At 53.6% G+C, this 115,343-nt stretch carries 96 protein-coding genes, 4 tRNA genes and 1 pseudogene (1 of these 101 running past the window's edge); 55 read left to right on the plus strand and 46 right to left on the minus strand.

Annotation, left to right across the window (positions count from 1 at the left end):
• Positions 1–146: 146 nt before the first annotated feature.
• The 15 genes from JMJ04_RS12730 to JMJ04_RS12800 all read left to right on the plus strand — a co-directional run bounded on the left by JMJ04_RS12730 (position 147) and on the right by JMJ04_RS12800 (position 15,821).
• Positions 147–218 (plus strand) — tRNA-Gly (locus JMJ04_RS12730).
• Between the two features lie 39 nt (positions 219–257).
• Positions 258–331 (plus strand) — tRNA-Cys (locus JMJ04_RS12735).
• Positions 332–383: 52 nt separating this feature from the next.
• A complete protein-coding gene (gene recO / locus JMJ04_RS12740; protein ID WP_201370852.1) occupies positions 384–1,208 on the plus strand; it encodes a DNA repair protein RecO in 825 nt (274 codons plus the stop codon).
• A gap of 161 nt (positions 1,209–1,369) precedes the next feature.
• The gene (locus JMJ04_RS12745; protein WP_236038003.1) at positions 1,370–2,614 is read left to right on the plus strand and encodes an AAA family ATPase; all 1,245 of its coding nucleotides are present in this window, start codon (positions 1,370–1,372) and stop codon (positions 2,612–2,614) included.
• Positions 2,615–2,950: 336 nt separating this feature from the next.
• Entirely contained in the window at positions 2,951–3,961 is a 1,011-nt protein-coding gene (locus JMJ04_RS12750; protein ID WP_201370853.1) for an MFS transporter, read from the plus strand.
• Positions 3,955–4,461: an MFS transporter gene (locus JMJ04_RS12755; protein WP_201370854.1), complete on the plus strand. Its 507-nt coding sequence runs from the start codon at positions 3,955–3,957 to the stop codon at positions 4,459–4,461. The genes JMJ04_RS12750 and JMJ04_RS12755 overlap by 7 nt, the downstream gene beginning before the upstream one ends.
• A 559-nt stretch (positions 4,462–5,020) precedes the next feature.
• On the plus strand, positions 5,021–6,340 hold the full coding sequence (hisD, locus tag JMJ04_RS12760; protein ID WP_201370855.1) for a histidinol dehydrogenase: 1,320 nt from the start codon (positions 5,021–5,023) through the stop codon (positions 6,338–6,340).
• A gap of 347 nt (positions 6,341–6,687) precedes the next feature.
• Positions 6,688–8,514: a protein kinase domain-containing protein gene (locus tag JMJ04_RS12765; protein WP_201370856.1), complete on the plus strand. Its 1,827-nt coding sequence runs from the start codon at positions 6,688–6,690 to the stop codon at positions 8,512–8,514.
• A 50-nt stretch (positions 8,515–8,564) separates the two neighbouring features.
• Positions 8,565–10,601: a zinc ribbon domain-containing protein gene (locus JMJ04_RS12770; protein WP_201370857.1), complete on the plus strand. Its 2,037-nt coding sequence runs from the start codon at positions 8,565–8,567 to the stop codon at positions 10,599–10,601.
• Entirely contained in the window at positions 10,595–11,251 is a 657-nt protein-coding gene (locus JMJ04_RS12775) for a PP2C family protein-serine/threonine phosphatase (protein ID WP_236038154.1), read from the plus strand. Before JMJ04_RS12770 ends, JMJ04_RS12775 begins: the two co-directional genes overlap by 7 nt.
• Positions 11,252–11,344: 93 nt before the next feature.
• The gene (locus JMJ04_RS12780) at positions 11,345–11,701 is read left to right on the plus strand and encodes an NADH-quinone oxidoreductase subunit A (protein WP_201370859.1); all 357 of its coding nucleotides are present in this window, start codon (positions 11,345–11,347) and stop codon (positions 11,699–11,701) included.
• The gene (locus JMJ04_RS12785) at positions 11,692–12,396 is read left to right on the plus strand and encodes an NADH-quinone oxidoreductase subunit C (protein WP_201370860.1); all 705 of its coding nucleotides are present in this window, start codon (positions 11,692–11,694) and stop codon (positions 12,394–12,396) included. The genes JMJ04_RS12780 and JMJ04_RS12785 overlap by 10 nt, the downstream gene beginning before the upstream one ends.
• Positions 12,397–12,596: 200 nt before the next feature.
• Positions 12,597–12,998, plus strand: a complete 402-nt coding sequence (locus tag JMJ04_RS12790; RefSeq protein ID WP_201370861.1) for a hypothetical protein — start codon at positions 12,597–12,599, stop codon at positions 12,996–12,998.
• A gap of 42 nt (positions 12,999–13,040) precedes the next feature.
• Positions 13,041–14,192: an NADH-quinone oxidoreductase subunit D gene (locus tag JMJ04_RS12795; RefSeq protein ID WP_201370862.1), complete on the plus strand. Its 1,152-nt coding sequence runs from the start codon at positions 13,041–13,043 to the stop codon at positions 14,190–14,192.
• A gap of 234 nt (positions 14,193–14,426) precedes the next feature.
• The gene (locus tag JMJ04_RS12800) at positions 14,427–15,821 is read left to right on the plus strand and encodes a complex I subunit 1/NuoH family protein (RefSeq protein ID WP_201370863.1); all 1,395 of its coding nucleotides are present in this window, start codon (positions 14,427–14,429) and stop codon (positions 15,819–15,821) included.
• A gap of 66 nt (positions 15,822–15,887) precedes the next feature.
• Here JMJ04_RS12800 and JMJ04_RS12805 read toward each other — a convergent pair whose 3' ends face one another.
• From JMJ04_RS12805 to JMJ04_RS12815, 3 genes are read right to left on the minus strand one after another with little or no spacing between them, the layout of a single operon-like run.
• Entirely contained in the window at positions 15,888–16,529 is a 642-nt protein-coding gene (locus JMJ04_RS12805; RefSeq protein ID WP_201370864.1) for a phosphatase PAP2 family protein, read from the minus strand.
• 11 nt (positions 16,530–16,540) lie between these two features.
• Positions 16,541–17,467, minus strand: coding sequence for a glutamate racemase (gene murI, locus JMJ04_RS12810; protein WP_201370865.1), 927 nt, complete (start codon positions 17,465–17,467; stop codon positions 16,541–16,543).
• A gap of 24 nt (positions 17,468–17,491) precedes the next feature.
• Positions 17,492–19,162: an acyl-CoA mutase large subunit family protein gene (locus tag JMJ04_RS12815; RefSeq protein ID WP_201370866.1), complete on the minus strand. Its 1,671-nt coding sequence runs from the start codon at positions 19,160–19,162 to the stop codon at positions 17,492–17,494.
• 257 nt (positions 19,163–19,419) lie between these two features.
• On the opposite strand from JMJ04_RS12815, the gene JMJ04_RS12820 reads away from it, so the two are divergent.
• Positions 19,420–19,683 (plus strand): hypothetical protein, encoded by a 264-nt coding sequence (locus JMJ04_RS12820; RefSeq protein WP_201370867.1) that lies wholly within the window; start codon positions 19,420–19,422, stop codon positions 19,681–19,683.
• Between the two features lie 79 nt (positions 19,684–19,762).
• On the opposite strand, the gene JMJ04_RS12825 is transcribed toward JMJ04_RS12820, so the two are convergent.
• Both JMJ04_RS12825 and JMJ04_RS12830 read right to left on the minus strand, forming a co-directional pair.
• A complete protein-coding gene (locus JMJ04_RS12825; RefSeq protein WP_201370868.1) occupies positions 19,763–20,341 on the minus strand; it encodes a biotin/lipoyl-containing protein in 579 nt (192 codons plus the stop codon).
• Positions 20,342–20,596: 255 nt separating this feature from the next.
• Entirely contained in the window at positions 20,597–21,319 is a 723-nt protein-coding gene (locus JMJ04_RS12830; RefSeq protein ID WP_201370869.1) for a hypothetical protein, read from the minus strand.
• Positions 21,320–21,629: 310 nt separating this feature from the next.
• On the opposite strand from JMJ04_RS12830, the gene JMJ04_RS12835 reads away from it, so the two are divergent.
• The 3 genes from JMJ04_RS12835 to groL all read left to right on the plus strand — a co-directional run bounded on the left by JMJ04_RS12835 (position 21,630) and on the right by groL (position 23,934).
• Entirely contained in the window at positions 21,630–21,899 is a 270-nt protein-coding gene (locus JMJ04_RS12835; protein WP_201370870.1) for a hypothetical protein, read from the plus strand.
• A gap of 29 nt (positions 21,900–21,928) precedes the next feature.
• Positions 21,929–22,219: a co-chaperone GroES gene (gene groES / locus JMJ04_RS12840; RefSeq protein ID WP_201370871.1), complete on the plus strand. Its 291-nt coding sequence runs from the start codon at positions 21,929–21,931 to the stop codon at positions 22,217–22,219.
• Between the two features lie 89 nt (positions 22,220–22,308).
• Entirely contained in the window at positions 22,309–23,934 is a 1,626-nt protein-coding gene (gene groL, locus JMJ04_RS12845; RefSeq protein WP_201370872.1) for a chaperonin GroEL, read from the plus strand.
• Between the two features lie 72 nt (positions 23,935–24,006).
• Here groL and JMJ04_RS12850 read toward each other — a convergent pair whose 3' ends face one another.
• From JMJ04_RS12850 to JMJ04_RS12870, 5 genes are all read right to left on the minus strand, one after another.
• Positions 24,007–24,948: a hypothetical protein gene (locus JMJ04_RS12850; protein ID WP_201370873.1), complete on the minus strand. Its 942-nt coding sequence runs from the start codon at positions 24,946–24,948 to the stop codon at positions 24,007–24,009.
• 17 nt (positions 24,949–24,965) lie between these two features.
• The gene (locus JMJ04_RS12855) at positions 24,966–25,223 is read right to left on the minus strand and encodes a hypothetical protein (RefSeq protein ID WP_201370874.1); all 258 of its coding nucleotides are present in this window, start codon (positions 25,221–25,223) and stop codon (positions 24,966–24,968) included.
• A 189-nt stretch (positions 25,224–25,412) separates the two neighbouring features.
• Positions 25,413–26,153: a glycosyltransferase family 2 protein gene (locus tag JMJ04_RS12860; protein ID WP_201370875.1), complete on the minus strand. Its 741-nt coding sequence runs from the start codon at positions 26,151–26,153 to the stop codon at positions 25,413–25,415.
• Positions 26,154–26,258: 105 nt separating this feature from the next.
• Positions 26,259–27,641, minus strand: a complete 1,383-nt coding sequence (locus tag JMJ04_RS48405) for a DnaJ domain-containing protein (RefSeq protein WP_201370876.1) — start codon at positions 27,639–27,641, stop codon at positions 26,259–26,261.
• Between the two features lie 29 nt (positions 27,642–27,670).
• Positions 27,671–28,336, minus strand: coding sequence for a DNA-3-methyladenine glycosylase family protein (locus JMJ04_RS12870; protein WP_201370877.1), 666 nt, complete (start codon positions 28,334–28,336; stop codon positions 27,671–27,673).
• Positions 28,337–28,618: 282 nt separating this feature from the next.
• On the opposite strand from JMJ04_RS12870, the gene JMJ04_RS12875 reads away from it, so the two are divergent.
• The gene (locus tag JMJ04_RS12875) at positions 28,619–30,778 is read left to right on the plus strand and encodes a thioredoxin domain-containing protein (protein ID WP_201370878.1); all 2,160 of its coding nucleotides are present in this window, start codon (positions 28,619–28,621) and stop codon (positions 30,776–30,778) included.
• On the opposite strand, the gene JMJ04_RS12880 is transcribed toward JMJ04_RS12875, so the two are convergent.
• The gene (locus tag JMJ04_RS12880) at positions 30,775–31,497 is read right to left on the minus strand and encodes a universal stress protein (RefSeq protein ID WP_201370879.1); all 723 of its coding nucleotides are present in this window, start codon (positions 31,495–31,497) and stop codon (positions 30,775–30,777) included. The genes JMJ04_RS12875 and JMJ04_RS12880 overlap by 4 nt on opposite strands.
• Before the next feature lie 525 nt (positions 31,498–32,022).
• Here JMJ04_RS12880 and JMJ04_RS12885 point away from each other — a divergent pair.
• The 4 genes from JMJ04_RS12885 (at position 32,023) to JMJ04_RS12900 (ending at position 38,962) form a co-directional block, all read left to right on the plus strand.
• Positions 32,023–32,712, plus strand: coding sequence for a hypothetical protein (locus tag JMJ04_RS12885; RefSeq protein WP_201370880.1), 690 nt, complete (start codon positions 32,023–32,025; stop codon positions 32,710–32,712).
• A gap of 372 nt (positions 32,713–33,084) precedes the next feature.
• Entirely contained in the window at positions 33,085–33,900 is an 816-nt protein-coding gene (locus JMJ04_RS12890) for a cupin domain-containing protein (RefSeq protein WP_201370881.1), read from the plus strand.
• 11 nt (positions 33,901–33,911) lie between these two features.
• Positions 33,912–36,959 (plus strand): CHAT domain-containing protein, encoded by a 3,048-nt coding sequence (locus JMJ04_RS12895; protein WP_201370882.1) that lies wholly within the window; start codon positions 33,912–33,914, stop codon positions 36,957–36,959.
• Between the two features lie 101 nt (positions 36,960–37,060).
• Complete coding sequence (locus tag JMJ04_RS12900) at positions 37,061–38,962, plus strand: S8 family peptidase (protein WP_201370883.1); 1,902 nt, start codon at positions 37,061–37,063, stop codon at positions 38,960–38,962.
• A gap of 88 nt (positions 38,963–39,050) precedes the next feature.
• Here the strand turns inward: JMJ04_RS12900 and JMJ04_RS12905 are convergent, their stop codons facing one another.
• Both JMJ04_RS12905 and JMJ04_RS12910 read right to left on the minus strand, forming a co-directional pair.
• The gene (locus JMJ04_RS12905; protein WP_201370884.1) at positions 39,051–39,344 is read right to left on the minus strand and encodes a GlsB/YeaQ/YmgE family stress response membrane protein; all 294 of its coding nucleotides are present in this window, start codon (positions 39,342–39,344) and stop codon (positions 39,051–39,053) included.
• A 241-nt stretch (positions 39,345–39,585) separates the two neighbouring features.
• Positions 39,586–39,894, minus strand: a complete 309-nt coding sequence (locus JMJ04_RS12910) for a GlsB/YeaQ/YmgE family stress response membrane protein (protein ID WP_201370885.1) — start codon at positions 39,892–39,894, stop codon at positions 39,586–39,588.
• Positions 39,895–40,138: 244 nt separating this feature from the next.
• Between JMJ04_RS12910 and JMJ04_RS12915 the strand changes: the two genes are divergently transcribed.
• From JMJ04_RS12915 to JMJ04_RS12930, 4 genes are all read left to right on the plus strand, one after another.
• Positions 40,139–41,545: an MFS transporter gene (locus JMJ04_RS12915; RefSeq protein ID WP_338001065.1), complete on the plus strand. Its 1,407-nt coding sequence runs from the start codon at positions 40,139–40,141 to the stop codon at positions 41,543–41,545.
• 283 nt (positions 41,546–41,828) lie between these two features.
• On the plus strand, positions 41,829–44,228 hold the full coding sequence (locus JMJ04_RS12920; protein WP_201370887.1) for a transglutaminase TgpA family protein: 2,400 nt from the start codon (positions 41,829–41,831) through the stop codon (positions 44,226–44,228).
• Positions 44,229–44,383: 155 nt separating this feature from the next.
• Positions 44,384–45,496 (plus strand): hypothetical protein, encoded by a 1,113-nt coding sequence (locus JMJ04_RS12925; RefSeq protein ID WP_201370888.1) that lies wholly within the window; start codon positions 44,384–44,386, stop codon positions 45,494–45,496.
• A 112-nt stretch (positions 45,497–45,608) separates the two neighbouring features.
• Entirely contained in the window at positions 45,609–46,712 is a 1,104-nt protein-coding gene (locus JMJ04_RS12930) for a hypothetical protein (protein ID WP_201370889.1), read from the plus strand.
• A gap of 75 nt (positions 46,713–46,787) precedes the next feature.
• Here the strand turns inward: JMJ04_RS12930 and JMJ04_RS12935 are convergent, their stop codons facing one another.
• Positions 46,788–47,087, minus strand: coding sequence for a hypothetical protein (locus JMJ04_RS12935; RefSeq protein ID WP_201370890.1), 300 nt, complete (start codon positions 47,085–47,087; stop codon positions 46,788–46,790).
• Positions 47,088–47,501: 414 nt separating this feature from the next.
• Between JMJ04_RS12935 and secA the strand changes: the two genes are divergently transcribed.
• The 6 genes from secA to JMJ04_RS12965 all read left to right on the plus strand — a co-directional run bounded on the left by secA (position 47,502) and on the right by JMJ04_RS12965 (position 59,909).
• The gene (secA, locus tag JMJ04_RS12940; protein ID WP_201370891.1) at positions 47,502–50,978 is read left to right on the plus strand and encodes a preprotein translocase subunit SecA; all 3,477 of its coding nucleotides are present in this window, start codon (positions 47,502–47,504) and stop codon (positions 50,976–50,978) included.
• 433 nt (positions 50,979–51,411) lie between these two features.
• Complete coding sequence (gene aceA, locus JMJ04_RS12945; RefSeq protein WP_201370892.1) at positions 51,412–52,704, plus strand: isocitrate lyase; 1,293 nt, start codon at positions 51,412–51,414, stop codon at positions 52,702–52,704.
• Positions 52,705–52,899: 195 nt separating this feature from the next.
• Positions 52,900–54,507, plus strand: coding sequence for a malate synthase A (aceB, locus tag JMJ04_RS12950; RefSeq protein ID WP_201370893.1), 1,608 nt, complete (start codon positions 52,900–52,902; stop codon positions 54,505–54,507).
• Positions 54,508–54,789: 282 nt separating this feature from the next.
• Positions 54,790–56,724 carry a nitrilase-related carbon-nitrogen hydrolase gene (locus JMJ04_RS12955; protein ID WP_201370894.1) on the plus strand — a complete coding sequence of 645 codons (1,935 nt, stop codon included), beginning with the start codon at positions 54,790–54,792 and terminating at the stop codon, positions 56,722–56,724.
• Positions 56,725–56,907: 183 nt separating this feature from the next.
• On the plus strand, positions 56,908–57,669 hold the full coding sequence (locus tag JMJ04_RS12960; RefSeq protein WP_201370895.1) for an SDR family NAD(P)-dependent oxidoreductase: 762 nt from the start codon (positions 56,908–56,910) through the stop codon (positions 57,667–57,669).
• A 122-nt stretch (positions 57,670–57,791) separates the two neighbouring features.
• Positions 57,792–59,909 carry a GAF domain-containing sensor histidine kinase gene (locus tag JMJ04_RS12965; protein ID WP_201370896.1) on the plus strand — a complete coding sequence of 706 codons (2,118 nt, stop codon included), beginning with the start codon at positions 57,792–57,794 and terminating at the stop codon, positions 59,907–59,909.
• A 46-nt stretch (positions 59,910–59,955) separates the two neighbouring features.
• Here JMJ04_RS12965 and JMJ04_RS12970 read toward each other — a convergent pair whose 3' ends face one another.
• The 5 genes from JMJ04_RS12970 to JMJ04_RS12990 form a co-directional block, all read right to left on the minus strand.
• A complete protein-coding gene (locus tag JMJ04_RS12970) occupies positions 59,956–60,126 on the minus strand; it encodes a hypothetical protein (RefSeq protein WP_201370897.1) in 171 nt (56 codons plus the stop codon).
• Between the two features lie 373 nt (positions 60,127–60,499).
• Positions 60,500–60,736: a hypothetical protein gene (locus JMJ04_RS12975; protein ID WP_236038004.1), complete on the minus strand. Its 237-nt coding sequence runs from the start codon at positions 60,734–60,736 to the stop codon at positions 60,500–60,502.
• A gap of 151 nt (positions 60,737–60,887) precedes the next feature.
• Positions 60,888–64,514: an AAA family ATPase gene (locus tag JMJ04_RS12980; RefSeq protein ID WP_201370899.1), complete on the minus strand. Its 3,627-nt coding sequence runs from the start codon at positions 64,512–64,514 to the stop codon at positions 60,888–60,890.
• A 232-nt stretch (positions 64,515–64,746) separates the two neighbouring features.
• Positions 64,747–67,437, minus strand: a complete 2,691-nt coding sequence (locus tag JMJ04_RS12985; protein ID WP_201370900.1) for a DUF4012 domain-containing protein — start codon at positions 67,435–67,437, stop codon at positions 64,747–64,749.
• 215 nt (positions 67,438–67,652) lie between these two features.
• Positions 67,653–69,089, minus strand: coding sequence for a DNA polymerase Y family protein (locus JMJ04_RS12990; protein ID WP_201370901.1), 1,437 nt, complete (start codon positions 69,087–69,089; stop codon positions 67,653–67,655).
• Between the two features lie 425 nt (positions 69,090–69,514).
• Between JMJ04_RS12990 and JMJ04_RS12995 the strand changes: the two genes are divergently transcribed.
• The 4 genes from JMJ04_RS12995 to JMJ04_RS13010 all read left to right on the plus strand — a co-directional run bounded on the left by JMJ04_RS12995 (position 69,515) and on the right by JMJ04_RS13010 (position 73,804).
• Positions 69,515–70,330, plus strand: coding sequence for a hypothetical protein (locus tag JMJ04_RS12995; protein WP_201370902.1), 816 nt, complete (start codon positions 69,515–69,517; stop codon positions 70,328–70,330).
• Between the two features lie 135 nt (positions 70,331–70,465).
• On the plus strand, positions 70,466–71,275 hold the full coding sequence (locus JMJ04_RS13000) for a GspE/PulE/PilB domain-containing protein (protein ID WP_201370903.1): 810 nt from the start codon (positions 70,466–70,468) through the stop codon (positions 71,273–71,275).
• A 145-nt stretch (positions 71,276–71,420) separates the two neighbouring features.
• Entirely contained in the window at positions 71,421–72,344 is a 924-nt protein-coding gene (locus JMJ04_RS13005) for a GDP-mannose 4,6-dehydratase (RefSeq protein ID WP_201370904.1), read from the plus strand.
• A gap of 311 nt (positions 72,345–72,655) precedes the next feature.
• The gene (locus JMJ04_RS13010) at positions 72,656–73,804 is read left to right on the plus strand and encodes an inositol-3-phosphate synthase (RefSeq protein ID WP_201370905.1); all 1,149 of its coding nucleotides are present in this window, start codon (positions 72,656–72,658) and stop codon (positions 73,802–73,804) included.
• Positions 73,805–74,023: 219 nt separating this feature from the next.
• Here JMJ04_RS13010 and JMJ04_RS13015 read toward each other — a convergent pair whose 3' ends face one another.
• On the minus strand, positions 74,024–74,221 hold the full coding sequence (locus tag JMJ04_RS13015) for a carbon storage regulator (RefSeq protein WP_007907581.1): 198 nt from the start codon (positions 74,219–74,221) through the stop codon (positions 74,024–74,026).
• A 670-nt stretch (positions 74,222–74,891) separates the two neighbouring features.
• Positions 74,892–75,776 (minus strand): sigma-70 family RNA polymerase sigma factor, encoded by an 885-nt coding sequence (locus JMJ04_RS13020; RefSeq protein ID WP_201370906.1) that lies wholly within the window; start codon positions 75,774–75,776, stop codon positions 74,892–74,894.
• Positions 75,777–76,131: 355 nt separating this feature from the next.
• On the opposite strand from JMJ04_RS13020, the gene JMJ04_RS13025 reads away from it, so the two are divergent.
• From JMJ04_RS13025 to JMJ04_RS13035, 3 genes are all read left to right on the plus strand, one after another.
• Positions 76,132–76,425: a hypothetical protein gene (locus JMJ04_RS13025; RefSeq protein ID WP_201370907.1), complete on the plus strand. Its 294-nt coding sequence runs from the start codon at positions 76,132–76,134 to the stop codon at positions 76,423–76,425.
• A gap of 53 nt (positions 76,426–76,478) precedes the next feature.
• Positions 76,479–76,564: transfer RNA gene (locus JMJ04_RS13030), tRNA-Ser, on the plus strand.
• An 8-nt stretch (positions 76,565–76,572) separates the two neighbouring features.
• Positions 76,573–76,661 (plus strand) — tRNA-Ser (locus JMJ04_RS13035).
• A gap of 130 nt (positions 76,662–76,791) precedes the next feature.
• Here the strand turns inward: JMJ04_RS13035 and JMJ04_RS13040 are convergent.
• A complete protein-coding gene (locus tag JMJ04_RS13040; protein ID WP_201370908.1) occupies positions 76,792–78,315 on the minus strand; it encodes a cation diffusion facilitator family transporter in 1,524 nt (507 codons plus the stop codon).
• Between the two features lie 267 nt (positions 78,316–78,582).
• The gene (locus JMJ04_RS48670) at positions 78,583–78,912 is read right to left on the minus strand and encodes a DNA glycosylase AlkZ-like family protein (RefSeq protein WP_201370909.1); all 330 of its coding nucleotides are present in this window, start codon (positions 78,910–78,912) and stop codon (positions 78,583–78,585) included.
• A 140-nt stretch (positions 78,913–79,052) separates the two neighbouring features.
• On the opposite strand from JMJ04_RS48670, the gene JMJ04_RS48675 reads away from it, so the two are divergent.
• Positions 79,053–79,217, plus strand: coding sequence for a hypothetical protein (locus tag JMJ04_RS48675; RefSeq protein ID WP_420799463.1), 165 nt, complete (start codon positions 79,053–79,055; stop codon positions 79,215–79,217).
• 562 nt (positions 79,218–79,779) lie between these two features.
• The gene (locus tag JMJ04_RS13055) at positions 79,780–80,964 is read left to right on the plus strand and encodes a DNA glycosylase AlkZ-like family protein (protein ID WP_201370910.1); all 1,185 of its coding nucleotides are present in this window, start codon (positions 79,780–79,782) and stop codon (positions 80,962–80,964) included.
• A gap of 152 nt (positions 80,965–81,116) precedes the next feature.
• Here the strand turns inward: JMJ04_RS13055 and JMJ04_RS13060 are convergent, their stop codons facing one another.
• The 3 genes from JMJ04_RS13060 to JMJ04_RS13075 all read right to left on the minus strand — a co-directional run bounded on the left by JMJ04_RS13060 (position 81,117) and on the right by JMJ04_RS13075 (position 83,225).
• Positions 81,117–81,362 carry a hypothetical protein gene (locus tag JMJ04_RS13060; RefSeq protein WP_201370911.1) on the minus strand — a complete coding sequence of 82 codons (246 nt, stop codon included), beginning with the start codon at positions 81,360–81,362 and terminating at the stop codon, positions 81,117–81,119.
• Between the two features lie 8 nt (positions 81,363–81,370).
• On the minus strand, positions 81,371–81,625 hold the full coding sequence (locus tag JMJ04_RS13065) for a hypothetical protein (protein WP_201370912.1): 255 nt from the start codon (positions 81,623–81,625) through the stop codon (positions 81,371–81,373).
• A 1,315-nt stretch (positions 81,626–82,940) separates the two neighbouring features.
• Positions 82,941–83,225 carry a hypothetical protein gene (locus JMJ04_RS13075; RefSeq protein ID WP_201370914.1) on the minus strand — a complete coding sequence of 95 codons (285 nt, stop codon included), beginning with the start codon at positions 83,223–83,225 and terminating at the stop codon, positions 82,941–82,943.
• Positions 83,226–83,410: 185 nt separating this feature from the next.
• Between JMJ04_RS13075 and JMJ04_RS13080 the strand changes: the two genes are divergently transcribed.
• Complete coding sequence (locus JMJ04_RS13080; protein WP_201370915.1) at positions 83,411–84,271, plus strand: hypothetical protein; 861 nt, start codon at positions 83,411–83,413, stop codon at positions 84,269–84,271.
• A 123-nt stretch (positions 84,272–84,394) separates the two neighbouring features.
• Here JMJ04_RS13080 and JMJ04_RS13085 read toward each other — a convergent pair.
• The 5 genes and pseudogenes from JMJ04_RS13085 to JMJ04_RS13105 all read right to left on the minus strand — a co-directional run bounded on the left by JMJ04_RS13085 (position 84,395) and on the right by JMJ04_RS13105 (position 89,452).
• Positions 84,395–85,607 (minus strand): annotated as a pseudogene (locus JMJ04_RS13085) (IS256 family transposase).
• 92 nt (positions 85,608–85,699) lie between these two features.
• Positions 85,700–86,278: a YdcF family protein gene (locus JMJ04_RS13090; RefSeq protein ID WP_201370916.1), complete on the minus strand. Its 579-nt coding sequence runs from the start codon at positions 86,276–86,278 to the stop codon at positions 85,700–85,702.
• Between the two features lie 109 nt (positions 86,279–86,387).
• On the minus strand, positions 86,388–87,227 hold the full coding sequence (locus JMJ04_RS13095) for an IS3 family transposase (RefSeq protein ID WP_236038009.1): 840 nt from the start codon (positions 87,225–87,227) through the stop codon (positions 86,388–86,390).
• Positions 87,228–87,241: 14 nt separating this feature from the next.
• Positions 87,242–87,547 (minus strand): transposase, encoded by a 306-nt coding sequence (locus JMJ04_RS13100; RefSeq protein ID WP_201370917.1) that lies wholly within the window; start codon positions 87,545–87,547, stop codon positions 87,242–87,244.
• 327 nt (positions 87,548–87,874) lie between these two features.
• Complete coding sequence (locus tag JMJ04_RS13105) at positions 87,875–89,452, minus strand: phospholipase D-like domain-containing protein (protein ID WP_201370918.1); 1,578 nt, start codon at positions 89,450–89,452, stop codon at positions 87,875–87,877.
• Positions 89,453–89,755: 303 nt separating this feature from the next.
• Here JMJ04_RS13105 and JMJ04_RS13110 point away from each other — a divergent pair, with 303 nt between their 5' ends.
• Positions 89,756–90,139 (plus strand): hypothetical protein, encoded by a 384-nt coding sequence (locus JMJ04_RS13110; protein ID WP_201370919.1) that lies wholly within the window; start codon positions 89,756–89,758, stop codon positions 90,137–90,139.
• 1,350 nt (positions 90,140–91,489) lie between these two features.
• On the opposite strand, the gene JMJ04_RS13115 is transcribed toward JMJ04_RS13110, so the two are convergent.
• From JMJ04_RS13115 to JMJ04_RS13140, 6 genes are all read right to left on the minus strand, one after another.
• On the minus strand, positions 91,490–92,857 hold the full coding sequence (locus JMJ04_RS13115; protein ID WP_201370920.1) for a baseplate J/gp47 family protein: 1,368 nt from the start codon (positions 92,855–92,857) through the stop codon (positions 91,490–91,492).
• Positions 92,858–92,916: 59 nt separating this feature from the next.
• A complete protein-coding gene (locus JMJ04_RS13120; RefSeq protein WP_201370921.1) occupies positions 92,917–93,345 on the minus strand; it encodes a hypothetical protein in 429 nt (142 codons plus the stop codon).
• Entirely contained in the window at positions 93,342–94,085 is a 744-nt protein-coding gene (locus JMJ04_RS13125) for a hypothetical protein (protein ID WP_201370922.1), read from the minus strand. The genes JMJ04_RS13120 and JMJ04_RS13125 overlap by 4 nt, the downstream gene beginning before the upstream one ends.
• Positions 94,085–94,507 (minus strand): hypothetical protein, encoded by a 423-nt coding sequence (locus tag JMJ04_RS13130; protein ID WP_201370923.1) that lies wholly within the window; start codon positions 94,505–94,507, stop codon positions 94,085–94,087. Before JMJ04_RS13130 ends, JMJ04_RS13125 begins: the two co-directional genes overlap by 1 nt.
• A 62-nt stretch (positions 94,508–94,569) precedes the next feature.
• Entirely contained in the window at positions 94,570–94,779 is a 210-nt protein-coding gene (locus JMJ04_RS13135; RefSeq protein WP_201370924.1) for a hypothetical protein, read from the minus strand.
• 251 nt (positions 94,780–95,030) lie between these two features.
• On the minus strand, positions 95,031–95,240 hold the full coding sequence (locus JMJ04_RS13140) for a helix-turn-helix domain-containing protein (protein WP_201370925.1): 210 nt from the start codon (positions 95,238–95,240) through the stop codon (positions 95,031–95,033).
• A 181-nt stretch (positions 95,241–95,421) separates the two neighbouring features.
• Between JMJ04_RS13140 and JMJ04_RS49455 the strand changes: the two genes are divergently transcribed.
• Positions 95,422–97,572: a recombinase family protein gene (locus JMJ04_RS49455; RefSeq protein ID WP_236038011.1), complete on the plus strand. Its 2,151-nt coding sequence runs from the start codon at positions 95,422–95,424 to the stop codon at positions 97,570–97,572.
• On the opposite strand, the gene JMJ04_RS13150 is transcribed toward JMJ04_RS49455, so the two are convergent.
• A complete protein-coding gene (locus JMJ04_RS13150; protein ID WP_201370926.1) occupies positions 97,527–97,790 on the minus strand; it encodes a hypothetical protein in 264 nt (87 codons plus the stop codon). The genes JMJ04_RS49455 and JMJ04_RS13150 overlap by 46 nt on opposite strands.
• A 143-nt stretch (positions 97,791–97,933) precedes the next feature.
• On the opposite strand from JMJ04_RS13150, the gene JMJ04_RS13155 reads away from it, so the two are divergent.
• Positions 97,934–98,914 carry a helix-turn-helix transcriptional regulator gene (locus JMJ04_RS13155; protein ID WP_201370927.1) on the plus strand — a complete coding sequence of 327 codons (981 nt, stop codon included), beginning with the start codon at positions 97,934–97,936 and terminating at the stop codon, positions 98,912–98,914.
• Between the two features lie 55 nt (positions 98,915–98,969).
• On the opposite strand, the gene JMJ04_RS13160 is transcribed toward JMJ04_RS13155, so the two are convergent.
• The 4 genes from JMJ04_RS13160 to JMJ04_RS13175 form a co-directional block, all read right to left on the minus strand.
• Positions 98,970–100,208 (minus strand): ornithine cyclodeaminase, nickel-pincer nucleotide-dependent, encoded by a 1,239-nt coding sequence (locus JMJ04_RS13160; RefSeq protein WP_201370928.1) that lies wholly within the window; start codon positions 100,206–100,208, stop codon positions 98,970–98,972.
• A gap of 141 nt (positions 100,209–100,349) precedes the next feature.
• Positions 100,350–100,907, minus strand: coding sequence for a CRISPR-associated protein Cas4 (gene cas4, locus JMJ04_RS13165; protein ID WP_201370929.1), 558 nt, complete (start codon positions 100,905–100,907; stop codon positions 100,350–100,352).
• A 34-nt stretch (positions 100,908–100,941) separates the two neighbouring features.
• On the minus strand, positions 100,942–101,352 hold the full coding sequence (locus tag JMJ04_RS13170; RefSeq protein ID WP_201370930.1) for a hypothetical protein: 411 nt from the start codon (positions 101,350–101,352) through the stop codon (positions 100,942–100,944).
• A gap of 48 nt (positions 101,353–101,400) precedes the next feature.
• Complete coding sequence (locus JMJ04_RS13175; RefSeq protein ID WP_201370931.1) at positions 101,401–101,976, minus strand: HDIG domain-containing metalloprotein; 576 nt, start codon at positions 101,974–101,976, stop codon at positions 101,401–101,403.
• A gap of 282 nt (positions 101,977–102,258) precedes the next feature.
• Between JMJ04_RS13175 and JMJ04_RS13180 the strand changes: the two genes are divergently transcribed.
• From JMJ04_RS13180 to JMJ04_RS13190, 3 genes are all read left to right on the plus strand, one after another.
• Positions 102,259–103,272 carry a dipeptide epimerase gene (locus tag JMJ04_RS13180; protein WP_201370932.1) on the plus strand — a complete coding sequence of 338 codons (1,014 nt, stop codon included), beginning with the start codon at positions 102,259–102,261 and terminating at the stop codon, positions 103,270–103,272.
• 202 nt (positions 103,273–103,474) lie between these two features.
• Positions 103,475–104,143, plus strand: coding sequence for an ATP-dependent Clp protease proteolytic subunit (locus tag JMJ04_RS13185; RefSeq protein WP_201370933.1), 669 nt, complete (start codon positions 103,475–103,477; stop codon positions 104,141–104,143).
• Between the two features lie 29 nt (positions 104,144–104,172).
• Complete coding sequence (locus tag JMJ04_RS13190; RefSeq protein ID WP_236038013.1) at positions 104,173–104,820, plus strand: ATP-dependent Clp protease proteolytic subunit; 648 nt, start codon at positions 104,173–104,175, stop codon at positions 104,818–104,820.
• 75 nt (positions 104,821–104,895) lie between these two features.
• Here the strand turns inward: JMJ04_RS13190 and JMJ04_RS13195 are convergent, their stop codons facing one another.
• The gene (locus tag JMJ04_RS13195) at positions 104,896–105,951 is read right to left on the minus strand and encodes an N-acetyltransferase DgcN family protein (RefSeq protein WP_201370935.1); all 1,056 of its coding nucleotides are present in this window, start codon (positions 105,949–105,951) and stop codon (positions 104,896–104,898) included.
• Positions 105,952–106,176: 225 nt separating this feature from the next.
• On the opposite strand from JMJ04_RS13195, the gene JMJ04_RS13200 reads away from it, so the two are divergent.
• From JMJ04_RS13200 to JMJ04_RS13210, 3 genes are all read left to right on the plus strand, one after another.
• Entirely contained in the window at positions 106,177–107,466 is a 1,290-nt protein-coding gene (locus JMJ04_RS13200) for a carbohydrate kinase family protein (protein ID WP_201370936.1), read from the plus strand.
• Between the two features lie 239 nt (positions 107,467–107,705).
• Entirely contained in the window at positions 107,706–108,164 is a 459-nt protein-coding gene (locus tag JMJ04_RS13205) for a hypothetical protein (protein ID WP_201370937.1), read from the plus strand.
• A gap of 27 nt (positions 108,165–108,191) precedes the next feature.
• On the plus strand, positions 108,192–108,818 hold the full coding sequence (locus tag JMJ04_RS13210) for a molybdenum cofactor guanylyltransferase (RefSeq protein ID WP_201370938.1): 627 nt from the start codon (positions 108,192–108,194) through the stop codon (positions 108,816–108,818).
• 74 nt (positions 108,819–108,892) lie between these two features.
• On the opposite strand, the gene fni is transcribed toward JMJ04_RS13210, so the two are convergent.
• The 3 genes from fni to purB all read right to left on the minus strand — a co-directional run bounded on the left by fni (position 108,893) and on the right by purB (position 113,275).
• Entirely contained in the window at positions 108,893–110,029 is a 1,137-nt protein-coding gene (fni, locus tag JMJ04_RS13215) for a type 2 isopentenyl-diphosphate Delta-isomerase (protein WP_201370939.1), read from the minus strand.
• A gap of 225 nt (positions 110,030–110,254) precedes the next feature.
• Entirely contained in the window at positions 110,255–111,754 is a 1,500-nt protein-coding gene (locus JMJ04_RS13220; RefSeq protein ID WP_201370940.1) for an MptA/MptB family glycosyltransferase, read from the minus strand.
• A gap of 207 nt (positions 111,755–111,961) precedes the next feature.
• Positions 111,962–113,275 (minus strand): adenylosuccinate lyase, encoded by a 1,314-nt coding sequence (gene purB / locus JMJ04_RS13225; RefSeq protein WP_201370941.1) that lies wholly within the window; start codon positions 113,273–113,275, stop codon positions 111,962–111,964.
• A gap of 558 nt (positions 113,276–113,833) precedes the next feature.
• Between purB and rpmE the strand changes: the two genes are divergently transcribed.
• Positions 113,834–114,043 carry a 50S ribosomal protein L31 gene (rpmE, locus tag JMJ04_RS13230; protein WP_201370942.1) on the plus strand — a complete coding sequence of 70 codons (210 nt, stop codon included), beginning with the start codon at positions 113,834–113,836 and terminating at the stop codon, positions 114,041–114,043.
• Between the two features lie 199 nt (positions 114,044–114,242).
• On the plus strand, positions 114,243–115,343 hold the 5' portion of the coding sequence (locus tag JMJ04_RS13235; RefSeq protein ID WP_201370943.1) for an MGDG synthase family glycosyltransferase. Its footprint extends 387 nt past the window's final position; 1,101 of the gene's 1,488 nt are visible here — the first part of the coding sequence; it begins with the start codon at positions 114,243–114,245; its stop codon lies off the right edge, out of view.

Below are 115,343 nucleotides of genomic sequence, written 5' to 3' on the forward strand. Positions count from 1 at the left end.
CATTGGAATATACCGATCTACTTGATGAGGCAAAAAAAGAGCCCCCAACCTGTTGACAAAGACGTGGGGGTATGATATCTTATAAGCGCAGTCGGGGGTGACCGAAAAGTTACAAAAGTAACCAGCGAAGTGATCTCCAAAGACATGCGGGAGTGGCTCAGTGGTAGAGCGTCACCTTGCCAAGGTGAATGTCGCGGGTTCGAATCCCGTCTCCCGCTCTCTCTTTTTATAAGGGTTTTGGTTATATTACTAATCCGGGCGACGTCGCCAAGTGGTAAGGCAAGGCTCTGCAAAAGCTTCACCAGCGGTTCGAATCCGCTCGTCGCCTCCAAAAGACGTGAATTTGTAATCACGTCTTTTTTTTATCCCCAGGATTCCACAGTATGCGAGAACAACGCACCTACTCCACCGATGCCATCATCTTAAAACATTCTGATCTGGGTGAGGCCGACCGCGTCCTGACCCTGTTCACTCCCTACAAGGGCAAGATTCATGCCGTTGCAAAGGGGGTGCGTCGCCCCGTGAGCCGTAAATCGGGACATTTAGAGCTTCTCTGCCAGAGCCGGCTCTATATCGCTCATGGACGCAACCTGGATATTATCACCCAGGCCCAGACCAGCGACGCCTTTCTCGCCCTGCGCCAGGGCGATGACATCTGGTATCGCACCTGCGCCATCTACCTCGCCGAACTGGTAGATCGCTTTGTCGAGGATGATACTCAGCACGAGGATGTCTACAACCTACTCCTCCTGGCCCTCAAAACCCTCGATGAGGATGCGCGCCAGGTCCAGCAACAACGGCAGGCTGGTACAAGCGACCCCGCGCACGAGCGAGATCGCAGCCTCCTTCTCTTACGCTACTTCGAGATCTATCTCCTCTCCTGCATCGGCTATGAGCCCTTGTTGCGTACCTGCGCGCACTGCGATTCCGAGCTAGAGCCGGTCGTCAACGGCTTCACCCCGTCTCTGGGTGGCGCCCTCTGCCCCAATTGCTCCCATCTATGGGCGCAGAAGATCTCTCCCAACGCCCTCAAAGTCTTACGCCTCTTGCAGCGTACAGAGTGGACACAGGTGCCCCGTCTGCGTCTCGATCCCCGCCTCCACGCCGAAGTCGCCACAGCCATGCATGGACTCTTGCGCTATCACCTCGAGCGCGAACTCAAATCCTGGAGCTTCCTTGAGATGCTCACCTCGCCCCCCAACCCCTAAATCCCCACTCACTCAATTTCTTCAATATTTCCTCTTTTACTTGACAAAACCGCTGTCTACCGTACATACTATAAATGTATATCACATAATATATCGTATCGTGCACCTTCCATATGTATACCTCTCGAAAACGTCCCTCTACTTTTCCTATGGAGGCTTACATGACGAAATTCGATTACCAGGCTTACGCCAACCTCTTCGTCCGCCCCTTTATGCCCTTCACCGGCCTCAATGACCTCACCCAACCCTCACCTATCACCAGCACCTGGCCCATCCACAACCTCCTTCCCGCTGGCCTGACCCTCCTCAGCGGTGACCCTCGCTCCGGCAAGACCTCTCTCGCCCTTCAGCTCATGCTCAATGTCACACAGGGCCAGTCATGCTTCGCTGGCGAGGATCGTGCCGACTCCCAATCCTTCACCTCCACGCGCGGCCGCGCCTTCTACCTGGGCCTCGATCACTCACTGCTCCGCCTGCACGAACTCCGCGCCCGCCTACTCGCCGCCCAGCCCGGCACTCTCGCACCCAACAATCTCTTCTTCTCCAACACCTGGACCCCGCTCACGCCCACCGAGGGCCTGCACGAGCTTCAAAGCTGGCTCACTAACTCTCCCGATACACGCCTGCTTGTCATCGATAACCTGGCCTCTCTGCGTCCCCTCTTCACGGGCAATGACCGCGAACTGCTCGCCCTCCTGCGCCGCCTCGCCGAAAAATATGATATCTGCATTCTCGTGCTCCACACCTGCAAGCGCTCCTCACCGCTGACCGCCTCGGTCGATCATCACCTCCATCTCAAACGCCTCCCCGTCTCCAACTTCTACCATCTCGATGTTCTCGGCTCTTCGCTTGCTCCCTTCTCCCTCACACTCCATTCTCCGACCTCTCACATTAAGTTCCGCCACGCTTCCTTACAAGAAAGCCTGGCCCTCACCACTCTCAGTGCCCATAAAACCCTTACCCCTGAGCGCCTCGCCATTCTCCACCTGGTCCATACCTGCGACCAACCCCTCTCACCCGCCCAAATCACTGCCGTCCTTGACCTCGACTACACCTGCGTGCGCCAGCTCCTCAGCAAAATGGTTAAGGCCAACCTCCTCACCACCGTCTCTCACGGCCACTACACCCTCCACCCCTTCATCAAACCTCTCGTCCCCGAACTCCTCGCCCAGCATCCCTGCCAGTTCAAATTCGAGATCGCTCACATCCTCCTCACCTCCGACTCCGACGATACCCCAACCCCTGAATCCTCTCCCAACGACCCTTCCAACACCGCCCAAACTCCCGACACCCCAGCCACCCTCGCATCCCAAACCCGGATTGCTCACAATCTCACCCCTCACTCCCATTCTCTCCTGGCTCCCCAAACTAAAAATACCCATCCCAACCAACCTGGTACGATCTAACATATGCGCGTCATCTTTTTTGCTCAATGTATCCCATAGGTGCCCGATTTATCGCGCACAAGGCGATTTATCGTAGTAATGACGTACAAAGAGCATTGTTCCAGAATCCTCTAACGCCCTCAGGAAAGCGGCGCCACACCATCTCATCGGTCACGACTCTGTACTCGTGCAATAAATCGCCTTGCCCGCCATAAATGCGGCCTATGTGAGGTTGACGCACACCTTATTCTGACAATACTCTAGGCAACGTATCCATTCTATGATATGGTAGTGTACAAGTTATCTCGCGTGGCTCCCCAGACATTGTGTCTCTCCATCTACTCTAAGGAGGTGCCCATGAGCGATGTTGCTCAGCCAACTAACTCGGCTCATCAAGCTTCTCACTCTAATCTCTCAACTCGTGCCCGCTCTGTCTTCTGGGTTATGTTTAGCATCAGCTTATTGAATTATCTGGATCGCTATGTCTTTAACGGCTCAGTCAACGTGATCGCCAAAGAGCTGCATTTTGATCTGAGCCAGACCGGATTACTGTCCTCGGCCTTTCTCGTCATTTACACCATCTTTGCGCTGCCCGTGGGCTACTGGGCCGACAAGGTCAAACGCAAAAATGTGGTTGCCTGGTGTGTCGCGCTCTGGAGCGTGGCGACCGCGCTGACCGCTTTCGCGACCAATTTTACTACCCTCTTTCTTGCACGTATGCTGCTTGGAATTGGTGAAGCCGGCTATTTTCCTGCCGGAACCGCCCTCTTAAGCGATTATTATAGTCGTAGCAAGCGTTCACGGGTGATGAGTACCTGGGGAACGGCCCAGCTCTTCGGTATTCTGATTGGTATGGGGGCTGGAGGAGCCGTGGCGGGCCTGTATATTGGGAGCTGGCGCCTGGCTTTCATCTTTACGGGTATACCGGGGTTAATCCTGGCATATCTGGCCTGGCGTATGCATGAGCCACGGCGCAACCAGGCCGATGAGGAAGAGCTGGCTTTGGAGGCACAGCATGTCGAGGTGCTGTCTGAGATCCAGCAGACATCACAGAGTGTCGTGTCTGCTGAAGTTGGGAGCACGCAAGAGGGCCAGACTGGCTGGACGCGTATATTACGGCTAGCCATGAAGGAGGTGCTTGTGTGCAGCCGGACGCTGTTGCGGATCAAGACCCTGTGCGTGTTGATCGCTATGCAGATCTTTGCCTTCTTTGTCCTGGGTGTCAATACCACTTTTCTCTCCATCTATTTACAACAGAAAGACACCTTTGGCTTCACATCTGGCCTGGCGGGCATCTACTCCGGGGAATTATCGTCCTGGCGGGTATTGTGGGCACCCTGGTGGGAGGATATGCTTCGGATATGCTGAATCGCAGGCATGCAGGTGCCAGAGTTCTGGTCTGTGGCATCGGTTTTCTCCTGGCGGTACCCGCGTATGCCGTCGCTCTTCTGGCAAATAATCTCGTGCTCTTTACCATTTTCTTTATTCTCACCGCGTTCCTGCTCACGATTTATACCGGGCCAAGCACGGCGGCGACCCAGGATGTTGTCCCCTCTCGCCTGCGCTCTTCGGCTATAGCGCTCTCGCTCTTGATCGCGCATATGCTGGGGGACGCCTTTGCTCCGACCCTGGTAGGTGTTATGGCGACTTCCTTTGATCCGACCGGAGGAGAGCATTTTCGTCTCGGTATGGCGGGCCATGACCTGGCGACAGCCCTGCTCTATACCTGTCTACCAGCCCTGTTTATCGCCGGCTTGATAGGAGTATCGGGTGCCAGGTGGATGGCGGAAGACATTCATGAGGCCCAGCGTGTAGATGTCCAGGAGCTGACAGAACAGGCGAATGGTGTAGTAGGGATGACACAATAGGGTCATCAACATGCACATAGACGTAGACAAGTGAGTCTCTTTCTTTGTATCATAAAGGGGGGCGGCGGTGGTGGGGGCGCTTCAAATTTTTGCAGTCCCATAGGCCCCCCATTTATGACTCTGCTGGGAAATTTTGCCCAGACCAGTTGCCGAATTCGGTAGGGACCAGCCTGTCCCCAAATGGGGGCTTTAGCGCGTCCGAAGGCGATTTATCGCAGTGCGGCGCTAGCCCAAAAAGTCCCGCAAAAGCATGCCACATGGTCTATTGCTTGTTCAATGAATAAAAAGCGGCTTGCGCCGACAGGCCATACATGGCGTTCGGACGCGTTAGCCTCCCGATTTATCGTGGAGGCCCCTACCGAGGGGGTAACGCCTTTCTCGGAGGCTTGTTTGAACAATCTGATAAAATTTCCCAGCAGAGTCATTTATGGCGGGCAGATTCATCATCCTGAGGCGATGAGGTTGCCTATGGAGTCTCTCTGCCGGGGCGTGGGACTTCCTTGATATGTAGACGCGTGCTTTAGCAGCGTCGGCCACTGGAAAAGGAAATCGTAACTTTATGATCCACTTCTATGAACTGGCACAGCTCGATGCTTCGCAGCGCGCGCGCCTCTTGCGGCGCTCGGAGGTGAAGATTGATGAGCTTATCGAGTATGTGCGACCAATTGTCAACGCGGTACGGGATCGGGGAGATGAGGCCCTGGTCGAGTTCATGGCTCGTTTCGATCATGTGCAGCTGTCACCTGAGCATTTGCGTGTGAGCCGCGAGGAGATCGAGCGCGCGCATACCTTGCTTGATAAAGATGTCTATGCTGCGATTGAACACGCGATTCATAATGTACGGACCTTTCACCAGCATCAAATGCCGCATGAGCAGTGGTTTACGCAGGTTGCGCCAGGTGTAATGGCAGGCGAGAAGATCACGCCGATCAGTAGCGTAGGTCTCTATGTGCCACGTGGGAAAGGTTCCTTCCCTTCTGTGCTCTATATGCTGGCGACGCCCGCCAGTATTGCTGGCGTGCCACGCATCGTCGTGTGTACCCCGCCTGGACCCGATGGCCAGGTTGACCCGGCCTCGCTCGTGGCGGCGGACCTGTGTGGTGTGCATGAGATCTATCGTGTAGGTGGGGCCCAGGCCATCGCGGCCCTGGCCTATGGTACAGAGCATATCGCACGTGTGCATAAGATTACAGGACCGGGTAACCCCTATGTCTCGGCCGCCAAACGCCTGCTGTTTGGCACGGTCGATGTGGGCTTGCCCGCTGGACCAAGCGAGGCCATTCTGCTGGCGGATGCAAGCGCCGACTCTGAACTGGTGGCGCGTGACCTCCTCATCGAGGCAGAGCATGGTCCTGATTCTTCGAGCCTGCTGGTAACGGATAGTCGGGAGCTGGCACTGGCTGTGCGTGAACTCTTGCCAGGCAAGATAGCTGCTTTGCCGGAGCCGCGTCGCACCTTCTGCCAGACCGGGCTGGAGAGCGAGAACGGGACGGGCGGGATTGTCCTGGCAGCGGATCAGCAAGAGGCCATTGCCTTTGTCAATGAGTATGCGCCTGAACATATGGAGGTGCATGTCCGTGAGCCATTCGCCGTCCTGCCCATGCTCCACAACGCGGGCGAAATTTTGCTGGGAGCCTATACACCAATCAGCCTGGGGAACTATAGCCTGGGGACAAATGCCATTCTACCCACGGGTGGCTTTGCACATACCTTTTCTTGTACCTCGGTCTTTGACTTCCTGAAGCGTACCGGACTGGCGTATGCCACCCGGGAGGGGTATGCCTCGCTGAGCGAGACCACCCGCCGCCTGGCCGAATTTGAGGGCTTCCCCTCACACGCCAACGCGGTCACAGATCGTCCCAATCCCAAGCTCTTTTGAAAAAGGGAAAAAGTGGGGAGTGCAGAGGGGCGTCAGCCCCTCTGCGTTTCTTCCCCTCCCGCCGCAGGCGGGATACATCCCTTTCAGACGAAATTGAACAGAGCACTATGTAGGGAACAAGCGGCAGGTTGGGAAGGTGGACCATATGAGAGGTGAGCATTGCTCAAATATGAGCAATTCCGCTTTCTAAATATGAAGTCCGCTACTGCTCACCAATGCGAAGATATGTTATAATGCCCCCTATAATCAGGATGTAAGAAAAACGGAGTTTGGCAAAGCCTTTTGCCAATTGGGTGGAAGCAACGAAGTTCGGCCGTGAAGTGAAAGATATGATAGAGCGGTAATATATGGATAATAGTTACTCAGCAGATCAGAATCGCCTATCGCCTGGCAGTAATGCTCAAGCTAACGCTCAAGCGTCCGCGCCTGAGTCTGCTAATCAGCCTGTGCAGCCATCGACTGATGGGGAAGTGATAGGATCGCGCCGTCGTTTAGCACCGGGAACCGAGCTATCAGATCATCGTTATCGCATTGAGCGCCTGGTGGCATCGGGAGGCATGGGCGCGGTGTATCGCGCGATAGATACCCGTTTCAATCGCCCCTGCGCCGTCAAAGAGATGCTTGATGAGTTTAGCGATGAGAAGGACCGCGCGCAAGCGGTTGAATGGTTCTCGCGTGAAGCGACACTTCTACTTGACCTTAACCATCCCTGTATTCCACGTGTGCGCGACTTCTTTATTGAGCGTGGTCGCCACTACCTGGTGATGGATTTTATCGAAGGCTCTACCCTGGCGGAGGTCCTGGAGAAAGAGGGGAATGTGCTGGGGATACAGGGGGTGCGTGGCGTGACCGAGGTTCGTGCACGGACCTGGGCCAGGCAACTGTGTGATGTGCTCAACTACCTGCACCGGCAGACTCCCCCTATCATTTTCCGTGATCTTAAACCCTCAAATATTATGGTCACCGGGCGCGATGAAATTAGATTGATCGATTTCGGTATTGCGCGTAGCTTCCAGTCTCAAGGGAAGGCGACCATCATTATGACCCTGGGTTACGCTCCTCCAGAGCAACTGCATGGTCAGCCAGAGCCCCGAAGTGACATTTACTCTCTGGGCGCGACTCTGTACCGCCTGTTGACCGCGCATGACGCCGCCAATAACAAACCCTCAATCTTCGCCTTCCCCCCGCTGCGTTCGTTGCGTCCAGATATCAGTCCCGGGTTTGAGCAAGTGATTATGAAGGCCCTGGCCTATGCGCCAGATCAGCGCTGGCAGAGTGGCATGGAGATGGGCAACGCTACTGCGGTCCTTCCTCCCGTAACAGGTGTTCCTCCTATGCGCTCCGAACCTGTCTCTGGCGGACCCTTAACAGGCGGAAACAGATCGTCAGGCCCACAGGGGAATAGCCTGCCTGGGCAGGTGGCTGGATCGAGCGTTCTTCCTCCTCAGCAATCCACGCCTAATGCCGGCATGACAGGCCCCGCCGGAACGTACATCGCGGATGCGCTCCGCCACCTGGCTGCTGGGCGCACTGAAGATGCCTATGGGGCCGTACAGTTTGCCTATGGCAGAGAGCCAAACAATGCCCTGGTACATAAACTCTTCGGGCAGGTGTTCGCGCGTCGGCGTCCAGCACAGATTGATCAGGCGATTCAGGCCTACAGGCGCTCGCTTGAGTTAAACCCTGCTGATACCGAGACCCATAAACTGCTGGGTGACGTCTGGCTCTATCTGCGCCCCATACCTATGCAAGCCATTCCCGAGTATGTGGAATCGCTCAAGCTAAACGCCCAGGACCCTGAAACTCATTTTCGTCTTGGACAGTGCTACGAGAAGACACGCCAACTTGACCGAGCTGAGTTTGAGTACCATGAAGCGTTTAAACTGGCTAAAAGCCTTCCCAACCAGTCACAAATGTTGGTAGTCTTTGCGCAAACGCTGGGAAACCTGGCCTTTTACTTAAGGCACTACAACCTGGCTGAAGAGGCCTATGTGCAGATGCTCTTTCTGAATCCCAGCGATCATGCGACGCGCTTCCAGTTGAGCCAGGTATACGAGAATGAGAACCGCCTGGACGATGCCTTGCGTGAATGCGAACATGTCTTGCGTTCCCCAGGTGTCACTCCAGCCGTCCAGCAAATGCGCCAGCGTTTACACATGCGCATGGGTAGGTAAATGTGGATCCGCGTTCGCTCTGCATATTCGGCGTGAAGAGGTAATGTCAAATGCGTAGGCAAGGTGAACCCTCACGGGGACAAGGATGTTGGTGGCAGGCAGCCATATATGGCTTGCTTGCCCTTGTGTTGGCATTGCAGTGGTTGCTGGTCTCTACAACAGGAGCATTTGCTATGTCGAGGGCGGGGCGTGCGAACGATCCTAGCCAGGAGGTTGCACGTGCCGGAACAGCGGTTGTGCGCTTGCTTGCTACGTATGAGATCGCATCGGAGACGAGCGCGCAACCTGGGCACTCGGCATCATCTCTGCTCCTGGGATCGCTGGGCGTGCGCAATCAGCTCTTTTATACCTGTACTGGCCTGGGCACGATTATTGCAAGCTGGTCGGCTGCCGAGTTGAGCCAGCGCTTTCCAGATGCTAGTTTCGCGAATCAGAATACCTGGGTGCTGACGGATAGCAGCGTCGTAAGCAAAAGTGGCTCAGGTTGTCAGGCAGCAGGCGGCGGACGCCTCGTCACGCTAAAAGTTTATTTTAGTAATCTCTATAACAGTGAGGCACAACCAGTTGTCGTGTACGAGTCCGATGCTCAGAGTAGTGTGGCCCTCAATACCTTTTGCCTGGATGAGAGCGAAAGCTGTGCACAGGATAGCCCGGTCGTATTTTCCTTTAATTCCAATAAACTATATCCATATGTAGATATAGCACAAGCAAATGCTACCCAACCAGCTTCGCTTGGCCTGACTACGAGCAGTCCGACCAGCCAGGCTCTACCGCCAGCGAATGTGAACGAGTCGCAAGCTGCGCAATATCTCTCACCTGCGCTTCTGCCAGCGAATGCGGCGCTCGAACCAGGAACGCCCCTCCTGGATAAAAGCGGGGCCTTAGTACAACTGCGTCTCAAGAGCCAGGCGATAGAGAGAACCGAGTTAGTGGCTGCCTTGCAGAAGGTGCCACCTACAGGAACGACGCATGTGTTGGATATAAATAGAAGTCTTGAGAATAATGTACATATGAATTGGGTGCAAGGAATCGCAAATTATTATCGGCAGCCTCCCGACTATAGACGGGCCGAGGATTTCTTTCATAAGGCATTGCTCGCCAACACGGATTTCGCAGGCGCGCATCTATTTGAGCAGAAGGCAAGCGAGGCATTGAATGTGAATAAACAATCTACTAGTAGTACCCAGGCAACCGGCACGAGTATCACCATTGCGGGTATCCCGGTCCCGATTTTGCCACTTGTGATTGCTGTCCTGGCTGTGCTCATTATTCTGCTTATTCTGACCAGCGTCTCCTTTGGTCGTAAGCGTGTGCAGCGTAAGCGACAACGCAGACTACTGGAAGAGGCTGAGCGTAACGCTTCAGTTGAGGCCTCGCGTATTTCGGAGGAGGAGGCGAAGCTGCGCCAGAAGCTCCCCGCCTGGGAGCATAAGACCATGCCTATCGCCAGAGATGACGATGCGGGAGCCACGTACTCTCCCGTACCTGTCACAGCGGAAGCCCCACCAGCAGCGGCGGGCAATATCGCGACGCCAACCGATCAGCCGACCTTGGTGAATAATACCGCTCCCTCGATGCAGGCCGTGCAACTGGTCTGTCCCAATTGTAAATCCCCAGTGTCAAAGGGCGATAATTTCTGCCATCATTGCCGTTGCCCTCTCTCGCCTTCGGCCTCTGGTCTGAATTTGCGTATACCATCACAGTATTTGCGCGACCAGCAAAAAGACGCGGCCCCGGTTGCGGGAGCCGTTCCCTTCTCCTCTCTCGCCGATCTGCCAACTGTTGAGTTTACGCCTGAATCTGAGGAGGTGAAGGCTCCAGTATCTGAGGTTTCCACTGCCAGTGATTCTGAGAGGACGGAACCCGGGCATAAACCCAGCAAACCTATTCACTACCTTGTTGGGACGCATACTGATCCTGGTATTAAGCGGAAGCACAAGCCAAACGAGGATAGCTTCTTTGCGGCCAGAGGGGTATGTCGTGTCTATGGTGAGGTTCTGCCATTTGGCCTCTTTGTGGTGGCTGATGGCATGGGGGGCATGCCGCGGGACGCGATGCCAGCCGCCTGGCTATCCAGACCATCGTAAACTTTATGGTTCCCAATCTACGGGCGGAGAACGATCTGCCACGCGAGGGCCTGGTGCGCCTCCTGGTGGATGGCGTGCAGCAGGCCAACCAGGCGGTACACCAGCACAATATGGAGCTACATGCCGACATGGGAACCACGATGACTGCGGCCTTCATCGTGGCTGACACCGCCTATGTGACCAATGTCGGTGATAGTCGCACCTATCTCTACCGCCAGGGTGAGCAGCTACGCAAAGTGACCAATGATCACTCGGTCGTGGCAAGCCTAGTCGAGGCTGGTATTATCCAGCCAGATGATATCTATACTCATCCTAAACGCAATCAGATTTATCGTAGCCTTGGCGAGAAGACCGCCATTGAGATTGATGCCTTTGAAGAGCAGGTATACGATGGTGACCTGTTGCTGCTCTGCTCCGATGGACTCTGGGATATGGTCCGTGATCCACAAATCGAGCATATGATCAAACAGCCACAGAAGGATGTGCAGGGCATCGCAGATGCCCTGGTTCAGGCCGCCTTGCGTGAGGGCGGCGATGACAATGTGAGCGTGATTGTGGTGGGGATACGGGAGGCGCAAGGGGAATCCCGGGGACGTGGTTTCCAGGTGCTTGCCAAGCCTGACACGGTTCAGTTACCCCAACTCACGTGAAATTGTCGCCTCTTACTCACTGTGCTATAATCATTGCAGCATCTTCTTGCCTCTGTCGATATTCGGCAGAGGCTTGTATTGGGAGGAACGCTTGTGTCTCTTGGGTACTTATACGCGGGTATTCTGTTAGTAGCCGGTTTTGTTTTTGTTATTCTTGCAACTACGGTCTCTAACATACTCTCACCCCATAAAAAAACAAAAGAAAAAGCCCAGACCTATGAGTCTGGTGAAAAGCCAATTGGCTCGGCCTGGGTACAATATCCACTTGGTTTCTACATCTTTGCCCTACTCTTTGTGGCCTTTGATGTGGATATTGTGTTTATCATTTCCTGGGCAGTCATCTTCAAGCAATTAAGTGTTTTTGGTTTTGTCGAGATGCTCTTCTTTATCTTAATACTCGCGCTTGGCCTGGTGTATGCCTGGCGTAAGGGAGTGACACGATGGATCTAGTACCACGTTCTACAAATATGCCTAGTGCGACAACGGGCTATCGTGACCAGAACGCTGCTCTGGCTCGCGACCTGGCTCCGCTCTCGCAGATCACAGGCAAGCCTGTCAATGCTACCACGCTCAAAGGGGATTTCCTGGGCCTGGTCGTTGATAAAGAGAACCTGGTGGCCGTCTGTCGCTTTGTGCGCGACCAGCTAGGATTTGATTTATTGGTGTGCGTCTCGGGTGCCGATATGCTTGATCACCTGGAGTCGGTCTATCACCTGCGCTCAACCACGCGCGCGCAGTTGCTACAGATCAAGGTACGTATCGAGCGCGAGAAGCCAGAAGTTGATAGCGTGGTCTCGGTCTATCCAACTGCTAACTGGTTGGAGCGCGAGACCTACGACATGTATGGCATTCGCTTCGCGGGCCATCCTGATCTCCGCCGTATGTTGCTGGATGATGACTTCGAAGGCTATCCCTTGCTGAAGGACTTCAAACAGGTGCCAATGACCGCAAAGCCTCGGGCGACCACGCAGATCGATCCAAATATGGCGGTCTCGGGCAAATTCCAGCAGCAGCACCTGGAGCGTGTGGTGCAGAAGAAACTGGGTCAGGGCCTGGAGGAGCGCCTCCATCCTGGCACTCCAACCTTCGGCCATGCTTTCCAGGATTATCAAGAGGCGGGCGAACAGCAGGCAGATACGGAATAAGTGCCTTATCGGAAACCTGAGCGCTTGTCCCCAAAATGGGGGCGGCGCGCTAGCCACGAGAGTGGCGCCGCACCCCCGAATGGGGTTGCATTCCGCATTAAAAGGCCACTTGGGAAGTTGAAAGCACGTCTGATAGAGAGCGTTTAACAGACACTTGTGGATCGCTTTCTTTCTATTGCAGAAGAACGTGAGTGTGGGCTATGCCAAAGGCCAGGACGCATCGTAGAGGCGCGGGACGCAGTCGTACTGAGAGCCAGAAACAGGGTCGTGAAACACAGGGCGTCGGCAAGGTCGCACCAGGCCAGGACAGGGAAGGGCGCGCGAACGGAAAGAGTCGCGCAGGGGAGGCAGGACAGACGTTGGGGCGTGCCGCACGCTCGGGGTCTTTGGCACGTTCTAAGGGAGTGTCCCAGGCAAGAAATGGTACACAGGGAGTGATGATGCCCATCCTCGTCGCTTGTGTTTGTTTTGGGACGGCGGTAGCACTAGCATTTTTCTCGGCGGACCCTAATCGCTACCTGTTTAGTGCTCTGGCGACACTCATGGGATGTATGTGGTCCTATATGTTCTGGGTCCGCCTGCGACGCCTGCAACGCAGATAAAACTATTGGCAGGCACTGAAACATACTAAACGAGGAAACCTCATGGCTACAAACCAAGAGATAAATATTCCGGTCGGCATCGTGAGCGAGGGTGGCGAACTAAAGTCTCAGGAGATGTTACTCAACCTGGGCCCTCAGCATCCAAGTACACACGGCGTCTTGCGTCTGTTGCTCACGCTTGAGGGCGAGACGGTCGTCGATTGCACGCCGGTTATTGGTTATCTGCATCGCGGCATCGAAAAGATTCTGGAGAATCGCCCTATTATGGGCGGCATCCGTTATATGGACAACGCGGATTACCTCTCGCCTATGCTCAATGAGACCGCCTATGCCGGCGCTGTCGAGCAGTTGATGGGAATTGAGTTGCCACGCCGCGCGCAGTATATCCGCCTGATTACTAATGAGTTACAGCGTATCGCCAGCCACCTCGTGGCCGTGGGTACCTATCTGCTCGACCTGGGTGCGACCACTCCTGTCATCTGGGCCTTCCGTGATCGCGAAAGCATCCTCTCGCTCTTTGAGGCACTGGGTGGTAGCCGCTTTAACGTGAACTATATGCGCGTGGGTGGTGTCCTGCACGATCTGCCCAAGGGCTGGCTCAAAGAGTGCGAGGAATTCCTCGACCAGTTTGAGAAGAGCCATGCGGAACTGACGGCCTTGATTACTGGCAATGAAATCTTTGAGGCTCGTACCCAGGGCGTCGGCTATATTGATCCACAGCAGGCCCTGGCCTATGGCCTGACTGGCCCGATGCTGCGCGCCAGTGGTATCAATTGGGATCTGCGCGTGAACCGCCCTTACATGGCGTATCGCGAGATTGCAGTGAACCCCCAGGTGCGCCAGGAAGGTGACTGCTACGCCCGTTACTGCGTGCGTATGGCTGAAATGCTTGAGAGCGTGCGCCTCTGCCGCGAAGCGATTGATAAGCTTCCGGGTGGCCCTATCAGCACACGCACACCGATCGCGCTGCGTCCTCCACGCGGTGAGACCTACTTCGCGGTCGAGAGCAGCAAGGGTGAACTGGGCGTCTACTTCATCAGCGATGGTAGCGAGTATCCCTGGCGCGCGAAGCTACGTGGCCCTTCCTTTGTCAATCTGCAAATCGTGCCTGAGCTACTGCGTGGTCATAAAATGAGTGATACCATCGCGATCATGGGTAGCACCGATATTGTGCTGGGTGAGGTTGACCGCTAATGCCTCCTGGCATTCAGGTGGAATGGGCGCTTCAGGCGCCGTTCCTCGCTGAATGCTCCGGCTACCTACCTTCAATGGTTACTACCGATTCGGAAACCTGAGCGCGGAGCGCTAGTCACGAAAGTGACGTTGGTTTCCGCATAAGATCTTAGTAAACAAGGCGAAATGGCTGCTTCTGCGCCCGGTATCCCCCGGTAAGCAGAAGCGTGTTCGTTCGCGCTGGAGTCATCTACGATGTTTACAGTTCTTGCTGATGATGGATTGTGGACACAACTGGTCAATGGCATTCTCTCATGGGATACCTTGCAGTTTGTGGTCGCCTTCCTCTCAATATTTGGTTTCGTGCTTACGAGCGCGACCATCCTGGTTCTGCTAGAGCGCAAGGTTATTGCCTGGGTGCAGGACCGTCTTGGCCCCTATCATACCGGTCCCTGGGGCCTTCTGCAGAGTGTCGCTGACGTGCTCAAGCTCCTGCTGAAAGAGGATGTCCATACCGCTGATAGCGACCTGTTGCTCTTCTGGCTGGCACCCGCCGTCTTCCTGGCACCGGCCATCGCGACCTTCGCTGTGTTGCCCTTCTCGCCCTATATCGGGGTTCCGGGGACAGCCCTGGCGACTGGTGTCGTCTACTATGTCGCCATCAGTTCGATCGACGTCGTGGGCGTGGTCATGGCTGGCTGGAGCTCGAATAACAAGTATGCCTTGATCGGTGGCCTGCGTGCCGCCGCCCAGATGATCTCGTATGAGCTACCCCTGTTTCTCTCGCTCGTGGGCGTGATCATGCTGACCAGCGTGCTGGCGGGTCATCCTGGCTATCCCGGCGTGTCGGGCATTGGTACCGTCTCCCTGCGTGAAATTCAGAACTTCCAGAACATCTGGAGTAAGAGCGGCAATCCAGTGCTAGACTTCCTCTTCGAAGGCTTCACGCCCTGGGCCTGGTTTATCCTGGTACAGCCTCTGATGATCGTCATCTACTACACCTGTGGCCTGGCCGAGACCAACCGCGCGCCCTTCGACCTGCCTGAGGCCGAGTCCGAGCTGGTTGCTGGCCATATGACAGAGTACAGCGGTATGCGCTGGGCGATGTTCTTCCTGGGTGAGTATGGCAATATGACCGTGGTATCAGCAATAACGGCCTATATGTTCCTGGGTGGCTTTGCCGGCCCTGGTGTCTCCTACCTGGTTGGCTTAAACAACATCTGGTGGGGCCTGGTTGGTAACCTGCTGGGCCTGGTCTATCTGGTTCTCAAGGTCTACCTGCTCTGCTTCGTCTTCATCTGGATTCGCGCCACGTTGCCACGTCTGCGCGCCGACCAGTTGATGCAATTTAGCTGGCTGATCTTGATGCCGGTTACTCTGGCCAATATCATCGTCACTGGCGGTGTCTACCTGATCTTCGACGCGTTTCACCTCCCCATCGTGGCCTTCCTGGTGACGCTGGGTGTGATTAACTGGATATCGGTTTATGGCTTTATCCAGCTGGTACGCCGCGCGACAGTGGCCTCGACCCGCCGCGCCCAGGCCCCCGCGATCCGTGCGCAGCGTCGTGCGGCTGCCGTGGCTGGCTTGCAGTTGCGCGATGGCGTCCCCGCCCGTGCTCAGCTGACCGCTGGTGGTTCCGAGAAATAAATAGCAAGCACAAAAAATACCTGCTGGGAATGCTCCCAGCAGGTATTTTTTGTGCTTTTGACGACGCTAGATACCATAGAGTGCCAGGGTGAGGGCGGCAATCCCGATAGTGACGAGCGAGCCCGCGATGACCTGTCCCGTCGTGTGGCGATGCAGGACCACGCGCGACCAACAGACCAGTGCCACCAGGGCATAGGCTGGCAGGACGACCTGGCCATAGAGGGCGGTCAGCAGGGTCACTGCCCCCGCCAGTGAGGAGGCGTGAATACTGATCTTCCAGCGGCCCCAGAGCGTGACCATCATCATGATGCAGCCAATAAAGAGCGTCATGAGAAGGGCGGTTTGCAGCGTATGAGGTCCGTGAATAAGTCCTAAGAGGGAGAAGACCGCGAGAACAGAGAGCAGACAGATGATAAAGGGACCGACACGCTGTGAACGTTTGCTTACATCCATATCCGTAAATTTACCGAGCTTGACGCCAATCAGAATGTACAGCATAGGACCCACGCTCACGAAGAAGAGCGTGAGCAGGGTATAGCCGATGGCCTGTAGCTGGTTACTGGTGCGGTAGAGCGCTACCAGGAGGATCGTTGGGATGGATACGACTGGTGGTGAGAGAATGGCTGAAATAGAATGTGCAATCCGCAGACGCAAGGTCCGCGGTGGCAGCCCAGCGGGGGAAACGCCGGTACTGAGAGTATTTGACATGCTCCTGCCTTTCAAAATGAGGTCATTGAGGATTCCGTGCTAACGGGATACCCGAGTACCTGGCTGGCAGTTGTCGTAAAGGTGTGTGCGTCTCCGCTACACCAGACTTGGAGCGATCCCTGCTCAGGTGAGGCCTGATCAATGGGATGTGCGATGCCAGCCTGCTCAAGAAGAAAACGAGTGCGACGAGCGATAGCAGCACCGCTATCGATAACCTGGACGTCCGGGCCTATGACTTGCCGAATAGCTTCACGCAGGGCGGGAAAATGGGTGCAGCCCAACACCAGGACATCAATGTCGTGCTGGAGCAGGGGATGCAGAGACTGGCGTAAGACCGCCTCAACCTCTGGTCCCTGTAGCTGTCCCTTTTCAACGAGTGTAACCAGTTCGGAGCAGCCCTGAGCATAGACTTCGACGCCAGTGGCGAAATCCTCGATGAGCTGTTGCAGGTATGCGGATTTGGCTGCTTGATTGGTTGCGGCCACGCCAATACGCCCCTTCTGGGTCAGGCTGGCTGCGGGCTTGACTGCGGGCACCACGCCAACAAAGGGCACATCAGGGAACGAGAGACGGAGCGCTTCAAGAGCGGCCTGTGAGGCCGTATTACAGGCGACAACGATGAGTTTGACACCTCGCTCCAGCAAAAAACGACTGGCCTGCTTTGCCAGTTCGATAATCTCTGCTTCGCTCCGTACGCCATAGGGACAGTGTTTGGTGTCCCCATAGTAGAGAAAGTCCTCGTGCGGGAGAACCTTTCTCAGCTCAGTAAGAATGGTTAAGCCCCCAGCGCCCGAGTCATAGACGCCAATGGGAGCGTAGGGACGATGTGTATCATCGCCCCTGCTCTCATGCCTGGCCAGGGGAGAGAGCGACTCGACTCCCTCTCCCAACATCGTATGCACTTGTCCCTCATCAAAATTCGTGTTACGAATGTTCATGCTTTCCCTTGAAAAACCTCTTGTCTAAGCGTCAAAACTGCGAAATTCGTGCTGCTCACCAAAGATGTGGCGTAGCGTATCGCTGATCTCGCCCAGCGTCGCATAGGCCTCCACCGCCTCGATGATCAGCGGCATCAAGTTCTCGCTATCACGCGCCGCCGCTTCCAGCGCTTGCAGGCGCTGTTGAACTTGCTCGTTATCCCGGCGCAGGCGCAGGGCTGCGAGTTTGGCTGCCTGCCCACGCCCGATGGCCGGATCAACGCGTAGTAGTTCAGCTGGTGGCTCGTGCTGCTGGGTGAAGCGATTGACACCAACCACAATCGCCTCCTCTTGCTCAAGTGCGAGCTGATAGGTATACGCGGCCTGCTCGATCTCGGACTGCATATAGCCCAGCTCAATCGCGCGTACGCTTCCACCCAACTCGTCAATTTTCTGGATGTAGGCCCAGGCCTGCTCTTCGAGTTGGGCCGTCAGGGACTCGACAAAGTAGGAGCCTGCCAGTGGGTCCACGACATCGGCGACCCCGGTCTCATAGCCCAGGATCTGTTGTGTGCGCAGGGCCAGACGCGCCGAGTCCTCAGTGGGCAGCGAGAGGGCCTCGTCCTTGGAATTGGTATGTAGGGACTGGGTGCCTCCCAGCACGGCCGCCATGGCCTGGTATGCCGTGCGCACCACGTTATTATCAGGCTGCTGAGCCGTGAGCGTCGAGCCAGCCGTCTGCGTATGGAAGCGAAGCATAAGTGAGCGTGGGTCCTGGGCATGGAAGCGCTCACGCATAATATGCGCCCACATCTGACGTGCCGCGCGAAACTTGGCTATCTCCTCAAAGAAATTGTTATGGCAGTTAAAGAAGAATGAGAGCTGTCCCGCGAACTTATCGACGTTGAGGCCGGCATCGAGAGCGGCCTGTACATAGCTAATGGCATTAGAGAGCGTAAAGGCGATCTCCTGTGCCGCCGTCGAGCCAGCCTCACGAATATGGTAGCCACTAATACTAATCGTATTCCAGCGCGGAATATTCTCGGCACAGTATTGGAAGATATCCGTAATGATCCGCATCGAGTGCTGGGGCGGATAAATATAGGTGCCGCGCGCGATATACTCTTTGAGCACATCGTTCTGGATGGTACCCGAGATTTTGCGCAGATCGGCTCCCTGCTTCTTCGCCACTGCGATATAGAGCGCGAGCAGGATGCTAGCCGTAGCGTTAATCGTCATGGAGGTGCTGATGCGTTCCAGGGGCAGACCAGCGAGCAGGATCTCCATATCTTCCAGGCTGGAGATCGAGACACCTACCTTGCCAACCTCGCCCTCAGAGAGCGCGTGATCCGCGTCATAGCCAATCTGGGTGGGGAGATCAAAGGCCACCGAGAGGCCAGTTGTACCCTGTGAGAGTAGGTAGTGATAGCGTTTATTTGACTCCTCGGCGGTGCCAAAGCCCGCGTACTGGCGCATGGTCCAGAGGCGTGAGCGGTACATGGTGGGCTGGACGCCGCGTGTATAGGGGAACTCTCCGGGGAAACCTATCCGTTCGTGTAAGTCAAACGCTTGTACATCTTCTGCGGTATAGAGGGGTTGTACTGGTATGTGTGAACTGGTCTCAAAGCGGTCTTTGCGTTCCGCCGCTTTCTCCTGTGCTTTGCGCAGAGTGGTAGCGCGCCACTCCTCTGCACTCCGACTAACATGCTGCTGCATAGCAGTCCTCCTTATTGCATACCAATGGCATTATACCATATTGCCGAGCAGATGCCTCTGACGACAAAGGATGAGTCAGGGGATAATGGTGATGTCGAGATGCGCGGACGGATACCCGCGCACCTCGACATCACCATCTTTGGTAGTTATTTGATAGCTATTTGATAGCTATTTGAAAGTCTTTAGTCTTCGCATTTCGCCAATAGCTGGGTATACTAGTTTAGGATGTTCAGTCAGAAACGTTAGGGGCAAAGCAGATGGGTAGCGAGATAGCTCTCTTGAAAGAGCAGATCGAGCAAGAGTATGATGCGGTACATAGTGGTTTGCATGGCCTGGCAGGTGGAACCGCACGACATGTCTTTATTCATACGCGTATGCAAAACATTGAGCGCTATCATCGGCGCCTGCGTGCTCTTGTGGGGGAGAATGCCGCGGATGATGTGCTCTGTTGTGCCCATGATACAAGCCGTCTGCGCTGGGTGAGAAAATATCTACTCAATCACCCTAACCCACCACTTTGACCACCATCAGTATTGATTAGCAGCGGGCCTCTCACAGGAGAGGTCCTGCTGGTCAATACCTTTTATACGTGCTAGCTCGCTAGCTCTCCTGCTCCCCAGCGATAATGATCAGCACTTCACCCTGATCCACAGCCTGGCCCTTCTTGACACGCACCTCTTGAATGGTGCCGCTGATGGGGGCATTCAGGTCATTCTCCATTTTCATGGCTTCGAGAATCACCACCGTTTCACCCTCTTGAACCGTTGCGCCAGGCTCAATCGGGACCCCAACCACCAGACCCGGCATAGGAGCCGCAACCGAGGCCATTCCGCTGACCGCGCTGCCCTTGACCAGACTTGAGAGCAGGCGCGTACGTTCATCTTCAACCTTGATCTCAAAGCGCTGGCCTGCGATATGAATTTCGTAGGTCTCACTATCTCTCTGATCGGCCCTGGTAATGCGGCGGGCGAATATATCATAGGAGCGACCGGCGAGGATCAGGCTAAAATGACCGCCAGATCCGCCTGAGGACTGGCTCTCGTTGGCCAGTGTTGCGACCTGGCGCCAGTCGATGGGGAAGGTCGCCTCTTCCAGTTGAATACTCTGGCTGGCTCCATTGTCGCCAGTTGTGACCCGGTAGGTCTCTTTGCTTGCTTGACTAGTAGCGATATACGTCATTGTACGTTTCTACCCCTGGCTTATATAGCAAATAGCACGAGCGTAACCAAGGACCTCTTCACAAGTGAGTTGGCACGCCCATAGACGGCTTCTGGTATTCGCGTGTGGTGTGTAAGCATCCTCACGTCCTGTTATTGTACCATATTCTGTTTCCAGGCTTCCCCTGGCTAAGAAGCGGATAGATGCTATAGGAGCCTTCAAGGGGTCTGATGGTGCCGGTATCGAAGGAAGATACGCACGGGAGAGACGCACAGGCTATCTTTTTTTCGTGTGCGTGGTTAGTTCTAGTAAGGGAATGCCAGGCGCTAATGAGTAGGTATTATGGTTGGTCTGGTCACCAACGCTATTGCGCTGATTGTTACCCTTGTTGTTGAGCAGGTCGGGTAGCAAGGAATACGAGTTGTTATTGACCTGATAACCAATGGTGTTCCCCTGATTGTTGACCTGACTACCAGGAGCGTTGAGTTGCTTTCCAATAAAATTGCCTTGATTGTTGACCTGGTTCCCGCTATTGGAAGAATTGTCCTGGTTGTTGCCCAGGTTATAGCCCCCATTGCCATCATTTCCCTGGTCGTAGCCATAATAGTATGCGTTATTACTATCAAAACCATTATCATTGTTGCTGCTGTATTGATTATTCTTCTGCGTATTGACCTGGTTCTCAATAAAGCTATCTTGATTGATCACCTGGTTTCCACTGTTGCTGCTATTATCCATGTTGTTGCCCGAGTTGTAGCCCTGGTTGCCATCATTTCCCAGGTTACTGCCCCAATAATACTTGTTGTTACTATTAATACCACCATCATTTCCACTGCTGTATTGATTATTCACCTGGTAACTTTTGGAGTGTGGAAATCTGGCAGGTGTGTACCTCGAAGAGGCGAACGCGGTTGCAGGCAGACCTGCTAGAAGCAGGAGTGAAAGAATCTGGCCTATAACAATAAGGCACAAGTTCTTTTTGAGGAACGAGCGTAGCATTGCGCTCTCCTTTCTAAGGCTGTTGTTAAAAAACTCTGATAGAAGGGCTTTTGCTCCTCCGTCAAAATCCCTGCTTCCATCATTGTAGCGCTTGCCAGAACTGGCTTATTTGTATGTGCTAGTACGAAGAGTTAAGGGAGTAGTGGTGGAAATAGAACGTGTTTACCTGATTATGATCAGGTAGAAGTGGTTGAGCGCGAAAAATTTCTAACATTCCTCTAATATTTCTCCTATGCGCTTCTAACAGTTTGTATGGCATACTCGCTTGCAGAGAATTAGTAAAGAGTAGTTATGCTGAAAGAAGAGGATCATGTCAGCAGCGCGCGAAGAGCCACAGGGAGAGATGAGCAGAAGAACGCCTCATAACCGAGTGGTAAGACGTTGTGCCAATTGTGAGATTGAGATCCTCTGGTCCCCAGTCATCATGCACGGCGTGACATATTGTTGTCCCGGGTGTGCGGCGGGCGGGCCATGTAGCTGCGACTACTCACAGTATCCTTCGGTGAACATTGCCGGTGTCATCCATTATCAGAACGAGGGTGATGTTTCTGATGAGGATGGACCCGTGCAAGAGGCATAAACGTTCTGTTTGTTATAAGGAGTTGTAAAGTGGCTAAGATTCGACCTGTTGGTGATCGCGTGGTTGTAAAGCCAGCGGCAAAAGAGGAAGTAACCAGAAGCGGCATCGTTATTCCTGACACTGCCAAAGAGAAGCCCCAGGAAGGGACTGTCATCGCCGTCGGTAGCGGTCGCTTGCTTGATAATGGTGAGCGCGCGACCATCGATATCAAAGAGGGTGATCGCGTCCTGTTCGCCAAATATGGCGGCACCGAGTTCAAGCTGGAAGGTGAAGAGTACCTCGTTCTTAAAGAGAGCGACATTCTCGCCATCGTTGGTTAACGACAAGCCCCCGATTGGGAGAAATGTTGGTGCTTCAGGCACCCGATCTTACCCAGTTGCGAGATAGAAAAGGATATAGGATTAGACATATGGCAAAACAGGTAGTATTTAATGATGAGGCGCGTCGTGCCTTGAAGCGCGGTATTGATACCCTGGCCAGCGCTGTTAAGACGACCCTTGGTCCTAAGGGCCGTAACGTTGCCCTGGACAAGAAATTTGGTGCTCCTTCCGTCACGCATGATGGCGTGACCGTTGCTAAGGAGATCGAGTTGGAAGATCCCTGGGAGAATATGGGCGCGCAACTGCTCAAAGAGGCCGCGACCAGGACCAATGATATCGCGGGTGATGGCACCACCACCGCCACCGTTCTGGCTCAGGCTATCGTGACTGAGGGCCTGAAGAACCTGGCTGCGGGTGCCAATCCTATGCAGCTCAAATACGGTATCGATAAGGGGACCGAGGCCATTGTCGCCTACCTGCGTCAGCTGGCGATTCCCGTTGAGGGCAAGAAGGAGATCGCTCAGATCGCTTCGATCTCGGCCGCCGATGAGCAGATTGGTGAGCTGATCGCCGACGTGATGGACAAGGTCGGTAAAGACGGCGTTATCACGGTCGAGGAGTCTCGCGGTATCAACTTCGAGACCGAGTATGTCGAAGGTATGCAGTTCGACAAAGGCTACATCTCTCCCTACTTTGTGACCAACACCGAGAAGATGGAGACCTCCCTTGAGAACCCCTATATCCTGATTACCGACAAGAAGATCAGCGCGGTCCAGGATATTCTCCCCGTGATCGAGAAGATTGTCCAGCAGGGCCGCCGCGAGATCGTCATTATCGCGGAAGATGTTGATGGTGAGGCTCTGCCTACCCTGGTCGTCAATAAATTGCGTGGTATCCTCAATATTCTAGCTGTCAAAGCTCCTGGCTTTGGTGATCGCCGTAAAGAGATGCTCCGTGATATCGCCACCCTGACCGGTGGACAGGTGATCAGCGAGGAGATGGGTCGTCGCCTGGATAGCGCAGATCTCTCTGACCTGGGTACAGCCCGCCTGGTGACCTCCAGTAAGGATGCCACCACTATCATTGAAGGCCATGGTGATGTCTCCGAGATTCAGGGCCGCATCCAACAGATCAAGGCCCAGATTGCAGAGACCACCAGCGACTATGACCGCGAGAAGCTTCAGGAGCGCCTTGCCAAGCTCTCTGGTGGCGTTGCAGTCATTAAGGTCGGTGCTGGCACAGAGGTCGAGTTGAAGTATCGCCAGACCCGCGTGGAGGACGCGCTCTCCGCGACCCGCGCCGGTGTGGAAGAGGGTATCGTCCCTGGCGGTGGTGTGGCCCTGGTGAACGCTGTCGAGGCTCTGAACAATCTCAACCTTGAGGGCGATGCTGCGACCGGTGCTGCCATCCTGCGCCGTGCGCTCGAAGAGCCCCTGCGTCAGCTGGCTGTCAACGGCGGTAAAGATGGCTCCGTCGTGGTCGAGGGTGTGCGCCGTGCTCAAAAGGAGCAGAACAGCAACCATATCGGCTACAACGTTCTGAGCGATACCTATGTCGATATGGTCGAGGCCGGTATCATCGATCCTGCTAAGGTGACGCGCTCTGCCCTACAGAACGCGACCAGCATCGCGGCGATGATCCTGACCACTGAGGCCCTGGTTACCGATATTCCTGAGAAGGAAAAAGCGGCCGCTCCCGCTATGCCCGAGTACTAGTCGTTCAGGTAGCGACAGACAGAAGCGCGGTAGTTCAGTACTGGACTGCCGCGCTTTGCTTTGTGCTGTGTCTCATGAGAGGAAATGCATTGAGTCGAGCATGTGCTGAAGATATTTCGTCAATGCTTCTTGATAGATATCCTGGGGCGTGTACATCTGAATATTGTAGTAGGTCTGCTTATAGCGCACGGTAAGTGAGTTCACATGGACAACGTTGCCGCTGGTAAGTGTGACCAGTCCTTCTTTCTGCTGCCAGACCTGATTGGCGATCTGCGGTTGAGCCGTGAGCGTCTGGGTAGGTTGGACCTGAGCCACGCTCTGGTTGCTGCTCAGAGCGCTCAGGACCTCTTGATTTAAGTCATCGGGGCCGCGAAGCGTTCTGGTGGTTTTCTCACTGTAGTGCACGACGGCAAACTGAACGCCCTGATCTTGTGACGAGAGCGTGACCGTGGTTCGGACATCGCTTTTATCGGGCGCGTTGAGCGTCCAGCCCGTGGGATATTGAAAGGAGAGGTTGAGGTCTGGATCACTCTCTAGCATATAGGCTGTTGCGGTAGGGTGCGGGGTGCGCTGGTCGGTTGTTAGCTGAGGAGCTGGCGTGGTCGTATGGGTATCTGAGGCGACTATGTCGAGCGCACGTGTCGTGTGAAGTGGCATGGGTCGAGCATGCTCTCCTCCCAGGCGTAGAAGGCCATAGGTGATGCCCGCTCCCACAAGTGGTGGGAGCAGTAGCAGCAGTCCCAGGAGGAGAACGCTGGGCAGCGCTCTCTCTGCACGGACATGCCTTTTTCTGCCTGGTGTGAGTGGTACCACGCGTGTCGCGGGTGCATTCACTAGTGTCAAGCTGGCGGGAATGGTTGTAGGCCACGCGGGGGTGCCCATGGGGAGATAGGAATAGGTCTGTGTGGATCGAGGGGAAGTGGATATGACTTCGGCATTCGCGCCGCAGACGCTACACTTCCCATTTCCACCCCTCGCCTCCGCCTGATCGGCTGCGCAATGCGTACATTTCATAGAGTTTTTCCCTTGGTTTATTCGCCTGTCGGAAGAAGCGTGCAATCGAAGCGTACGACGCCACTTCGCCTGTCGGTAACAACTTTTTGGACCTGGAGCTGAATTGGCTCACCTATATTGACGTCCACATCATCGACATCGAGCACGCGGCATTCAAAGCGGCGCTCTGGATTGGTCTCATCTGCCAGTACACAGCGTACGTAACGATGCTCTTCACCCTGGATGGTGGTTTTTTGTCCTGTTTCTTTGACCACTAAGATGCCTGCACGAATCATAGTGTCTGCTCCTTTGGGCAGTTTTTGCCCCGAAAATAGTGTCTGTGTTGGATTATTGGCCGAGAGCGCCGCGTTTGTCAACCTTTTGTGAGGACATCGGAGAAACTATATATGTGAGTTTGCTGCCTGGATAAGAGCGAAGAGGCCTGTGGACATGCGCCACAGGCCTCTTCTTTTTAGTCTTCATTTTTATTTTGCGGCTACTGTCTCTTCACGCGCAGCCACAACGGGAACCTGGAAGGGCTTGCCGAAGCGGCGGCGCAGCAGCATGGCCAGAGCTGGCCAACCATCTTTCCAGGGGGCAAGTTTTTTGTCCTGGCGCGGGTAGTAACTGATCGGTACCTCAAGGATGGTGTAGCCAGCCTGGAGGAGGCAGGAGGTAATTTCGGGCTCGATTTCGAAGCGGCGACCTTCCATCGGCAGTGCTTTGGCAACCTCGCATGGAAGCATTTTGTAGCAGGTCTCCATATCGTGAATGCGACTGCCAAAAAGGATGTTGGTCATTGTGGTCAGGAAGCGATTTCCCCAGCGCGTGGTAAACTTCTGTTCCGCGAGGTTGCGATAACCGTAGACCGCGATGTGGTTTAAGCCCTGGGCCTTTCCCTCTTCCCATTTACGGACGAGTGCTGGCAGATCCTGAGGATCATATTCCATGTCTGCGTCCTGGATGGTGATCATATCACCAGTAACCAGGGCAAAGCCCGTGCGTAGACCGACGCCTTTCCCTTGATTATGCTCATGGCGCACATAACGGTAGGCATTGAATGGGGCTTGTTGGCGCATTTCTTGAAGAATCTCCCAGGTGCGGTCGGTTGATGCGTCGTCTACCACCACAACCTCCATGTCGAGATCTACTTCAGACAGTTTGGTGAGCATGGTCAATACAGTTTTCTCTTCGTTATAAACTGGTACAATCACCGAAAGACGCATAAGATAATGCCTCGCTTCTCCTCTTAATGACGGGTAAATATATTTAGAATGACCTTCTTATAAAGACGGATGACTCAAAGGATAGCAACGCTATAGATAAAAAGGCTATAGATTCCATACATGAAGAGTACCATCAGTTAATGCCACCAGCAAGTAGCGTTCAGTATAGTCGAGGGCGCTGATTTGCCAGGGATGATACAACTTTTGTATGAGTTGTCCTGTCGCGATGGACCAGATATCAACGACACCCTCATTGATCTCGCTGTCCTCGCGCGCGACGGCGACAAACTGGCAATCGGGAGAGAAGGCCACGCGGGCGCTACTGCCCATGGCCCCTGTCCCTAGCTCGCTATAGGTCCCACTCACAGTGTCACAGATTCGTAATTGCTTTCCTTGATAGGTAAAGGCAACGAGACGAGCATCCAGACTGGCGGCATAGGGCGGTGTGCATTCTTCGCACTGCCCAAGTTCCAACGAGTTGAGAATCTGGGGCCGCATACCCTTGAAGCGTGTCTGTGTAGTAAGGTCCCAGCGGCGTGCTATTACAACTTGCTGGGGATTGCCTGTGACCTGGGCGCAGGAGAGAGTGAGCAGGTGGCGTGCATCATAGGAGAGAGCACGCAGGCGGATGGCCCAGAAACTGCGATGCTCGATGTTCTCCTCCAGGCAGACCACTGGCGGACGCGGGGTCTCATCGCCCATAAGATGGCTCTCGATGTCGCTACCACGAACGCCCCAGGAGCGGGGGGCCTTGATATCACTGGGAAGTAGGGGAAGGGCTGTATGCACCAGGCGTTTTCCATCCGGTTCGACCCGCAGGGTTGTGTCTACAGAGTAGGGCGCTGAGACGGCGCGCTGTTGCAAGGAAGAACTCCAGATGCGTTGTCCACTTAAGGTATCCCAAACATGGAGGGAGAGGCGTCCCCACCCTGCTAACAGTGATCCGGCCTCCGAAAACCTGAGTTCGCGCAGCGACTCGATTGTCAATGCTGGATCAGCCTCAAACTGGATAATCTGTGGCTGAAGCGCCTGCTGCACGACCTGCCAGATACTTCCTTTGCCATCGAAGGAGCCACCCGCGATGAGTAAGCCGTGCGTGGTTTGTCTCCCCTTTACAGCTGAGACCACACCCATAGAGCTACGAATCGAGAGTTCAGCATGAAAAGGTCCCCTGGTGCTAAAGATATTGAGTCCATCAAACTCTGGTTCGATAGGGTGTTCAAAGCGTCGGGGGCGCGAGCGTGGATGTGTCGCGCCATTACGCAAATCAATGACGCCCCCAATGACGATATCATAGCTGTGACGTTGCTCCTCATCACTCAGGACGGCATAGGCGCGGTTAATGCGCTTCATCTGAAGCGCCGCCTCTGGCCCGGCCAGGTCGGGATGATAGCGGCGAGCAAGCTGACGGTATGCACGTTTGATGGTCTCATTGTCGGCGTTGAGTGGTACGCCGAGCGTGGCGTAATAGTTCTCAGGTGTATCCATGCGCTATCTCTATACTATCTACCAATCTATCAAATCGAAACGATACGGGTGCGCGGTCGATATTTGCCGTTCTGGCGCTCTTTCCAGGCCCAGAGATACCAGGTCGCGAAGGTCCGGTAGGGACGCCAGAGTTCACCGCGCGCGCTCATATCACGTGGTTTTGGGCGTTCAGGTAACGCGTAGACGCGGCGTACCGCCTCGAAAAAGCCCAGGTCGTCAGTCGGCAGTACGTCAGGCCTTCCTAGGGTGAAAATAAGTACCATTTCGGCTGTCCACCTGCCAATCCCTTTGACCGCGCACAACTGGCGGATAATCTCTTCATCGTCCAGTGTCACCAGGGGGTCGAGGTCAAGGCTCCCATTGGTGATATGCTCAAGCAAGTTGTGGATGTAGCGTATCTTGATATGCGAGAGTCCCACGTGGCGCAGATCCTCATAGGTGAGGGTGATCAAGGTTTCGCGTTCGATACGTCCGCCAGGTACCAGCGCACGCAGGCGCGCCATGAAGGTATTGGCGGCTGCAACGGAGATCTGCTGGGAGATAATCGCATCGATCAGGGCTTCAAAAACGTTGGGATCAGGCTGGAGCGTGCAGGGGCCAACCCATTGAATAGTTTGAGCCAGGACAGGATCGACGCGGGTAAGATATGCTGTTGCCTCAAGAACGAGATCGCTAAATGGTTTTTGTGTGATCATAGCAGCCTGTTACATCTCATGAACCTCGATATTTCTACTTGTTCATTGTACGACAGAAAATCAGTTCTGACCACATCACATCCCCCCTCTTCGCGCCTGTGGCGCTCAGGGGTAATGGGTGTCTGACAGCGGGCTGTCAGACACCCATTACCCGAAGGCGAGCTCGCGAGCTGAGATAAGGACGAATGTCGTACAATGAACGGGATGAGGAGAGGCACAAAGAGAGCACAGCCGTAAAAAGTAGGATGAACATCGTTTAGCAGCAGAAGAGAGGTAGCGCAGATGAGCGAAACACCGCGTTCGCCGCAGGGCGAGCAGCAACATAGAGAGCCACAGCATACGAATCGCCTGGCCCATGAGACCAGTCCGTATCTCTTGCAGCACGCGCACAATCCTGTGGATTGGTATCCCTGGGGGGAAGAGGCCTTGCAGAAGGCGCGCCAGGAGGACAGGCCAATTCTCTTAAGTGTGGGGTATTCAGCCTGCCACTGGTGCCACGTCATGGAGCGCGAGTCCTTTGAGAATCCCGCGATTGCGGCGCTGATGAACCAGCATTTTGTCTCAATCAAGGTCGACCGAGAAGAGCGTCCAGATATCGATAACATCTATATGCAGGCGGTCCAGGCTATGACACAGCAGGGCGGCTGGCCGATGACCGTCTTCCTGACTCCCGATGGGCGTCCATTCTATGGCGGCACCTACTTCCCGCCAGATGACCGCCATTATGGGCAGCATGTGATGCCTGGCTTTCGGCGGGTTCTGCTTAGCCTGGCACAGCTCTATGCCCAGGAGCGCGAGAAGATTGAGGAGCAGGCCGATGAACTGGCGCAATTCTTACGCCAGCGTGAGGGCATGCCCCTACGCCGCCGGGAGAATGCCACGCAGGGCTTACCTCAGCTCGACCTGCTAGCGGTGGCCAGCCAGGCCCTGGCCAATGATTTTGATGCCCAGCATGGTGGCTTTGGTGGCGCCCCCAAGTTCCCCCATTCGATGGCCTTGGAGTTTCTCTTGCGTGTGTACCTGCATCGCAGCAAGCAGGTACTGAGCCCAGGTCAGCTGTCTGGAAATCTGACTGAATTGGGAATGGTCGAGAGCTCGCTGGAGCACATGGCAAAGGGCGGTATGTACGATCAACTGGGGGGTGGTTTCCATCGCTACTCGGTCGACGCGGAGTGGCTGGTACCTCATTTTGAGAAGATGCTCTATGATAATGCCCTCCTGAGCCGCGCCTACCTGGCGGCCTACCTGGTCACGGGCAAGCCCTTCTATCGCCGTATTGTTGAAGAGACGTTGGACTATGTCGCGCGCGAGATGGTCTCGCCAGAAGGCGGCTTCTATTCCACTCAGGACGCCGACAGCGAAGGCGTGGAAGGGAAGTTCTTTCTCTGGCAGCCCGCTGAAGTCGAGGCGCTATTGAACGCCCCAGATGCCGCGATCTTCATGCGCTACTACGACATCAGCGCCCGTGGTAATTTTGAGGGCAAAAATATTCTCCATATCAACGTCGAGGTGGAGCAATTAGCCAAAGAGCTGACACTGAGCGTGGCCGAGGTGGAGCAGATCGTGAAATCTGGGCGTGAGCAGCTCTTCAAGGCACGTGAGCTACGGGTGAAACCTGGTCGCGATGAGAAGATTCTGACCTCGTGGAACGGGTTGATGCTGCGTAGCTTTGCTGAGGCGGCACGCCACCTGGGACGCGGTGACTACTTGCAGATTGCGATCAATAATGCCAATTTTCTGCTGCGCTCGCTACGCCAGGATGGGCGCTTGCTACGCACCTATAAAGATGGGCGTGCGCGCTTGAAAGGCTATCTCGAAGACTACGCCTTCCTGGCTGATGGCCTGCTCGCGCTCTACCAGGCCAGCTTTGATCCGCGCTGGTTTGTCGAGGCGCGGACGTTGATGGACCAGGCGCTTGCGCTCTTTGCCGATGAGCAGAATGGAGGCTTCTTTGACACGGGGAGCGATCACGAAGAGCTGGTGACGCGCCCCAAGGACATTATGGATAATGCCACGCCCTCCGGGAATAGTGTCGCCGCCGATGTCCTCCTGTGCCTGGCGGCGCTCAGTGGCGAAGATGCCTATCGTGAGCGCGCTGAAGCCTATCTCCAGTCGCTTGCGGACGTCATGGTACAACACCCGCAGTTCTTTGGCCAGGCCCTGGGGGCGCTCGATTTCTCGCTCACTAGGGCCCGCGAAATCGCCCTATTGGGGAGTCCTGAGGCGGCGGATACGCAGGCGCTACTGAACGTAGTGAACACGCGCTACCTGCCTAATAGCGTTCTGGCCTGTGCACGCCCCGATGACGAGGAGGCCATACGCGCCGTTCCATTATTAGCCGAACGCACGATGCAAGAGGGGAAGGCCACGGCCTATGTCTGCCAGAATTTCGCCTGCCAGGCACCCGTCACCACGCCTGAGGCTCTCGAACAACTTCTCTAATCATTCACATAGCGTAGCTCGCCTTTGATCTCATGGCGACAAAGAAGCCCACCGGTGGCGAGATCTTCCAGGGCGCGGGAGGCCGCTTTGACCTCCTGGCGCCCGATTTTACTTTTTCCTGGGGGCGCAAAGCGCCGGGCGGCCTGCTCGGGGGTGAAGACGCTCAGAGAAGAGGGATGTTCGTCCAGGTAGCCTTTGATGGCCTCCATATACCAGGAGGATAGGTCGCTGGCTTTGGCAGGTGGAGGCAGAACCGCGATATACACGGGACAGGAGGCCAGTTGTAAGATGCGCTGTGAAGTGCTCCCTAGCAGGAAGCGGCGGATTTTATGCTTGAGCGCATCTTCATGGCGCCCAACGACGATAAAACTGGCGCGTAGCTCGCGGGCCGCTCGCGTAATTTCATCAGCCGGCAGTCCTTCACGGACCACTCCCTCCGTACGTTCCATGCTGATGCCCTGTTGGGCCAGTAAGAGACGTGCTTTATAGAGGACGGCCTGGGCATGTTCGCGTTGAGCAGTAGTCGCTGTCCCTGGAAAGACCTGCCCCACATACATACCCGGTTGTGCTGGAACGACCTGGGTAAGCGGGATCACGTGGAGAAGGAGAAGGCGGACAGTAGGAGCCGACTGCTCTAAGAACGCACTGATCGAAGTGAGCGCGTGCAGAGTTGTAGGAGAGAGATCAGTATCAATGGCAAGTACAATACATGAATTCATTTTGTTTCGCACAAGCCTCCACTAAAGGATGTGAAGTATCTGACTCTCTTTTGGTTAGCTAAACCATTGTAAGAAGCACGCTTTATGAGTACTCTTATAAGTACAGTATACCTGTTTTCCAGTGTTGTGACAAGAAAAATAAAGAAAGAGATTAGATGCTCTTACCAGGACGCCAACGTAATCGAGGATGGGAGACAAGTCGAAGCTTCTTGACTTTTGCATAGTAATTCTCTAATCTAAGGATATTCTTTTTGTAACTGTCCCGCCGTAAAAATGGTTATAATAAAAGGTAATCCTTTTGGTTTATAAAAAAATTATGACTTTAATATTGAGATAAAAGCAGGTTAAATATTTAATGGTAGTTTTGCCATAGAGGCAGGAAGTCGCAGTGTGGGAGATGCGTCAGGTTCGTGTGACAATCGAAGCGCATAAAGCAGAGGTATAAGACGAAAACGGTGATATGCAGGTTACAGTAACTTCAGCCCACGCTGAAGAGGAAGTTAGGAAAGCGTGATGGGGATTAAGATGGAGAAACCACCTGTAGAAATGACCCTGGCGGAGCTTGTAACATGTTGTAACCAGGAGATGGCCCGCTATCGGCGTAAGGAGCCAAGCAACGACCAGTACAGCTTAGAAATTCTGCGGCGGGCCGTGGTAAACCAGGATGAGCAGGCCTGGCTGGTCTTGCAGCGCCTGTTTAGCGATAATATTCGCCTCTGGATGGGACGGCATCCCAATCGTGAAGCCGCGCTGCGGCACGAAAGCGAGCAGAGTTATATTGATGATACCTTTCGGCGTTTCTGGCAGGCGGTCAGCGATCAGAAGCTGCGCTTTTCGACCCTGGGTGGTGCGTTAAGCTATTTGCACCTGTGCCTCAACTGTGCCATTATGGATACGCTGCGGGCCTTTTCGCGCTCTCATATCGAGCCTCTACCAGATTATGGCCAGGGAGGGCATGAGGAGCCATTTGTAGAAGATCGTTATCACGAAAATGAGCTCTGGGAGATTATCAAAACCATCCTGCCCGGCGAAAAAGAGCAGCGTGTCGCCTATCTACACTTTCATTGTAACTTAAAGCCGCGTGAGATCATCCATTATTGTCCTGGTGAGTTCAGCGGTGAAGACGAAATTTATCGCCTGAAGCGCAATATCATGGAGCGTATTCTGCGCAACTCAGACAAAATTCGCTGGCGCATGAGCTACAACGAGCGCTAGCAGGTGTGGCGTGCCAGTCGCCCGCTACTGGCGTACGCGGCTACTGCTGGTACACCCCAAAACTTCCCCTTTGCTTGGTGAACTAAGGCGTACGCGACTAGGGGAGGTGCAGGAGGGTCTCCCTCCTGCAGGGGTGTGGGGTTTCCCCACAAAAATTTCCCCTTTTTATCCCCAGGGGAAGGAGATAGAAAAAGGAGGCGCTAAAAATGGCATATGGAACGTTTACAAAGCGATAACAGTTTGAGAAGGCAAGCAGAAAATAAAATAGATGTGGGTTTTTGCCATTCCCACATGTATGTGTCACCATACATAGCAAGAAAGGAGACGTGCTTGCTTCTATGTCAGGGATGATAAGGAGGAAGTACGATCTTAATGATGAAAAATTGTTCGCATATTATGGCTCCAGAAGATGATGCATTGCTTAGCCTGGCGTTAGATGATGTCCCTCTCTCGACAGAGGCGGCATGTCATCTCGCCGGATGCGTGCAGTGTCGAGAGCGGTTGGAGCGTTATAGACAGACAAACAATTTTCTTCTTAATTCTCTGTACCGTAGTCAGTGTCCCGATGCTACAACCTTAAATCTCTTTTGTGCTCATTATCTCTCCCCTGACGAAGTCATGACCATAAGTGAGCATCTAGCGTTCTGCCCTTTGTGTGCACAAGACGTACGCGAGATTCGCCGGGTGTTGCAGTCCTTCGAAGCCTTTCCCAATGAGAGTAGTCAGCCTCTTAGCGTATTGCGCCGGGCGGCGGAGCGCATAGTCGCCACGCTTGTGCCCTGGCAGCCCCAACTGGTGACGCGTGGAGAGGTTGCTGAGACGCCCTGGCCACGCCAGTATCGTGCAGGCACACTCAATATCTCGCTTCACCTCTCACGCGCCAGCAATGGCGATCTAATGATGCTCGGGCTTTTCTCCTGCGCCGATCCCGATGAGAGCATAGAAGCATTCGAAGGAGTCGATGCACACCTCTATCCTATCCTCAATCACTTGCAAGAGCCTGGCGACGTACAACCGGAAATTATGCTTAGCACTAGCTGGGAAAAAGAGCCTCCGCTTATATCCACAAAAATCGATGATCTGGGCAATATTGTCTTTAAACCTGTTCCGGTGGGAAACTATACACTGGTCGTGCAGTTACCGGAGAATGAAGTCGTCATCGAGGGATTGAAGATCGAACGCAGCTAATGGGGTCGCACATGGTACAAGGATCCATGGACCTGGAGCCATTCCTACAGCGCTTGCAAGCATTGGATCTCGACGCAGGGAAGCGTTTTCTCCAGGAACACAGCGCTGAACTGGGAGAGCCTGCTATCTTTGGATCTCGCCTGCGCGAAGCATCGCTCAAGCTTCTGCATGCCCAGCCCGCGCTTGCTCTCAAACTCGCCGATCTCTTGATATTTTATGGTCAGCATACAGGCCATACCGCCTCATATGCCATGGGAATGACCGCCCGTGGTGGCGTACTGGCTAATCAAGGATATAACCAAGCCGCGCTGAAATGCCTGGATGAGGGGGGAGACGTATTTCAAACGCTGGATGATGAATTGAACTGGGCTAGGAGCCGCATTGTCTGGATTGTCTCTTGTGCCTGGTTAGGGGATATTGAGCAGGCTTTGCAAGTTGCTACGCGCGCACGTGAGACTTTTATGAGCGTGGATGAATATTATTGGGCTTGCGCCATTGATATTAATACGGCCATTATTTGTAAGTATGCTGGGCGGTACCAGCAGGCCCTGGACCTCTATGATCGTGTGTTATCCACATATCCGCTCTTGAAGGAATTTGATGAAAGCTATCTCCAGCGTTCGATCGCGATTGCGGAACACAACAAAGCCACAAATCTCGCCTTGATCGGTGCCTTTGAGGAGTCATCAAGCTTGCTGAGAAGGTCCCAGCAAAGCTTTCAGGATCTCGGAGATATTATTTCAGTTGTTTCAAGCGAAATGAATATCGCCAAAAATGCCTTTGTACAAGGGTACTATGGTTCAGCATTGAGGCATTATTATGATGCCCGTAATATCTACATACAGCACGAAATTGATAACCCCCAGATTCTGGCGCGTATGCTGCTGCAAATGGCGATGTGCTTTTTGCAGTTGAATCGCGTGAGCGATGCCTGTCAGATAGGGGCGCAAGCGATCGAGGTAACGGAAAAGTTAGAGAGCCTGGCCGATCGGATCGAGAGTTTACATGACTATGCCAAGACTCTTATCGCCTCAGGTAACTTACAGGAGGCTCTAGAGCCTCTCGGAGAAGCCGAAACCATTTCGCAAGGCTATGATTATCTGACTGTTATGACACAATTGCGCCGCGCGGAAATCTATAATAGGCAACAAGTCTATGGCAAGGCGTATGAACTGGCCGCCCACGTTAGCACATACTATAATGCTCAAGGCTTACTTGCACTGCTGATGCAGGCGCAGCTCGTCATGGTTGAGGCTGCAATTGGCCTGATTCAGACAGTCCAGGAAGAGACCTATCAGGTTAATCTGACACAGACGCAGGGTCTATGCCGACAACTGGTCAAAAATGCTACGTGTGCCAACCTACAGGATAGTGTGTATCGAGGCCAACATCTCCTTGGGCGTATGGCTATGCTACAAGGGGATACGCAGCACGCCAACAGGTTCTTCCTGTGTGCTATTGGACGAATTGAGCATCTCTTGAGCGACCTGGTGTATGATCTTTCGCCCACCTTTCTGCGAACGGCCTGGGATGTATATGAGGATATGATTGCCCTGCAACTTCAGAACGACCATGCTGAACTGGCTTTGCATTACCTGGAACGTGCGCGCTCAATTGCCTTGCGCCAGTATTTACGAGCCGCGCAGGGAAAGCCAATGCTTGCGGCGCCAGGTGCTTGTGAGGAAGATGATGTCAGGGAGCTTGATGATGTGAGGCGAGCGAAAGGTGCTTCGCTCTTACAATGCGAGTATGAGCTCTCGCTCTGGCAGAAAAAGTATCACGAGTATAGTGCCTTGCTGGCGACGCGAGACGAAGACCTGGTGGTCGCGATCAATCGCGAGGAGGTCGAAGCCACTATAAAGCAGTGCGAAGTAAAGATCGCCGAGCTCTTCGAATGGCTACATTTGTTGCGTACCGATGGCGCTCTGGCTCCGTCTGTCACGGGGTATCGCAAGCGTGTGCGTACGCCCTCAGGTCTGAATGTGCAGCAGTTGCAACAGGCATTACAGCCAGGTCAGACGCTGCTGACGTATTATATTTTTCAAGACATGCTGGTTATTTTTGTCATTAGCGCGCAGGGCTATTTTGTTTGCAAGCAGCCGGGTATAATCCCGCAACTGGAACAGTATTTATTGCTTCTACATGCTCATTTGCAGCCAGGTGGCTGGCCAGATGCCCTGCATCCTCCACAGCAGATCATTCGCGGTTTGCTGAAGAAATTGCACCGCCTGCTCATTGCTCCCGTGGCGGAGTACCTCGCTGACATAAACAAACTGTTAACAATTGTACCTTATGGCGTTCTGCATCAACTCCCCTTCCATGCTCTCTATGATGGTTCGCGTTTTTTAATCGAGGATTTCCAAGTCAATTATTTGCCCGCGAGCAACTTGTTGTTAGACTTCCAGAATGTGCGGCAATTGAACGCGCATGACATCTCTACAGCCCTGGTAATGGGATGTTCTGGTCATAGCAATCTCCCTTCGGCTCTGGAGGAGGCCAGGTCGATTGCTGAACTGCTCCATGGAACATGCCAGCTTGAAGAAGAGGCTACCATTGAACACCTGCAAACCGGGACACGGGGCTGCCCCCTTATTCACCTGGCGACGCATGGTCATAGTCGCCTGGATGCTCCAAACTTCTCTTCCATTGTATTGGCGGATGGCTATCTCAATGCCATTGATGCCTTCTCGCTGAACCTGCAAGGCTGTGAACTGGTGACCCTGAGTGGGTGCGAGACCGGTCTGGCGCTGAGTGGTGGTGGGGATGAGCAACTGGGATTAGGCCGAGCCTTTTTAGCCGCGGGAGCACGTTCGCTGGTGATGAGTATCTGGCCGGTTGAAGACGCCTCGACCAGCTTCTTAATGCAGGCGTTCTATCAACATTTACTTCGGGGAGAGAGCAAGGTGGAGGCGCTACGCCTCGCGCAACAAGCTATGCTCAAACATGCAGACGCGCGCTATAACCATCCTTACTTTTGGGCCGCCTTTCGCCTGGTTGGAGATGTACAGCCTTTCAGCCAGCAGGTAATCAAGAAGTTGCGCGGAGAAATAAATACTTGAGCCTAAAAAGAGGTAGTTGTGGCGTTTAGCTAATAGATAGAAACATATATGATGTGGTATTTGTAGACCACCTTGTAGACCATCATCCCAGGAGGTAGTCTGTGTCAACATCATCGATGAATATGCGCGAGCCCTGGTGGAGCGCCGCCAAAATGCTTTGGGTAGAGAAGCATGTGACCCTGACCTTTCACATTGAGGATGGGCGGCAGCTAGACGATAAGAGCGCATCCGGCTCTCTTGGTATCGAGGACCTCAACCTGTTTCTCCAGAGGCGTGGTTTCCAACTCTCTCCTTATCTCTCAGATGTGGCGCCAGACAATGGGCAGGAGGCGTCCGAGGCTCAGCAAAATCAGGCCACGACGATTGCTTTAAATGAGTGGTTGTCCCATTCTAGCTGTCACTGTCGCTTCAAAACACCCGATGGAAGTGGTATAACCGTTGTCGGCTTTTTTACGGTGGATGACATCAAGGCAGAGTATCCAATGCAGGATATGCTGGCCGCTGGGTATGATCAATCGTACGCTCGCCAGGTTGTCAACCTTATTAACCATAACTTGGAGGAACTACGCCAGAATCTTGGCCTGCCCCTGGTGGCAGCGGCGCCAAACTGGGTAGGTGGCGCCGCACCAGTAGACTGCATTATTCATGGCGGACCAGCCTTGCCTCCCTTGCCGCTTCCGGCAAGCGATAGCGATGGACAGCATACTGGTGCCTGGGACACTACTCTGCCAGACCTAAAAGACTCACCTATTGCTACGAAGAATGGGAAAGGAGTGACGGTCTTTGTCCTGGATACGATGCCTGAACTGCCCAATGATGCCGATGCGACAACGAATGTCATCATTGAGGCGGCTCAGCGTGCCGGTGGAAATAACAAACTTTTACAGACGGTGGCTGAGCAGATGAACCGCGAGCAGTCTCCCTTCATTAAGTTCTCCTATCAGCCGCTTTGCTTCCTTCTACAAGAGAATGCCGAGAACCAGATGGTGGTGGGCCGGGACCTCAATGGGAAGCAGTATGCCTTTGGCATGCCTGATCATGGACTCTTTGTGACCGGGATTGTGCGTGAGCTTGCGCCCGAGGCTGATATCGAGTATATACGTGTGCTGAATGACTTTGGCGCGGGTGATTGCTATACCCTGATTAACACGCTGGAGTGGATTCATGGACGCATATCGCGTATTGATCCACGGACGGGTCAGCAGGGAGACCTCTTTAATAAGCCTGTAGTGATCAATCTGAGCCTGGTCATGACGCCCTCGGATGAGAACCTCTTTACCTACTGGCATGCCTCCTCCGGCAATGCATATGGTCAGAATACCCTGAGTATGGCCTATGACCTGGCGACCCTGCGCGCTCCATTGCAACGGGCTATTCAGCGTCTGAGCGAGTGTGGCGCTGTGATCGTGGCTGCGGCTGGCAATGATTCAAACACGCCAGAACTGGCGGGACGTATTGGTCCACGTTACCCGGCGGCCTTCCCCGAGGTTCTTGCCGTCGGGGCGGTAGATCGTGATGGCGAGGCGGCGCGCTATAGCAACTACCCCAAGCTGCCAGCACAGCGCAACGGTATCACGACCTACGGCGGCGGTATTCCCACACAAAGAGATATAAAGCGTGATGAAGTGGACGCATTGATTGGTCTCTATAGCTCACAGAGCTATCCCGCCTTCGAGGGTAAGAATCCACCCACGCCAGAGTATCCTGCTCCCAATACCAATGGCTGGGCCTACTGGTCTGGTACCTCCTTTGCTACGCCGATTGTGAGCGCGGTCGCGGCCCGTGTGCTTGAGCACATCCAGCCCATGAACCTGCCGGCACGCCATGTCGCCGCCGAAGTCATGTGGGCGCTGACGACTCCCGAGGGGCAGCAGGAGACGCTGGGAAGCTCGCTCAGTGTGCAGCCTGAGCTGGGAGTAAGCCTCTTACGCGCGGAGCAGGTCCATCCTGGTCAAGTATCTCCCTCAGAACCCATTCCTGTCGGGGCTGTGACGCATAATTAAACGTGTTCTTGATGTCTGCATGCAAAAGAAGGAGCCAGGTAAAAACCTGGCTCCTTCTTTTGCATGCAGACATCAAGATGCTCCCTGGTCAACGGTCGCCAAAGAGAAGTTTGATAATGGTAAGGAGAATGACGGCTCCAATGACCGAGATCACAATGGTGCCGCAGAAGTGGAAGTTGCCGCTGATGTTTAGGTAGTTAGCGATCATTCCTCCGATAAACGAACCAATGAGTCCAATCACTATATCTCCAAGGCAGCCAAAGCCGCGTCCGCGTACCAGGATGCTGGCGATGTAGCCCGAGATGAGACCAACGAGAAGCCAGGCAATAATATCACCGGGCTGGAGAATGGCATAGACATTGCCGGGATGAATCGTAATCATAAAAGATGAACGCTCCTCTCAGCGTGGAACAGTCAGGTTGCTATTGATAATACTCTGCCATGATATACGTTGCTGAGAGTATGAAAGTTATATGCTGGTGTGAGGAATGGGTGTGGAGAAGAAAAAGAGAAGTGGATGCCGTCAAATCTGGTGGCATCCACTTCTCTTGAAAAGGTAGTGTCCTGGTTACAAATGTCTACGTATCTTCCCAGGACATGAGAGGCCCGTGATGTGCTACTTGCTAGAGCGTAGAACGTGTGCGCCCACGCCCAACGGCGTGCAGGATGGCAATGAGGATGCAGGCGCCAATAAAGGCGACAATCAGACTGCCAATCAGGCCAAAGTTTCCGCCTGGGATCAGCAGATTGGCAATGAAGCCACCAATGAGAGCGCCGACGAGACCAACGATCAGGTCTCCAAGGATGCCATAGCCACCACCACGCATAACCAGGCTGGCGAGGAAGCCTGCGATCAAGCCCACGACGATCCAACCGATAATGCCGCCGGGATTGAGAGTAGCTCCAAGGATAAACGTCGCAAATGTAAGCATGCGATTCTCCTCCTTCGCTCTTATCAACTGAAAATGGATACCTGGATAAACAACTTGCTTTTTAAACGCAATATAAGAATACCTGTTTCAAGCAATGGAGCGATACTGCTCTTGCGTTATCTACAAATTCTGGTATCGTTGCTTGTGTTTTTATAATAATAGAAATGTTTGCATAAATCAAGTCAGCAATACAAAGTCTAATGGTTCTCAGATTTTATCTAAAAATCCTTTATTTGCTTAATAAATGCTTAAAGAGTTTTCCTGGCCATTTGACCATTGCCCTCTTCCGCTAGCCTATGTTAAGGTATGGGCATGTATCTACTTATTCAGGAGTAATGTTCACATGCCTTCGGTGTCGAATTCCTCAGAACCTCGTGTACAAGGAGACAAAGTAACACACAAACGTGCTGCGATTTCTTCCTTCTGGCGCTTGCCACGCAATGTCTATTTATTGTTGCTATTTACCACGGGAAAAGGCTTTCAACTTAGTATAGCGGCCCTCACACTCAACTATTATGTCCATAGCCTGGGCTATCAGCCAGACTTTATCGGCGTTTTTAGCGCCATGCCCGCCGTTGGGGCCTGTATTGCGGCGGTGCCTACGGGTATGCTCGTCAATCGCATAGGGCGTAAGCCGGTTCTGCTGCTGACAGCCTTCCTGACGCCGTTGATGCTAGCGCTCTGTGCTCTGGTAACGTCGGCGCCGCTTTTACTGGTTGCCAACCTGATTCAGGGATTGGTCTCGACTGCCTATTGGGTGACGAACCTGCCGTTGCTATCGGAGAGTACCACTCAGGAGCAGCGGGTCGGCGTGCTGGCGCTGAATAGCTTTCTCTTGCTGGGCATTGGGGCGCTGGGCAATCTCCTGGGTGGAGCGATTCCTGAGTTTGTGGCGGGTCTGCTGCATGTCTCGGCTGGTTCGGCTATTCCACTGCGCTGGGGGGTCTTTAGCGCTGCTCTGTTTACCTTTGTCTTCGGTCTGCCGCTCTGGCTGCTGCAAGAGCCAAGGGGTCTTGACAAGGCAACATCACGCGAGGCTGCCAGTGAGCAGGCCAATGAGGTTGGAGACGTTCGAGCTGAACAATCCTCTACCTGGCTCTTCGTGAAATTGCTTCTGCCCGACCTGGTCTTTACTATGGGCGAGGGGGCGGTTGTCGCCCTGATCCAGCTCTATTTCGTGCTGCGTTTCCAGCTCTTACCTGGTACCCTGGGCATCATCTTTACGATCTCGGGCCTGGCTGGTGGAATCTTTTCGTTAACGGCGCCGCTATTTGTCAAACGCTGGAGTAAGTTGCGCCTGGTGACCTCGGTGCAGTATATCAGCGCTCCTTTGATGGTCTTGATTGGCTTTGCGCCTACGCTGCCGTTGGCGATTACGGGCGAGTACGCACGCTCATTTCTGCGCACTTTGATTGAGCCTGTCTATGCCGCCTTCGCCATGGAGCAGGTCTCAGACCGCCAGCGCGCAATTCTCGCTGGCTGCTACGCAGTGACCTGGAGTATTGGCTTTAGCATTGGCCCAACGATTGCAGGCTGGCTGCAATCTAGTGTGAACCTTGCAGCCTCTTTTGTCTTTGGTGGTTTCTGTCTCCTTCTGGCTCCCAGTCTTCTGCTCCTCTTCTTTGGAAAGAAGAACACGTCCATGCAGTAAAATATCTCATGAAATAGCAAAAATAGGTGCAATGCGTGACTTTTAGCGGCTAATTTGCGACATTTATATATATAGGGATATGATTGCAAGGCATGCCCAGATGGATGTAGCAAAAACACCTCTTATATTATATAATTCTATACTGCTTAAAATGTTTTGTATCAGCGCGTACCATATGTTGCTACTATAAAGTGATAAGGGAGCATTGATGAGGCCAAGCGTAGTCGATCCAAAGCGTTCATCTCCAATACCAGTGAAGCCGTTTGATGGAGCAGCTCGGCATGTGCCGCAGTCAATAACTTCTCTCCCCACCTATCCAGCCACTCCAGGTTTTTCCCGTTCTCGCGGAACACCTAAAACGCCTCCGCCAGCGGCGAATGGACAGAAGGCTCGTCCCTCGCTGGTGCTTGCGCCCCTGGAGGGTTGGTTACCCCTCATCTGTTTAGGCGTAGCATTATATTGTGTGATTGCGTCGATGCAGGCTGCAAAGTGGGTAGGACATGATACATTGTTTCCCTGGGGAGGCTTGCTGGGCATGGTGCTCGGCTTGATCATTGCGAAGTTACCAAAGGGTCCGCAAAGCCTCTTTCACCTGGGGACCTGCCTGCTGGGTTTCTGGTTCGCTTTATGGTTGACGAGTTTTGCCGCCTATCATGTGTCTATCACGCTTGTGCTGAATAGCTTACGTTCCGTCTTTACTGGTTCGCTGCTGGACCTTCCGCCTGGATTGGCGGAGGCACTCTTCTTCTTTTACCTGACCTTCCTGACCTTTTTTCTGGGCTACTTTGGCTGCTGGCTTGTCTATCGCGCGCGTTTACCCTGGCTTGTGGCCTTGATCTATAGCGCGATTCTGCTGGTAAATCTCAACTATGTAAAACAGGATGCGGTCTACCTGGTCTGTATACTAGGCGGCGCTCTGATGCTGCTGGTGGCGCGTGTGCACCTGGCGGCCCAGGTCGCGCAATGGAGGCGTGATGGTCTGTATACTGATCGCTCCTGGTTGCGCGGTATGGCCTGGCGCTGTATGCAGGTAACCTGTGGTTTTACGCTCTGTACGCTTCTACTTAGCAGCTTCTTGCCCTTCGCGCAGCAGACGCAGAGTGGCGTGGTATTCTGGGACCACCTGGATAATGGGTGGAACAACCTGGTGAATGGCCGTTTCTCCTGGCGTGATCCTTCCAGCCTGTTTAATGGTACGCCGTCGAATTTCTTTGATAAGCGTTTGCATATTACCGGCCAGGTGAACCTGCCCAGGGGCGAGGTTCTTTCATATACCAGCTCTAATCAGAAACCTCAATATCTGCTTGGCTTTACATTCAATGACTTCGATGGTCATCTGAGCTGGAAGAGTTCATTAGATCAGAATGCTACGCAGTATTTTGAGCCGAATGCTATGCTGCAATCTGATGTACCTCAGGTCAGTGATGACCAGATCACTACCCGAGTGACATTAGCGCAGCCACCGGGTGGGCCTGCGTATATCTTTGCTCCAGAGCAGCCTGTGCGCTTTGATGTGTCAACGGCTATCTCTTATGACGTGACGGCGAATACCTGGATGCAACAGAATCCCTTGCAGAAAGGCGAGATATACACTGTGATCTCTCAACTCCCGCCACACGATCCAGATCTTCTCACCACAGTCCCTCTTCCCGAGCGCGACCCGGCTTTCTGGAATGCGGATACCAATTATGACATTATCAAAGGCAGCTACACGCAAATTGATGAGAAGGATTACTCGCCTCGTGTGCTGGCTCAAGTCAAACAATGGGTTGGAAATACGTCTACGACCTATGGGGCACTCAAGGCGCTGGAGCAGCATCTCAGCGATCAGACTCAGTTTACCTATTCTGTAAGTAATCCAGATATCGTCAGTAGCGCGAATGTGGTTGATTGGTTGCTACAGAATAAACGGGGCTATTGTACTTACTATGCCAGTGCCATGATTGTGATGGCGCGCATGTTGCACATTCCAACGCGTATGGCCAATGGGTTTAGTAGTGGCCATTTTGATGAGCAGCGCAAGGCCTGGATTGTCGATGGACAGGATGCTCATAGTTGGGTGCAGGCCTATTTTCCCAATCTGGGCTGGGTCAATTTCGAGCCCACGCCGGGCTATTCTACAACCTCACTCGCCAAACCGACACCTACAGTGACGCCAACGCAACAGGCGCAAAAGCCCACTCCAACAAGCACTGCTACTGCGAAGAACACTCCATTGACGCATCATCAGCCAACACCACCACCAGATGCGGCGACAGGCGGTACGGGTGTACCATGGGCAGGTGGGATAAGCGATGCCGTATTGCTGAATATAGCCCTGCTAGCGTTGCTGATCGCGGTGGTTATATTTGGCCTGGCGCTGTTTGCTTCCTGGTGGCGAGGCCTCTATGCGAATAGTACTTTTATCGCGAGCACCTACTGGCGCTTTTGCTGGCTGGCGAGTAAGTTCGGCTTTGCACCACGCCCGTGGCAGACGCCGTATGAATATAGTGGGATGCTGAGCCAGCAGGCGCCTGGACAGGTTGCTCCCTTGTGGCGCCTGACCGAGCTTTTCGTGCGGGATCGTTGGGGGCCACGCTCCAGCGTTCCGTCTCCTGATGCCTCGGCAGAGACTCGGCGCATGCAGCCCGCGTTGCGGGGCATGGCCTGGCACTTGCTGTTGAACAAGTGGCGAAGAAAGTAGGGGCTTGCCCATTTCAAAGCTCTGAGAGACTTATTTTAGATAAGTGTCTTTAGATGCTTTAATGGTTGTTACACGCACATTCTCCTCTCGTTCTGTATAATGAATATCTAGGGGGATACACGTAGTATCCTCCTGAGGTGGAGAGGAGGAGTGCGATGCCACTGGAGCCAATGGTGGAGAGTGCATTTGGGTTGGGTCATCATGTCAGGCTCTACCCTGAGTACCTGGATGTGAATGGTAAGGCCTACAAGCTGACGCGCTTGAAAAGCGTGCGCCCTCAGTATCATCATTTATTTGGCGTGCCCTCAGCACGCGTGGAGCTGTGTTTTCAAGAGAAGAAAATTGTGTTACGCGGCATGCCAGATGTCGAAGTGGCTGAGCGCCTGGTCGCGTACTTGCATCGTTGGCTGCGTTTGCATACCGGGAATGATGTCTGCGTAGTGGATGCACGAACTGAGCGGCGCTGTTCGCAGCCGAGGCATCCGCGTCCATCCTCGCCCGGGGCTTCTTTCCCCCAACCGGCCCTGGAACCTACACCTCTTGATGCCGAGGTAAGCCTGGACAACGACATTTCCCCCATCCGTCGTTGCTCAGTGGCCGAACCAGGCGAGATACCACGCTGGGCACGGCGTTACCAGGAGCAGCGTGAGCGTCGCCAGCGCCGTTTCTTGCTTGAACGGATGCGCCATACCTATGGGTTTGATATAAGCCAGGTCCTGACGCAGCTTGAGTCTGAGCACCTGCCTGTCGTTGAAATTCCTATGCCTCTCTTGCCTGGTGAAGAGGCGCATTATATAACTGATGCCATGCTTTGTGGGCAGGAGCGCCCCTCGATGAGTGGTAAGCGCTATATGCCGAGAGACCATGGCAAATTGGTGCTGACTAGTGAGCGCCTGATCTATTTTGGGCGTAAAAACCAGATTGTTCTGGCCTATGCGCAGGTGTTGCATATTTCGCGTGTGTATGAAGCAATTGCTTTTACGGCGGAGCATTGGCCCAGGCCGGAGATCTTCGCGGTTCGCCATCCGGTAGAGTGCGCCCTGTTTCTTGAACGTATCTTGGCGCATTGGCAACACAGGCAGGAAGAGCAACAGCAGGATCGCTTGCTGAATCTGACGCCCTCGTTGATCTCGCGCTTGAACCTGGGACAACTTCCCGATGCGGGGATAGTGGAGAATTTACGCCAGAAGCAGATGGTGAGTCGTTTGAAAGCCCAATTTCAGCCCAGTAATAACGGTAATACTAAAGGGCGCAATTGTGTAGACTGAAGGCTTATGCGGAAACCCCATGCCATTACCGTGGCGAGTGTGTTCAGGCTTCCGCATAGGCTGTAAATTGAGTACCAGGGGTTGACGAGATGGGAGAGGAGTTTGCACACCCATGATTGATACAATGTTGGCGTTGTGGAATCAGAAAAACAGGCGCAGGGGCGCTAAATTTTTTGTGACGTTTATGTTCATGTGTATCTGTGCCTCTATGCTGTGTGTCATTGTTGGCATGAACTTTTGGCCTACATCGGGACGCCAGGGACCAGGGCACCCCGCGAATGCGGACCAGCGGGAGGCAAAGGTCACGTCTACAGGCACGAAGCAACACCAGCCGGATTCTGGAACCGTGACCCCGATAACTCCGGACGATGTCGCAAAAGTACCCGGCACACAGCCATGTAATAGCGCTGCGACAAACGCATCTTCCCAGGGAAGTTCAAGCGATGGCACCCAGGCCAACACGAACTCATCGGGCTCCGGTCAGCCCTCGGCCCCTGCTCAGAGCAATGGAGGTGGGACGCAGCAACAGTACCCTCCGGCCCAGGGAGGCGCTCAACAGTATTATCCACCCAGCCAGGCCTTGCCAGTCGCCAAAGCAAGCAATCCTCCCGCTCTCCCCATAGTGCGTAAAACGGCGAAGCCGCATCCTACTGCGTCCGCTACACCTACTGTAACGGTCACGCCAACAGGAGAGCCAGGCGAAGATGATACACCAACGGTCGATCCTGCCGATGGAGATCAGGCCACGCCTACCATTAGCGCGGACAATGATGGCGCGACGCCAGGCATTGCGAACGTGGATGGAATGCCTGGCGTGACGGATGGCAATGGGACACCTGGCGTGACGGATGGCAATGGGACACCTGGTGCTGGCGACAACAATGGAGGTCCCGAGGGGACGCCAACGCCTTTACCGTCGATTACGGGAGCTGGGGATAACTACGACCCTTCTATCTTTGATCCCCCGTTCTTCTGGCCCCATGCTGGGGATGAGATTCGCATTGAGATACCACGGATGTATTGGAACTACAGAGGGGAGAAGATTCGCTACTGGCCGCTGACGTGTCTGCATCACACGGCTCCTGTCCAGCAGACAGATAGTACCTCGGATCTCTGGTTGCGTAACATCGCCTTTATTCTGGGCAGTTCATTTATCGCGACCGTGCTGCTGCTCGGTTCGGCCTATCTTATTAAGCATCGCAAGCGGAACGCATAAACGAGCATAAGCAGTCAGAGGGAGTCTGGTCGCGCAGATCTACGCGACCAGACTCCCTCTGACTGCTTAGCATGATTAAAGTGTATTATAGCGAATATGCGCGAAGAATTGAGCGATGAATAAGAGCAGGAAGGCGCTCCCGAAGGCGGGGAGAAAGGTGTAAAAAAGCGCCCCAGGTTGAATGCCCAAGGTAGCTATTACTACTCCCCCCAGGATGCCGCCGAGGACACCGATAAACATGTTGCCTGCGCAGCCAATAGTATTACTGTGGAGCATCATCTCTGTCGTCGTGCCCGCCAGTCCTCCCAAAATAATCCAGAACGTCCAGGTCCAGAAGTTGTTAAAAACAGTGCTTTCGACAACCGCCGCGAACATACACCCCCTCCTTTGGGTCATGGTATCTGCCGATCTTACTAGTAGTATAGACCAGGCCAAAGCAGGCAAGTGTTGATGTAGCTGTTGCCCTCCTCCTGCTCTAACTAAACATCGTTTTGTACGTATACAGGTATAGAATATTTTGTGCTTGCACTCTCGTGCCTGCGGCGCTCACCCTGGTTGGGAGTGTGATGCGCCCTGGCAGCCACAGGCTGCCAGGGCGCATCACACTCCCAACCAGAAAGGCTAACCTGCTGTTGATCGTCTCTTCTATTTAGTTCCTGGGTTATACTCAAGATGTACCTTGAAGCTGTATGCTCATAAAACTATACATGATATAATGTGCCTGTATTTTTAAGGTTTTTGACAATTGCGCTATTGCACCACAGCCGAGCAGTAGGAGAACGCTGAATCATGCAATTACTAGGAAAAATCCTGGGCGACCCGAATAAAAAGGAATTAAAGGTCATACAACCCATCATCGATAAAATAAACGCGCTGGAAGCAGAGATGAAGGAGTTGAGTGACGAAGAGCTAGCCGCTAAAACGGTTGAGTTTCGCTCACAGCTCGCCCTCTACCTCAAAGGCGGCAAGGTGCTTGAAGACGAACTGGTCCTTCTGCTACGTGAGGCGTTGGGCAAAGCCGAACCCTGGGCCGACCAGCTTACGGATGAGCAGTTGCACCAGGCAATTTCTGCGTATCGACAGAAGCTTGAGCGCAAGCGTAATGGCGAGTATTTGCTGCGCACACGCCTGCAAGACACCCTCTCCGACTGTTTTGAGCAGGGATACGAGAAGCTCTCTCCCGCACTCAACGAGCTGCGCGTGTCCAAAGCCATGAAGCTTGCCGACGAGCGGCAGGAACGGCCTGATGAGGCAAAGGATCCCCAGCAGGCCATTCTGCAACTGTTGCAAGAGGCGGAGCCACTGTTGAAAGAGGTCGATGAAGACGATCTCAAACGCGCCTTTACGGAGTTCTGGCCCCATTTTGAGGAGACCAGGCGCAAGACGAGCGATGGTGAAGAGGGCTCTAATGCGCACCTGGAGCTGCTGCTGACCAATATTCTGAAAGAGATTCAGCCTGAACTGGTGGCCTTACGCGCCAATCAGATGGACGAGTTGGTGCCAGAGATGGTGAAGCGCTATCGTAATGGCAAGACGTTGGATGATCTCCTGCCTGAGGCCTTCGCGGCGGTACGCGAAGCAGGCTGGCGCACCATCAAAATGCGTCACTACGACGTCCAGTTGATTGGTGGCATTGTCCTGCACCAGGGCAAAATCGCCGAGATGGGCACAGGTGAAGGTAAGACCCTGGTCGCGACCAGCCCCATATACCTTAACGCCCTGACTGGTAAAGGCGTGCATCTCGTGACCGTCAATGATTACCTGGCGCGCCGTGACTCTGAGTGGATGGGGCGCATCTATAAATTCCTTGGTCTGACGGTTGGCGTTGTCGTCAACGCCATTGATCCCTATACCCCTGAGCGTAACGCAGCCTACCAGGCCGACATCACGTATGGTACAAATAACGAATTCGGTTTCGATTACCTGCGCGACAACATGGTCACTTCATTGGACCAGGTCATGCAACGCGAGCTGTATTTTGCCATTGTCGACGAGGTAGATAATATCCTGATCGACGAGGCCCGTACACCACTGATTATCTCTGGCCAGGGCCAGGAGTCGACCGATATGTACGCGCAGTTCGCGCGCTGGGTGCCACGCCTGAAGGCCGAGACCGACTATACCATCGATGAGAAGACGCGCAGCGTGCTCATGACCGAAGAGGGTATTGAGAAGATTGAGAAGCTGGCTGGCGTCACGAACATCTACGATGAAGAGAACCTGGACCTAACACGCTATATGGAGAATGCCCTCAAGGCCGAGATCATCTTCAAGCGCGATAAAGACTACATCGTGAAGGATGGCGAGGTCGTTATCGTTGATGAGTTTACCGGGCGCCAGATGGCGGGCCGCCGCTATAGCGAGGGTCTACACCAGGCGATTGAGGCCAAAGAGGGCGTCAAGGTTCAGCGCGAAAACCATACCCTGGCTACGATTACCTTCCAGAACTACTTCCGCCTCTATGAGAAACTGGCGGGTATGACTGGTACTGCCATGACCGAGGCCGAGGAGTTCCATAAAATCTACAAGTTGGATGTGGTCAACATCCCGCCCAACAAGCCCAGGGTTCGCGAGGATATGCCCGACTATATCTATCGCACGCAAGAGGCCAAGTTCAACGCGGTGGTGGAAGAGATCAAGGAGTGCTATGAGCGTGAGCAGCCGGTGCTGGTGGGTACAACCTCGGTCGAGATCTCGGAGCTGCTCTCTGAACTGTTGAAGAGGCAGGGCGTACCTCACGAGGTTCTAAACGCGAAGCACCACGAACGCGAGGCGCATATCGTGGCCCAGGCTGGCCGCAGTAGCGCGGTAACTATCGCTACCAACATGGCTGGTCGTGGTACCGACATTCTCCTGGGCGGGAACGCAGAAGGCTTCTATGACTCCATCCTGCGTAAGCATGTGGAGCATGTCGATTATATTCGTGACATGCCTGAGCGCAACGAGGATGAGCGGGCTGAGAAGGAAGAGGCTATTCAGGAATATCTCGCGAATATGACGGAGGCGGAGAAGCAAGAGCTGCTGCGCCAGAAAGAGCTTGAGTGCGAGAAAGATCGCGCGAGAGTACGTGAGCTCGGTGGCCTGCATATTATTGGTACCGAGCGCCATGAGTCGCGGCGTATTGATAACCAGTTGCGTGGTCGCGCGGGCCGCCAGGGCGATCCTGGTTCCACACGCTTCTTCCTGGCCCTGGACGATGAGCTGATGCGCCGCTTCGCCGCTGACCGTGTGTCTGGCCTTATGGAGCGTGCGGGCATGGGTGACCTACCGCTGGAGAGTAAGCTCTTCTCGCGCATGATTGAAAGCGCCCAGAGCCGCGTAGAGGGCTACAACTTTGATGTGCGTAAGAACGTCGTTGAATATGACGACGTGATCGCGCAGCAGCGTGCCGTTATCTATAGCGACCGCCGCGCCATTCTTGAACATGGCGACATGCATGAGCGTATCGTGAAGATGATGGAGGGCGAGGTCGCCCGCATCGTCAACGCCTGTATCCCGGGCAATGTTATCTCCGAAGAGGAGGAACTGGAGACCCTCTTCAAGACGCTGGAGGTCTGGGTCAATATCCCAGAGGATATTCTGCCAGAGAATATCAATTCTGTCCGTCGCGAACAGCTCAAGAGCGACCTGACCGAGCTGGTATTGGAGCACTATGAGAAGCGTGGCGAGGAGTTGAGACAGCAGGCACGAGAGTTAGGGGTGTCCCAGTTTGATCCGTTGCGTGAGTTTGAGCGCACCTACCTCTTGCAGGTCGTGGATCGCATGTGGATGGATCATATCGACGCCCTGGACGTGATGCGTGCCGGTATCGGACTGCGCAGCCTGGGCCAGCGTGATCCCCTGGTCGAGTTTAAGAACGAGTCCTACCGCATGTTTGATGAACTGAAGGTGGCGATCCAGCACCATACCGTGGATGCGCTGCTCAAGCTTATTCGCAATGATGTGCGTCTGGCCATCGACCGTCCCGCACCCGTGCGCAAGATTCCCGCGAATGTGCGGACGAATGCCGATGCTATCGCAGAGGCCAGTGGTCAGAGCAAGAGCGAGAACGGCGAGGAGACGCGTGCGCGAGCCAATGGTCAGCGCAAGAGTGGGCAGACCAGGGCAAAGTCCGCATCAGGGCGTTCGACGAAGAGCCGGAGCAATGGCAACAGCAACTACAATGCCAACGTCAACGGCAGCGCCTCGGCCTTTGCCAAGGTTGGGCGTAACGATCCCTGCCCCTGTGGCAGCGGCAAGAAGTTCAAAAAGTGTCATGGCGCATAAAGGTTAAAAAGCAGACCTCGGGCAGGAAAGAGTGCTTCTTTCCTGCCCGAGGTTTGCTTTTGGGGAAGCTTACTGGCGCATAAGGGAAGACTTATTGAAAAGGTGTGTGATTGACACTATTAGACAGGGGAAGATGTCTGAAAGTCGTTCTATATGCAGGAAGCGAGCGCTTTCTATGCCTTTAAGCAAGGGGATAAGCCTGCTGATGAATATATCTGTATATATCTGGCCAGGGAGCGTGACCTGATATATAACCTTTTGGTTATGCTTTACCTCAGAATCTGCGAAGTAAAAGCCTGGACTATTGTTGCGCCTGCATGGTACTCTTGGTTTAGAAGATAGGGAGACAACGTCGTCTCCTGGCAGAACAGGGAGGTGACAATGACGCCACCTCCTGATTCTTACGCCACTTAGAGAAGGAGAAGAACAGATCATGATGAGCAGTCAGCATGCAGAAAATGGGAATGCGCGCGATTTGCAGATGGCCTGGCAGGGTGAGACTCGCTGGCGGGGCGTCGAGCGACCCTATCTGGCGGAAGATGTCTTGCGTTTACGTGGTTCGGTACATATTGAATATACGCTGGCTCGCATGGGTGCCAAACGCCTCTGGACGCTGCTGCGCAGCGAGCCCTTTGTGCCTGCGCTTGGCGCGTTGACCGGTAATCAGGCTGTCCAACAGGTGCGCGCTGGATTGAAGGCTATCTATCTAAGTGGCTGGCAGGTTGCCGCGGATGCAAACCTGGCGGGGCATATGTATCCCGATCAGAGTCTCTATCCGGCCAATAGCGTGCCGCAGGTCGTGAAGCGCATCAATCAGGCCCTACAGCGCGCCGACCAGATTCAGCACTCTGAGGGGAAAGGGGATATCTACTGGTTCGCCCCCATTGTCGCCGATGCCGAGGCTGGTTTTGGTGGTCCCTTAAACGTCTTTGAGTTGATGAAGGCCATGATCGAGGCTGGCGCGGCTGGCGTCCACTTCGAAGACCAGCTTGCTTCAGAGAAGAAATGCGGGCATTTAGGCGGTAAGGTCCTCATACCAACCGCTTCTGCGGTGAAGAACCTGGTAGCGGCGCGTTTTGCCGCAGATGTCATGGGCGTGCCAACCGTGCTTATTGCGCGTACCGACGCTAACGGAGCGCAGTTGATTACCTCAGATATTGATGAGGCTGATCGGCCGTTCTTGACGGGTGAGCGCACGCCCGAGGGCTTCTTCCGGGTCCGCAGTGGCATTGAAGCAGCGATTGCGCGTGGTCTCTCCTATACTCCCTATTGTGATCTCATCTGGTGTGAGACCTCATCCCCAGATATGGGGGAGGCCGAGCGCTTTGCCGCTGAGATTCATGCACGCTTCCCTGGGAAACTCCTGGCCTATAACTGCTCGCCCTCGTTTAACTGGCGTAAAAATCTAAGCGAAACCCAGATCGCGGAGTTCCAGAAGCATTTAGGCTCGCTTGGCTATGCCTTCCAGTTCATCACCCTGGCGGGGTTCCACGCGCTTAATTACAGCATGTTTGACCTGGCACGTGGCTATCGCGAAGAGGGTATGACCGCCTACTCCCGCTTGCAGCAGGCAGAGTTCGCTCTAGAAAAAGTAGGGTATACTGCTACCAAGCACCAGCATGAGGTTGGCACGGGCTACTTCGATGAAGTTACCCAGGTCATCGCGGGCGGTGCGTCCTCTACTACGGCGCTTACAGGCTCCACGGAAGAGGCTCAGTTTCACTAAACAAAGTGCTATGTGGTATGGTGCAGGGGGCCGCTACAGGCGTACGCGGCTACTGAGGCGGTGTGGCCACGCACCTTTTACCTGGTAAGTGGTGTGTTGGGCCATGGCGGCCGCCAGTCGCCATGGCCCAACACACCACTTCTTCCTGCAAGCGCCGCAGGCGCGAGTAAAGAACAAGAAAGGCAGTGCCTGATCATGACTCATTCTCCTCAGACATCGTATGCTGAAGGTATTCAGGTGCTGGCTCCCGTGACCGCTGAATTCGCGGAAATCGTGACGCCAGAGGCCCTGAAATTCGTTGCCCTCCTCTCACGAGCCTTTGAGGCGCGACGGCAAGAATTATTACAGCGTCGTGTGACACGCCAGGCCGAGATCGATGCGGGCAAGTTGCCAGATTTCCTGCCCGAGACGGAGACGGTGCGTAAGGGAGATTGGACAATTGCTCCCCTGCCGCATGACCTTCAGGATCGCCGGGTCGAGATTACGGGTCCCGTTGAGCGTAAGATGGTAATCAACGCCTTAAACTCGGGCGCGCGCATGTTTATGGCAGACTTTGAGGATGCGCACTCGCCCACCTGGGAGTCTACGATTCAGGGCCAGATCAACCTGCGCGACGCGATCCGGCGCACTATTACCTTTACCAGTCCCGAAGGCAAGGTCTATAAACTGAACGAGCAAACGGCAGTTCTGCTGGTCAGGCCGCGTGGCTGGCACCTGGATGAGAAGCATGTGCAGGTTGATGGAAAGCCTGTCTCGGGCGGCATCTTTGATTTTGCCTTGTACCTATACCATAATGCGCGGGAGCTCCTGCAGCGTGGCTCTGGTCCCTACTTCTACCTGCCGAAGATGGAGAGTCACTTGGAGGCGCGGCTCTGGAACGATATCTTTGTCCTGGCCCAGCGCGAACTGGGAATTCCTCAGGGGGCAATTAAAGCCACGGTCTTGATCGAGACCATCCTGGCGACCTTTGAGATGGACGAGATCCTCTACGAACTACGCGAGCACTCAGCTGGCCTGAATTGTGGACGCTGGGACTATATCTTTAGCGCGATCAAGAAGTTTCGCAACCATCCAGCCTTTATCTTTCCCGACCGGGCTAAGGTCACGATGACGACGCATTTTATGCGTTCGTACGCCTTATTGACCATCGCGACCTGCCATCGCCGTAGCGCACCCGCAATTGGCGGGATGGCCGCCCAGATTCCCATTAAGGGCGATCCACAGGCCAATGAGGAGGCCATGGAGCGAGTGCGTAGCGATAAGCGCCGCGAGGTGGCCGATGGACATGATGGAACCTGGGTGGCCCATCCTGGCCTGGTGCCAATCGCCCTGGCAGAGTTCGACGCCGTTATGAAGAGCCCCAATCAGATTGTGCGTAAGCGCGAGGACGTGCAGGTTGGCGCCGCCGACCTGCTCAAGGTGCCTGAAGGCACGATTACCGAGGCGGGGCTACGCAATAATATCAGCGTAAGTCTGCAGTACCTGGAGTCGTGGCTGCGTGGCCTGGGGTGTGTCCCCATCAATAACCTGATGGAGGACGCAGCTACCGTTGAGATCTCCAGGGCGCAGATCTGGCAATGGATTCGCCATCCCAAAGGTGTGCTGGAGGATGGACGCAAGGTGACGCTGGCGCTATACCACCAACTCCGTGAGGAAGAGCTCCAGAAGCTGAAGAATGCCCTGGGCGAAGAGCGCTACGCCACGCGTAAGTTCGCCCCCGCCGCTGAAATTCTCAATCAACTTGTCTCAGATGACCGGTTTGTCGAGTTTCTGACCCTTCCCGCATACCAGTACCTCGGCTAAGCGAGCCGCGATACTGTCCAATATAGTCCTATATTATCCGATACTATCAATAATTGATCTCAGGCTTTTTCTTCAAGTATGGCTGGTGTGAGAGTGGGCGACTGCCCACTCTCACACCAGCCATACATTCATACTTGAGCGCTGCAGGTGCGAAAAAAGGTATCCCCTCAAGGGAGCGAAGTGCTATAATACTACAAGCTATATTCAGGGTGACTGCTTCACACTTGAGAACATACTCTAACACCCTTTCCAGTCTTACGAGCCAGGCAGGAGTCCATCCACATGAGCACTCGCTTTGCATCCCCTACGAGTTATCGTGTCGCTGCTATTCAGTATGCGCCATCCCTGGGCGAGAAAGAGAAAAACGTTGCGGATTTGCTCGCTCTCGTTGAAGAGGCTGCTCAGCATGGTGCGCGCCTTATCGTCCTACCAGAGATGTGTACAACCGGTTATTGCTGGACAACGCGTGCGGAGATCGCCCCCTATGTGGAGTCCATTCCCGGACCAACGACCCAACGCTTTCAGGCCTTAGCCTCGCGTTATCAATGCTATATTGCCCTGGGCATGCCGGAGGTGGACACGCTCACACAGGTGTATTATAACGCTATGGTTCTTCTCGGCCCTGATGGCCCCGTGGGGACTTATCGCAAAATGCATTCATATATGTCAGAACCTCGTTGGGCGCGTGATGGCGATGGGGGGGTGCCTGTATGGGAGACACCACTTGGGCGCCTGGGCGCTATGATTGGCCTGGATGCCACTTACTTTGAGACGGCGCGCCTCGCCGCTTTACAGGAGGTAGATGTTCTTGTCTGCCCAACGAACTGGACGCTGGAACAGCATCCCACGAACTGGTGGATGGCGCGGGCCTTTGAAAACGGCGTCTACCTGCTGGTAGCGAATCGCGAGGGTAATGAGCGTGGCATGCATTTTTATGGTGGAAGTTGCCTGCTAAATCCAGATGGTTCAATTCAAGCTGCGCTGGAGACCGGATCAGGTATTCTCTATGGTGAGGTGAACCTGGCTCATAGTCGCGAGAAGCGCTGGGGGAGCGAGCAGGAGGTGTACGGGAACCGCCTCCAGGATCGCCGCCCGCGCGAATATATCTCGCTTGTCAACAATCAATACCTGTGGGAACCCTTGCGCTATCATAGCCTGTATGAGCTAGGGGAGCTACCCCAGGGGCAGTTATCATGTGTGGGTTTCCTCCAACTAGGCCTGAGCTCCTTCGCGGCCTCGCAGGCATCGACCACGCTTGAGACGTTGCAAAACCTGGTGCGCATGTGTATTCGTGATAATGCCCCTGCCTGTCCCGATATCCTGGTGCTCCCTGAACTGGTGCTTCCTGGCCCTGTATTGCTGCATCCAGCGACGCAAAATCCCGCGAGGGAGTTCGCGGACCACATACGTACACAGGCCATTCGTGTTCCGGGTCCCGAGACGGATGCGCTGGTCGCCCTGGCGCAGGAGCTTCAGGTGAGCATGGTGCTTGGGGTCGCCGAGTATGCACAGGGGAACTACTATAACACGATCCTGTTGCTTGATCCCCATGGCATCTATGGCACCTATCGCAAACTACATCTTACACAGCGGGACCGGCTCTGGGCCTCGCCGGGCAATCTCGGTCTCTCGACATTTGATACGCCCAGCGGTCGCATCGGGCTGGCAACAGGATATGATGTGCTTTTTCCGGAAACCTTACGTGTGCTGGCGGGGATGGGAACCGATCTCGTCTGCGCCCCCGCTTTCCTCGATTTCCCAGCTCCTGTACCTGTCGCGGCGATCCCTGGAGCGCGCGCGTCGTTTAGTTTCTTTATGGATGAGGATGGGAGTCAGCCTCATCACCTACTCTGGCGGGTACGTGCCGCCGAGCATAATGTGTATCTCGCCCTGGCGAACTGGAGCCAGGAGTGCGTGGGTGGGCGGGCTAATGGTATGAGTGGCGTGTTTTCGCCAAACTATACCAATGAGGTCGTCGCCGATGAAGATGAACCAGGCTTGATGATGATGACCATTGATACGCGTGAGCAGCGCACAGGGCGGCGTACCACGCATATGCTTGACTATGCTCCCGGCGATATGGCGGGCTCGTTGACGGGCGAGCTGGCTTATAATATCCTGGATTCTATTCCCGGGAACGTCGTACGCGCCAAGCCAATGCTACGTAAGCGCCAACCCTACTGGTACCTGGATATTGTGAAAGAGCGGCAGCCGTAGTCTGTTGTGCTTCGAGGCATATGTATCAATGCCTGTCAATGAAGACAAAAGAGCGTGTGGGGTCCATGTTGGTATGGACTGCTAGTGCGGCGATCTCTCCAACGGCTGGGTATCAACCTGTGGGCGAAGAGTCCATGCCAGCATGGACTCTACAATTAATTGGCACCATATGAAAGGAAGCATATGCGTCTGGCTGACAAGGTTGCGATCATTACGGGAGCGGCGAGTGGCATGGGCAGGCTGGCGGCTGAGATTTTTGCCAGGGAAGGGGCAAGCGTCGCCCTGGTTGATATTGATGATAGGGGCGAGCAGGCGGCGGCTGAGATTCGCCAGGCTGGGGGAAAAGCCCTCTTCTGCCGTGCCGATGTCTCGAGCGAAGAGGCGGTGAAAGGCATGGTGGCTCAGGTAATAGAGGCGTTTGGGTATATCGATGTGCTCTATAATAATGCGGGGGTGATGCCGCCAGAGGATGAGGGTTTGGAGCAGATCACCGATGCCCTGTGGCAGAAGGTCATGGATGTCAATCTCAAGAGTGCCTATCTCTGCTCCCGCTACGCAATTCCACATATGCTTGAGCAGGGCAAGGGTTCGATCATCAATATTGCCTCGCTGGTCGTTTTTCTGGGGTGTACGGTCCCCCAGGATGCTTATACTATCTCTAAAGGTGGCCTGCTGGGCCTGACCAAGTCGCTGGCAGTGCAGTATGGTCGCCAGGGCATTCGCTGTAACGCTATCTGTCCCGGCCCGATAGAGACCGAGTTGCTTCGTCATCTCTGGACCAGCGAGGAGGCGCGCAATACGCGGCTCAATCGTATCCCTATGGGGCGTTTTGGTGATCCAAAGGATATTGTCTATATGGCCTTGTACCTGGCCTCTGATGAATCTGCCTGGACGACCGGGGCCTGGTTGATGGTGGATGGAGGGATCTCCTCAAACTATTTTTAGTCTGACTGACGCTGGGCGTAGGAGTGTTTCTCTCGCAAGGTATAACGAAAAGGTGGTAGGAGTGTTGCATCACCCCTCAATGATGAGTGTGGAGCGTGTCTGGCTCAATGGGTAGGATTGGTATGGGACAGCATAAAAACGAGCGAATACTGAATAAAAGAATGCGCCTGGCCTTCTATACTGGCGGCACAATAGGGTGGAGTGTGGTGCTAAGCATCCTGCTCTACCTGTGTATTGTGCTGCTACTTGGATTGCTTGTGTATCGAGAGATGGCGACCAGCGATGTGTGGACGGGCCTTTTACTCTTCCTGGTGAGCCTCCTTTCGGCCCTGGCGCTGGCACGCTCACTGGTTACCCTAAGGCAGAATCAGACCTTCTGGCGTTCCCATAAGCAGCAACAAAATGAAATTAATCTGTTGCGCATGCTGGTGAATCCTCTGGTAGATGTGTTAGACAGGGCGCGTCTGTATGAAGAGGCGGCACGCCAGATCTCGACTATTTTAGGGTATGATGCTGTCGTGCTACTGACACTGGAGGAACCAGGGGAAGGCGCATCTTCTGCACAATCGCTACTTGTTCATGCTGTCTCCTCTACCTCAACCCTACTTAGCTGGCGTTCGCGCGAGCCAAATAAGCTTACTTCCATTTGTCAGGCAGGCGAGGAAACAACGATTAACTGGCATATACAAGGGGTGGCTCAATTTGATACCTGGATGCACGAGCAACACGTCTCGCTGATCACCTTTTTCCCCCTGCTCTATCATGGCAAGAAGCTAGGGGCGCTTGGGGTTGCGCGCTGCTCGGGTAGCGCTTTGAGCATGAGTGAAGCCTCGCTTTTGCGCCTCTATGCTGAGCAGTTGGCAACCTTTCTAGAATATGCCCGCTTGTATGAGGAAGCACATGAGCGACAGGTCTTCGCCCAGGCTCTGGCAAATATCGCGACACGGTTGAACGCGGCCGCCATCGAGCTGGGAGAAATGAACCAGTTGATTTGTGATGAAGGCGGGCATGCCCTCGACGCTGACTACACGATCTTTTATTTGCCTGATGAGAAGCGTGAGAAACTTGTGCCTTTAACCTGTTGGGATAAAGAGCAGGAGAGAGTGGCTCCCTCCACTACCTGGCCCGAGCTGAGTGTGCATGAGCCAGATGGGCAGACCTTTTTTGATCTCCAAGCCCGGTTAGTGCACCTGGAGAGAGCCGATGCCGTCTCCGTTTGTAAACTATCGCCTACTCGTTCGGATGTCAGCCCCCCAGACAAGGCGGCTTGCGGTAGTGCGCAGAAAGGGGTATTGCGCAATGCACTCTGGCAATGCGGCGTGAACTCCGCCATCCTGGTGCCGATGATGGCAGAGGGGGAGCCGATTGGTTTGCTGGTCTTCGCTCGAAGGCAGTCGGCTGGGCGTCAGCGACGCGCTTTCTCCGTCTTTGATTTGCCACACGCCCAGGATTTTAGTGAGCAGGCCGCGGTGGCCTTCACTAATGCCCGCCTGTATGAGCGCTTGCGTAATGCACATCGGCGTCTGCAAGAACTGGACCAGATGAAGGACCAGTTTATGATGACAGCTTCTCACGAACTACGTACTCCCTTGACCGCCGTTCAGGGCTATATTGAGCTTATTGTGCAATATGGTGATGTGCTGCCTCCTGAGGAGCGTGCGGATTTCCTGGAGAAGGCGCGTCGTGGATGCGATGAACTGACTATGCTTTTATCGAACGTCATGGATGCGAGCCGCCTGGAACGGGATGTAATTATTCGACCAGCCTTGCTCAAGCGCGTCTCTGTCTCTGAGGCTTTTGAGAGCGTAATCCTGATGATTGAACCGAATCTCACCAGGGAGAAGCGGGAATTGCATGTACAGGTGGCCGATGATCTCTCGGTGCAGGCTGATCCAATGCGCTTGCGCCAGGTCTTGCTCAACGTGTGCGTCAATGCATTAAAATATTCGGAACCAGGGACACCACTTTACCTTTCTGCCTCGGCCTATCAGGCGTCAGGGGCTGTGGTGCGTATCGATGTGACTGATAGAGGGAAGGGGATCGCGCCAGAGGATCAGGAGCTTGTCTTTCAGCGTTTCTACCGTTTAGAGGGGGATGTGAATAGTCCAGTGCGGGGATCGGGGCTGGGCTTATATATCTCCAGGCGGTTGATAGAAGCCATGGGCGGGAAAATCTGGATTACGAGCAGCGGGATCCCAGGAGAAGGGTCGACATTTACGGTCCAGCTACCCATGGCCTAAAAACGAGAGCTGTGGGATAGGATGCAGGCTCAGCAGGAGCGCTTCCTTATTTCGTGGTTCCCTCTTGCTTGCTTGCGGCCTCGGCCTGTTTCTTGACCAGGGGCGGGACGTGTTCCTCACAGAAGAGGAAGCGGCGACCTCCTGAGAGGAGCTGGGCATAGGCGGCAGGCTCGCCACAGGTATCGCAGCGACCCACGTGTGTTTTAACGGCTTTCATAAAATGGAAGACCTCCTCGCGGCATTGGTATATTGTAGAGAACAGAAGCGTTTATGTCTTCTGGGAAGTATGCTTCTCAATCCGCTCCCTATCATATCACAAATTCGCGTCTGCGGCGCTCACAAGTAAGGGGTATGGAAATGGGAGGTGCGCATCCGCGCACCTCCCATTTCCATACCCCTTACCCCATTTGAACATACCCCTTTTCTTACATAAGACATAGAGAAGAAAGGGCTTTGGGGGCGCGTTTTCGTGCTAAGACATAGTAGAAGAAGTCAGGTGAGAAGGCTTCTTAAGCCGCTTTTGCTTGTAAAGGCATTTTTGCAAGAAGGCAAACAGGAAACAAAGGGCGATGGAAGTGGGGATAGGTATACTATAGATAGTGGTGAGCAGTGATGAATGGGGTGCCAGCCTGATCTGTTGAGCTATGGCCCGCACACTGTTGAAAGCGTTGCTCCAGGGATAGAGAGTTGAGCCAGGCTCCTCTTACACTCTGTTGAGCCGCCTGTACATGTGCGTTGTCTTGCTCCAGACAAATTTTACATTCATCATCGCCACCACTCCAGATTTTATCCTTCCAAACGTCTGGCTCCGTGAGACAGAGCGACATGGTTTCCCTTTGTGACCCAGGGAGAGGCGACTGAAATTTCGGTCGCCTCTCCATTTTTTTGCTTGCTCCTGGTACATATACTAGCAAAGTGCGGCGATAGTTGAAATGGTGGAGGCTGGCAACCTGCGGCCGCCAGCCTCCACCATTTCAACTATGATGTCAGTTCTGCGTCCGCCTCGATTTCGCTGGCGTCGGGTTCGGCAAGGTGTGAGGATGGCTCGCGCATCTCTATGTCGAGCTTATCATCGATGGCTTTAACGTGAACCTCGCAGTTCTGGGGAAGGTTCGCCAGCAGGATGCGCAAGCTGAGCGGAACAGTAAGCAGCTTTTCAATCACGCGGCGCAGGGGGCGCGCTCCCTGGGTCTGGCTGAAGCCCTCCTTGCAGAGGAGATCGATGGCGCTCTCGTCCGCGTGCAGGATCAGCCCCTGCTCAAGCAGGCGTGCGGCCAGTTCGTTCATTTGCAGCCCTGTGATGGCGCGAGCCTGGCTCTTATCCAGCGGATGGAAGATGACCACGTCATCGATGCGGTTGAGAAACTCGGGACGGAAAGTTTGACGTAGCCGTTCCATAAGCTGTTCGCGTTGCATCTGCTCGTTATTTTCGCGTGAGTGCGCGCGGAAGCCACTGGGCATAGAGCGTCCCAGCATATCCGTTCCGACGTTAGAAGTCATGATCCAGATGGCGTGCTGGGCGTCGACGGTATGGCCCTGGGCGTCCGTCAGGCGTCCCGCGTCAAAGACCTGGAGGAACAGATCAAAGACCTCGGGATGGGCCTTCTCTACCTCGTCAAGTAGGACAACACAATGGGGGCGACGGCGTAGCTTGCCGGTTAGTTGCCCCTCCTGGTCGTAGCCGACATATCCTGGAGGAGCCCCAATCATGCGCGAGACCGCGTGTTTCTCCATATACTCCGACATATCGACGCGAATCAGGTGATCATCGGAGCCAAAGACCTCGGCGGCCAGGGCGCGTGCCAACTCTGTCTTGCCGACGCCGGTGGGACCCAGGAAGAGGAAGACGCCAGCCGGGCGATGGCGTGGCTTCAGGCCAGCACGTGCGACCTGGATGGCCTGTGTCACGCGATTCACTGCCTCATCCTGGCCAATGACGCGCTCTTTGAGGCGCGTATCCAGGCTCAGTAAGCGGTCGCGTTCCTCGCGTCCAGGGGCCTGCACAGGGATACCGGTGCGATAAGAGATAACCTCCGCAATCATGGGTGCGGTAATAACAGGCATGGCTTGAAAGTCGCCGCCATTATCTTCGAGATCATCGACTTCGTCTTGCTGCTTTTGCTCCATCCAGAAGATGCGGGCCTGTGAGCAGGCCTCGTCGAGCACGCTACAGGCTTTATCTGGCAGGCGCAGATTGGGCAGATACTGGACCGAGAGGTGCACCGCGGCCTGGAGAGCCTCATCGGTAATGCTCGTATGATGATGCTCCTCGTAGAGGGAGCGCATACCTTGGAGGATAGTGAGCGCATCTTCTGGCGATGGCTCCTCGACCAGGATGGGGCGCAGGCGGCGCTCCATCGCGGCATCCTTCTCAATCATGCGATACTCTTGAGGCGTGGTGGCGCCAATACAGCGCAAGCGTCCACCTGCCAGGGCTGGCTTGAGGATGCCTGCGGCATCGATACTGCCGTCGGCGGCGCGCCCGGTGCCGATCAGCATATGCATCTCGTCGATAAACAGGATGATATTCCCGCTCGTCTCCGCCTCTTCCAGTACCTTTAGCAGCCGCTCTTCAAACTCGCCGCGATACTTGGTGCCAGCGACCAGGGAACTAGCTGAGAGTTCGATGAGTCGTTTCCCGCGTAGCTCGGCGGGAACATGGCCTTCGACAATGCGTTGGGCCAGCCCATACACGATGGTTGTTTTGCCAACGCCGGAATCGCCGATGAGGATGGGATTATTGCGATCCTTGAGCATCAGCGTCTGCATGAGCAGGCGAATTTCTTTATCACGCCCAATGAGTGGCGTCAACTGATCGCTGGATGCCTGCTTCGTCAAGTCGCGTCCCAGGCGCTCAAGCACGGAGTTGCCGCCCTTGGCGCCTCCATCCGCTCCCAGTACGCCGGGAATTTCCTCTGGCACGGCCTCGGGATTGGCGCCCGCCGAGGGAACAAGTTCCAGCAGGGCATGGGCATCGCTCTGGACAATCAACTCAACTAGCTGTGTAGGATTGATGCCCAGTTTGGTGAGTAGCTCATGCGTCACACCGTCGCCCTCGCCTAGAACGGCCTGCGCAATGGCACGCTCATCGACCAGGGACGAGCCAGCCGTGACCGCGTTGCGCTCGGCTGTTTGCAAGATCTCTTTACACCGGCGGGTAGGCAGGATGGGGGTATCGATGCTCGCCTTGCCTGAACCCAGAGCCAGGCGGATGACATCGCGTACCTGTTTGGGTGAGAAGTTGAGCGTGCGCAAGGCATCCTGCGTACAGCCACCATCGAGCTTGGTCAGGGCGATAAAGAGATGGGGGGTACCCAGGTAGTCTTTATGCATACGCCGAGCCTCGCTCAAGGCAATTTCGAGAACGGCACGCAGGAAGCGGCGATCCGGCGTGCTAGCAGACGGAAGGATTGGCGACATAATCTGACTATCATCCAATGCGTCGAATTGTGGTTCCAGCGGTCTATCCTTTGTCGCGAGCGAAGTCGTGACCAGGCGTTGTGTGGGATCACCATATAGGAGGAAGGAGGCCCAGGTCGTATCGTTGCTATATTGCTGGGAGATGGCCTGGCGTGTGCGACGCAGGGCCTCACCCAGGGTCACGCCATCAGCAATATCCTGATAGAGTAGTGCCATAAAGTCGCGTGCACGCAAGGGGTTTACCGGCCAACGCATAGCAATAACGGCACCGGCACCCGATGACAAAAAGCGATTGGCCAGGCGCTCGGTATGCTCATCGCGTTCTTGCTGGTTGAGAGCATTGGTGCCGATGCGTGTCTGGCGCTCGTCCTCGTAATAGCTCAGAAAGATCAGGGGGCGCTTTGAGAGGGAGAGCGAAAGGTGTTCAATCGTATCGGCATCCAGGCGTGAATTGCCCGCCAGGGCCAGGACTGGTTCGTGACCACTCATCAACGGTAGGGCGCCTGCGTAGTGGATGATCAGGGGATTCTCTGTCGCGGCGCGCATACGCAGTTCCAATTGATTGGCCTGCTGGCGGTAGAGAATACTGCGCGAGACCGTCTCGGGAAGTGTGGTGCAGAGGGTCGCGACCTCCTCTTCCGCGCCACTAAATTCGCCCGTAGGATTGACCAGAAAGAGCACAGAGGCTTGCTGGCTCTCGCGTTTCCCCTGTTTGCGTGCCTGGCGTTCTACATATGCACCAGGTTGAGCAAGATCACGTTCCTGATACGTATGGGAGGTACGCCCAATGCTTAGAGATTGGCAGAGATAGCGTCCTGGCTTCTGACTCTGGTCAAAAAGTAATTCCCAGGGAATGTCCGGGGTATTGGTTTTGAGAAGCAACGGAGTCGTTAGATTGCGGAGCGCTTCTTGTAAAGATGGCGGGAGAAGCGAATCGAAGAGGAAGCGACCAAGAACGAGTTGCACATCATGGAGTGTATTGGAGGAGCGTTTCCCCTCAGCCAGACCTGACGTCTGCGCAGACTGTGCGACGGCTTGCAGCATACGGCGAAGTCGTTCACGTGTCTCCAGACTCAGATCGACGCTGATCTCCTGTCCCATGGACGCCTGGCCATCGGGAAGATCAAGACGAAAGCGGTAATGTGTGTCAGATCGAATAATTGTTAGGATCGCTGGCTGTTCCATAGATACTTCTCTTCCACAAGCTTCCCGTAAAACATTTTAAACGTTGAGTGGCTACAAAACAGGAAAAGTATTTCAGGGTGTTCCATCGCACCAAGCTCATGCTATTTGTACAGTATAAGATAGCATATTCATTCCAGAGAGGCAATAGCAAAAAAGCCCCGTCAAAATGTTCCAAAAGAATGTGATGTGCTGGGGGCAGGCTTCGCCTCTTGCCAGCACACCACATTCCCTTCTACACGCCTGGACCAGGATAACAATTGCTGTCATGTGCCAGGGCCTGCTGTGGGGACTTGAGCTGGAAGCTCTGATCCTGCGTAAGCGTGCCATTGAAGTAGGTGCCTGCTGAGGAGATGCTCGCGCAGTTTCCCGTGGGTGGCAGGAGCGAGAGATCCCATTCGGGGAAGGTGCCACTCTGCCGCTGGATGAGAAGCTGGTAGGGAGCCGTTCCCATCGGGGGGACGTACCAGGAGACGGTCGCCGTCAGCGTACAGTTTTTCGGCACCACGAGGTAGCCTGCGAACATCGCGCGCCCTGGTTCATCACTCTGAGAACTGGATGGCTCGCCAATCTTGTTTAAGGGATGCCACTGGTGATAATAGGGGTCGTTGAGCATAGGCGCGCTCGCTCCCGCCTCGTATTGTCCCGGTGGACAGATCAGCTCTTGTTGGGAATAAATACCGTCTCTGGGGCAGGTGCCAAAGCCTCCGTCACAGAGAGGATCGTTGGTATAGAAGCCATCGCCACTCAGCAGTTTAGCGGTGGGGGGGACATAGATGCGCACATAATCGCGTAGCGTATCCAGCCCATAAACAGAATTGATCTGGTTATAGGCCAGGCGAAGCTGGAGGACATGGGTTGCCCCGCCTTGAGCGTCGAGGGACACCGTGTCCTTAAAGATACTGCGTGTAAATTGCGAGGCCTTGCTGGCACTCACGTTTTCCTGCACGATGTAGAGTCCATCGTGGGTTGTGGCGCGGTCGACCTCGGCGGCATAGCCATAGCGACTAAGAAGAGCCTGGGCCTGTGGATTACCCAGGTAGACCTCTAGATCCTTGGTTTGCAGGCTATGGAGAAACATGGTTGCCAGTTGTAAGAGATCGTTGACAGGTGCGTTCTGGATGCGCTGCATCAGGGCTTTTTCGACGCGACTGGTGAAGAGCTTACGCGCCTGGGCAGGATCTTCAACGTGCTCGATAAGCTCGCTGCGCCGAATGCCCGCGTTATCAAGCTGGTAGTAATGCAGGCGTTCCTCTAGATTTTGCGAGGTGACGGTCTCGTTATACTCGCTAATGGTCAGGGGACCCGTGACGGCGAGTACGCGCTGAATCATAAAAGGCGAGAACATAATGACGCCATCGATATCGCGTTTGACCTCGGTATGGTACAAATTCGTGATGATCTTCGCCGAGGTGGGAAAGTCCGCGGAGAGATTGGCGTCGCGAATGCCCCAGTTATCGAATGGCCACCAGGAGCGATAGGCTTCGGGTGCTGGCTGACCGCTGGTGGGGGTATCTGGCGCATACTCAAGTAGACCGATATCCTTCAGTGTAATAGGCGAGACACGTCCACCCGTAACGGTTACCTCGGCATACTGTCCATTGAAACCGCCAGTCGCGCGTAACTCGCCTCGATCCATCGTTTGCAGGAGAAAGGTCCGTGGCGTGTTAACGCCAAGTAGCCAGTTAGCAACGCCTGCCAGGCTTTCAAGGAGCGAGAAGCCCTGCTTCAATTGAGGGAGCATTTGTAGGTATTGCTGGGCCTGGGCGCGTTGCTTATCGCTTAGGGGGAGCGCGCTGATCTGTAATTGTTGTGCCTCTGTCGCGATACGGTCGATGCGCGGTTGAACCTGGTTGAGCGTCTGCTGAATTTGCGTAATATCTGTAGAGGTAAAGAGCGGATCTTTGGTGTTTCCCAGGAGTGGCGTATGCAATTTGGGCGCGAGCTTGCTGACAAGTGTCAGGGCATCATTGCCGACATAGGTCGCCTCAATGCCGATGTGTAGCGCCTGGCGTGCGGCAACAATTTGTTGCTGATAGGATGAGAAGTTTGCCTCTACCAGGTGAACCAGCGATGAGTCATTGAGAATGTGTTGGGCCGAGGTAAAGTCCATGCGTGCGGCATTGATCTCCTCCTGCGCCTGCTGGATTCGCTGCGGATTGAGCAGGTTGGGCGTCTTCTGAGCGGGATTCTGCGAGGTCGAACCTGAAAGCAGGTTCTTGACGTTTTGCAGATGCTGAATGCCCTGGTTGGCGTGTGCACGCAGGGCATTGTATGTCGAGAGGCCACTGAGGCCATAAACGATTCCGCCAGCCAGGGGGGCGAGGATGCTGAAGACCAGCAAGAGACGCAGGCCCAAGGAGAGCTTCTGATGCCGGGTCAGGGCCTGAAATATCGATAGGTGAAGCCTCGCTGCCCATACCTGTGGCTTAAGAGGTGACAATGGAGTGGTGGCAGCGGCGGCTACAGGCTCCCCAGATGTGGTTGCTGCCTTCTCTGTAACATTGGAAGTATCTTCTGAAGTATCTTCTTTAGAGGCGGAAGGACTTTCAGGTATCATCTCAGTTGTTGCAGCTTCCTCAGTCATTGGCTGTGGTGTTTCGGGCGAAGCAGAGATATCTTCTTTGATATGCTCACCTGGGCTACTGACGCTCTCACTGGTCTCCTGTGGCTCCTCCACTATATGGGTTTGCATTGCCTCTGCTAGAGCCACCGTAGTAGGTAGAGGCGTGCTGGGGAGGGGCAGAGGTGTGTTTGCATACGCAGTTGGAGAACTGGTATCAGCCTCTTTCTCTTCTCCCTGCTGATCGAGAGTTGTTAGATTACTCTCCTCAATCTGATCTGGAATTACTTGTTGCGTACTGGCTTCGAATGAGTTCTGCTCAGAGGCAGATTGTTTCTCTGCATCATCGTTCACTTGTGGCACACATCTCTCTTCTTTGTACGTATGCACGTATGGATATTCCTTGCCATAACTATAACGTATCAGTTTACCTGCATGTTTCAAATCATGGCTTTTGGTCTGGCATGAGGGCAGGGCGGGCGTATATAGACGGCGCTGCTAAAGCCCGCGCTTACATATAATGGCGCGAATTCCCGTACCATTATATGTAAGCGCGGGCTTTAGCAGCGTTGGGCAATTTAGCGCGAGAGTTTACGCGTGGGGCGTCCGCGTCCACGGACGGCTGGTGGATAGTAGGTGGGGAGTGCTGAGATGATGTCCCCGATGCGCAATTGCACCTGGAGGTAGCGATGCCCCTCCCGGTGATAGTGAGCGAAGAGCATCAGGCTGTGGTGAGCAATGACATCGGCGTCATCGGTATGGCGCGAGAGGAGCATTTGCCCCCCTACGGACTCCTCGGCTGTCGTGACGGCCATTTCTTCGCCATCGTCCCCCATAACCAGCTTGCGAGTCTCACGCTTCTGGGGTCGATAGGGCCAGAGTATCAGGGCAATCGACTGCCCCTTGAGGCGTTGCTCGCGCAGACGATCACTGAGATAATTGGCGAGCTTGCGCGCCGCGGCACAGGCTTCATCGGCATCTGCAGCATGATGGAAGCGGATGCGGGCATTTTGGCTGAGGGGTGGCACATCGGGAATAACCAGACTGATATCTTCTCCTTGCGCGACATGGTAGAGCCAGCCACCCAGGCGTCCCAGGCGGCGTGCAAGCCCATCTTCAGTCAAAGTGGCGATCTGGGCAAAGGTCGTAATGCCAAAGTCACGCAGGTGCGCAAGCATCTCGGCGACCGCGATGGGATCGGCCTGCTCGCTTTTCCCCTCGATGTCGGGTGTGTGGGCGCGGCTGGTCTCATTTGTTTCTGCTAATTCGGGGAGTGCGCCGGGAATGCCGGTTCCCGCTGAGCGCAGTTGGAGCAGCATCGAGAGCGAGAGCGTCTGGACGAACGATGCCTCACGCCCGGGTGGAATATAGAGTACGCCCTGGCGTCCATCGCGCCGGCTCATAAGTGCCGCCAGTTCGGCGATGGCCTTGCCATTGGCGATACCAATCTGTGCGGTAAGGCCCATCTCAGCGATTTCAGCGCAGAGGCGCTCGCCCAGGGTCACAGGCGAATCAAACGCCAGTTCGCATCCGCGCAGGTCGATAAAGACGTCGGCCAGGGGGAGGGATTCAATGATGCGCGAATAGGCGCGGTAGCGCTCGCGTAACTTTTGTAAATAGGGCTGGTAGCGTTCATTGGAGGCAGGCAAGAAACGCGTTCGGGGAGCGATCCGGTGCGCGCGTCGTAGCGGCATACCGGGAATAATGCCCAGGCGTACGGCTGCCGGCGAGGCATCAATGACACGCCCGGGTTCATTGGGGCGTCCGTTCCCGGTCCCGATGACAAAGCTCAAACCGCGTAAGGTTGGATCGAAGATCTCTTCGAGCGTGCAATAGAAATTACGAATACGCACATGCATCACGCCCTGGCGCAAGCGTGCGCGTTCGACGGCTCGTGCAGCCTGCTCTGGCGACATGTCCACGCCGTTATCGACGGGAGCCACATCTTGTGCTAGCTGGTCTACATGCAGCAGTGAGTGGGTTGAGGGTGGTGCTGAATGAATGGGTGGTTGCATGTTATTCTTCAAAATTCTTTGCTACTTCTGCTATTAATTTCTTCTATGAACAGGTGCCGCTCTGCCCGGTAGGCAGCATTAGCAAGCCTACTAATACTAACGTAAGCGATGAAGCTGTTCGCGTACGAATTCTTCCGTCGCAAGCGGTTTGCACTCCTCATTGTGATACGCCAAATGCACTGTGTCAAGTCTTCTTCGCTTCTACTTTCGCGCCTGCGGCGCTCAGGGGTAGGAGGGAAGGGCATGTGGCACGGGATTCGCTCGTGCCACATGCCCTTCCCTCCTACCCTCGGCGAGCTTGCGAGCTGAAATGGATGACTTTGGTGCAACTCTGTTTTTTGAGAAGAGAAAGGCGTGACAGATGTAAGCTGTATCAAGTACAATAGTAGTAATGGTATTAGTAAAAATAGGATGTGGAGGTGGAGATGGGGCAGCAGGAAGTATCATCCTCGATGGCAAATGGGCAATTTAAGGTTGAAACTGTTCAACGCTTAGTACAAACCTTGCTCTCCCCCTTACAGGTGTACTGTGCGTACACTACTGAACAGGGGAGTAGTCTTCAGACCTTGCAGTTGTGTGTCTATCATCTCCTCGTTACGATGCAGGCCCTCTATCAGCATCATATACCAGCATTAGCGCAATTGCGAATGCCAGCAGCGGTGGCCCAGAGCAGCCAGGTGGGGGAGACACGCGAGAGTGTTGAGCTTTTCGCGCTTCGCTATCAGTGCTGGCAACGTTTGCGCGAGATTGAAGGGCAATGCGTACGCCTGTTGCCCTGGGCTCATATGCTGAATACTATTCTTACGATGATGCTCGATCAAGTTGAGCGTTTGCCGGAGCCCCAGCAGGGACAGCAGACGCTTGCTCGTTCCCAGTCTGAGAAGGCTACGGCTCTGTCTCGGCGGGCTGGGCATGACCTGGTAATACCTATGAAGGACTGGCTCGACGTGTATATACGCCAACCTGTTTTTCTATCCATCCTGGGCCAGAGTGGCCTGGCCCCTGATACGTTGCAGCACCTGGATAGAGACCTCATAAGCTTTTTGCAGGTAGCAATCAACATGTTAGAGGAGACCTTTCCTAAAGTGGTTGAGACACTTCCCGCGCGTAAGCATGTTCAGGCCCTGGTGCTCCTCCAATTGTTACAAAGAAATGATTTCTTAATCATGCAGGCAGTCTCCTTACAGCGCGCCTTGAGCCTGCTGCGGTATCAGAACGTACCCGCGGGTAAACCAGAGTGAATATACTGATCTTAACCAACAGGGAAAACTTTTAACGCAAATACAACCTGTTTCGCTGTTCGATGTCCAGCCTCTTGCGGTATGCTTATGTCGGCATGTATCCATGCAAGAATTCAGAGGTAGAGGAGTTATAGCATGCGCGAGCAGGGGGCGTCCAGACTAGTATACCCGCCATCTATGAATGCATATGCATATGTAGATCTTGGGGCGTTACACGAGTTGGAGGATGCGGTACTGGCGTTCTGGCAGCGTGAACAGAGGGAACTGGCGCTGGTCTCGTTTACGTTTGAGTTTGAGCAAGCCGAGCAAGCTGCTAATGGCACGCGTGTGCTCGTGGAGCGTGTGCGTGCGTTTGTGCGCAAGACAGACCAGGTCTTTGTGTTAGGGGAAAGCTGCTACTTTCTACTGCCTGGGGCCAGGCTGGAGGGCGCGCGCATCGTCCAGGAGCGCCTGTGGCAGGCGCTGCTCTGGCAGGTGCATGAGCAGGAGTTGGACACGGGTGAGGGTCCCATGGTGATGCAAAGCAGCCTGAGGACCTTGCCAGATGCACCACAACGAAGCGGACAACTAGTGCAACTGGCTTTACGTGAACTCCGACAGGCATCGCGTTCCTTTCAGTTCTATCAACGGCAACTTCTGCATCCACATGAGGCCCTCTCCTCTCCATCTGGACCTGATGACCTTGCTCGCCTGGCTCAACGTATGGGTGTTCCCTATCTTTCCTCGCTTCCAGGCAACCTCCCAGTGCAGGTGCGGAACCTGGTAAGCAAGCAATTGGCGCAAGAGCTTCAGTGTTATCCCCTTGGCTGTGAAGACGATGTCTTGACGGTCGCGATGGCTGACCCCCGCAATGAGGCCGCCCTGAGCCGTTTACAGCAGGAAACTGGTTTGACGATCTATCCAGTTCTGACAAGTAAGCATGAACTCCAAAGCGTATGGTTGTAGGGATGTTGAAATAAAGCCGCTCCAGTGACTATAATAACCTGAAACATGTCTTGTATACAAGCATGATGTTCTACATTATCCCCTCTCTCCGGCGGTGCGGTTGAACTGTGCCTTAGAGCGATATTTGTCAGAAAGGTTTAACAACATGAGGATACTGGTCACGGGTGGAGCTGGTTTTATTGGTTCACATATTGTTGATCACTATATTGTCGCGGGCCACGAGGTGGCCGTGGTCGATAATCTCTGGTCGCATGGGGGTGGCAACCTGGCAAACCTCAATCCACAGGCACAATTATTTCGCGCCGATATTACCGATGAAGAGTCCCTGGCCCATATTTTTGATGCAGTAAAGCCCGAGGTGGTGTGTCACCAGGCCGCCCAGCACAGCGTAGCCGTTTCCACAAAGGACCCCAAACTCGATGCGCACGTGAATGTCTTTGGTTTACTTTCTATCCTGAATAACTGTACCCGCGTAGGAACGCGTAAGATTATCTTTGCCTCCTCGGGTGCGACCTATGGCACGCCTACGCGTTTGCCTGTTGACGAGGATGTAATGCAGCGTCCAGAGTCGCCCTACGGCATCACCAAAATGGTCGCTGAGCACTATCTGCGTTACTGGCATGAGGCCAATGGCCTGACGTATACCGCTCTGCGTTATGGCAACGTCTATGGTCCACGCCAGGACCCGAATGGTGAGGCGGGCGTCATCGCTATTTTTGCCAGGCGCTTCTTAACGCACCAACCTGTGCGCATCGATTGGGATGGCGAGCAGAGTAAAGATTATGTCTATGTGGCCGATGTGGCTCGCGCCAATGTGCAGGCCCTTACGCGTGGCGATAACGAGATTTTTTGTATCGGCACGGGTGAGGCGGTCTCGGTCAACGGTATTTATAAGACGCTAGCCGCGGTTACTGGCTATGAACCAGAGATTGTGCGCGCTCCCAAGCGTCCTGGTGACCTCTATAAATCGCAATTTAACTGCGGCAAGGCTGAGCGCATCCTGGGTTGGAAGCCAGAGGTCTCCTTTGAGGAGGGCGTGCGCGCAACCCTGGCCTTCTTCCAACAATAGCAATTGTAGGGTCCATGCTGGCATGGACTCAAAGCCTTGCTATGCGAAATGCGACCCTATATGGTGTGCATCCTGCATGTGTCAGGTTATGAGTCCATGCCAGCATGGACCCTACAACTTTTTGGGTATATCCGCCAGAAATCGGAATGGGTAATTAATTTCCCTATTATTGGGAATAAAATTTCTCACGAAAAATGTTCTCTCTTAATGGTGACCTTCTTGCCTGAAAGGTTGCTGTTCAAGGTTTTTTTCTTGCTCTTTACCATAAAGAAGAGGGCGTTTCAGAGTATACATTATGAAGGAGTGAGTACATGGCGGATAATCGCAAAGTGCGCGTTGCCATCATTGGTGTTGGAAACTGTGCCAGTTCCCTGGTGCAAGGCGTCCAATATTACCAGAATGCCAAAGAAGATGATTTTATCCCGGGCTTGATGCATGTCAACCTGGGTGGTTATCATATCCGAGATATTGAGTTTACCGCGGCCTTTGATATCGATACCAACAAGGTTGGCAAGGACCTGAGCGAGGCCATCTACCAGGAACCCAATAACACCTATCGTTTCGCGGATGTCCCCTACCTCAACGCCAAAGTGTACCGGGGTATGACGCATGATGGCCTGGGAAAATATTTGTCCAAAGTGATCACAAAGGCGCCTGGTTCAACTGATAATATCGCGCAAATTCTTCAGGATACCAAGACCGATGTGGTCATTAACTATCTGCCGGTAGGCTCTGAGACAGCAACCAAGTGGTATGTTGAGCAGATCTTGCAGGCAGGTGTGGGTATGGTCAACTGCATTCCAGTGTTTATCGCCCGCGAGGAGTACTGGCAGCAGCGTTTCAAAGAGGCCGGAGTGCCGATTATTGGCGATGATATCAAGAGCCAGGTTGGTGCCACCATTGTGCATCGTAAGCTAGCGCGCCTCTTCCGTGAGCGTGGTGTCAAGCTTGAGCGCACTATGCAGCTCAATGTCGGCGGTAACACCGATTTCTATAACATGCTGGAGCGCGAGCGCCTGGAGTCCAAGAAGGAGAGCAAGACCAACGCAGTCACCAGCCAGCTTGACTATGAGCTGGGAGGAGACAATGTGCATATCGGTCCTTCCGATTATGTAGCCTGGCTTAGCGACCGCAAATGGGCCTATATTCGCCTGGAGGGTCGAACCTTTGGCGATGTGCCCTTGAACGTCGAACTCAAGCTTGAGGTCTGGGATTCGCCCAACTCCGCAGGCGTTGTCATTGATGCCGTGCGCCTGGTGAAGCTTGCCATGGATAATGGCATCAGCGGCACACTGGAGGCACCCAGCGCCTACCTGATGAAGTCACCATCAGTCCAGTACTCAGACGACATCGCCCGCGACATGACCGAAGCCTTTATCCAGGAGATGGCTGGCGCGCAGAAGGGGCCTGAAACCACCCTTGAGCAGGCCAATGGCCACGTGGAGGCCCGACGCTACTAAAGTACGCGTCTACATATGACAAGTTTGGATTGCAAGTAAGGATAAATGCTATGCTGCGCCCTGGCAGCCGGAGGCTGCCAGGGCGCAGCATAGCATTTATCCTTGCGAGCGCCGCGGGCGCGAGAAGTCATGCGGACTAGTAAAAAGAAAAAGGAGGTAGTGTAGAAGAGTTTTCTTCTGCACTACCTCCTCCTTGTGTATGCGGTCCACGTAATAGAGCTAGCGTTGCTGTAGGGGGGAAGAATTCTGTACGGGTGTCTCGGGCACAGATCGTAGCAGCTCCTCGCGCACGATGCTAACATCTGGAGGGGCGCTAATCCCAATTTTGACGCGCTCGCCTTCAACAGCCAGCACCGAAATGTTAATTACACCAGCAAGCACTATACTTTCGCCAACTTTTCGTCGCAATACAAGCATGCATAGCTCCCTTCATCAGAAGCAAATTCCAGGCGTCCCTGCGCTGCGAGGCTTCTCAATGCGTGTGCGTGAGGGCGCCGCATTAGTAAAATGGCAAGTCACGATGTGCCCTTACCATTGCCAGTTTCAAACGCAAGGCCCGTAGACAATGGGTATCGTTCGCACAATCTGCTCATCGATATAAACTTACACGAGATAAGTTTCATTTCTCAGTATACATTCTGCTACAACCATGCTCTCTACGATGTAGGTACCATTCTGAACTTGTGCCTGAAGTTCTAGAATGCGCTCAGTGCGTCTTTGAACCCCTTCTTCATAGGTGGGCAGGTTATAGAGAACGACTGCACGGTTTGGGGCCGTATGAAAGATTATCTGCTGTGGGTGGCATGGAAAAGCTTCATGGACAGGTGCCTCCCATGTCGTATAGGATATGACCCGATTTTCAAGCCGTTTGTGCTCTACATATTCATGCTCAAAACGAGCATTCATAATATTCTCTCCGTCGCGTTACTGAGAGGGTACTCTCATTATACCGCTAACCCCCTCGGGGTGTCTTTATCTACACATTGTTATCGACAACCCAGACGCCTTCATTAGGAGAAAAAACGGTGGAAACTCGGGTCGCTACGAGAATTACTGTTTGTGAATATGACGCTCACGCCTACCCTTTTTAGTGTGTGCGCGTCGTCTCCATATGATGTTTCCCACCCGAATGGTGGTAGGCATATACGGGCTGCGTTTCGCCCTCGCTCTTTGCTTTCCCTTGGTCCTTGCTGGGAGCTGTTTCGCCCGTTTGATAGGCGCCCAAGGTCGAGCGGAGCCGTACAAGGGCCTGCATACGTAGCTGACAGACGCGAGACTCCGATACATTCATTATACGACTGATTTCCTTCATGGTTAGCTCTTCCTTGTAGTAGAGGGAGAGCAAGAGCTGTTCACGTGGCGGGAGATGCTGGAGGGCTGTAGAAAGGGCCTGAATTAACTCTTCGCGTTCAACTGCTTCACCGGGATCTTGCTGACTCTCATCCTCTAGCATATCACCCAGAGAGGCGCTCTCATCTTCCTGAATGCTTGATCCCAGCGGGGCATCCAGTGAAAGCACCGAGACGCTCATCTCCGTGAGCATCTGTCGATAGCGTTCCACGCTGACATCCAGTGCCTTAGCGGCCTCTGCCTCGGTCGCGGGCCGTCCCAGTTGCTGTTCCAGCTCGGCGTGAGTCCGTTCGATCTGGCGGATACGTGAAACGGATGAACGAGGAAGCCAGTTCAGTTGGCGGATCTGGTCAATCACGGCTCCACGAATGCGAGGAGTAGCAAAAGCCTCAAAGCGCACTCCTCGTGATGGATCATAGCGGTCAATCGCGCTGATGAGGCCGATCATGCCATAGCCGATGAGATCCTCGCTATCCATGATACTGGTTGGAGGGATGCCTAAGCGACCAACCGCGAGACGTACGAGAGGCGCGTACATAGTAATCAATTCATTCCGGAGTTCTGAGCTTTTATGTTCCTGGTATCTTTCCCAGATTTCACTCAAGGTAGCCGTTGCCTGCATGGGCTTATTGCCACTCCTTTCAGCAGAAATAATCTCTTTCTGCGCTCTCCTTCTTCTGCTCTTGGTACATAAAGTGTAGTAGCGATGAGTGGCAGAGGGACATTGACTCTAGTCCCTGGTTTGGGCAACAAAAGTCCCTAAGCCATATCCCTCTCTAGGGACTATAAAGTTAGGTGTAGAATGCCGATAAGGAAAGCTAGAGTAGCACCTTGATGAGAGCGGGGTCCAGGGGTAGCGCCCCTGGCGGGGTTTGGGGTGTCCCCAAATTCTTCCCCCTTTTGCCGCCTACGGCGGCAGGAAAGACTTGCACACCAGGTTAAAAAGAAGAAAGCAATATAACAAGGAGAAAATGCATATGTCGAATTCACATGATCCATCAATGGGTGGTGATTTTTATGAACAGCCTCACGAGGGGCTTAGGCATTCACCAGCGATGGACCCTGAGGTCTCGGCGAGGGAGATTGCGCGTGAGCAGGTCCTCCTGCATGCCTTGTTAGAGCAGGGCTTCCTCTGGGATGAAGCCATAAAGCTCATCAGGATGCGTGAGCATTTATATGAGAATACGGAGATGCGCCAGCGCATGGCTGAAGATTGTCATATCCAATTTGCTCGTTGGTTGTATGAGCAAGGCGAGTTAAACGAAGAATAAATCCGCTCTAAAAGTGCTTGTCAAGGCAGGGAAGATGTGTTATACTGCGTGGCGGAGAGGTGTCAGAGTGGTCGAATGTGCCGCTCTCGAAAAGCGGTAGGGTTAATAGCCCTCGCGGGTTCGAATCCCGCCCTCTCCGCTTATCCTGGAGGAGTCTCATAGTGGTCTAGTGAGCACGACTGGAAATCGTGTAAGGTGATGAGCCTTCGCGGGTTCGAATCCCGCCTCCTCCGCCATCTTACCCCGCATCAAATACTCCGACTAGAATATAGTCGGTTTTTTATTGCCCACAACTTCAGAAACAAGTCACAAAGCAAAGGAGGAGCCGGGTGTCGGGCGACACCCGGCTCCTCCTTTGCTTCTCTCTTATTCTTCGGGGGGTTCGGTGTGGATCGTCACGGTGTCCAGGTAGGGATGCGCACGGCGTAGCGCACGCTTGGTCTCTTCGGCCCAGGTGTGGACCTGGCTGAGCGCAGTGTGTGCCTCGCAGGTAAGATGCAATGTGACATCCAGTGCCTCGGGTGGCGCCAGCGTTAGAGTCGCTGTGCCGCCGCTCTGCGTCTCTTGCATAGGCGTGTGGGGCGCGACCCTCTGGCTCTGGTAGAGACGTACCTCGTGTGTTCGGCCCGGACCCACAATGCTATCGGCGATGCGCGTGATGTCTGTTTGCAGCGACCGGTTCGCGTGCGTGACCTCCTGGCGGTAGGCAATAGTGTTGTCGGGAGCCTCGATATGCGTGGTGACGCGGCGGAGGAGCGCGTTATGCTCCATAACTATCCGCTCAAAGTGGGAGGCCTTGGTATGGGCCTCGCGCAACGTCATATCTGCCTGTACCTCTACATCCAGGTCGACTTCGAGCTCGCCATTGACCTTGCGCACATGGATATTATGAGCGTGAATTCCCTGAAGTTCGGCCAGGTAGCGGATCTGGTCTGCCACACTTTCATTCGGCGATGCAATAGGCTCGATATGCACGATGACATCATATTCGCTCTGTGGCGAGGTGTCGCGCGTCGCTTCGATGGCCTGTTCCTCAATCACCTCGCTCAAGACGTGCGTCTGTTCGAAGGGCAGCGTACGCGGGGCTGCAATCACAATATCCATAAAATGCTTATTGCCTGCGCGGCGAATGCGGGTGCGGCGTACCTCAATGACGTTGGGCAGGGCGCGCAGTTGTCTCTGTAGTTTGGGTGCTAACTCGCCTGGGGCCTTATCGAGCAGGGCGTCAAGGGTCTCACGTATCAGGCGCGTGCTGACCCAGATCACGATGCCAGAGACGCCCAGGGCCGCGACGGCATCGGCCTGGCCTAGCCAGCCTGGCAGGTGCAGGTAGTTCGCCAGCGCGACGATTCCCAGCCCGATCACCACCACTGCTGAACTCCAGATGTCGGTGCTGAAGTGTAAGGCGTCGGCCTCAAGTGCCTGGCTACCATGCTTGCGCGCCGCCTGCATGAGGGCGCGTGCGCGTGTGATATCTACGACAATCGAGGTCAGCATAACGAGAAAGGCCCAGATGCTCACATCGATATGCCCCTGCTGGAAAAGCAAGCGGCCAGCCGCCTCGTAAATAATCCAGAGCGCGGTCCCAATAAGCAGAAGTGCCTCTATAAAGGCGGAGAGGTTCTCTACCTTCCCATGCCCATAGTGATGATCCTCGTCGGCGGGCTGGGAGGCGATACGTACAGCGAAGAGCGTCATCAAGGCCGCAACCAGGTCCAGTCCTGAATGTGCAGCCTCCGCCAGAATGCCCAGGCTCCCCGTCATCAGACCGACAATAAGCTTAAAGCCTGTCAGACCGATGGCGGCCCCTACCGAGGAGAGGGCAACCAGCGTTTTCTCGCGCTCGGGTCGTGGCGTAGATGTATGAGAAGCGTTTTCGTCTTGCTGCATGTCTATCGTTCTTCTATATTCAGTCTACTTGTGTACTCATTTTTTGGGTTCCACGGGGAAAAGTCGTACATGTTGCCTGCACGGGAACCCAGTGTTTGACGCCTGGGTTATTTTAGACGAAGAAACGCTCATTGTCCAGAGGCAGGGACAAAAGGCTGAATTTTTAGTTGAGTAAAATTGATAATTAATAGAAATAAAAAGTAGCTACCCGGTAATGCGTGAGTGAGGAGCTGGCTCTGCCAGCTCCTCACTCACGCATTACCCACACTATTCTACGAGCGCGGTTCTGGCACCAGCCAGCAGGGCCTGGCGGGTTGGACTGTCAATGATCTCGTTGACAACGATCTCCTGGGCGTGTAGGTAGTGGAGGAAGCGTGATGAGGCTCTGGCCAGGGCTGCCAGGAGGGTAGCATCCGGAGTGATGTCTTGCTCCCACCACCAGTTGGCAATCGTCCAGGTGCCTTTCTCCAGGCGCGAGTCGATACGCGCCACGAAGCGGTCACGGTAGAAGATGGGGAGGGCATAGTAGCCCCAGCGACGTTGTGGTGCGGGCTTATAGACCTCCCAGATATAGTCGAAGTCGAAGAGTTGTAGCACGCCCTTGCGGTCCCAGAGCAGGCTATCGAGGGAGCCAGAAAGCGCATCTCTTCCGCGGGCACCTCGCTCGCGGCGTTCTCAAGCAATGGGAGAGCGCTTGTAGGCAGGTAGTAGGACCATTCCTTTTCGCCGACTTTGACATGGGTGAGCAATCCCCCGGCGACCAGGTGCGCGATAGCTGCCTTGCGCGTTGCTGCATCGCCACAGGCGCTCCAGATCGCAGGTTCGGCATTGGGGCGCAGCAGGCCAACCGCCTGGAAGCGCCGTCCAATGATCCAGCGGTGATAGGCCTCGCGGTCCAGTAGCGCTGGCGTCTGAAAGTGCATATCGGGGATGACGCGCTCGGGTCGATCATAATAGTGGCGTCCATTGCGGCGATGGTGAGTGAGGATCAGGCCACAGACCCACATCGAGCGCAGGGCGCGCTTGGCTTTGGTCAAGCCATACCACGAATTGGCGTCGCTCATGCGTGAGCGATCCTCAAACTCGAGCGATGAGAGCGGACCATTGGCATCCATCGCGGCCAGAATCCTCTCGGGGGTCTCGGGATCAAGATCCAGGATCTCGCGATCATGATATGGGCGGTACATCTCGCGGATAGTGGCGCGCAGAGGCCAATCGCTGATGGGAACCAGGCAGGCCTGGTCATGCCTGTCTAAGTGTCATACAACAAGACTGTCCACTATTCTCCCTGAGTTGAGGGTGTTGTTCGGCTACATGGCATAACCATAATGTGAATCTCAAGATGTAGTGGCTCAGTCAAAAGTGCGACTGAGCCACTACATCTTTTGCAGGAGGGCAAACAGGACGTCAAATGTCCCCTTTTCATGTTACACTCAAAGCAGATAAACCGGAGGACACGAGCTGATGCTGACCCTTTCACGCGCCGAAGCCCGGCGCTTTCTGGCTAATTATCACTTTACCCCAACCGATGTGCCTGGTGTCTTTGATCGCCTGGGAACGGTGCAATATGACCCGCTCAATCCTGTGGGGCGCAACCCTGATCTGGTCTTGCAGGCGCGAGTGCCAGGGTACCAAGTAGATGACTGGCAAAAAACTGCCTATACCGATAGGGTTGTATACGACTCATGGGATAAAATGGCATGTTTGGTTCCGGTCGGAGACTGGCCTATGCGAGCGATGATCCGTAGCATGCATCGACCCTACCATGACCGCGAGATCTTGAAGACACGAGTGGGGATAGCGGAGGACATTTTGGCGGCCATTGATCGTCAGGGGCCGCTTTCGTCACTGGAGTTCGAGAAAGAATTGCGTACTAGCATCCCTGGTCAGGACAAATGGGGCGGCGCTACACACGTCAGTCGCGCTTTACGAGCAATGTGGGTTTGCGGCCTGCTTGTGACCCATCACCGCCAAGGTGGGCGTCACTACTACGACCGGGCAGAACGCGTCATTCCTCCACATTATTACAATGTGCCCGCGCCCGATGAGCAGAGTTATTACCGCTGGATAATGGCCCGCCGTCATCAAGCTACAGGGCTGCTTCGTCCCGGAGCGGAGGCTGCCATCTGGTCGGCATGTGGCAAGAGCGAGCAACGCAAGTGTGCCCTGGCTCAACTCGTCGAGTCCAGTAAGTTGCTTCCGGTGCAAGTGCATGCTGGAGGAAAACCACAGCTCTATCACATGCCTGCTAACTTACTGCCGCTACTTGATAATCCTGCATCGGAGCCTCGCGTGCTGTTTCTAGGGCCGCTGGACAGCTTTTTGTGGGATCGCAAGGCATTGCAGCAGATTTTTGACTTTGATTATGTTTGGGAAGTCTACAAGCCAGAGCCACAGCGCCGCTGGGGCTATTATGTGCTGCCGGTGTTCTACGGAGATCGCTTTGTGGCCCGGCTAGATAGCCGCCTGGAGCGAGGAAGTTGGACAATTACCCGTTGGTGGTGGGAGCCGGATGTGACGCCCACGGCTGACCTGCTGGATGCGTTACAGGTAGCCGCCGTAAACTTCGCCCGATACCTACGTGCCAGCAGTGTGCGTGTTGAAACGAGTGTAGAACCTTTAGTTCGTCAGGCGATGGCAATCGGGTAGCGTGGTCATTCCTGCCTAAATGTTATACAACAAGGCTGTCCACTATACCGCCTGAACTCAAGTCCTTGTTTGGCCGTGTCGCATAAAAATAAATACGCAGCATTCCAATAAAGGGGTGCTGCGTATCTTCTCTGCCCATCCTCTTTAATCTGCTACCCGTTCTTGGCAAGGTAAGACGTGATATAATTCTTAAGCTTTTCTAGCTCGTCCGGCTTTAACAACGATATGGCAATATCGAGAGGAACTTCTATTTTTGTGCCGCCTTGCAGGTTCATTGCTTTATCAAGGCCGGTTTTTTCCAGAAATTCAAAAAGCGCATCTACCTGAATGACGAAAGCAGTATTATCTTCGCTTATTTCGATTATGGGGTCGATGAACGGAAACATATCATCGAGCATATGCCCTCCTACTTACCTGCCTTATAGGTAGACAAAATATCGTCCATCTTCTCGCCGGTGATAAATCTTACAGATTCGATGATCGCCGCGCCCTTCGCGGGCTGAGCAAATTCGTTTTCGTGGTATTCTTGGATGAACTCGCAGCGGCCAGTCTGCATGGCGTGCCTAATTTCCTTTAGGTTCCGGCCCTTGATCTCGACGGCCATGAAGCTGTATATGAGCGTAAACGCCTTGTCATAATCTGCGCTGAACACCGTAGCCATGAGAAAGCGCGATTGCGGAGACTGTGATGGCTGGAGGATACAGCGGATTTCAGTATAGGGTGAGGGCTTCCCTGAGCCGTCATAGGCTTCATAAATCCGTTCTGAGCAGTGGTTTTGCTTGAGGTTTGCGTAGACGACGCCTCTTTCCTGAACCGCGATAACGGATCACCCATTATTCTGGCCTACCTTTCGTGGTCTACATCCAACTCCTGATCATAAAAGTGGTTCAAATCCTCGCCTTTTATGCTGGGTTCTCTAAAATCTCCCTCTAATATCTGCTGATTTAGGTCGATATTGCCCATACCGGGCTCAATATAGCCTCTGGTTAATATGTGGCGATAGAAATTATCTACGCTTTCATGGACTGCTTCAATATTGTCATCAGGGGTTATAAAGGCAGTCTGTGTTCTGCGCTTTTCTTCCTCCCACTCGGACACAATAGCCGTATCTACTTTCGTTATAACTCATACAATTATAACAAATAAAATACGGTTTATGATGTTGCACCCTGGTATTTTTATAATACATGTAAAAAGGTATCATAAGGTCGTCGTTCTCTATGGAATAAGAAAAATCAACGTTTTCGGTTACAGATCAATCGATTCCGGCTCTTAGTGTACAATTATGTACAGATTCTACGATAGCCCTGCTCACTGTGTGGGATCTGAAGCATTGCCCCAGCTTTCTTTTCCTACTGCCCTTCTAACAGCGTTGCTTCTACTGTGCAGTTGTGTATATCGTAACGATATCGCTGCGCAACACGAATGTCCTCCGCTTTTCCTGCGGTTCCAGCAACGGCCCCGGCTATTTTATCGAGCAATGCAACTATATTGATGGTAAGACCACCACCTGTGGAGAGAAAATAAAGTTGTTCCCTGATGGGACCCTTACTACGCTCAAATAGATGAGATTTATTTAAATTTAAGTTGTTCCCAAAACAGCTCTCGGGGCCCTTAGACATGCAATACGGGCAAAATAAAGTCGTTCCCTAAGAGCTCATCCCGAGGGACCACGAGCAATGCAACAGGAAAAGAAGACGAGAAGGCCAACACCGGTAGTATGCGGCTGTCATTTTACATTATCCAGACCCTTTATGGCTTCCTCTACGTACGTCTTTGCGACACCCGTTGTACAAGACTCCGGTGGACCCGTGTCCTTAGCTATAGGTAAAGAAGCACGAGATATACGCATAGCAGAAGAATCGCTACAACGCTGACCAGGCGAATGAGTAGATCAAGATTATCTGCGATCTCCATGCCAACCAGGATACCTATTTTTAGCAGTAACAGCCGCCTGAGCAGCGGTCTAGTGCCACTTACGCACAAAGGCCTGGAGCGAATCGATGTCGCCACTCATCAGGGTCCAGGATCACGCGTTGATCGTAGACGACATAGGAGTGGTTGCTGCCAGCCTTGCGAAAGCAGCTACAGCCGAGGACGGGAAGCTTCTGCTCTTCCGTCCGGCGTTTGGGCTCGGTTGTCGTGCAGCCAAGGAGTGCCTCGAGTTCCTGGGGTGGCACAGCGAAATCGAAGACAAAGACTTCAAAAAACTGGTCTTTGGCGAGTTTATCTATCGCCAGGCGGGTCAAGAGCTGCTGCACGAGATTGGCCTTCGTCTCCCGCGGGCTGGCGGGTACCTTGGGAAAGGCAAGAAATGCTCTCGTATTTCTTCATCTATTAGTATGAGATAAATGAAAGCATTTTCCTTTATACACTTTTTTCCACAATTTAACAGCAAAAAGCGCTATCGCCCCTCGTTTTTATATAGCAAAAGATATTTGTGTGAATGAAGAAGGATATTAACAGCTACTATCTAGATCTGAATAAGGTGTGGATAGCTGCTAATAGTGTAGTTGTAGCAACTTCAGCTCTATGGGTGAATAATATGAGTGTTATCAAATATATCAAACTATTAGTACAGAATATAGATATTTCTATTGCTATTGGAATTGCTATTATGGTAGCGATTCTTAACCTACTTGGCATTGGCAACCAACCCATTATTTTCTCTGCGCTTCTGGCAGTAATGGCCATTGTTCCAATTAGTATGTTAGTTAATCGTCAGCAGAACAAAGAAATAAAGGATATACTCTCAAATCTTAAGGACACTCGTTCACTAGCAGCAAAGTTTTTCCATAAGGAGGACGATCTCACCGAAATTGTACAAATCATTCGAAAATCTCAAAAAATTATTCTGTGGGGATACACGCTATCATCACATATCCCCATCTTACAAGAAGAGATTGAGAAAGGGTTAGACCGTGGCTTACAAGTCACCATTCTCCTTATAAAACCATTAGGGATAGTCTTAGAGATGGCTGCATTTCGTAGTGAGAACCGTATGATCAAAAATAAGCTTAACAAAGAGTTAGAGGCCAATTTAGGTCGTCTTGAAGAGATTAAAAAAAGTCGCCCGAATGCAGCCTTTGAATACAGAGTTATCGACTACTTCGCTCCATACACAATGTACATCTATGATCCTCATCTTTCAAATGGCAAGATAATGGTAAGATTATCAACACTTGAAGTTTCAAACGCCGAGAGACCTACTTACTACTTAACGAGAAAAGATGACGAAACTTGGTTTCAGTTCCATCTTGACCAATTTGAAACAGCTTGGAAAAAAGCCCACAATTGGATAATTTAAAAAGGAAATAATCCTGTAAATCATAGGAGGTAGATGGTTGCTTGTGGAAGGGAATTTCGTTCTTACCTCTACTATATCATGAACCACGGACGGATCTGTAAAGAGCTTTGTGTATTTGGGTCATCATTGCGGAAAACGATCTGCAAATTCAAGAGCAAAACGATTGAGTGCTGGTTTCCACTCTCGAATGGGCATGGTCCATTTCTTCGACACGGTCTGCACAGCCAGGTACATCACCTTGAAGGCTGACTCATCGGAAGGAAAAATCCGGCGGTTACGTGTCATCTTGCGCAGGGTCATGTTCAGTGATTCAATCGCGTTAGTGGTGTAGATGGCCTTGCGGATGTCTGGCGAAAAAGCGAAGCGCGGGATCACCCGACTCCAGCGCGCTCGCCAGGAGGCACTTATCGTGGGATACTGCGCGTCCCATTTCTGGGCAAACGCCTCCAAATTCAGTTCAGCTTCCATCTCTGTGGCCGCACTGTAGATGCCCTTGAGATCCGTGGCGACCTCCTTGGCATGCTTGTGTGAGACGTAGCGCAGCGAATTACGAACCAGATGCACCATGCATAACTGCACTCGTGTGTGCGGAAAGACGGTTTCCACCGCTTCAGGCAAACCCGTGAGTCCATCCATGCAGGTAATGAAGATGTCCTTGACACCCCGACTCTGCAATTCGGTGAACACCGAGAGCCAGAATTTGGCGCCCTCATTCTGGGCGATCCACATGCCTAGCAGCTCTTTGTGCCCTTGCAGATTCACCCCCAGGACCAGGTGCAGAGCTTTGTTCACTACCCGTTGGTTCTCGCGTACTTTGATCACTAACCCATCCACATACACGATGGGATAGAGCGCCTCCAGCGGGCGCGATTGCCAGTGGCGAACCTCCTCACTCACCGCATCCGTCACATTGGTGCATGAGCGTCGGCGACACCTCCACGCCATAGAGCTCGTGCAATTGGGACTGGATATCGCGTGTGGTCAGTCCATGGGCATACAGGCTTAAGATCTTGTCATTGAAGCCATCCAGCCGCGTCTGGTGCTTCTTGACCAGTTGTGGCTCAAAGCTGCCTTCTCGATCACGAGGGATCTCAAGCTCCAGGTGGCCTTGCTCTCCTTTAAGGGTCTTCCGGCTCTTGCCATTGCGGCTGTTGGTCGTTCCCTCCGCTTTGGGCTCATACTTGCCATAGCCCAGATGCGTTTCTAGCTCGGCCTCCAGGCACCGTTCAGTCACGGCTTTGGTCAACTCTTTGATCAACCCACCCTCACCCAGGATATCCTGAGGACTCGTATACTCTTTGAGCAATTCGTCGAGAATCTCTTTGCGTATGGTCATGTTTCTCCTCCTCTATCTTCCGCAATCTCTCTTTATTCATTATCTCCACTACACAAAGGATTTTACAGTACCCACGGACCTCCTTGCGTAATTTATCTTAAGATTTCTTTTATAATCTGGTATGCTTCTCTTACTTCATTAGGGATTACTTGTTTCTTGATATCTCCTTTATTGGTATACCTTTCTATCTTCTCGTATTCTAAAACGCACCTTACAGCCAATTGATCTTCTGACATAGTTTCCATACAAGGAACGTTAATAAGCACCATATCTGTTGTTTGTTTTTGGAATGTTGCATAACCTCGCCTTTGTTGTATAGGCCTGTTTACTAATATGATTCTTTTAAACACCGAGAGATTTCCAAGAGAGAATATCACATCCTCAAGCGTATTCAATGATTTATTCTGAATAATAATACGGTTCTTATCAACATCATTTTCAATAAGATTTTCAGCATATTTATCAGCAAGTGTTTTATTCCAGCCACTTTCTTCAGTGAGGCTTCTTTCACCCGTCACAAGAAGATAAGAAGCGAAGCCAGCTTTATATAACTCTAATCCCTTTTGAGGAACTGCAAGAGTAGGAGCACCAAATAAAAATATCAGATCCGCTTTTTGCGGTCCATCTGAAATTGCTAACCAGTTGTAGAGTATAGTAACTAAATCTTGCAAAGCCCTAATCCTATATAATCTCGCCAAGTAACTTTACGTGATTTGCCTCGTAAGCCTGCTCAAATGGCAGGGTTATAGTAAATCTCTCTAGTCCTGGGAATCCTAGACACTACAACAGGGTGGGTGAAGGAACCGGAGGTAATCCATGTTCCAAGGCGAATTGATCAGGTGAAATGTAGCCCAAGCTCTCATGAGGCCGCACCCCATTGTAGAAGTGGACCCAATCTTGGGCAGCTTGAAGGAACTGACCCAGGGTGTGATAGAGGCGACGCTCAGCAACAGCGAGCTTGAAAACGCCCACAAACCGTTCGGCATAGCCGTTATCCGTTGGCGTGCCTGCCCGGCTCATGGAGAGTTGAAAGCCTTTTTTCAAGAGCAGTTCCCGTGTCGGCTTGGCCCCAAATTGCTTGCCTTGATCGCTATGGAAAATCGCGTCGGGAACATCGAACGAGAGCGTTTCCAGAGCGCTGGTCACCAACTCGGCGCGCATATGATACTCAAAAGCCTGCCCCAAAATATGCCGGGTGCGTTTCCAGAGCGCAAAGCAACCACGCACTTTGGTGCCATCTGCCAGTTTGACCTCCAGGATATCGGAGAACACAATTTCGGGATCGCGCTCCTGAGTCAGTTTGCGGAGCAAATTGGGCGCAATCTCGCTCGCCTTGCCTGGATACACATACTTTTTGCGCTTGCGTCGAGCGGTGATCCCATATTTGTGTATGATGCGGCGAACTCGGTCTTTGCTCATCTGGAGCAGGGCGGCCAGCTTGCGATGCCCCAGCGTATCATCCACCTCATGCCACGCTTCAATCGCCACTGCGACCTGCTTGTCCTTCACCGCTTGCTTGGAAGGCCAATACAGCGTGGCTCGACCCACTTGCAAAGCGCGGGCAACCAGGCTTTTGCGAGAGGGGCCATTGGGCCGACTCAGTTGATGGGCCAGTTCCACCTTCTGTGCCGGTTTTAAATTCCCAATAACCCCGGCACTTTTTTTAAGATTTCGTTCTGCACAGTCAATTCGCCGATGATCTTCTTCAGTTCATCAGGCGATTCCCCCGGCTTGTAGCCCTGACTGATCGCTTTCTGTTTCGGATCGCGCTTATCGACAAACAAGTTTGGCTTCTTCTCCTGAAACTCTTGCCTCCAACGCATCAGCTGCGAGCGGGACACACCAAATTTCTGGCAGGTGGCTTCTAAAGTTGTATCTCGCTGAAAGCTTTCCATCACGGCTTTGACTTTGAAGTCCGCTGTATACGTTTTCTTTTCCATGATATCCTTTCCTTTCAGGGTCTCAACTCTCCATGTCTAGGATATCACATACCGGACAAACGGGTGTGAGCGGGCGATCTATGGCACTTACACAACCGCTTGCAACGCTGAGTCTTTCTGCATACCCTTTGCTTCTGGCCCAAACCAGTGTACGCAGCTTCTTTTCCTTTAGCTTGAGGCATTGATGGCTTAAGACAACTTGCACATCATATTAAATAAATATCAGCCAGCCCATACGAACTAGCTGATATACTATCTAGCTTCCGTCTTTTTGCAAAAATCTATTGAGGTGAGCTACAGGTGTGCACCTTCACATTTATCTGTGGCTTAATGTGGAACTACTGGTGCCACATCTAACCTGTTGACATCAATTCCAAGTTGGATCAATTGGTCTTTTGAGGACAATGCAGGTGAGTAAGGCAGAATTCTGCCCGACATGGACTGGTCTAAGTTGAGCGAGCGTATATTGTCATTAGCAATGTTGGTCCAAATTGACAATCTACTAAGTCCAGCATCTGCTAGTGGTTCACCCCCACCTACCGATTCTAGATGCTCATTCCATAGAAGGTTGCGTATTCTGAACACCTCACCTGTATCACCAGGTTGGCCTGCTATTCCATCATAAAGGATTGCGTTGATTTCTACATTCCTCCATCCGTCAGAAGCGCTTAGGCAAGGAGTGGGTATGAATTCAAAGGCATGGTCGAGGGAGACACCATCAAGATTGGCCGAACCTATACTACCCCAACGGTCATCAACGATAGCAACTTTAGCTTCCATATAGCATTGCATGATTCGCACCTTTTCTTGTCCTTCATGCGGTCGTTGAGTCCTCCATAAAGAGAAGACACCTACTTGGTCGGGAAAGTCTCTCATCAATGGCGAAAGAAGATCATTTTGCCAAAACTTGTATGTAGGTATGTCCGGGTTCTCGTTTACCAGAAGAATAAGCTGGAGTTCTTGTTTTGCTCTTAGCGCATCTCTCAAAGAATTATTAATGATTGGAGATGTATAGTATTGAGCTTCAATGTAGATCAAATTTTGCGCGTTATGAATTGCACGAAGGTATGACTCTAAAACACCCTTTTCACCATTTGAAAGACCATTAGCCTGAAGAGGAGGGCTAGAACGAACGATTTGAATTGATTGCCTTCCTGGACGATCAGGTACCATGCGAGGAGGGTCAATTGTGCTCGTGGATACGCTGTTCCAAAGATCGATGAAAGTTTTATTCATATCCGAAGCTGATGGACCATCCATTTTAAGAGACACTGTATGCGCAGGCTTGTTTCCAACACCATTGCCAACCCCGCCTAATGGAGGAAAATCTCCCCCTGCCCCATCTCCGCGACGTGGATCAGTTACACAATGTAACTGCGTATCCAAATAGCCTTGTGCAAAAGGCAAGCCAGAGAGAAACGCTGTTGACCCATCAACTACTACTGCTTTTGCATGTAAAAGCCCAAATGATCGGGGCATTATTCCCAAGTCTGCAAGTTCGATGTTGGTTTCTCTACAGATCTTCTCTAGTTTCCGATAACTGCTACTAGGTAAAATGCTTTGCGGATCGTAGTTTAGGAGAATACGAACTCGTACACCTTCCCTTCGTGCTGCAGCTATGAGCGCATCCACTAGTTTGCGTTGTCCACCAATGGGTTTCTTCGGGCTAGATTCTACATCTCCAACTGGTTGTGGTGGGCAAGCGTCTGTGAAATCGACAAATGTTGCAAAGAAGTCTGGATCAAATTCTAATTGAACCAAATGAATTGTATTTTCTGCTTCATCTATGGATTCGATCATAGCATTACAAGCTAGCTCGCCATCTGGTAATAATTGTACAGCGTTACCCTGCGACAGATTTGGCGGATCAGCCTCGCCTAAAGTGACAAGCCAACCATCATCCATAAGTCTAAAATTCTCCGTTTGCGCTGGTCCACAAGCATATATGCACACAATATATATTACGGAAATAAGGGTGACCATAATATACAACGTCGCTATTACGACTAAAAACACGAAAACGACGAAATAAAAAACTATAATAATAGTCGTCACTAGAATAAAAATTGTTACGAGTATACAAACTACAGCAGTCACCCAATGGCAAAAAGATCTTAAAAACCTCGGAGCAGAGTTACAAATTCTAGACGATGTTTGTGTACATTGGTTTTGCCATTGTTGTAAAAGGTGTAGTAGGGTTCGTATCAATTGCATGCACTTTTGCACACTCCATTCAAGGAATCCCATATCCACACCAATATTTGTTCTGCAATATGCCGTGTTATCTCTTCACAAATCATCGTTATTCTCCCAATATATGCCGCTGAGCTTCGAGGAATTGATCAATATGTTGAAATACCTTCTTATCAAAAAAAACAACCTGCGCAGCAGCCTGCTAAAACCGTTCCTTTACCACTATGTGTGTTACAAGGAGATAATATTGATTGCCATGGCGCAGGTTTTTTAGGTAGGTATCTTGATGCCATCCAACTGGAGCTTTCGGATTTCCTCCTTAATGCGAATGATACAAAATCTTGCCCAAGCCAATCCTATAATCTTTCCAAGTGCACCTGCCGTCACAAGCGCAACTAGTGGCCAAAGAAGAAACGAACACCATGTTGAAAATTGAAAGATGTGCCACGTGATAGTGCACACAAACGCTACAGTGGCACATACTGCTCCATGAGAACAGCCGCACTCTTGAAATGACTTATTAAGCTTTTGTTCCCAGCGCAGTGACTGCTCTAGGTGAGCTGTGGGAATTCGAACAACTATGCGGGTATTGAGCAGTGGTTGTCCGGAATGAATTATCGTTTCAAGATCTGCTGTTGACTGAACTTTTAAAAATCTTTCAGGTGACGTTTGATTTTGAAATGCTATTTTTCGCATTTCGATAGTCCCCATTTAGTTGAAGAATTACTGTAGAAGCGCTAGGAAGTAACTTTCCCCGAGCTTAGGTCAATATGCTTTCTCCTTTCACTTAATCTAATCGGCAAGTGCTAGGGTTTTTAATGCTGAAAAAGGGCCAATCTTGCTCTAGTAATGCAAAGATGAGGATGTTGTGCCTCATCTAATGCTTCACTCCTCATTTAAAAATATCAAAAGAAACAAGCACAGGTATTAGAAGATAAGTATTTTTAAGATGGGCATATAACATTTAATCAATTTACCTGTGCTTGCCTACAGTTGCGATTACAGTAATAGGAAAGGCGAGGTTTGCTTAGCCGAGCAATAAAAACAATTTAGGGAATAAATATTTTTGTGTTTAACACTCCTAATAGTAATGATGGCTACTATTGAATATTTTTCCCTAAATTTGGCTACAAAAGACTTATAGAGAGGCTGTGTTGCAAAAAATAACGAAGGAAGCAACTGTGCATGGAGTAACTTTCTCGTGAGCATTCAGGCTACTGCTTCAAAGTGCTTGGCAACCTACATAATTTAGCCTCTTCCATCACCTTTTTCGACGTTTTGCAGTTGCACTTTCCCCATCATTCAAGGTCCCGACATTTTCCCCTGCATTTCCCCGTTAAACAATCAGCTATCTCTGTATAGGATGCGAAAGAATCAATCCAGAACAGACTTCTTGAAAGACAGAAAAGCGGTTTGTCTTCTTCTGGCGCCATAATATAGAGATCTTCTTGCAGAACTAGATTGTTCTTGCAAGAGGCTACCCGCTTTTAGTGGTAACTGTCACACTGATGAGTGAGTCGTGTTCCGTGCCTGGTAAAATAGACAATGAAAAAAGCAAACCAGAAAGGGACGAGAGACATGACAGGCAAACGGAAACAGTACGACCCAGAATTTAAGCTGAAAGTCGTGATGGAAAGCTTCCAACGAGAGACGACGCTGGAAGAAGTGTGTCGGCTGGTATTGCTGCCAATGAGTCGAAATCAAGTTGTACAATTTGCCTTGGTTTTGCATGTGATTTCCTTTCATTGCCTAGTAGGTAAGGAACAACAAGCGGATATGGTCAATGTCTGGAAGGGTCGCGTCATTGGAGAAGGACACCGATTGTATTCCTGAGTGAGCTAATAGCAGGCTCTTCGCTTGGGCTTGGCTCTTGCCTGCAATGCTGGCTCTGACGCGCTCCTGCTCGGCCTGGGAGAACTGATACACCCATGTCTCAGTTGCTTTCACCTGAATGGTTGTTGTTCCTTGTGTGGTGCTCGTGATGTGAACGTCTCCACTTGGTGTGTACAGGGCTCCTAGTTGCTGCCTCGCCTGAGTGGTGAGTGCCTGGGTGAGCAAGGTTTGTAAAGCTTGTGTTTCGTACACGATGCCTGTACACGTCTCGTCAAGCGTGACTTGCACACTGCTAGCTTCCTCTCCTGACTGATGGTTCGCGCTCGTCTTCTGCTGGCAGTGCAACGGGGTTGTAAGTGTCTCGGTGCTCTTGACCTGGGTTTGTAAGGCGGCGATGGTGCTCTGGTCAAGGCTGGCTTTCAGGCTCGTGTCTGCTGCGTCGATGTCGTGCTGCGTCACGCTCTGGTAGTCTCGTGCGTCTTGACCTCCGGTAAACGCTCCGTTCACTGCGGAGATGTTGGCACGACAACAGGGACCATAGATCGCGCCTGCCTTCAAGTTGCCTGCTGGTCCTGCCTGGGTCGCGTGGGCGCTGACACTGGCTTGCCCTAATGTGGGATAATTGACAGCACTCACGGTTACATCCTGGTCAGTGACCACTTGTACCCCGTTGGCTGCGGCAACAAGGGTTCCTGCTGGTATGGTCTGCGCATAGGTCGCGCTATTATAAAACGTGATGTACCCGTGTGCGCTCTGGGCGTCCTGGTGCGCTTTCCCGGTTGTGGGAATGGTGCGCGCCTGGCTCATCGTTACGGTGGGAAGTATTCTTCCTGGCACCTGGCTCTGGGTCTTATCGGTGCTTCCTCCAATGGTCACGGTCAAGCGGGTTTCGAGCGTGTGCGAGACTGGCACAATCGTGACCGTGGTGGTCGGTGTCCAGAAAGGAGATACATACAGTAGTCCTCCTATAACAAGCGCACAGGCGCATAGAATGGCGCTGAGAAGCACCAGATGGTGCTTCACCCACTGCAATGGTCTTCTCCGTCCTGGTTGCGGCTCCTGGCCGATGGGTGGGACACTCTCAACGACGTTCGCTGGTTCCTCTGGCTCTGCTCGCGGGTAAAGGTGAATCTCAACGTCCCATTGCTGGCGGTTGGGGTCATATTCCTGGTTGGCTTCAATGTGGGGGATATCGTCCGTGGTGTGCGCCCGCTGGTTCTGCTGCCGCTGGTTCAGTTCGTGTAGGAGCTTGTCAATGTCATTTTGTATCTGTCGGTCTTGCATGGGGTTCCCTCCAAGAAGAAAGGGAAGAGCACATCATGGTGTGACTCTTCCCTGAGACATTAGGCGTGTGTGATGCCATCCCACGGCGCTCTACAGGTGTCGAGCGGTCCGGCGCTAAAGGCTGTATAGGAGAAGACCTCTTTGTTGAGCTGGTCGAGTTGGTCAAAAAAGTGTTCTGGGACGGTTCCACGCCAACGGATGACGATATAGCCATCTCCCGACGTGTTGACTTCGCCATACGAGATGAGAACGGCTTGGATGGGGCGCTCGGTCTGGAATGCGGTTTGAAAGTTCAGGGCAAGAGTGGCTGTGATGGTCTCTCTACAGGAGACAACGACGTATTCATCCTCTCCGCTAAACGTGATGCCCAGAAGATCGTTGACGCGTTCTGTCAACATACGCATGGTTCGACGTGGTCCCCTGGGGTCGTTCTCCTGGGGCCGCTGTGGTTGCTCGGCCTGGATGGGGTATGCTGGTGTGACAATCACTTTTTCACCTCCTTCATGGGGGTCGCGCTAAACGTGTCGTTCTCGTTCTTAAAGGCGACGCTTTGCCCTCCAACAGAGACAATCATGTCCGGCTTGCCATCTCCATCCAGGTCTTTGAATGCCACCTCTGCCGGGGTCAAGTCTTGCCCACTTCCGAGCAAGTTCAACCCGGTTTTATACAGGTGGGTCTTGCCTGGGTCACCTGCCGCGATTTCGATGACCATAATCTGACCATGCAGATTGAGGGCGATGAAGTGTGATGGGTTCGCGCTGCTGTCGTGGTTATGGCCCACAACCACGTCAGTCTGGTAGGTGCGGGGGCGTCCATAATGCAGGTCGTCTTGCCATCCCTGCCACGCCTGTTGCCCCATGTTCATGCCAAGCCAGCCCCCAAACATTGCGAGAACTGAGAATCCTGCATAGGCAGGCCAGCGGGGAAAGTGAAACGATTTGGGCATCCCAACGGGCAACAGTGGTGGTTGCTGGTGCTGCCTCTGCTGCCTGGGTTGATCATGAACATGTATCCTAACCCGGCGCGTTGCCTGTTCGCCCGTCTGGGTCTGGGCGGGCGAACAGGTAGGCTGGCGTACGACGCTGGTACGGGTGCGTGTGTCATACAAGGCATCTTCGTCGATCTGATCCTGGGTGTCTATGTCCTCTCTGGGTACTCTGGTGACGCGCTTTGTACGTGTGGGCGGCTGATCGGTTTCCATGCTTGGACGATAGCGAGAAGGGCGCATTATCTTTCCCTCCTCTCGTCGCGTGCTGGCTTTGAGGTGTTGGTTTGTTCCTCTCGCTTGCGCATGGCGTATTTGTAAACCTCCTCGTTCCAGCCACACACATAGCCGTAGCGCCACAATGCCGGACGCAAGGTATTGTACATGGCCCATTGCAGCGTGTTCTCGGCGTCCTGGGCCACAATCTCACTCTTTTCAAAAGATAGGGCTATAAACTCGCTCCGTCCCGATTGCACGCCATTATAAAAGACTGGATCGGCACAAATGAGAATGTTATCAACGCCTGTGGCGTTCGTCTCGTCTGTTAGCCTGGGGGTATCTTCTGGATGAATGCTACATAAGGTGCCAACGCGCTGACGTGATGCATCTTGCTGCTGCGCCTCTCCATAGAGGTGATAGGTGATTCCCGTTCTGTTCTGCTTCATGCCCTTTTCTCCTGTGGCTCCCTCCTGCTGCTTGCAAGCAACAAGAGGGAGTCTGCTCTTAGCTAGATATGCTTTCCGCGAATGTAGTTGATTGCTTCGTTAGGAGTCATAAGACCGTCTTTTACAGCCTGGGCGGCTTCAAGAACGCTAGTCCTATCTTGATGACATGGGCATGAGGGGTCATAAGAATACGGGTTGTCCGCACTATGAAGAGGGTTATCTGTTGGGATAACAGGAATGAAGTTATCAAACGCTTGCTGTGTCGAGGTCATGCTATCTGCCTCCATCAATCGACAGGCGCAGCCCGCACGTGGTATTATTACCAATAGACTTTACGCCTGTCCCGGCAGCAGGAAGCCCTTTATAGAGGCATTCTGCTGCCACTGCAAAACAGTAAAAGGATAGTGTTTGTACTATGGTTACTTTGGCGAGCGAGCATAGTACAAAGTGTGAAAAAGTCTCTGAGAGACGCCTTGGCTCTGCGCCTTGGCGTTTCTTTGCATCACCTCCTTTAAGCCCGGAATCAGTCGGCGAGCTTCAGACCCTCAATATCCTTATAGGTTATCTCCTGCCCTAAGCCCTTAGATATGGCATTCGCAATCTTTCCGGCTGTCGCCTTATAGATGCGTTTCCCCGCTATTGCGTCGCCCAGCGTACCCGGATCAATATCCGCCTCGCGTGCGAGCTTTGCTTTCGACCATCCGAGCTTAACCCTGTAATCTTCCAGATTCATCGGTTAAGCACTCCAAAAAGAAAGATTTATTACCATAGTAGTATGCCACGGAATTCATGGGAATGTCAATGCAACATACTGAATTTATGGGAAAATATTGGATAGTTCACAGTAAAATATGGTATATTTAGTTCAACAGTTAGGTGCGTGAGGTATTAGCAGAAGAAAGGCGCTGAAGGGAATGGCAGAACATAGAATATTCAAGCCACGCCAAGCAGAGAAACGTTCGACGAATTATAGGGATTTACCGGAAATCGACAAAAAACGAATAACAGCCGTCCTGGTGCGGCAGTCAAAAAGCGGTGCGGATACCGCAATGGCAGAAAGCCGCGAGACGCAATTGGGGCTTCAGGAATATAGCAAGTTGCTTTACGGCGATGAAGAGCCGCAAGTTGAACTATATGACGAAGGGGCGGGCGTCTCCGGCCAGAAGCGCATTGATCAGCGCGCGGAACTTGACCGCCTTTACCGTGATATGCATAAGGGAATCATAGGCACTCTGGTTCTGGCGAGAGAAGACAGGCTTTTCCGCAACAAACATATGGACCAGGTGGGCGTATTTACCCGCCTGGCTGAAGAAAAGAGAATCAAGGTCATCGTGCCGCCTATATCATCCGCTGCCAGCGATGAAAGAACCCGCGTTTATGACTTTACGGTATACCGAGACCTGGTTTCCTTCCAGGATAAAATGCGTGAGGCATACGGCTATATTGAAGGGCATGTGAAGCACATGCTGCAATGCAAGCAGAATAAGGCGGACAAGGGTGGCTATGACGGGAGGCTCCTGCCTCCAGGGCTTGCGGTGAAGGGCAAGAAACAGAACCAGGTCATTGTGGTTTACGAGCCGTGGGCGGAAGAAATGCGCAAACTCGCCCTGCGTGCGCAGGCACTCGACTGGAATATCGGCAAGCTTAATCGGGAAGTCGATAATATGGCCTATCTTTTTCCTGAAATCCCGGATGAAGATAGGGAAAAATACCTCATCAAAACCTGCATCCACCATATACCCGGTGTGGGTTATAAGCCGCGTTCCGAACAGACGCTACGGGATCTGTTCACCAATGAGATGCTTATAGGCTGGTGGCAGCCGGACGATGACAAGCCTGATGTCATCATTGATAATCATGATGCCGTTCTGGACTATGCCCTCTTTGCTGAAGGATATGCGAGACTCAAGGGTTATACGCTGGAAGGCGATCCTGTTGAAAATCATCGAGGGACAACACGCACCCCAAAGACGCGCGAAACGCCGCCAGATTTGTTGTTTCACGGCAGGTTGATTCTTACTCCACCTTCCCCAGATGAAACCACGTTTATAAGCTTCTATGAGCAAATATACGAAGGGAAGGCTACATCCAATTATCTGGGCTATCGCAAGCCGAATAATCAGATGACAAGAAAACGATGGTGCTGCATTCCGGCGAGCGCATTTGACGATATCGTCGTAAACCGCCTGCTCGCGCTTGAGAAAGCCGACATTGAAATGAAGGATAGAGTCAAGGTAACGCTGGAAGAGGTTTATAACCAGCAGTCCGAGGATTTTGTCAGTATTCCCCAGCAGATTCAGGGCATCAAGACGCAACTAACAGAGAACGCCAGGAAGCGCATGAAAACCAGCATTGACGATCCTATGTATGAAATGCTGGAGGAAGAAAGAAACGATTTGATGCAGCGCCAGCGAGAGCTTGAAGCAAAGAAGGAAAAGCTTGGCATGGTGGACAGCCCGGATGAGATCGCGCAGTTACATTCCCTGCTCGGAAATTTTGAGACGGTATGGCCTACATTTGACCTTAATCAAAGACAGAGAACATTTAGCCTGCTTATCAACCGCATAGAGATTGAGGTAGTATCGCCACACTGGTTGCGGCTATCCATCGACTGGCTGGATGCTGTATGCCCGCGCCTGGATGTGGCCTATATCTGGAAAGTGTCACCGAGCCGGGGCGAGAAATTCAGCGACGAAGAAAAAGAGATCATCAGGCAGCATTATCCGCGCTCGCCTTACATGGAGATATTAAAAATGCTCCCTAATAGGACGTGGCAATCTATCCAGGGGCAGACGGTGTTGATGGGCATTAAGCGGGAAGTCATCGCAGAGCCCGGCATACAGGTGGGAATATGCTACAAGGACATGGTTCCCAATCTCGATGAAAGATACCTGTTTGGCGATTATGAAACCACGCTGAGCTATATCAAGACGGCCAGCGGCAACACGGTTAAAAGCGAAGCGCCTCTGTATGCGCTCTGGCTGCTGCCTGCGAAGGTAGAGAATCTGACCGGGATTGTTCAACGATACTTAAATGGAGATGACTGCTTGTCCCAGGCGTCGTAAACCATGCGATGGGTATAGGCCGCGTGCTGCCAGTCGTCGATCTGGTAGCCTGGAATGCGTGCCTGGAAAACGAGATCGGGATTGCGTCCAACCGGGTTTAGCGGATCGTATTGGACCGTGCCCAGGCGCTCAAAGACCCCGGCCAGATCGGTTGGACGAAAGTGGTAGCTGGTGAGGAAACGCCGCGCATGCTCGCGTGAGATATGAATTGTCGTCATGGTGTGATCCCACCCTGTCTTAGAAAATGTATCGTCTATGTTGGCTTAATAGTGCTTGCCTTTGAGTATACCTTCAAAAGCGGGTATAATAAGTCCTGATTGGCTCTATCCCGGCAAAAGACCTTGAGAAAGGGAATTGGCACATGTACTTTCCCACGACACGCGTCCTGACGGTACTCGAATTATTGCAATCGCGTGCGCGCATAAGTGGCCCCGAACTGGCGGAGCGCCTGGAGGTAGATGTGCGCACCATTCGGCGCTATGTCACAATGTTGCAGAGTATGGGCATTCCTGTACAAGGCGGGCGTGGGCGCTACGGCGCATATCATCTCCGCCCAGGTTTCAAGCTTCCTCCATTGATGTTTACCAATGATGAAGCCCTGGCGCTGACGCTGGGACTCTTTGCCGCGCGTAAACTGGGGCTGGCCGAGGCGACGCCCGCGGTTGAAGGGGTCGCGGCTAAAGTTGAGCGTGTCTTACCCCTGGAACTGCGTGGACAGATGCAAGCCCTCCAGAACACCCTGGAATTCCAGAGCCTGAACGCTAAGGGTGTGGCGCGGGCTGAAGTCATCTCTGTCCTCTCAACGGCGGCCCAGCTTGAGCAGAGCGCCTTTTTGAGCTATCAGGCCTTCAAAAGCGAGGTTTCTGAGCGCGAGGTAGACCCATACGGCCTGGTCTATCGCATGGGCTACTGGTACATGGTCGGCTATTGTCATCTGCGTCAAGATCTGCGCAGCTTTCGCCTGGACCGGGTGTTAGAGGCCAGTATGGGCGAGAAGCCCTTTACGCGTCCTTCCGGTTTTAACTGCCTTGAGTATGTCACAAAGGGCATTCCTATGACGCCTGCGCGCTGGTATATCGAAGTTGTGTTGGAGGCGACGTTAGAGGAGGCCCAAAGTATAGTCTCGCCTACCATGGCCCTACTGGAGCAGGTGGCAGGCCAGGAGCGGCAGGTCTTATTTAAGTGCTATGCTGATGACCTCGACTGGATGGCGTATCATCTGGCGGGTTTGTGTTGCCCCTTTATTGTACGTGAGCCACAGGAACTCTGTGACGCGCTTTTCCGCCAGGCTGAGAGAATGCGTGACCTGGCGGAACGGGCGAGCCACCGAGAGCAGATATAACAGGTTGTTAGTGGGACGAGGCCTCTTGCTTGGCCCCGTCCCACTAACAACCTGTTTAAGCCAGTTCTTTTTCTAACTGGTTGATCGATTCGAGGAGCTCGCGCAGGAAGAGCTCTGCATCCGTGACCAGCCCCGCGGCCTGGAAGGTGCCGCGATCCGCCAGCTTGGTCACAACCGCTGGATTGATATCGACAACGACGGTGCGCACACGTGCGGGCAGGAGATTACCCGTGGCGATGGCGTGGAGCATCGAGGCAACCATAATCGTCATATCGACATCCTGGACGACCTCGCGCATATGATGCTGCGCGACCGGCATATCTGTGATGACGCCAGGCATTGGGCCATCATCGCGGATAGAGCCCGCCAGCACCAGGGGGAGACCGCGTGTCACTGCCTCATAGGTAATGCCCTCGCGCAGCAGGCCAATCTCAATTGCTTTCTCAAGCGAGCCGACGCCGCGCATGGCATTAATGGCGCGCAGGTGATTACGATGCCCGCCCTCGACCTGCTCGCCCGTTTTCAGGTTGACGCCCAGGGAAGTACCAAAGAGTGCGGATTCAATATCGTGCGTAATGATGGCGTTGCCACCAAAGATGGCGTGGATATAGTTGCGACGAATCAACTCGGCGACATAGCGGCCTGCGCCAGTATGGATTACGGCAGGACCAAGTACGAAGAGGATTTTGCCGCCCCGTTCGCGTATCTCGTGCATCTGGCGCGCGATATTTCTGATTGCCAGGACCTTTGCGCGCTCGGATGAAACATCACTCTGCATAAAGGCAAAGGTCTCATGCCCACGCTCGCGCTCATAGGGCTGTACGCGAATACCTTTATGCCCAACGACGACCTGGTCGCCCTTGCTCACCTCGTGCATGGGTTTGCAGTAGGCTCGCTGCTTCTCAGCCTCGACCACCACCACCACGTCCATCTCGATATTCTCTACCAGGACCCATTTGCCACCAATGCGGATCTGCGTGGGCAGATTGGTCGTCGAATAGAAATTGGGTGGCAAGACGCCATCCTGGGTGACCATCTCGGTCTGTGTATCGTGAGCATCAACCAGAATGGCTCCAAACTGTTGTAGCTCTGAGATAATGAGTTCTAGTGTTTCGGGATCAGGAGCCTCAACCTGGAAACGCGCATAGCTCGACTCCGACTTCTGCTTCCCGATGCTAATTTCCTGGACGGTGAAGTTCCCACCGCGATCCATAATGGTATCCCAGGCGCGTGGAAGCGACCAGGAGTCGATAATATGTCCACTCAACTCCACTACTTCATGAAATGTACCCATAGATATGTTCTCACTTTTTATAAGGGGCAACCCCTCCATATCGGACCAGTAGGTGATTCTGCTGCTAGTGTAGTCCCTCTATAGAAGGCTTGTCAATCAATGGATGAGAAGGGGTTAGACCTGCTTTTTTACAAGCTCTACTTACTTATCTCGACCGATGGGGCAGATTTGTTGAAAGACACAGGCCCGGCACTTGCTGGCGCGCTGTGTCTTCAAGGGTGGGGGATCCTGGGGGCCACGCTGTTCCATGTCTGAAAGCAGGCGGATAACCTTCTTGCGGAGCGCGGGTGTATAGTCGATGGTGAAATCGCGGTCGGCATAGCGCACGATGCCATGCGTGGGGGGAATCTCTGAGTAATCTTCCAGGATCAGGCAGTAGGCAATAAGCTGCATGACGTGGTTGCTATCTGGCTGTGTCACGCCTGAGACGGTCAGTTTCAGCTCAATGGGAATGAGCCTCCCATCGGGATGCTGCACGATATAATCAGGTTTGCCAATGAGAGGATAGTTGCTGGAGTAGAGCGTCTCTCCCTGCCCATCGGCGTCCTCATACACAAGTTCACCGGGCAGGTCCAGCGCCTGTTTATACTCTTCGTGCAGCCGCTCTTGCTGGCGTACACGCTCATTACGCCAGAGCAGGAGCAGGGCTAACGCGAAAAGTAAGAGTCCCAGGCCTCCTGGTAACAGGATGTTCCCCACCAAAATACCCCCTCTTGCTTAGTAACCAAATCACTCAATGCAGAAAGGCCGAAGCAATGATCAGCGCCAGGGCCAGGACGACCAGGGCCACGATAACGAGCACCAGGCGCCGCATGGCATCATTGGAACTGGGTGTCAGGATACGCTCCTCCTTCCGCTCCGCGACCTCTTCCGCGTGCTCGCGATGTTGTGCCTTCCCTTCTTCAAAGGCACCTCGACGGAGCAGGAGTTGCTCTATGACCTGATATTCAGGGAGTGAGGGCGCCTGGGCATCGTGCTCCTCCTCCAGTTCCACCAGGCGCGCGAAAAGCTCATCATCATTACCCCGAGCTATGGGGTCATAGCGCTCATGCCACCAGGAGAGCGAGCAGTACTCAAAGGAACCGACCTCACTAGCGGTAAAGAGATGCTGTGATTGATGTTGTGGCTTGCGTCGCTGCTGCATAGTCCTGGACTTTCCTAAAGCTCTTTACTTTCTATACGTGTGATGGCGTTAAACGGCTATACCTGCCAGACCCAGGTCTTCCGCGATGGCAGACATGGCCGCGATCACAAAGGCGATATGCTCGTTCAGGTCAACGCCTAGCTCCTCGGCGCCCTTGACCAGATCCTCGCGGTTCACGCCCGCGGCGAAGCCCTTGGCCTTCATCTTTTTGCGCACCGAGGAGACCTCCAGTCCATGGATGCTTTTATCTGGGCGCACCAGGCTAGTGGCTGTGATCATGCCTGTGACCTCGTCGCAGGCATAGAGCGCCTTGGAGAGTAGATCCGTGCGCGGATGCGTCTCAAGATTGAGATCATTGTGGGCCAGGATGGCGTAAATAATGCGTTTGTCGTAGCCAGCATCACCCAGCCAGACCGCGGCGACCTGCGTATGCTGGTGCAGATCGGGATATTCCTCATAGTCGCAGTCGTGGAGGAGTCCTGTTATTCCCCACAACTCTTCGTCCTCACCATAAGAACGCGCATAGGCGCGCATAGCGGCTTCAACCGAGAGCATGTGCCTCTGGAGGCTGATATTCTGGACATGGCTTGTCATCAGTGTATATGCATCTTCTCGTGTCGGCATACTATTCCCTTTACTTCTGATCCAAAAACCTGAGCGTTTATCCCCGAATGGGGGCGAAGCGCTAGTCATGTGAGTGACGTTGGGTTTCGGAATAAGATCTTACTAGATTGAGCAGAAAAGCGCATTGGCTAACAGTTTGGTCATATTGGTAGTGTATTATAGCATAGCTCTGGCGTAACGCTGCCACCTCGCTATTACCCTTCCCCCTTTACCCTTTCCATCGGGCTTGTCTGGCTGCTAGAATATAGCAGACCCACCGATTAGATGAGGAGAGAGGAACCTATGATCCATATTGACGCGAAACCTATTGATCTTAAGTTGACCACGCCTTTTCGTATCGCGCGCTCAGTGCAGCATGTCGCCGCGAACGCGGAGGTACAACTAACGTATGGTGAGCATATTGGGTATGGCGAGGCCGCGCCCAGCCGCTACTATGGTGAGAGTGTCGAGACCGTTCTGGCTTGTATCTCGCTCTTCGCGGGCAACCTGGGCGACGATCCATTTGTGATTGATGACATTATGAGCCGCCTGGACAAGGTGATTGGTCGTAACCCCGCCGCGAAAGCTGCCGTGAATATGGCGCTCTATGATCTTGTGGGCAAACAGCTGGGGTGGCCGCTCTATAAACTCCTGGGCCTCGATCCGGCACGCACGCCCTATACCTCCTTTACCATTGGTATCGATACGCCTACCGAGATGGCCAAGAAGGCGCTGCTCGCTAAAGACTACCCTATTTTGAAGATCAAGGTTGGTACTAAGCAGGATCTGGAGATCATCAAGGCCATTCGCGAGGTCTCTTCCGCGGTCATTCGCGTGGATGCGAATGCTGGCTGGACGCCCAAGGAAGCGATCAAAAATATCAATGCCATTGCGCCCTACAATATTGAATTTGTGGAGCAGCCTGTCCCCGCGCACGATCTGGCAGGCCTCAAGCTGATTCGCGATAATGTGCCCCTGCCCATTATCGCGGACGAGAGCGCCGTGGCCCTGACGGATATTCCTCGCCTGAGCGAGTGTGTCGACGGCATCAATCTGAAGCTGATGAAGAGCAATGGTATCACCCAGATCCTGAAGATGATCCATGTCGCGCGCGCCCACGACTTAAAGATTATGCTTGGCTGTATGATCGAGAGCTCGCTCGCCATTACCGCTGCTGCCCACCTGACACCATTGGTCGACTACGCGGACCTCGATGGCAACCTGCTTGTTGACGACGATCCCTATACCGGCGTCACCGTCGAGCAAGGCAAACTGGTCCTCCCCGAGGGACCCGGCCTCGGCGTCAAGCCCCGCTAAAGTTTCGTATTGAAGATTGAAAGAGGGAGCGTATGAGCGGGCGACCACCCGCTCATACGCTCCCTCTTTCAATCTTCAATTTAAGTCATATTGACACATGCATATTCTTAAATTATCATACGATCAAACATGTAAGTATCTCTTACAGGATTGCACTACTCAGGACGAACCGGGTTCGTATGAGAGAAGCAAAGGAGTCGTTATGGACGTAGCCAGGAGAGCTCCCGGCAATGAAGAGGGCGATATCCTCGCGCAAGCAAGGCAGCCATTCCCCTCTATTGAGAATATGGCCTCGTATCGCAGAGAATCCGCACGTATCAATGAAGTTCCCTCGCGCTTGCTGAGAGAGCGCATTGTTTTTGTGCCTCCCTTTATCAATGATGAAATCGCTAACTACCTGATTGGCGTCCTGCTCTACCTTGAGAGCGACGACGCCTCCAAGGAGATTAGCCTGTATATAAACTGTCATGGCTCTCTGGACGGCAACCTCTACTATGGCCTGGGCATCTATGATACGATGCGCTATCTGAAGCCAGAGATCACGACGGTCTGCCTGGGGGCGGCGCAGGGCGTGGCCGCTGTGCTGCTCGCCGCGGGTACCAAAGGCAAGCGCTTTATCCTACCGCACTCGCAGGTCGTTTTGCATCAGCCCTTAAGTTCAGTCAAAGGCCAGGCCAGCGACATCGAGATTCGCGCCCGTGAGCTGCTGCGCCAGCGCCAGAGTTTGTACGAGATTCTGGCCGAACATACCGGCAAAAGCGTCGACCAGGTTATGCAGGACGCCGACCGCAGGCGCTACATGACGGCGAAGGAAGCAGTCGAGTACGGCCTGGTCGACGAAGTGATTACACGCGAGGAATTGGCGCAGTAAGCGGAAAGGCAGCAAATATGGTAGAAATCATGGATAGCATTGTGTACCCCCACGATCCCCGGTGGCAGCGCGAGGTGCAACGCGTGGGTTTGCGCTCGATTCCCTCTATTCGCAATGAGTATCGCGGGGGGCGCGAGGGTAGCTATGGCATTGAAGACCTGCTGTTAAAGGATCGTATCATCTTGATCGGCAAGCCTATCGATGATATGGTGGCTTACCAGACGATCATGCTCCTGCTCTACCTGGAACACGAGGACTCTTCACAGGATATCAGTCTGTATCTCAATTCGCCAGGGGGAAGCGTCACGGCGGGCCTGGCCATCTATGACACCATGCAGTATATCAAGCCGGATGTCTCGACAGTCTGCGTGGGTATGGCCATGAGCATGGGTTCAGTCCTGCTCGCGGGAGGCGCGAAGGGAAAGCGCTTCTCTCTCCCCAACTCGACCATTCTGATTCACCAGCCATTGATCTCGGGCGAGATCGCGGGCCAGGCCTCCGACATCGAGATCGAGGCGCGTGAAATTATTCGCACGCGTAGCGAACTCAACGAACTGCTGGCTAAGCATACTGGCCAGTCCGTCGAGCGCATCGCCCAGGATTCGGATCGCGACAACTATATGACGGCGCACCAGGCCGTAGAGTACGGCCTGATAGACGAAGTATTAGAAAATTAATTGAGATAAAAAAGGCCTGGCTGGCATGTGCGAAGCACATGTCAGCCAGGCCTTTTTTATCTCAATAGCCCCTGTTTAGTGAGCGGAGAAGTGCTGCTGGAGCGCGTCCATCAGTTTCTCGGCGCCGAAGCGGATGACGTCGGTAGTGGGAAGGCCAGTCTCTTCCTCGGCGGCTTTGATGGCGGCTTGTGCCTCCTCGTCGTTCATCCCAACCGTCACCAGTGCCAGGCCCACGACTTTGCATTTGCCGTCCTGGCGAATCCAGTCGATGGCATCTTCATTGATGGAAATCAGGCGTTGCAGCGATGGGAGCGGGCAATTCTCATAGCCATCAATGGTTTTTGCGCCCGCCAGGTGGCAGAAGATCATGGCATCGGGCGCGGAGCCGTGGATCAGTCCCAGAGTTACGGGAGAATAACCGGGATGATTAAGCGCACCCTGTCCCTCGACGAAGACCCAGTCATGCTCCTCGGCCAATTGGAGTACCTGTTCCTCCACCATGCCCGCCACAAAATCGCTGATGAGGTGGTCAATGGGGAGGCCATTGTTGGAGATCATAATACCGGTCTGACCTGTCGCCAGGAAGGATCCATTGAGGCCGCGCTGGGCCGCGACGCGTTCGAGTTCCAGGGCCACCGTCATTTTGCCCGCGGAGCAGTCGGAGCCAACCATCAAGACCGTGTGGCTGCCAGGGCGGTGAGGGGCGAATTTGGCCACGCGAGGTTGTCCCTGGGGACGGCGTACATCCCAGATCGTGACGCCCTTCTGTTCTGCCGCCGTGCGCAACTCCTCGTCGTCGGAAATAAAGGTATGCAGGCCGCTGATGATGTCCAGGCCATGCTCTATGGCTGTGGTAAGCTGCCAGCGCCAGCTTGGAGGTAGCGTGCCCCCCACTGGGGCAATGCCGATCATCAGCGCATCTGGCTCATATTGGAGGGCCTCGTTGATATCACGCACCATGGGGATGTCCTCGCCCAGGGCGATATTAAGGGCCTGGGCCACATTCTTGCCCGCGTGAGTGCTATCAATCACGGCGACCACTTTGTCCTTGCTATACCGAATGATGCCAGTCGCTGTCTTGGCTCTGTGCAGCGTAAAGGCCGCCTCTACCAGGATCACAATTCTTCGCATAGAGCAGCTCCTTCTGAAAAATATAAGAATGTCCACTATAATTTATCCCTTTATATAATGCCAATGTCAATGCCAATGTCAATGCCAATGCCGATTAAGCAGTCGGTGAAGGCACACTAAAGGGAAGCTAACTGGTAGCGCATATGGAAGGTTGTACGTGTTTAAATGTAATGGTGATTTCCAAGCAGCCGCAACGTAGTTGAATCCCTGGAAGGATAGATGTTTATGTACGATGAAGAGCAGCAAGATGATCAGGAAGAGCGCTTGAGAGCCAGGACATTTCCACTGAGCAGTACCCAGCTAGCGCTTGATGTCGAAATCATTGTCGCAGGTCATATTTGCCTGGATATTACACCAGCTCTGTCTGAGGGTGTGGGGGCATTGACTCCCGGTCGACTTGTTGAGGTAGGAAAAGCGGGCCTTGCAGCTGGTGGTCAGATCGCGCATACTGGCCTGGCTTTACATAAACTCGGCGTCAATACGGGCTTGATGGGCAAGGTGGGCGATGACCTCTTTGGGCAGGCGATCTTTCGCCTGTTGTCCTCGTATGATCCCAAGCTGGTAGAGAGTATGGTGGTTGCGACGGGCGAGGAGAGCGCCTATTCGCTTCTGTTGGGTCCTCCCGAGGGGGAACCTGTGGTGCTACACTCGGCGGGATGCAATACGACCTTTGGCGCGGAAGATGTCCGTTATGAAATACTTTCAAAGATCGCGCTCTTCCACTTTGGCTATCCGTCGATGATGGCGCGGATGTATGAGGATAACGGCGCGGAACTGGCGCAGGTTTTCCAGCGCGTCAAAGCCTCGGGCGTGACAACCTCGCTCGATATGTGTGTGCCTGATCCCAGCACGCCTGCGGGCCAGGTGAACTGGCGCGAAATTCTGATGCGTACCCTGCCATATGTAGATGTGTTTCTGCCTGGTATTGAAGATCTTCTTTTTATGTTGGATCGCCCTCTCTTTGACAAGCTCTCCTCGAAATCTGGTAAAGGGAGTATGCTCGATAAAATCAAGCCTGATGTGATCTCACAATTGAGCGATACCTTGCTGGAACTTGGCGCGAAAATTGTTGGTATTAAATGTGGGCACAGGGGTTTATACCTGCGTACCGCGAATGCAGAGGTGCTGGAGGACCTGGGACGCGCCCAACCAACCAGCCTGATCAATTGGTCTGAGCGCGAGCTATGGGCACCCTGCTTTGAAACGCAGCTTGTAAGCTCCAGGGGGGCAGGGGACGCAACCATCGCGGGTTTCCTGCTGGGATTACTGCGCGGGATGCAGCCCGTGTCGACCCTGGCGGCGGCCTGTGCCGTAGGGGCCTGTAGCGTCGAGGCACCTGATGCGTCGAGCGGCATTCGAAGCTGGCCTGAGACCCTGGAACGGATCGCCGCGGGGTGGCCACGCCTGCTCCCTAAGGGAAAATCCCGCTCGCCCCTCGATATGCAGAGCTTTAAGTGGCGCTGGCACGAGACGCAAGAGGTGTGGATCGGCCCAGGTGATAGCCATTACGCGTAGCTGATCGGTTTACCTCAATAAAGGAGAGCGAAAGAGGCATAACCGCGACAACAGGTTTGGCATATGCTGGCGTTGGGAGGGCTTCAATTGGTTTGCTAAAAGGATAGGCAAGCAGGGGCGAAGAAGGCTGGTAGGAGGGTGTTTGGGCTACCTGGTTGCCCTCTAGACTCTTACAGGCATCCATGCTATCATAAAGTTCATCGCATGGCGTGGATACACGATAAAGGAGTTAACTTTTCATGCAAACCAACCTGTTCCGCTGGTTATTCGAGGATCCCGTTACCGCCGGGTCCAATGGTGGACTTCCCGGGACCGAGCCGTTTCATTTTCTCTGGCCCTGGCTTATCTTCTGTATTGCGGGTCTTTTAATCACTTTTTACTACTCAGTAGAGGGCCGCAAGCGTTTTGTGAAGAGCAAGCCCCTGGCGAAGCGTATGCTGGACAACTACCTGGGCTGGTTCGCGGTCATTTGTTTTATCGGGCTACCCCTGGTCTTCGCGCGTGTCTACCTCGATGGTTACTTCTTTGCCTGGCGTTTCTGGCGCTACCTCTGGCTGTTGAGTCTGCTGGTCTGGGCTGGCGTCTGGGTGTTCCACCTGGTGAAGCGCTATCCGCAGGAGCGTGCAGGCTATGATGCATACAAATCACGCCAGCAGTATATGCCCCGAGGAAATAAGCGCAAGGCGGCCTCGCGCTAAGCCTTTGAAGAGAGCACATTCACAAAGATGAGAACAACAGCGGGCATTCTGCTCGTAGGGGGACGAAGTCGCCGCATGGGGCGCGATAAAGCGCTGCTCCCACTGCATGTGGGTGAGTCACCAGGCCAATTCCCTGTCGAGGCTGAGCAGCAGACCTTTGTCGCACACTTGGCCGCTCTCCTGCGTACGCGCTGTTCGGAGGTGATCCTGGTGGCGCGTGATGAGGAGCAGGGTAGGCGTTATGCGCTACCTGGCGTACGCATTGTCGCCGATGTCGAGGCGGATATAGGTCCCTTGATGGGACTCTATAGCGGCCTGCAGGCAATAGAGGCCACCCATGCCCTGGTCGCTGCAGTCGATATGCCGTTTGTACAACCGGCTATGCTCGACTACTTGCTTGCTCAGAGGCTTGATGAGGCTATAGTAGTCCCGCGTGTTGAGCAGATCCCACAGGTATTGCTGGCTGTGTATCCACGTGCACTGCTCCCGCTCATTGAAGAGCGCCTCAGGGCGGGACGGCGTGATCCGCGTTCATTGCTGGAGAAAGCGCGTGTGCATTATTTAGAGGAGGCGCAACTGCGGCGCGTTGATCCCGGTTTGCGCTCCTTTGTGAATGTGAATACGCCAGAAGAGTTACAAAAAGCAGGTTTATAATCAGGATAGTGGGTATGGTATGAGTTGGCAGCCAAAGGCTACCAACTCATACCATACCCACTATCCTGATTTAGTTATTCTCCTGGGCGCAGGCGTTTCCAGCGGCGCTGGGCCAAGCCTTTAAGTTCGTCCTCGAAGCCGCGTTGCTGGAGCCAGACGCGTGTCTCTCCCATTACGACCACGTCCGCCTCATGTAATTGCTTTATACTGGCGGCCCCGCTTAACTGCATCGCCACTTTGAGTTCGGCGATGAAGCCTTGCAGGAGTTCGCAGACCGCCTCATAGCCCTGACTGGCCGCTTTCAAGAATGGAAATCCCATGCCCACCAGGGACGCGCCGAGCGAGAGGGCTCGCGCCGCATCCAGGCCATTGCGCACGCCACCAGTAGAGATCAGTGGCAGACGGGCGATACCACATTCGACGACCGCGATGGGGGTTGGAATGCCCCAATCGCGATAGAGTGCCCCGATACGCATGGTTTGCTCATCACCTCGTGACTGTGAGCGGAAGGCCTCCAGGGCCGACATACTGCTCCCGCCCGCGCCCCCAACATCAATAGCCGAAACGCCGCAGGAACGCAGGATGAGGGCCTGCTCACGGTTGACGCCCGCGCCCGTCTCTTTAGCGATGACGGGCAGCTCTAATTGTGGAATAAGCTTGCGCAGGGCCTCAACCTCGCCAAAGGCGCGCCGGTCGCCCTCGGGCTGTGCCGCCTCCTGCAAGCTATTCATATGGATCGCGAGCGCGTTAGCGCCAATCATTGCCGTGGCACGCTGCACCTGTTCAATGGTAAAGGGTGCGTGGCGCTCCTGCGCGATCAGTTGGGGGGCGCCAATATTGGCAATCAAGAAGGCGTGGGGAGCCTGCTCACGTGTCACTGCGAAGCTGTCAGAGACCTCGGGATTGACGATAGCGGCGCGCTGGCTGCCCACACCCAGGGCCAGACCGTACTCTTCAGCGGCGCGTGCCAGGTTGCGGTTGATCGTGAGCACATCGGGATGCCCACCGGTAAGCGATGAAATGAAGAGAGGATAGCGCAACCGTTGTCCGAGAAACTCGACCGAGGTATCGACGGCATCTAGATCTACTTCTGGCAAGGCCTGGTGTACCAGGCGGATGTCGCTCCAGTTTGCCTGCTGGGGCGCGGAGACATCCCGCTCCAGGGCGATGTTGACATGCTCAATCTTGCGCTGTTTTACTTCATCGGTCATGCGATCTGCGGTCCTTTCTGCATGGCTGGCTTCCTCAAGCGAGCCACTTCCTTCTTATGCGAAAACCAACGCCGCTCTTGCGGCTAACGCTTCGCGCTCAGGTTTTCTAATAGGAAGCTTACTTAAGAGCGTGGCGACCCCGGATTCTGGCTATCAAGAGATAGACGAGTGGAAGGCCAAAAATTATGGCAGTCTGATAAGTAGCAATAGGATCTCGACAGGATCTTAACTAAAAGCGGTGAACGCGTAGACGAGTAACGCGGCCGCCATCAGCATAAGTATGGTGATCGAGAAGAGATCGAGACGACGTAGTACGACAGCCCAGAAGAGCCACAAAACATACCAGGGCCAGAACCAGCCAGAAACCAGGATTAAATACCAGAAAATGGTAATCGTCCATCCATTTACTAGTGTATCGATGCTTGCCAGTTGCCCTTCCGGGCCAATTTTACGCGTGAATTGCTCAGGAAATGGTTGCCTGACAGCGACGCGTGCGTCGCGGATCTCGCCAAACTGACGCATATAGATCAGCACAAACACAAAGGTGGCTGAGGCGCGTACCGTCAGGTCCGCCGAGGCCACGGGATTGAGATAGGATGGCATGTGCGAGAGCTGCGCAAACCAGGTGAAGAGGGCGCGTAAGGGCAGGGCCAGGAAGCCTGCCGGTGAATGTACAAAGTGAGCCATATCGATGGCTGAGGTCAAGGCGAAGAAGGTATTAGCTCCATTCCAGAGCGGCAGGAAGAGGAGTAGCGTTGGTAGCAGCATGGCCAGAAGGCGCCAGGTAAAGGCGAGCGCTACCTGCCAGGGGTTGCGGATATGGTCCACGCTAAACCAGGCATAGAGTGGAAGCACCAGGAGCGCGATCAGATTTGTGCTGACCGCCAGGCCAAAGCAGAGGAGCGCGCCAGCGGCATAGCGTGGTTGCCTTGCACGTAGCAGACACCAGGTACCCAGCAGGAGGAGGAACATACAGAGTCCCTCGTTATGGCCGTTCCCGGCTAGCTCAATCAGGGCCAGGGGATTCCAGGCATAGAGCAATGTACCTACCAGGCGGCGCGAGGGCGCAAGCCGCCCGAGAATGCTCCAGACGAGCAGGATATTAAGCAGATGCGTGAGTAGGGCCAGGCCTTTAAAGAGCAATAAGAGAAACGCCAGCGAGGCGCTTAACTGAGTGATGAGGGCCGAGAGATAAAGCCAGAGAGGGGCATAGGTGCTTGCCTCATGGCGGCTGGAGAGAATCCAGGGGTACGAGGGATCGGAAGGGATCTGGGCGGGTGTGGTCCGAAAGGGATCGAGATGATAGGTGGCTAGCGTCCGCCCGGCGAAGATATAGGTAAAGACATTATCTGAGAAGAGCCGTGGGAGGAGTAATAATGTCAGGCCAAAGAGCAGAGCGCTCCCAAGCGGCAATAGCAGCCAGCGTGAACTCTTAGTATCTATATCTACATGAGCACGTAGACGGCGTAGTGCCAGAACATAGAGCACATTGAGGAGTAGCAGCGTCGCGCCAAAAAGCAAAGCGGGTAGTTCCACAAACTGGAGCTTCAGGGCTGGCAGACCTGAAGTGAGCCATTGAAAGGGTTGAACCAGCCAGGGATAGCTGGTTGAAAGTGGAGTTGGACTCAGATGCAGGGCTGGCAGGGGCGAGATCGCGAGGAGAAAGAGATACAAAAGCTCTGTGGCGATAGCTAGCCAGAGTAGCCCCCAAAGTGAATGACGCATCTGTGTTTTTACGCCAGTTGATGGTGGTGTGGAGATTGGCAAAAGTTTACTTAACAAACAACGTGTAACCTCTATTTATTTAAATTGCCCCGGCGGGACAAGATGACCAATCACTATTATATAGCATGCTGCCAGGATAGAAGTAGTAAATAGACGTGTGGCGCGTGGGCGAAGCCCACGCGCCACACGTCTATACTATATTGGCATTTATGCCAGACCTACGCGTTTGAAGGAGGTATCGACATGCTTGGTGTAGAAGTCGGTATTGGTCAACTCCTCTAGCTCGGGGCGGGAGAGGTACTGGGTAACCTCGCTATCGCTGCTCAGGGCATTGAGAAGGGCCGGACCCTGGATGGGACCTGTGCTAGCCATCGCCCAGACCTTCTTGGCGTTGCGCTGGACCATCTTGTAGGCTTCCTGGCGGCCAACACCCTTATCGATGAGGGCTAGCAGGATGCGCTGCGAGAAGACGAGGCCACCCGTCATGCCCAGGTTGGCCAGCATGCGCTCTTCGTCAACCTGCAGGCCATCGATGACATTGGTGAAGATATGCAGCATATAGTGGAGGATGGTGCAGGAATCTGGAATGATCACTCGCTCCGTCGAGGAGTGGCTGATGTCGCGCTCATGCCAGAGGGCCACATTCTCCATCGCCGTCACGGCGTAGCCACGCAACAGGCGAGCCAGGCCACAGATGCGCTCACAGAGCTCGGGATTGCGCTTATGGGGCATGGCGGAAGAGCCCTGCTGACCAGAGCCAAAGGGCTCGAAGGCCTCGCTAAGCTCGGTACGCTGCAAGTGGCGAATCTCCTGCGCCATCTTCTCAAGCGAGCCGCCAACCTGTGCCAGGGCGGTAATAAAGTGCGCGTGGCGGTCGCGTTGGACCACCTGGTTAGAGATGGGAGCCACGCCCAGGCCCATCTGCTCGCAGACAAATTCCTCGATGTGTGGTGGAATTGTGGCATGCGTGCCAACTGCTCCCGAGATCTTGCCGACCGAGACCTGCTCAATCGCGGCCGCCAGGCGCTGCTGGTGTCGTTTGAGTTCATCGTACCAGAGGGCCAGTTTCAGACCAAAGGTGAGGGGTTCGGCATGGATACCGTGCGAGCGTCCAGCCATCAGGGTATACTTATATTTCTTTGCCGCCTCGCCGACGACCTCAACCAGTTTGGCCAGGGAGGCGCTCAGGAGTTCGCCGGCATCTTTCATCTGGGCCGCCAGGCCAGTATCCAGCACATCGGAGGAGGTCATGCCCAGGTGGATAAAGCGGCCCTCGGGTCCCAGTTGCTCCTGAATTGAGCGCAGGAACGAGATCACATCGTGATGGGTCTCGCGTTCGATCTCCTTCATCCGCTCCGCGTTATAGCGCGCATTGCGAATCTTGGCGATATCTTCAGCGGGAATGACTCCATCTTTAGCCCAGCCTTCACAGGCGAGCAGTTCAACCTGGAGCCATTTGTCGGTCTTATTCTTATCGGACCAGATAGCAGCCATCTCTGGCAGTGTATAGCGTTCAATCATGGCAGTCTGATATAACCTCAGTTTGTGTTAGTGGGGGTGACATTTTCGTCCGCTGTAAGTGTATCACATCCCCACTCTGAGCAAAACTCATCTTCGCGCCTGCGACGCTCGGGGTAAGGGTGTGGTGATGTGAGGGCATAGAGGAGTGCCAAAAAGTGTTATCTATGGTAGAATATGAGCGAAAAAGCGTATGGGAGAGGACCAGTACCAAAAGTTTGGCCCCTCTGGACGCACATAAACGCAGGGAATACTGCATGCTCCTATTCTGTTCTCTATAGGGAGAGGGATAGGTTATTATTGTGGCTGATCAGTGCCATGCATCTTGACGTGGCGAGACCAGACATGTACAATCTTCTCACACGTAGAGATCAGACAAGTATAATCTTCTCCTACGCAAAAAAACTTATCCGTGAAAGCGGAAGCTCAACTTGAGCGAAGGGGTTTAGTCGTTCCTCTTATGAAAAATGGCTCCCCGTAAGGGGAAAGGGAAAAGAAAGGAGCGGCTTTGTTCCCTCACATGGCGAGCAGCCAGGAGTCTCCACAAGGCCGATTTGGTAGATGAAACAAGGAATCCATCCAAACGTTATTGAAGCCACAGTGAGCTGTGCCTGTGGCAGCACTTTCAAGACCTTGAGCGTTAAGCCCGTCCTCAAAGTTGACGTGTGCTCAAAGTGCCACCCGTTCTTCACTGGTCAGCAGCGTATTCTAGACACCGCTGGCCGTGTGGAGCGCTTCCGCAAGCGCTTTAGCTTGGAAGAAGAAGAATAGGCCTTTTGCTTATGGAAAAGGGATAAAGGAGACCTCCTGGAGGTCCTTTATCCCTTTTTTGCAGTCTGTGAGATGGTTGATGCATCCAGTAAGATCTTATTCCGAAACCCAACGTCACTTACGTGCCTAGCGCTCCGCGCTCAGGGTTTTCGGATCAGAAGTAAGATGGATGCACCGATTTTAGGGGGTGAGTTACCTGGTGAAGCAACGCACCATATTGTTCCTGATCGCGGATACTGGAGCCGGGCATCGTAGTGCTGCCAATGCCATTCATAATGCGATCAAACTTATTTCGCAGCAAGAGCAGGAAGCCTGGCAGGCGCAACAGGTAAACCAGCACACTGATTCAGAAACGACAGGCGCTACCAGCAAGGCTACGAACTCCTTACCCGAACCGACAAACTACCGCGTTGAGATCGTAGATGTCTTTGAAGAGTATAGCCGCTTCCCGCTACGTGAGGCCGTCAAGCTCTATGGCCCAACCATTCGCTATAATCCTAAACTCTTTGGCGATGTCTTTCATTTAAGCAACCAGGAGGGAACGGTCAAGGCCGTTCAAACGCTGGCTACGCCTCTGATCCTCAATGGACTCATGCGCTTGATTACCAGCGTCCAGCCAGATATCATCGTTTCTATTCACCCACTGCTCAATCATGTAACGGTGCATGCCTTACAGGAGTTGGGCCTGAAAATTCCCTTCTTGACCGTGGTCACCGACCTGGTAACGATCCACTATACCTGGTTTGCCGAAGGGGCCGATGCCTATATTGTGCCCACCGAGGAGGCAAAGCGGCTCTACTTGCAGCGCGGATTGGACCCTAAGCGCTTGCATATGCTTGGCATGCCCATTGACCCCAAATTTACCTTGCCCACCGAGGAGAAAGAGGCGTTACGCAAGCGCTTTAATCTCCAGAACGATCTGCCGACGGTTCTGCTGGTTGGTGGTGGTGATGGCGCAGGCGGCTTGCAAGCTGCCGTCAAGGCTATTTCACAGGCGCGTCTCCCCGTACAACTGATGGTGGTGACCGGACGTAACCGTCGTCTCTACGCGCATCTCCAGCGCACGCGTTCAAACTTCCATGTCCCGGCGAAGATCTTTGGTTTTGTGCATAATATGCCGGAGTTGATGCGAGCCGCCGATATTATCGTAACTAAGGCGGGTCCCGGCACGATCTGTGAGGCGCTCTCCTGTGATCTGCCAATCATCCTCAGTGGCTATGTACCTGGGCAGGAAGAGGGCAATGTTGAGTTCGTGCTCCATAATGATCTGGGGGTACTCGCGCTGGACCCACGCACACTG

It is taken from the genome of Ktedonobacter robiniae, from assembly GCF_016587375.1.
GTDB classification, from domain to species: Bacteria; Chloroflexota; Ktedonobacteria; order Ktedonobacterales; family Ktedonobacteraceae; genus Ktedonobacter; species Ktedonobacter robiniae.

Bases quoted from the DNA above. Each gene is read 5' to 3' on its own strand.
- recO (WP_201370852.1), top strand. From the start codon at position 384: ATGCGAGAACAACGCACCTACTCCACCGATGCCATCATCTTAAAACAT.
- JMJ04_RS12745 (WP_236038003.1), top strand. From the start codon at position 1,370: ATGACGAAATTCGATTACCAGGCTTACGCCAACCTCTTCGTCCGCCCC.
- JMJ04_RS12750 (WP_201370853.1), top strand. From the start codon at position 2,951: ATGAGCGATGTTGCTCAGCCAACTAACTCGGCTCATCAAGCTTCTCAC.
- JMJ04_RS12755 (WP_201370854.1), top strand. From the start codon at position 3,955: ATGCTGAATCGCAGGCATGCAGGTGCCAGAGTTCTGGTCTGTGGCATC.
- hisD (WP_201370855.1), top strand. From the start codon at position 5,021: ATGATCCACTTCTATGAACTGGCACAGCTCGATGCTTCGCAGCGCGCG.
- JMJ04_RS12765 (WP_201370856.1), top strand. From the start codon at position 6,688: ATGGATAATAGTTACTCAGCAGATCAGAATCGCCTATCGCCTGGCAGT.
- JMJ04_RS12770 (WP_201370857.1), top strand. From the start codon at position 8,565: ATGCGTAGGCAAGGTGAACCCTCACGGGGACAAGGATGTTGGTGGCAG.
- JMJ04_RS12785 (WP_201370860.1), top strand. From the start codon at position 11,692: ATGGATCTAGTACCACGTTCTACAAATATGCCTAGTGCGACAACGGGC.
- JMJ04_RS12790 (WP_201370861.1), top strand. From the start codon at position 12,597: ATGCCAAAGGCCAGGACGCATCGTAGAGGCGCGGGACGCAGTCGTACT.
- JMJ04_RS12795 (WP_201370862.1), top strand. From the start codon at position 13,041: ATGGCTACAAACCAAGAGATAAATATTCCGGTCGGCATCGTGAGCGAG.
- JMJ04_RS12800 (WP_201370863.1), top strand. From the start codon at position 14,427: ATGTTTACAGTTCTTGCTGATGATGGATTGTGGACACAACTGGTCAAT.
- JMJ04_RS12805 (WP_201370864.1), bottom strand. From the start codon at position 16,529: ATGTCAAATACTCTCAGTACCGGCGTTTCCCCCGCTGGGCTGCCACCG.
- murI (WP_201370865.1), bottom strand. From the start codon at position 17,467: ATGAACATTCGTAACACGAATTTTGATGAGGGACAAGTGCATACGATG.
- JMJ04_RS12815 (WP_201370866.1), bottom strand. From the start codon at position 19,162: ATGCAGCAGCATGTTAGTCGGAGTGCAGAGGAGTGGCGCGCTACCACT.
- JMJ04_RS12820 (WP_201370867.1), top strand. From the start codon at position 19,420: ATGGGTAGCGAGATAGCTCTCTTGAAAGAGCAGATCGAGCAAGAGTAT.
- JMJ04_RS12825 (WP_201370868.1), bottom strand. From the start codon at position 20,341: ATGACGTATATCGCTACTAGTCAAGCAAGCAAAGAGACCTACCGGGTC.
- JMJ04_RS12830 (WP_201370869.1), bottom strand. From the start codon at position 21,319: ATGCTACGCTCGTTCCTCAAAAAGAACTTGTGCCTTATTGTTATAGGC.
- JMJ04_RS12835 (WP_201370870.1), top strand. From the start codon at position 21,630: ATGTCAGCAGCGCGCGAAGAGCCACAGGGAGAGATGAGCAGAAGAACG.
- groL (WP_201370872.1), top strand. From the start codon at position 22,309: ATGGCAAAACAGGTAGTATTTAATGATGAGGCGCGTCGTGCCTTGAAG.
- JMJ04_RS12850 (WP_201370873.1), bottom strand. From the start codon at position 24,948: ATGAAATGTACGCATTGCGCAGCCGATCAGGCGGAGGCGAGGGGTGGA.
- JMJ04_RS12855 (WP_201370874.1), bottom strand. From the start codon at position 25,223: ATGATTCGTGCAGGCATCTTAGTGGTCAAAGAAACAGGACAAAAAACC.
- JMJ04_RS12860 (WP_201370875.1), bottom strand. From the start codon at position 26,153: ATGCGTCTTTCGGTGATTGTACCAGTTTATAACGAAGAGAAAACTGTA.
- JMJ04_RS48405 (WP_201370876.1), bottom strand. From the start codon at position 27,641: ATGGATACACCTGAGAACTATTACGCCACGCTCGGCGTACCACTCAAC.
- JMJ04_RS12870 (WP_201370877.1), bottom strand. From the start codon at position 28,336: ATGATCACACAAAAACCATTTAGCGATCTCGTTCTTGAGGCAACAGCA.
- JMJ04_RS12875 (WP_201370878.1), top strand. From the start codon at position 28,619: ATGAGCGAAACACCGCGTTCGCCGCAGGGCGAGCAGCAACATAGAGAG.
- JMJ04_RS12880 (WP_201370879.1), bottom strand. From the start codon at position 31,497: ATGAATTCATGTATTGTACTTGCCATTGATACTGATCTCTCTCCTACA.
- JMJ04_RS12885 (WP_201370880.1), top strand. From the start codon at position 32,023: ATGGAGAAACCACCTGTAGAAATGACCCTGGCGGAGCTTGTAACATGT.
- JMJ04_RS12890 (WP_201370881.1), top strand. From the start codon at position 33,085: ATGATGAAAAATTGTTCGCATATTATGGCTCCAGAAGATGATGCATTG.
- JMJ04_RS12895 (WP_201370882.1), top strand. From the start codon at position 33,912: ATGGTACAAGGATCCATGGACCTGGAGCCATTCCTACAGCGCTTGCAA.
- JMJ04_RS12905 (WP_201370884.1), bottom strand. From the start codon at position 39,344: ATGATTACGATTCATCCCGGCAATGTCTATGCCATTCTCCAGCCCGGT.
- JMJ04_RS12910 (WP_201370885.1), bottom strand. From the start codon at position 39,894: ATGCTTACATTTGCGACGTTTATCCTTGGAGCTACTCTCAATCCCGGC.
- JMJ04_RS12915 (WP_338001065.1), top strand. From the start codon at position 40,139: ATGCTTAAAGAGTTTTCCTGGCCATTTGACCATTGCCCTCTTCCGCTA.
- JMJ04_RS12925 (WP_201370888.1), top strand. From the start codon at position 44,384: ATGCCACTGGAGCCAATGGTGGAGAGTGCATTTGGGTTGGGTCATCAT.
- JMJ04_RS12930 (WP_201370889.1), top strand. From the start codon at position 45,609: ATGATTGATACAATGTTGGCGTTGTGGAATCAGAAAAACAGGCGCAGG.
- JMJ04_RS12935 (WP_201370890.1), bottom strand. From the start codon at position 47,087: ATGTTCGCGGCGGTTGTCGAAAGCACTGTTTTTAACAACTTCTGGACC.
- secA (WP_201370891.1), top strand. From the start codon at position 47,502: ATGCAATTACTAGGAAAAATCCTGGGCGACCCGAATAAAAAGGAATTA.
- aceA (WP_201370892.1), top strand. From the start codon at position 51,412: ATGATGAGCAGTCAGCATGCAGAAAATGGGAATGCGCGCGATTTGCAG.
- aceB (WP_201370893.1), top strand. From the start codon at position 52,900: ATGACTCATTCTCCTCAGACATCGTATGCTGAAGGTATTCAGGTGCTG.
- JMJ04_RS12955 (WP_201370894.1), top strand. From the start codon at position 54,790: ATGAGCACTCGCTTTGCATCCCCTACGAGTTATCGTGTCGCTGCTATT.
- JMJ04_RS12960 (WP_201370895.1), top strand. From the start codon at position 56,908: ATGCGTCTGGCTGACAAGGTTGCGATCATTACGGGAGCGGCGAGTGGC.
- JMJ04_RS12965 (WP_201370896.1), top strand. From the start codon at position 57,792: ATGGGACAGCATAAAAACGAGCGAATACTGAATAAAAGAATGCGCCTG.
- JMJ04_RS12970 (WP_201370897.1), bottom strand. From the start codon at position 60,126: ATGAAAGCCGTTAAAACACACGTGGGTCGCTGCGATACCTGTGGCGAG.
- JMJ04_RS12975 (WP_236038004.1), bottom strand. From the start codon at position 60,736: ATGTCGCTCTGTCTCACGGAGCCAGACGTTTGGAAGGATAAAATCTGG.
- JMJ04_RS12980 (WP_201370899.1), bottom strand. From the start codon at position 64,514: ATGGAACAGCCAGCGATCCTAACAATTATTCGATCTGACACACATTAC.
- JMJ04_RS12990 (WP_201370901.1), bottom strand. From the start codon at position 69,089: ATGCAACCACCCATTCATTCAGCACCACCCTCAACCCACTCACTGCTG.
- JMJ04_RS12995 (WP_201370902.1), top strand. From the start codon at position 69,515: ATGGGGCAGCAGGAAGTATCATCCTCGATGGCAAATGGGCAATTTAAG.
- JMJ04_RS13000 (WP_201370903.1), top strand. From the start codon at position 70,466: ATGCGCGAGCAGGGGGCGTCCAGACTAGTATACCCGCCATCTATGAAT.
- JMJ04_RS13005 (WP_201370904.1), top strand. From the start codon at position 71,421: ATGAGGATACTGGTCACGGGTGGAGCTGGTTTTATTGGTTCACATATT.
- JMJ04_RS13010 (WP_201370905.1), top strand. From the start codon at position 72,656: ATGGCGGATAATCGCAAAGTGCGCGTTGCCATCATTGGTGTTGGAAAC.
- JMJ04_RS13015 (WP_007907581.1), bottom strand. From the start codon at position 74,221: ATGCTTGTATTGCGACGAAAAGTTGGCGAAAGTATAGTGCTTGCTGGT.
- JMJ04_RS13020 (WP_201370906.1), bottom strand. From the start codon at position 75,776: ATGCAGGCAACGGCTACCTTGAGTGAAATCTGGGAAAGATACCAGGAA.
- JMJ04_RS13025 (WP_201370907.1), top strand. From the start codon at position 76,132: ATGTCGAATTCACATGATCCATCAATGGGTGGTGATTTTTATGAACAG.
- JMJ04_RS13040 (WP_201370908.1), bottom strand. From the start codon at position 78,315: ATGCAGCAAGACGAAAACGCTTCTCATACATCTACGCCACGACCCGAG.
- JMJ04_RS48675 (WP_420799463.1), top strand. From the start codon at position 79,053: ATGGGTGAGCAATCCCCCGGCGACCAGGTGCGCGATAGCTGCCTTGCG.
- JMJ04_RS13055 (WP_201370910.1), top strand. From the start codon at position 79,780: ATGCTGACCCTTTCACGCGCCGAAGCCCGGCGCTTTCTGGCTAATTAT.
- JMJ04_RS13060 (WP_201370911.1), bottom strand. From the start codon at position 81,362: ATGCTCGATGATATGTTTCCGTTCATCGACCCCATAATCGAAATAAGC.
- JMJ04_RS13065 (WP_201370912.1), bottom strand. From the start codon at position 81,625: ATGGCTACGGTGTTCAGCGCAGATTATGACAAGGCGTTTACGCTCATA.
- JMJ04_RS13080 (WP_201370915.1), top strand. From the start codon at position 83,411: ATGAAGAAGGATATTAACAGCTACTATCTAGATCTGAATAAGGTGTGG.
- JMJ04_RS13100 (WP_201370917.1), bottom strand. From the start codon at position 87,547: ATGGAAAAGAAAACGTATACAGCGGACTTCAAAGTCAAAGCCGTGATG.
- JMJ04_RS13105 (WP_201370918.1), bottom strand. From the start codon at position 89,452: ATGGATGATGGTTGGCTTGTCACTTTAGGCGAGGCTGATCCGCCAAAT.
- JMJ04_RS13115 (WP_201370920.1), bottom strand. From the start codon at position 92,857: ATGCAAGACCGACAGATACAAAATGACATTGACAAGCTCCTACACGAA.
- JMJ04_RS13125 (WP_201370922.1), bottom strand. From the start codon at position 94,085: ATGCGCCCTTCTCGCTATCGTCCAAGCATGGAAACCGATCAGCCGCCC.
- JMJ04_RS13130 (WP_201370923.1), bottom strand. From the start codon at position 94,507: ATGAAGCAGAACAGAACGGGAATCACCTATCACCTCTATGGAGAGGCG.
- JMJ04_RS13135 (WP_201370924.1), bottom strand. From the start codon at position 94,779: ATGACCTCGACACAGCAAGCGTTTGATAACTTCATTCCTGTTATCCCA.
- JMJ04_RS13140 (WP_201370925.1), bottom strand. From the start codon at position 95,240: ATGAATCTGGAAGATTACAGGGTTAAGCTCGGATGGTCGAAAGCAAAG.
- JMJ04_RS49455 (WP_236038011.1), top strand. From the start codon at position 95,422: ATGGCAGAACATAGAATATTCAAGCCACGCCAAGCAGAGAAACGTTCG.
- JMJ04_RS13150 (WP_201370926.1), bottom strand. From the start codon at position 97,790: ATGACGACAATTCATATCTCACGCGAGCATGCGCGGCGTTTCCTCACC.
- JMJ04_RS13155 (WP_201370927.1), top strand. From the start codon at position 97,934: ATGTACTTTCCCACGACACGCGTCCTGACGGTACTCGAATTATTGCAA.
- JMJ04_RS13160 (WP_201370928.1), bottom strand. From the start codon at position 100,208: ATGGGTACATTTCATGAAGTAGTGGAGTTGAGTGGACATATTATCGAC.
- JMJ04_RS13170 (WP_201370930.1), bottom strand. From the start codon at position 101,352: ATGCAGCAGCGACGCAAGCCACAACATCAATCACAGCATCTCTTTACC.
- JMJ04_RS13175 (WP_201370931.1), bottom strand. From the start codon at position 101,976: ATGCCGACACGAGAAGATGCATATACACTGATGACAAGCCATGTCCAG.
- JMJ04_RS13180 (WP_201370932.1), top strand. From the start codon at position 102,259: ATGATCCATATTGACGCGAAACCTATTGATCTTAAGTTGACCACGCCT.
- JMJ04_RS13185 (WP_201370933.1), top strand. From the start codon at position 103,475: ATGGACGTAGCCAGGAGAGCTCCCGGCAATGAAGAGGGCGATATCCTC.
- JMJ04_RS13190 (WP_236038013.1), top strand. From the start codon at position 104,173: ATGGATAGCATTGTGTACCCCCACGATCCCCGGTGGCAGCGCGAGGTG.
- JMJ04_RS13195 (WP_201370935.1), bottom strand. From the start codon at position 105,951: ATGCGAAGAATTGTGATCCTGGTAGAGGCGGCCTTTACGCTGCACAGA.
- JMJ04_RS13200 (WP_201370936.1), top strand. From the start codon at position 106,177: ATGTACGATGAAGAGCAGCAAGATGATCAGGAAGAGCGCTTGAGAGCC.
- JMJ04_RS13205 (WP_201370937.1), top strand. From the start codon at position 107,706: ATGCAAACCAACCTGTTCCGCTGGTTATTCGAGGATCCCGTTACCGCC.
- JMJ04_RS13210 (WP_201370938.1), top strand. From the start codon at position 108,192: ATGAGAACAACAGCGGGCATTCTGCTCGTAGGGGGACGAAGTCGCCGC.
- fni (WP_201370939.1), bottom strand. From the start codon at position 110,029: ATGACCGATGAAGTAAAACAGCGCAAGATTGAGCATGTCAACATCGCC.
- JMJ04_RS13220 (WP_201370940.1), bottom strand. From the start codon at position 111,754: ATGCGTCATTCACTTTGGGGGCTACTCTGGCTAGCTATCGCCACAGAG.
- purB (WP_201370941.1), bottom strand. From the start codon at position 113,275: ATGATTGAACGCTATACACTGCCAGAGATGGCTGCTATCTGGTCCGAT.
- rpmE (WP_201370942.1), top strand. From the start codon at position 113,834: ATGAAACAAGGAATCCATCCAAACGTTATTGAAGCCACAGTGAGCTGT.